The sequence below is a fragment of the Clostridium sp. B9 genome, assembly GCF_050509515.1.
In the GTDB taxonomy this organism is placed as follows: domain Bacteria; phylum Bacillota; class Clostridia; order Clostridiales; family Clostridiaceae; genus Sarcina.
The window spans coordinates 3,221,758-3,337,100 of the sequence record NZ_JBNWKA010000003.1 but is presented as its reverse complement, the minus strand read 5'-3'; the positions used below and the strand labels follow the sequence as shown (position 1 = coordinate 3,337,100).

Here is a 115,343-nt window from a genome sequence, read left to right as displayed (position 1 = left end):
AAATTACGGTTTAATTGAACCAGGACTAGGAGACGAATAGTATTAATATATTAAGAGATGTGAATTTTTTTATTCACATCTTTTTATTTTATGTAAAAGTTTTAGTTAAATTATTACATTTATTGAAAACTAGTTGATATAAATGTTATAATTGAATAACGATTAATATAGATTAAGCATATAAGAAAGTAGAATTGAGGGATAGCATAATGGGACTATTTGATAAAATATTTGGAAGTTATAGCGATAGAGAAGTTAAGAGAATTCAGCCTATTGTTGATAAAATAGACGCGCTTGGGCCTGACATGGAAAAACTATCTGATGAAGAACTAAAGAATAAAACAATTGAGTTTAAAGATAGATATGCTAAAGGAGAAAGCCTAGATAGTATTCTTCCAGAAGCTTTTGCTGTTTGTAGAGAAGCATCAACAAGAGTCCTAGGTATGAGACATTATAGAGAGCAATTAATTGGAGGGGTAGTCTTACACCAAGGAAGAATTGCAGAGATGAAAACTGGAGAAGGTAAAACATTAGTTGCAACATTACCAGTTTATTTAAATGCTATAGTTGGAAAAGGTGTTCACGTAATAACAGTAAACGACTATCTAGCATCAAGAGATAAAGAAGAAATGGGTAAGTTATATGGATTCTTAGGACTAACAACTGGAGTTATAGTTCATGGTTTAACTAATGACCAAAGAAGAGAAGCATATAATTCAGATATAACTTATGGAACAAACAATGAGTTTGGATTTGATTACTTAAGAGACAACATGGTTATATATAAAGAGGAAAGAGTTCAAAGACCATTACACTACTGTATAGTGGATGAGGTTGACTCAATACTTATAGATGAAGCAAGAACTCCTCTTATAATTTCAGGTGCAGGAAGCAAGTCAACAGATCTTTATAAGATAGCTGACTTCTTTGTTAAGAAATTAAGAGAAGAAGAGGATTATACAATAGATGAGAAAGCACATGCCGCAATGCTTACTGATAAAGGGGTAGAAGAGGCAGAGAAGGCTTTTGGAATAGAAAACTATGCTGATGCTAATAATATGGAATTACAACACCATATAACTCAAGCATTAAAAGCTAACTATGTAATGAAGAGAGATAAAGATTACATGGTTAAAGATGATGAAATAGCTATAGTTGATGAGTTTACAGGAAGACTTATGGAAGGTAGAAGATACTCAGATGGTCTTCACCAAGCAATTGAGGCTAAAGAAGGAGTTAAAGTTCAAAGAGAATCTAAGACTTTAGCAACAATTACATTCCAGAACTATTTCAGAATGTATACTAAATTAGCAGGTATGACAGGTACAGCTCTTACTGAAGAAAATGAATTTAGAGAAATCTATGGATTAGACGTTGTTGTTGTTCCAACACATAAGCCAATCCAAAGAGAAGATCATTCAGACTTAGTATTCAAAACTGCTAAAGGAAAATACAATGCTATAGTTGAAGAAATTATAGAGACTCATAAAACTGGTCAGCCAGTTCTAGTTGGTACAACAAGCATAGAAAAATCAGAATATCTTTCAGCTTTACTTAAGAGAAAAGGTGTTCCACATAAGGTTTTAAATGCAAAATACCATGAACAAGAAGCTGAGATTGTATCACATGCTGGTGAGTTTGGTAACATAACAATTGCAACTAATATGGCAGGTAGAGGTACTGATATTAAACTTGGAGAAGGTGTTTTAGAAGTTGGTGGTTTAAAAATCATAGGTACTGAAAGACATGAATCAAGAAGAATAGATAATCAGTTAAGAGGACGTTCAGGTCGTCAAGGAGATAAAGGACATTCAAGATTCTATATTTCCTTAGAAGATGATTTAATGAGAATCTTCGGATCAGAAAAGTTACAGGCTGTTGTTGATAAATTAGGATTAGAAGAGACAGAAGCTATTGAAAGTAAAATGGTTAGTAAATCAATAGAAAATGCTCAGAAAAAAGTAGAAGGAAATAACTTTGATATCAGAAAAACATTATTAGGATATGATGATGTTATGAATAAACAAAGAGAAGTTATCTACAAGCAAAGATCACAAGTTTTAGAAGGTGAAAATTTAGAAGATAGCGTTCAATCTATGATTGAAGATGTTATTGGAGGAGCTGTTCAAGCTCATTTAGCTAATGTTGAGGAAGAAGATTTTGAAAAAGAGCTTGGAGATTTAATCAAGTATTTAGAAGATATAATGTTACCTCATGGTAAGTTTACTGTAGAAGAGTTAAAAACTTGTTCAGATGATGAAATAACTAGAAAGTTCATAGAATGTGCTAGAGAACTTTATAAAGAGAAAGAAGAGACTGTAGGATCAGAACAAATGAGAGAGATAGAAAGAGTTATCATCTTAAGAGTTGTTGATACTAAGTGGATGGATCATATAGATGATATGGATCATTTAAAACAGGGTATTGGATTAAGAGCTTACAAGCAGCAAGATCCAACTCAAGCATATCAAATGGAAGGAAGTAATATGTTTGATGAGATGATTAATAACATCAAGTTAGACACAGTGAAATACTTATTCCATGTTAAGGTTGAAGTTGAAAAACCACAAAGAGAAAGAGTTGTTCAAGAAACAGGAGCAAGTCATGGTGGAGATTCATCAGAAGCAAAAAAACAGCCAGTTAGAAAAGATCCTAATAAAGTAGGAAGAAATGATTTATGTCCATGTGGAAGTGGAAAGAAATATAAATCATGTTGTGGAAGAGAAGTAGTTTAACATAATTTTTTTAGAGTCCTTATGAATTTCATAGGGACTCTTTTTAATTCTTTTCTGTTTAAAGATGAAAGAAAATGATATACTCTATAATAGGAAAATAATTAAAGCTAGGGGTGAAGTTTTTATGATTATGGAACTTGAGAATCAATTGTCAAGGTTGCATGAACTAAAAAATAATTTAAAGGAAATGGGGGCTTCACTTTGACTTAGCATCTTTAGAAAAGAAGAGTGCAGAGCTTGAGTTAAAGATGCAGGAGACAGGCTTTTGGGACGATGTTCAAAAAGCTCAGGAAGTAACCCAAGAAGCTAAAAGATTAAAGGATAAAATAGATAATTTTAAAAGTTTAAATCAAAGGATAGATGATGTTGAAGTTTTGAGAGAACTTATGGAAGATGAGGATGAAGAAACTACACAAGAGATAATAAGTGAAGTTAAAGCTTTAGATAAAGAAATAGAAGTATTAAAGATAGAGACAATACTTTCAGGAGAATACGATAGAAATGACGCCATATTAACTCTACACACTGGTGTTGGAGGAAGTGATGCTAATGATTGGACTGAAATGCTTTTAAGAATGTACACTAGATGGTGTGAAAAAAAAGGTTATTCAGTTGAAACTTTAGATTATCTTCCAGGTGATGAGGCTGGTGTTAAAAGTGTTACGCTAAGAGTTAAAGGTGAGTTTGCCTATGGATATTTAAAGGCTGAAAAAGGAATACATAGACTAGTTAGAATTTCTCCTTTTAATGCTAATGGTAAAAGACAAACTTCTTTTGCTTCTGTAGAGGTTCTACCAGAGCTTACTTCGGATCAAGATATAGAAATAAATCCTGTTGATTTAAGAATAGATACTTATAGAGCAGGTGGGGCAGGTGGTCAGCACGTAAATAAAACTGAGTCAGCTGTAAGAATAACTCATATTCCAACTGGAATAGTTGTACAATGTCAAAATGAGAGAAGCCAGTTCTCAAATAGAGATACAGCTATGGGAATGTTAAAATCAAAACTTATAGAGCTTAAAGAAAGAGCTCATAAGGAGAAGATAGAGGATTTAACAGGTGAGCTTAAAGATATGGGATGGGGAAGTCAGATTAGAAGTTATGTATTCCACCCATATTCAATGGTTAAAGACCATAGAACTAATGTTGAAACTTCTAATGTAAATGGAGTTATGGATGGAGGAATAGATAGCTTTATAATAGCTTATCTAAATTCATAGATTAAAGAAAATTATGGGGCTGTATAATATTTTTATACAGCCCCATTTTATATAAGGTTTTATAAGATTTTTATTAACTCTTTAACTTCAATATTATGCATATAAAAGTTGAAGTTATTAAAAGTATTAGTATTTTAAAATCTAGAAGAAATAGACCAGAAGAGGCATATGCACTTTGGAATATTTCAGGCCATACAACTGAAAAACTTCTATCTATAGCTGTTGGACTTATATAGTCTATGGTATCCTCTGGAGTATGGATTCTAGTTATATCACCATCATTTATTGTAATTGAATCAAAGCCCTCTTTAACAAAACTAGCATGGTCAGAGGAATCTTTTTTTTCAACTATATTAGTTATCTTCTTGTGGTTACAAATTTCACATAATCTCTCTAAAAGTTCACTATGAACACATGGATCTTCTCCACCCATAAAGGTTAAAGGGACATTTTTATCGCTTCCAATCATATCAAAGTTAATAATAGTTGAACCAGTTAATTTATCCTTATTAGTAGACACAAAGTTTTTTGAACCAAGTAGTCCAAACTCCTCAGCATTTAGAGAAACTATTATTATATCTCTAGATGGAGGTGGCAATGAGGCTAGGAAGGATGAAAGTTCTAGTAAAAATGAAGCACCAGATGCATTATCAAGAGCTCCTCTATAGATTTCCCCGGAAATACCTTTTCCCATATGGTCAAAATGAGCGCTTAAAACAAGTGGTGGAAGAAGAGGGTTTTTACCTTTTATTATTCCAGTAATGTTATTCACTTCTTTTTCTTGTACTTCATAAGGAAGAAAACAATCTATTCTATAACCTTTATTTAAGTAATCTTCTAGCTCTTTTATTAAGTCTGGTGCAACCAAGACATATAAATCGCAAGGAGTATTTTCTATAAAAGAACTTCTGAAATTAAATGTATCTATTGGAGCAGAAAGAAAAACTATGTTTTCATTTTTTGCAGATGTTCCTTTGATTATTGAAGGAAGAATATTATAGTTATTTTCCTTAGAAAAGCTTATGTTATTTACTCTAAAGTTTATAAATGCTTCTTTAAAATCAATTCCATATTTATAAGACATAACTAAATTTTCATTTTCATCAAATACATTTAAATAAGGTTCTCCATCTACTGGGATTGGAGCCTTAACATTAAAAGATTGTAAGTAGGAAGAGTTAAATTTACTTATATTAGCTTCTTTAAAAGAGGTTTCTATAAAGTTTTGAGCTAAGTAGTTACCTTCATTTCCACAAAGTCTTCCTTCTAATTCATCAGAGGTTAAATATTTTATGTTATTTAAGACATCATTTTTTTCAAATGAATCAAACTTGCTCATAAAAATTAATGAGAAATTTATCATAAGTATTAATGTGCAAAGCAAGATGTTTAAACCTGCTATGTATATTTTTTTCATAAAATCCTCCATATAAGATTGCATTATAATTAAAGGTATGAAATAAAAATTATGTTTATTCAAAAAAATACCAATAATCTTGAATTAAAAAATGGAAGTAATATAATAATAAATAGTAGAGTATAGGAGGAAGTTATGAATAATATAAATGAGATTTTATCAAAGGAACTTGGTATTTCACTAAAGCAGGTATCAAGTGTTATAGAAATGTTAGATGAAGGGAATACAGTACCATTCATAGCTAGATATAGAAAAGAAAGAACTGGTGGTCTTACAGATGAAATTTTAAGAAAGTTTTTTGAAAGATTAACTTATTTAAGAAACTTAGAGGCTAGAAAAGAAGATGTTTTAAGAATTATTGAAGAACAAGAAAAATTAACTCCAGAATTAAAAGCTAAGGTTGAAAAAGCAACTACATTAACTGAGGTTGAGGATATATATAGACCATTTAAAGCTAAGAAGAGAACTAGAGCTACTATGGCTGTGGAAAAAGGATTGAAGCCATTAGCAGAACTTATATTATTAGGTAAATTTACTGGAGATATAGAAAGTGAAGCTAGTAAATACATAGATGAAGAAAAAGGCGTAAAAACTTCAGATGAAGCACTTCAAGGAGCTATGGACATAGCAAGTGAAGTTATATCTGATAATGCTGATTATAGAAAGTGGATTAGAGGTTTTGTTCAAAGAGAAGGAATCTTAGTTGTTAAAGGAGGAAGTGATGAACAAACTCCTTACGAAATGTATTATGACTATCAAGAACCAGTAAGAACAATCCCTTCTCATAGAATACTAGCTGTAAATAGAGGAGAAAAAGAAAAAATTCTTTCCGTAAAAGTAAATTGTAATGAGGATATATTAGTAGACTATCTAAAACAAAGAGTTTTAAATGGCAATAAAGTTACTGACAAATACTTAGAAGAAAGTGTTAAGGATTCATTAAAGAGACTTATTTATCCTTCAATAGAAAGAGAAATAAGAAGTGAGTTAACAAGTAAGGGAGAAGAGGGAGCTATTGATATATTCAAAGCTAATCTAAAGGCTCTTTTGATGCAAGCACCTATAAAAGGAAAAGTTGTAATGGGATATGACCCTGGATTCAGAACTGGGTGTAAGGTTGCAATATTAGATGAAACAGGAAAGTTTGTTGAGAATACAACGGTTTATCCTACTGCTCCTCAAAATAGAATAGATGAAACAATAAAAATATTAAAAACTCTTATTAAAAAGCATGGAGTAGAGGTTATATCTTTAGGAAATGGAACTGCTTCAAGAGAATCAGAAGAAGTTATTGCTAGAATGCTTAAAGAAATTAAAGATGAAACTGGAAAAGAGTTATTCTATGTTATAGTTTCTGAGGCAGGAGCTTCTGTTTATTCAGCATCAGAATTAGCAAATAAGGAGTATCCAGACCTAGATGTAACGGTAAGAGGAGCTATTTCTATAGGAAGAAGACTTCAAGATCCGTTAGCTGAACTTGTAAAAATTGATCCAAAGGCTATAGGAGTAGGTCAATATCAGCATGATGTAACTCAAAAGAAATTAGATGAATCATTAGCTGGAGTAGTGGAGGATTGTGTTAATAATGTTGGAGTAGATTTAAACATAGCAACACCTGCATTATTAAACTATATTTCAGGGATAAATGCTTCAATAGCTAAAAATATTGTTGAATATAGAGAAGAGAATGGTAAATTTAAAAGTAGAAAAGAACTTTTAAAGGTTAAGAGATTAGGTCAAAAAGCTTATGAGCAATGTGCAGGATTCTTAAGAGTTATGGAAAGTAAGGAAGCTTTAGATAACACTTCTGTTCATCCAGAGTCATATGGTGTAGCAAAAGATCTTATAAAGACTTTAGGATATACAGAGATTGACTTGAAAAATGGTAAGTTAACAGATATTGATGAGAGAGTAAAAGCTAAAGGAATAAGTAATTTAGCTAAAGAATTAGAGGTCGGAGAACCAACTCTTAATGATATTATAAAAGAAATTAAGAAACCAGGAAGAGACCCAAGAGAAGAGTTACCTAAGCCAATATTTAAATCAGGAGTAATTGAAATGAAGGATTTAAAACCGGGAATGATGTTAATGGGAACAGTTAGAAATGTATCTGACTTTGGAGCTTTTGTTGACATTGGAGTACACCAAGATGGATTAGTTCATAAGAGCCAAATGGCAGATAGATTTGTTAAGCATCCACTTGATATAGTTAAAGTTGGTGATGTAGTTGAAGTTAGAATTTTAGATGTAGACTTAAAAAGAAAAAGAATATCTCTTTCAATGAAGAAGGAAGGTTAATTTAAAGATTATAATAAATTTATTGGGTTTATTTATACCTTGGTTTTTAGGGAAATATATAGTTTTATATTTTATTAGTTATTTAAAAGTTCATATTTATTAGTTAAAAAAAGTTGAGTTTTATATTGAATTAGAAGAGAAAAAGAGTTAAAATTATAACAAATAAATAAAAAGTCTTCAGGGCGGGGTGTAAGTCCCCACCGGCGGTAAAGCCCGCGAGCTATTTTTAGCATGATTCGGTGAAATTCCGAGGCCGACAGTATAGTCTGGATGAAAGAAGATGAGTGTTTAATGATTTAAATTCTGAAATTATACGCCCTGGTACAAACACGTATCAGGGCTTTTATTTTGAAAAAAATCATTAAAGACTTAGCCCCAGAGGAATTAACTTTTGGGAGGGGACAAGAATGAAAACAAACACCTTAAACACTAACAAATTTATTAAACTAGCACTTTTATCAGCCATAGCGGTAATCCTTATGTATGTGGATTTCCCGGTAATACCTATATTCCCATGGCTTAAAATTGATTTAAGTGATGTACCAGCTCTTATGGGAGCATTTGCTTTTGGGCCTTTATCTGGTGTAGTAATAGAACTTATGAAAAACTTATTAATCTTAATAGTTAAAGGAACAGGAACTGCATTCGTAGGAGAATTTGCTAACTTCTTAATAGGAGTAGCTTTAGTATGGCCAGCAGCTGTTATTTATAAGAGGAATAAGACTAAGAAAAATGCTATTTTAGGAATGGTAGTAGGTACAATAGCTATGGAGATTCTAGGAATACTAGCTAATGTATATTTATTACTTCCAGCTTACGGAATGGCTATGTCAAAGGCCGAATTAATGCAATATATAACAGTTGGATTAATTCCTTTCAATGGAATTAAAGCAGTTTTAGTATGTGGATTAACTTATGTTTTATATAAAAAGGTTTCAGTATCAGTATTTAAAGTGGAGCCAATGTTAGATAGACCAATGAGAGAAAATTTAGGATAAGAAATTTATTAAATATAGGCTAGGGTTCTAGCCTATATTTTTTATAATAATCAAAAGGATAAAATTGGGAAATGGGGGCTTGGAGTTATGAATTTAGGAGTAAGTATTTGTTTGACTTTAGGAATCATATTTTTAGTTTTTTCATTGATATTTGCTATATTAAAAGGGAAAGGAGCAATACTTGTTAGTGGGTTTAATAGTTTTTCAAAAAAAGAAAGAGATGATTATGATAAGAATAAAATAAGTATAGATATGAGAAATTCATTTTTTATTTGGTCAATAATCTTATTTATGGGAGCTATTTTTTCTTATTTTATAAATAAGTATTGTTCAATAATAGCAATAATCATATGGATTATTATATTTTTTAGGGATGTTCATTGGGATGCGAAGGCAGCATTCGAAAAGTATAAAAAATAAAATAGTATATAAAAATAAAACTTACAAATATATATATTAATAAAAAATTAATTCAATAGTATTTGTAAGTTTTTTTGAGTTTTCATTTTAGATTATAAAAATCTATAAGTTGTGGAGGTTCAAATAATTAAGAAATAAATTAAATAATTAGATATTATATCTCCACATTATTATTGCATTTTCTTTTGGGTTATCATAAAAGTTTTTTCTTATGCCTTCTTCTTTAAAGCTATGCTTTTTATATAGATTTTGAGCAGGAATATTTGATTCTCTAACTTCTAGAGTAAGAGAATTTATATTGTTTTCTTTGCATATAGAAATTAGATTAGTCATTAACAAATCACCAATTCCTTGTTTTCTATAATCAGGGTGAATAGCTATGTTTGTTATATCACCTTCATCAAAAACAATCCATATTCCAACAAAGCCAATAACCTTGTCGCCATCTAAAGCAACAAGGTATTTTGCTAGCTTATTTGAAAGTTCTTTTTCTATTGAATCTAGATTCCAAGCTTCAGAAAGACTAAGCTTGCTAACTTCAAATACACCTTCTACATGAGAAGAATCCATAAGTTCTATTTTATATGAGCTCATTATTTTAATCTCATTCTTTCTTCATATTCTCTTTCAGCTTGAGATTTTCTTAGATAAACAGGAGCATATGTATTTAAATCGTGAGTAACTCCTTTTTCTAACAATCTTAATCCTAATTCTCCAACTGAAGCAGCTCTAGGATAAGCTGAATGACTTGGAGCAAAGAAACAGTTTGGGAGAGCAGCTTTTAAAGCTTCTTTATGCTTAGCTATTCCATCACCAACAAAGATTACAGGTTCATTTTTTTCTTTGATTTGTTCTATTAATTCAGTTAATGAAATACATTCTTTTTCACTTAAAGAAACAAGTTCATCACCTTCTTTTTTGTAAAGAGAAGTGTAGACATTTCCCCTAAGCGCATCTATTATAGGACAGATGATTCCATTAAATCCTGAAATGTTATAAGCTAATGCATCTAAAGATGAAACACAAACGGATGGTTTCTGACTTCCAAAGCTTAATCCTTTTATTGTGGCCATTCCTATTCTAAGTCCTGTGAATGAACCAGGACCTTCACTAACAACGAATCCATCTAAATCTTTTACTTTTAAGTTATTGTACTTAAGTAAATCATCTATTAAATCCATTAATAAAACTGAATGTTGTTTTTTATCATTTAAACATATTTCTCCTAAAAGGCCCTTGTTACTTACTAGAGCACAAGTGGCAGTGCTTGAAGAAGAATCAACACTTAATACTAACATGCTTTAATCTCCTTTATGTAATTGTATCTATCTCCATAACCATTAATAGTTATTTTTCTAAAGTTTTCACCCATTTCAGGCATTTTTTCTATTTTAATATGTATATATTCTTCTGGGATAAGTTCCTCTATATAGTTAGCCCACTCAATTAAACTTACACCTTCACCAAATATATATTCATCAAAGCCTATAGCTTCAATCTCATCTGGATCATTAACTCTGTAAACATCAAAATGATAAAGAGTTAATCTTCCGCTGTGATATTCATTTACTATATTAAAAGTTGGACTAGTTATGTGCTCAGTTATCTCTAATCCTTCTGCTATTCCTTTACTCATATGAGTTTTACCAGTTCCTAAATCTCCAGTTAAACAAAGAATATCTCCCTTATTTACAAGAGAACCAAGTTGTCTTCCTATATCCATAGTTTTTTCAACACTATCTACTATAAATTCCATAAAGAACTCCTTTCTAATTAACACTCTTTAATCATTCTATCCAACTTTAAAGAAAAAGAAAAGAGAGTAAGTGATTAACTAGATATTTTAAATCTTATTATGTAATATTTTTATAGAAAAATTAGGATGATAGTTGATAAAATACTCCTCAGTAAAATTATTATAATATCAACTAAGTTTATATAAATACAATAGAATTTAAGACTTTAGCAAATTTGTATTAAGAGGATAACTATAAGAATATAAAATAGTATAATAATAGTATAAAGTATGTAAAATTGGGAGTTGGGGGGATTTATATGTTAGTAAAGTCTGTCATGACAAAAAAAGAGAAGCTTGATTTGGTTAATTCTAAAACCCTACTTAAAGATGCATTAAAGATTATGGAGGATAATAAGTTTTTATCAATTCCTGTAGTAGATGGCGATAAGTTTAGAGGTGCAGTTTCTAAAAGTTGTATTTATGAGTACTATTTTAAAAATAATATTAGTAAAGAAGATTTACTAAATGAAATTACAGTTGAAGAAATATTAAAAACTGAAATTCCAATAATAAATAAGGAAGAGCATATAGAAACAGCTGTAGCTATGCTTGAAAAAATGAGAATATCATTTGTGGCTGTAGTAGATGAGTTTAATAATTTTAAAGGAATACTAACTCATAAAGCTGTATTTAGAGAATTTACTAATGCTTTTGGATTAAATAAAGGGGAGAGAATAGTTGTTAGGTCATATGATGTTCCAGGACAACTATCAAAAATAACTAAAATAATTTCTCAAGAAGAAGGAGATTTTTTAAGTGTAGTTATAGTAGATACGAAATCATTAACTGACGTTAAGGAAGTAATAGTAAGAGTTAAAGATGGAAATATATCAGAAATAAAGAAGAAGTTAAAAGAGGCTGGTTTTAAATTATCGTAGTATTTTAAGAGAGATATTAAATTATAGAGTGGTTATTAGTTAACGCAATAATTATATAAAAAAGTATATCAAGTTTAATGGAAACTATTTTTGAATTTGAGTAGGTTAAAATGGATAATTAAGAATTATACTTACTTAAATTAGGTATCAAAATGAGGAAAAATATCTTGATATACTTTTTTTTATTAATGATTAATATGTATTTTTTATTAAAAATAAAATTCTACATAAAAAATACTTGCGTTAAGTTAGATTTTAATATATAATAAAATCTGTGTTCAGGGGTATGGCTCAATTGGTAGAGTAGTGGTCTCCAAAACCATTGGTTGTGGGTTCAAGTCCTACTGCCCCTGCCAATTTAACACAAAACATAATATTTTATTATAGGGGTATGGCTCAATTGGTAGAGTAGTGGTCTCCAAAACCATTGGTTGTGGGTTCAAGTCCTACTGCCCCTGCCAAAAATCAGTGAAGTAATTCACTGATTTTTTTTTTGTAAAAATTTATTTGAAGTTTAAATTAATATTTTTTATATATAGAATAGATAAAAAAGAGATTAGCTAGGATTAAAACGTAATTTGTAGAAAATTTATTGATAATAACTATATATAAAGTGTGTATAACGTGTGAAAAACTTGTAAACAATTACAAGGGCGTATATAATTATAATGTAAAATTAAAGAATTAGGGGGAAAAACTGTGAAAAAAATTATTAAAACTTTAAGTTTAGTTACAATTACGTTTTTATCATTAAATTTATGTGTTTTCAATGGTGTAGATGTCCAAGGAAAGGAGATTTCTGATGAAAGAAAAATTACTATTTTAGGAACTTCAGATATACATGGTAGATTTGTCCCTTGGGAATATGCAGCGGATACAGAAAATAAGGCTGGGAGTTTATCTCAAATATCAACTATAGTCAAGGAAGAGAGAGCAAAAAATCCTAATACTATCCTTGTAGATGCAGGCGATTCAATTCAGGATAATTATGTTGAAAATTTTAATAAGGGCCCTAAGCAACCTATAGTTTTAGGTATGAATAAAATGAAATATGATGTTTGGGAAATGGGAAATCATGAATTTAATTTTGGCTTAGATGTACTTAAGCATGTAACAGATCAGTTTGAAGGAAAAGTGCTAGCAGGGAATATATATAATGAAGATGGTACAAGATTTATGGATGGATATACCATAATAGAAAGAGATGGAGTTAATATTGGTATTATAGGTATGGATACTCCAATGGTAAAAAAATTCGAAAAGCCACACAATATAGAAGGATTAGAATTTAGAAATCCAGTTGATGAAACAAAAAAAGCAATTAAAGAGTTAGAAGGAAAAGTTGATGCTATAATTGGTGTTATGCATATGGGAGTAGATAATGAAAATGCTATTCCAGATACAGGACTTACAGATATAGCTAATCAATGTCCAGAGCTTACAGCAATTATTGGTGGACATATGCATAAATTGGTTAAAAATCAAGTCATAAATGGAGTGCTTATAACAGAACCAGGAAAGTATGGACGTGCTGTATCAAAAATAGATTTAACTTTTAAAAATAAAAATGGAAAGAATGTTCTTGAAAATAAAGAAGCAACTACTATTTCAGTAGCTAATGTAGAATCAGATAAAGAAATAGAAAATTTATTAAATCCTTACCATGAAGAACTTCGTAAAGATGCCAATACTGTTATTGGAAAGCTTGAAGGTGTTAATATGGTTGATGAAAATTACATAAAAGGAATACCAACTATACATATAGAAGATACTCCATTAATAAATTTTTTCCACGAAGTTGGACAGTATTATAGCAAAGCAGATGTAATTGCATTAGCTATAGATAATGATAAGGCTAAATTAGATGTAGGTGAAATCAAGAAAAAAGATATTGCTTATAATTATAGATATACAGGTGGAGAAGTGTCTGTTTATAAAGTAACTGGGAAAGATTTAAAAACTTATATGGAATGGGCTGCAGGATATTTTAATACTTTAAAGCTAGGAGATATAACTCCAAGTTTTAATCCAGAAAGAAGAGCATCTAAATATAGTACTAATGATATGTTTGGTGGAGTAACTTATAATATTGATCTAAGAGAAGAAGAAGGAAATAGAATTAAAAATCTTAAGTATAAAGATGGAAGAACAGTTAATGATACTGATATTCTAACATTAGGAATGAATTCATATAGACTTGGCCAATTACAAGGCGCAGGTGGAATTTTTCAAGGAAAAAACTTTGAAAAAATTTGGGATTCTAAAACAGCATATGGAGAAGAAGCTGGAACTATAAGAAATCTAGCTATAGATTATGTTAAAAATGTTAAGCATGGACTTATAAAATCACAAAAACAAAATAATTGGAGTTTACTAGGAATAGATCCAAAGTCAGATAATTATAAAAGAGTTAGAGAGTTAGTTAATTCAGGATTTTTAGCAATCCCATCATCTAAGGATGGAAAGTATACCAATATAGCTTCTATAAATGAAAAAGATTTACCTATTGAAGAGGTAAATGAAAAAGTTGAACCAAATGAAAAAAATGAGTTAAATAAAGAGCCTATAATAAATGAAGATGTTATAAGCAATCCAGATGATAAAAACAATACATCTAATTTAGATAAGGATACAAATAAAACAAGTAGTGATGATGCTAAAGCACCTAATGAGGTTTTAGATAATAAAATTAAAGAAGATAACAGTATTAAAGAAAATAATTCACAAGATAATGACGGTAAAGTTGAAGAAAAATTAGAAAATAAAACAGTTGTTGAATTACCTAGGACTGGTGGAGCTTTAGACGGAGGAATTTTAGCTCAAATAGCAAGTTTACTTGTAGTTGCAGGTATTATCATTAAAAAGAGATAACATTAGAATAATATGGCATATAATCCTTCTATTTCATAGGTTTATAATCTGTATTTTGGTTAATATAATAGTGTAAGCAAGAGATAAACAAATCTTAAACTTACGAAATTACCAAAGCCAAAGGAGGAATTAGAAATGTCAAAATCATTAGTTCCAGAAGCAAAAAATGGATTAAGTAAATTCAAGACTGAGGTAGCTAGAGAGCTAGGTGTACCATTTAGTGATTATAATGGAGATCTAAGTTCAAGACAATGTGGTTCCGTAGGCGGCGAAATGGTAAAAAGAATGGTAGAAGCATACGAAAGCCAAATAAAATAAAGACTTTTTCGCTAGTCCTGAACTGAATCGAAGACTCATTAAAAAGTAGGAGGGAAAAATAATGATAGTTGAAACTGCCATTATGAATAGAATCCTACATAGTGATTCTAAAGAATTAATAACAGGAGAAAATGTTATGGAGGGTGAACCGCCAAAACATTAAGCTAATACTTCTACCGCAAAAAGGGGCTACTTAGAGGATGTTTATCATCTTCTAAGTAGTCTTTTTTTTTATTATTCTCTATGATAAAATTAGAATAAATTGGAATGAGAGAGGCGGAAAGTTGTTGAAAAAGGTGAAAATACTACATTTTAGTGATGTACATTTTGATACTCCATTTAGAGAATTACCTAAAGAAATAGGAGATATGAGAAGAGCAGAGTTAAGAGAATCATTTAATAGAATTATTAGTAAAGCTATAGAAGAAAAAGTTGATTTAATACTTTTAGCAGGAGACCTTTTTGACAATACAACTGTAGAAAAGAGTACTCTGATATTTATAAAAGAACAAATGGATAGGGCTAAAAAATATAATATAAAAGTTTTTATAGCAGCAGGAAACCATGATCCTTATAACAATAGATCATTTTATAGTATGATTGATTGGGGAGATAATGTTTATATATTTAATGAGGAAATAGAAAAAGTATATTTAGAAGAATTAGGTGTTGTTGTTTATGGAGCATCTTTTAAGGATAAATACATTAGAGAATCAAAACTTAAAGAGTTTAAAGTTGACGATAAAGATTTAGATTTAATAAAAATAATGGTACTTCACGGAGAAATAAGCAATGCCTCTGAAGGAGAATATAATCCTATAACTATTAGAGAAATATATGAAAGTAAACTAGATTACTTAGCATTGGGACATGTTCATAAATTCTCAGGGATAAGTAAAGAAGGTAGAACATCTTACGCTTATCCAGGATGTCCAGAAGGTAGGGGCTTTGATGAAACAGGAGATAAAGGTGTGATTTTAGGAGATATAAGCAATGGATTTGTTGACTTAGAGTTTATTAAATTTAATAAAAGAGAGTATTTTGTTAATGAGTTAGATGTAAGTGAATGTGAAACTAAAGAAGATATTTTAGAAAATATAAAATTAAGTATTCCAAAAGAAGTTAGGATGAAAAATCTATTTAACATTATTTTAAAAGGTAAAGTAAAAGAACATCTGAAGATAGATATTGATTTATTAGAAAAGCTACTTAAAGATGAATTTTTCTATTGTAGAATTTTGAATGAAAGTAAGATAGATTTTGATATAGATGAATTAAGTAATGAGTATTCAATAAAAGGGATTTTCTGTTCTATGATGAAAGAAGCTTTTGAAGAAGAGGAAGAGAATCCAGAAATATTGGAGCTAGCATTTAATATTGGTATGGAAAGTCTTTTGGATGGAGAAGTGAATTTAAATGAAGATTAAGAAGTTAAATGTTAAATCTTTTGGTAAGTTAGAGAATAAAGAGTTAGAACTTAGAGATGGATTTAATATTGTTTATGGAGAAAATGAAAGCGGAAAAAGTACATTACAATCATTTATAAAAGTAATGCTTTATGGTGTTGATAGTAGAAAGGGCAGAAAACTTATTGGAGATAGAGTGAAATATACGCCAATAGGTAAAGGCGAGTTTTCAGGAGAATTAATAATAGAAGATGAAGGAAAAGAAATATTAATAGATAGAACCTTTGGAAAAACTAAAAAGTATGATGATGGACAAGTTATAGATAATGTAACTGGAGAAGTGCTAAGAGAATATTCTTGGCAAGAAGTAGGTAAGGATATCTTAGATGTTTCTAGTGAAGGCTTTAGGAATACTTTATTTATAAGCCAATTAGGATGCAGTGTCGAAAATTCAAAACAAGATGATATATTAAATAGAATAATAAATATATTAGAAAGTGGAGAAGATGAAGTTTCTTATAAAAAAATAAAAAGTAATTTAGAAGATGGAAAAAAGAGAATTACAAATCAAAGGAAAACAGGAAAGTTAGATTTACTTAGGATTAAGGAAGGAAATCTTCTAGAAGAAAGATATAAGAGAGTTAAAATTCAAGAGGAAAACATAGAAGATGAAATAATTCTTAATTCTCTTAAAGTTAAAAAGAGAGAGATAAGTAGTTCTATAGAAGAATTAGAGAATATAAAAGATGATATTAAGAGAGCTAATGTAGAAAAAGATATTAAGGAAATTGAGAAATATTCTTTAGAGAGAAATGAGTTGAATAAAGAACTAGATACTTTATTGAGTAATCTAAAAAAAGTTGAGCCTTTATGTAATATAGAAAAAGTAAATAATATAAAAGCTGAAATAAATTATTGCAGAGAACTTAATAGAACATTTGATGAAAAAAATAAAGAATATTTTGAATTAAAAAAGAATTTAGAAGAGGAAAAAAAGAGTTTATATAAGTATGGAATATTAAATGAGCTACCTCAAAATATGGAATCTAAAATAATAGAGCTTAGAGTTGAAGAAAGTAATTTAAAAGAAAATTATAAAGTAATTAGAGAGATAAAAAAAGAATTATCTTTATTAGAGGAAAAAAGAGATGATTTCTTGAGTCATTTAAATTCACTGAAACTAACAGATGAATATGCTAATGAAATAGAAAAGGTTTTGAATTTATATAAGCTTAAAGTGAAAGAAGATACAGAGTTTATAGGTTTTGATAATAATTTAGACGGTTATGAAAATAAAAAAAGAAAAATAAATATAAAAAGAATGTTATTTAGAGCTCTTCAATTGGGGGTAATTGGATTAGGTGGATTGTTCCTTGTTAAGTTTACTAAGAGTCAGGATATTTTACATTTAGCAGCTATTATATTCTCAATGTTAATATTTTTATACACACTAGCTATGGGAAAGCATTATAAAAAGCAATTGATTGAAATAGAAAATAATATTAGTGAAATAAAAAGTGTAAATGAAAATAAAAGTGAATTAACTTCTTTAAAAAGAAAAATAGAAGACTATAAAGTATTTTTAAGAGCTAGAACACAAGAGGATATCTTAGAAGCTTTAGAAGATTATAAGTTTGTAAAAAAAGAACTGGATTTACTTTATGCAGAGATAAAGGGAAAAGAAAATAGCTTATTTATGCTTAAGGAGGGTGAAATAAAAGAAAAGCTGGCAAGTAACCAGAGTTTTATAGAGAGACTATTTAGAGTTACAAATTCAAATTCTTTAGACGAAATTTTAGAAATGATAAAATCAAAGAATCAAGAGGAAAATAGATTAAAGATAAAAGAGAATAAGCTTAGAGAGGTTGAAACTGAGAAAGATAATATATTCAATAGACTTTTGAATAGAGAATCACTTATAAAAAATGCTGTAACTAAGACGGAACTAGAAATTTTAGATTTATCAGCTTTAGAAATAGCTTTAGAAGATATTATTAAGAATATAGGAAGGGTTTCTGATATTAGAAATAAAATAGCATCCTTAGATGAAAACTGTAGAATTTTATTAAATGGTAGAAATTTAAATGCTCTTAGAGAAATAGTAGAGAATAAGAGAGTGTATAAGGTTGATTCCCAATTTGAAAAAGAAGATGATGTTTTATTAAAAATAAAAGAAAAAAATAATAGCTTAATAAATACTGAAAAGGAAATTAAGGATGTTGAATATTCTATAAGTTCCAAAGAACTATCAAGTAGAAGTCTATATCTTATTGATGAAGAACTTGAAGAAACTAGATTAAGTATTAATTCTTTAGAAAAGAAAGTTAAAGCTATAGATGTTGCATTGAAATATATGGAGAAGGCATTTAAAGAACTACAAAAGAGTTTTGGACCAGTTATAAATAAAAAAGTTGAAGAAATATTTGAAGGGGTAACTGATGGAAATTATAAGGATGTAAGAGTTTCAGAAGATTACAGTCTTGTTGTAAGAAATATAGATAATAATAGTATTATGGATACATCATATTTAAGTAGTGGAACTTATGATCAAATATATTTAGCCCTTAGATTGGGAATAATTGATATAATATTTAAGGATAAGAAGGTTCCTATAATTTTAGATGAGAGTTTTACACAATATGATGATAAGCGATTAAGTAGAATGTTAGATATACTTTATGAAAAATGTAGAGAGCATCAAATAATACTATTTACTTGTCAAAAGAGAGAAATAGAAATTTTAAAGGACAGAGAAAAAGTTAATATTATAAAATTATAAATTTATATAATAAGTTTTATTTGTTTTTAGAAGTATAATAAAATAAGTTTGTGGGTAGATTGAAAGATGGTTAGAAATTCAATCTACCTATTTTTATTTATTTTATCATATTAGTTTTTTTATAAATATTGACAATTATAAAAAAGTAATATAAAGTTTATAATATAATAATGCAAATCATTTGCAAACAGGAGGAAGTATGAGAAAGAAAATAGTAACAGTTTTTTTAGGAATTATCATGGCTGTATTTTTTGTAGGATGTCAAAATGCTAAAACTGCTGAGAATAAAACTGATGATGGAAAGATAGATGTAATGGTAAGTATCGAACCTTTAAGAGAATTTACTCAGATAATAGGTGGAGATAAGGTTAATGTTAAAACAATGGTTCCAAATGGGTCAGAGCCACATGATTTTGAGCCTAAGACAAATGATTTAATTGCCTTAAATGATTCAAAAGTATTTGTTTATAACGGTTTAGGGATGGAACATTGGATAGATCAGGTTTTAAATACAATAGAGAATAAAGATGTTAAAGTAGTTAATGCTTCAGAAGGTGCTGATGTGTTAAAAGAGGGAGATAAGGTAGATCCACATCTTTGGTTAAGCTTAGATGGTGCTAAAAGAGAGGCACTTAATATAAAAAATGCTTTAGTAGAAGTAGATCCAAGCAATAAGGATTACTATGAAGCAAATTACAATAAGTTTGCAGAACAAGCTAATTCATTAATAAATGAATATAAAGGTAAATTTGATGGATTAAAGAATAAAGATTTTATTACAGGACATGCAGCTTTTGGATACTTATGCAGAGAGTTTGGTTTAAAGCAAGTAAGTGTTGAAAATTTATTTGGAGAGGGAGAAATAACTCCTCAAAGAATGCAAGAAATAGTTGAATTCTGCAAAAAAAATAATATAAAGACTATATTTATGCCAGAGTTAGCAAGTGAGAAAGTATCACAAACTTTAGCTAATGAAGTTGGTGGTAAGATTGAGAAAATTTATACTTTAGAGAGTAACGAAGATGGTATTAGTTACATAGATGCTATGAAGGATAATTTAGAAAGAATATATACTTCTCTTCAGTCACAAAACTAAAGTCGAAAAATGTAAAAATGGAGTAAGCAAAAGCTTTACAGTACCAATTTTAGATGCTATAATTGTAGTGAAATTAAAGAAAAAAGGATTGTTACTGCAAAAGCAGGCAATACCTAAATTAAGAATCATATAATATGTTCTTAGTTTAGGTTTTTTATTTTCTCGAGACCAAGGAGTTGAGAAATCTATGATCATAGAGAAAATCCTTAATAACAATGTAGTAGTATCAATAGACCCAAGGACTAAAAAGGAAGTTATTTTAATGGGATGTGGAATAGCTTTTAAGAAAAAAGTAGGTCAAGAAGTTGAGGAAAATAAGATAGAAAAAACTTTTACTGTTGATAAGCGTGGAATTGGAGATAAGATAAAAAGACTTATTAACCAAATTCCAGATGGAATATTTCAGCTTGCTCATGAAACGATTATACATGCTGAAAAAACTCTAGATAGAAAGCTTGATAAACAGGTTTATATTTCCTTAGCAGACCATATAGCTTTTTCTATAAAAAGGTATCAAAAGAACATTCAAATTAAAAATGAATTTTTACATGAGATAAAAAGGATTCATAAAGAAGAATTTGAAATAGGACTGTGGGCAGTAGATCACATTAATTCAAAATTAAAAATATCATTGCCCATTGATGAGGCAGGATTTATAGCATTACATATAATAAATGCTACCTATCAAGAGACAGCAAGTCAATCAACAAAGATGACTAACATCGTAAAAGGAATTTTAAATATCATAAGATATAATTTTAATGTTGAGTTTGACGATGATGATATAAATTATGATAGGTTACTAACACATTTGAAGTATTTCGCTAAGAGGGTTATGACAGATACTCAAGGAAATACTCAAGAGAATACATTTTTAGATGTTATTAAAGTAAATTATAAGGATGCATATGAGTGTGCTATAAAGATAAAAGATTACATGGATAAAAAATATAGTTATCAAGTTAGTGATGACGAAATATTATATTTAACAATGCATATTCACAGAGTAATATCTGTAATAAAAGAGAATATTTAGGATTGTTACTGATTTAGCAGGCAAGACTTGGATTTATTATGTAAATACTTATTACTTATAAAATAAGTGTTTTAAAGGAATAATAAATTTAAGTCTTTATTTTTTTATATTTAAGGAATTATAAATAAAGAAATTATTTTAGAAGGAGAGATTAAGATGAAGAAAGCTTTTGGAGTTTTACAAAGAATAGGTAAAGCCTTAATGTTACCAGTTGCTTTATTACCAGCTGCAGGTTTATTACTTGGATTTGGTACGATGTTTCAAAACCAAGATTTCTTAAATCTTGTTCCAGCTTTAAATGTAGGTTGGTTCCAGATGGTTGCAACTATAATGACAGAAGCAGGAAATATTATATTTGCTAACTTAGCATTATTATTCGCAGTAGGTGTTGCTGTTGGTTTATCAGAAGGTGATGGTGTTGCAGGGCTTGCAGCAATCGTTGGTTTCCTAATACTTAATGTAACTATGGGAATCGGTGGTGGAATCACTTTAGAGACTGTTGAAACTGTAAAAAATGGTATGTATGCAACTGTTCTTGGTGTTCCAACACTTCAGACCGGTGTGTTTGGTGGTATAATAATTGGGGTTGTAGCCTCAGCTCTATATAAAAAGTTTTATAAAATAGAATTACCTTCATATTTAGGATTTTTTGCAGGTAAAAGATTCGTTCCAATAGTAACTGCAGTAGCAGCCTTAATATTAGGTGGAATTATGTTAGTTATCTGGCCACCAATTCAAAGTGGATTATTATACTTCTCAAAAAATATGATAGATGCTAACCCAACAATAGCAGCATTCTTATTTGGATTAATAGAAAGAGCATTAATCCCATTTGGATTACACCATATTTGGTATAACCCATTCTGGTTCCAATTTGGAGAATATACAAATAATGCTGGTCAATTAATAATGGGTGATCAACAGATCTTCTTTGCTCAATTAAGAGATGGTGTTCCATTTACAGCAGGTACATTTATGACAGGTAAGTTCCCATTCATGATGTTTGGTTTACCAGCAGCAGCTTTAGCAATGTATCATGAAGCTAAACCAGGTAAGAAGAAAATAGCATCTGGTATATTATTCTCAGCTGCATTAACATCATTCTTAACTGGTATTACAGAGCCACTAGAATTTGCATTCTTATTCGTTGCACCAGTTTTATTTGCTATACACTGTGTATTAGCAGGACTTTCATTTATGATAATGCAAATATTAAATGTTAAAGTAGGTATGACATTCTCAGGTGGTCTTATTGACTTTATGTTATTTGGAGTAATACCAAACAGAACTAGATGGTGGTTAGTAATAGTTGTAGGATTATGCTTTTCAGTAGTTTACTATTTCTTATTCAGATTCTTTATTAGAAAGTTTGATCTTAAGACTCCAGGTAGAGAAGATGATGACATATTTGATGATATAGATAATGAACATTCTACTGCAAATGATGATTTAGCAGCTGAAATTTTAATAGCTTTAGGTGGTGCAAGCAACATAAGTAAGTTAGATGCGTGTATAACAAGATTAAGAGTAACAGTTAATGATTCAAGTAAAGTTGATAAAAATAGATTAAAAGAGCTTGGAGCAGCTGGTGTAATGCAAGTTGGGGAAAACATTCAAGCTATATTTGGTGGAAAATCAGACGTCCTTAAAACTCAAATTAGAGAAATTATGAGTGGCATGGGGGGAAAGTAGTAAAGTCAAAGAAGAAAAAGATAAAAAAAGGCAAAGCCTTAGATGAGATAATCGTATCTCCTATGAGTGGGAAAATAATTGAATTAGAAGAAGTTGATGATGAAATATTTTCTTGTAAGCTTATGGGAGATGGTATTGCTATAGAACCTTCAAAAGGAATATTATGCTCACCTGTTAATGGAAAGGTAACTTGGATTTCAAAAACAAGACATTCTATAAAAATAGAAAGTGAATTTGGAAGAGAAATATTAATACATATTGGTATTGATACAGTTTCCTTAAAAGGAATGGGGTTTAAGTCCTTAGTAAAAGAAGGCGATATGGTTAAATGTGAAGATAAACTAATTTTCTTTGATTTAAACTGCTTGGAAATTAACAATATACTAAAAACTACTCCTATAATATTTACTGATTTAAAGGATAATGAATTTATCTACTTTAAGAATGGTAAAAAGATTGATATTGGAGATAAGCTTTTAGAAATACACAAAAGATAAAGAAAAGGCTCTGTATATAACATACAGAGTCTTTTATCTTGTAATAAAATATGTCAACTATGGTATAATATTAAAAAAGTACTTTGAGAGGGTAATTATGGATAATAGAAAAAGTGTTTATGAGAATAGAATAAAAGAATATTCATCTAACTTAAGAAAATTAAAGAGTGATTATAACATAATAAGCGCATTAAGACTTGTAGTTTCTTTAAGTATATTATTTTTTATATATTATGCTTATAGTATAGAATCAATTTCCTTTGGTATAGTTTTATTTTTGTTAAACTCAGCATTATTTTTATATTTAGCAAAAGTACATGAGAGCATATTAAATAAAACAAATAAAATAGAAGCTTTACTTGAGGTTAATAAAAAAGAAATTTATAGATTAGAGGGTAAGTGGAGAGAGTTTGAAGACTATGGAGAAGAATATTTAGATAATACTCATCCATTTATAAATGATTTAGATATCTTTGGGAAGAATTCGCTATTTCAATGGATAAATGAAACAGGTACAATTTACGGAAGAAAAAAACTGAGCAATTTATTAAAGTTAGAAAAGTTACCTACTGAAAAAGAAATCTTAAATAGACAAGAGGCTTTAAAAGAGCTTTCTAAAAAGGTTGATTTTAGACATGAGTTTATTGCTTCTTTAAGGGATAAAAAAGGTAAGGAAGAAAAGTACCTTGGTGCTTGGCTTAAGAACAAAGAAAAGAGTTTATCACCAATAATAAACTTATCAAGAATATTTATGCCCATAATAAATATTGGGCTAACTGTTTTTGTGGCTATGAATATTGTTGGATGGCAAGTGTTATTACTTTCTCTTTTATTAAGTTTTGCAATATTAAAAGTTGCAAGTAAAGAGGTTATAAATGGATTAAATATATTTGAAGATTTAAAGTATAGAATTAAAACTTATGTAAGTGCATTAGAGCTTATAGAAAATGAAAAATTTGAATCTCCTATATTAAAAGAGATAAAAGAAACTTTAAATAAAAATAATATAAGTGCTAGTAGTAGATTAAAGAAGCTAGAAAAGATAACAACTTGGCTGTATGATAGGGGAAATGCATTTTATATAATATTAAATTGTTATTTAATGTGGGATTATCAGATATTAGTTAAGCTTGAAAAATGGAAAGAAGAAAATAAAGAAGAATTTCCTAATTGGATGAATGCTTTAGGTGAGTTTGAAGTATTAGTATCTTTAGCAGGGTTCACATACAATAATAAGAGTTGGATTATACCTAAAGTGAATAGTGACTATACATTAAAAGGTGTTAATTTAAGCCACCCTATGCTAGGAGAAAAGGGCGTAGGAAATACCTTTGAAATAAGTAAAGATAAGAGAGTAATTTTAATTACTGGATCTAATATGTCTGGTAAGAGTACGTTCTTAAGAACTGTAGGGTTTAATTGTATATTAACTTACTTAGGATTACCTGTTAAAGGAGAGTGTTTTGAGGCTCCTATTTTAAAAGTTTATACTTGCATGAGAACAGGAGATAATCTTGAAGAGAGTATATCATCATTCTATGCTGAAATACTTAGAATAAAGATCATTGTGGAAGGAGCTAAAAAGAAAGAAAAGATTTTATTCCTTTTAGATGAAATATTCAAGGGAACAAACTCTTTAGATAGACATGAAGGAGCTGAGATTTTAATAAATCAGCTTTTAGAAGGAAATACTTTAGGGTTAGTTTCAACACATGACTTTGAACTTTGTGAGATGGAGAAAGAAAATCCTACTGTTCAGAATTATAATTTTAGAGAATATTATGAAGATAATAAGTTGAAGTTTGATTATATCTTAAGAAAAGGTGTTTCACAAACAAGAAATGCTAGGTATTTAATGAAAATGGCAGGAATTGATATAAAATAAGTTGGTTTAATTACTATATTATGTATTAAAATATAGCAATATAACTTATATTTAGACAAATTAAATTAATTTTGATATAATAAAATAATGAGATATTTTTTGAAAAAGGCCTTAAATGGCTTTTTTTCATGAGTAGAGTTATTAAGTAAAAGAGACTTTAAATAAATAGCAGAAAATTTTAGGAGGCATGTATATTTTGTTTACAGAAAAGGTAAAAGCAAAAGAATATTACATAAAGGATTTATTAAGCAATAAGTTCTTATTTGAAATTCCAGATTATCAAAGAGCATATTCATGGACTAAAGAAAACTTAAAGCAATTAGTTGATGATATTTGGGAATCAGTAGAATTAAATAAAAATGTTAGAAGTAAAGAATTTGATGAATATGAACCATATTTCATAGGAAGCATAGTTTTATGTTCAAAAGAATATAAAGACGATGGATGTGGAATATATGATGTTATAGATGGTCAACAAAGACTTACTTCAATAATCATGTTAATAGCTACTATAAGAGATTTAATAGACAATGAAGAGTATAAGAAAGTTTTATCAGACTTAATATACCAAAAGCCAAATATGCTTATGGGAATAAAAGAGAGCATAAGAGTTAAATCAAGAGGAAAAGAAGAAGAGTTCTTCAAGAAGTACATATTAACTGAAGGTGGTACTACTTTAGTTAAAGATTTAGATCTTACTGAACTTTCAGAAGCTAAACAAAACATGGTTAATGCTATAGAAGTATTTAGAGCTAGCTTCTTAAATGAAGAAGGAGAAGTTATAGAAGAGAAGTTAAACGAGTTTATAGTTTACTTACTTCAAAAAGTTGTTTTAGTAGTAATAACTACTGAATCATTTACTTCAGCATTCAGACTATTCAATGTTATAAATGCTAGAGGGTTACCTTTAACAGATTCAGATCTTCTAAAGAGTGAGAACTTAAGAGTTATGAACCCAGAAATAAGAAAAGAATTCACTGATATATGGGAAAATCATGAGCAAGATTTAGGAAAAGAAAAGCTTGACCAAATCATAGGATTCATGAGAACTATGAAGCTTAAAAAGAAAGCGGAAGAGAGTATATATGAAGAGTTTAGCAAGAAAATATTCAGAGAAGAGCCTGAATATTTAGGAGTTAACTTTGTAAATCATTTAACTTCTGTAAAAGCTTTATATGACAAATATATAGTTGATGCAGAGTTAGAAAATGTATCAGCAGAAGAAAAAGTTTACTACAAAAACTTAGTAAACATAATGAGAGAATTCTTACCATATGATGATTGGATGGCAGCTGTTATAAGATTTGCTGAGAAATTCAATGATGATAAGTTAGTTTTAGAATTCGTAAAAGTTTTAGAGAAGAGACTTGTTATTGACTGGGTAAATGGAAATTCATTTGCTGATAGATTAAACAGAGTTTATGATATATTAAAAGCTATAGAAGTTAAGGACTCATTAGAAGCTATAAAGGAAGAGTCTGTATTCTTATATGATTTAGAGAGAACTACAGCTTACTTTGAAAATGCTTTAAATGATATAGATTTCTATAGCAAAGGTAGAATGATGATACCTAAGTATATATTTGTAAGACTTGATATGGAGAAGAGACCAAATGAAGTTTTAGATTATAGTGATAAGATAATGATAGAACATGTTCTTCCTAGAAATGCTAAAGAAGCTTACTGGAAAGATAATTTCAATGCAGATCAAAGAAGAAACTGGGCTAATAAATTCGGAAACTTAGTTATAATAAGTGGAGCTAAGAATACAAGAGCTAACAATAAACCTTTTGCAGAAAAAGTTGAGCAATACTTAAGCAAGAAGAGTGATTTTGCTATAACTAAAGAAGTTTTAGATTTAACTGATTGGAACATGGATTCACTAAAAGAAAGACATGAAGATTTAGTTGAAAGAGCTTTAGTTCTTTGGACTAGATTCTAATAGTTTTTAAGCATCAAACTAAAAAGTTTGGTGCTTTTTTTACACTCTAATTTACAATAAATGGTAGAAGTGATATATTTATTATATGGGATAAATTGTAAATTGGGGTGGGGAAATGATAAAAGGAAAGCAAAAATTTTTAACTATGTTTTTAAGTGGAATGCTTGTATTTAATTTTGTAACTACTACTCAAGTAATGGCAACAGAAAAGAATACTGAGGAAAAGGTTACAGTTAAAAATATAAATCCAAAGGTTAAAACTTTAGAAGAATTAGGTAATGGTTTTTTATTAACAAAGAATGTGAATATCATAGGTGAAGATACCGCAGATAGTGAAGCTGTTAATTTTCTAAAAGAGATTTTAGGAGGTTATGGAATTGGTGTTTCAAAAACTTTTGATAGGAATAATACAACTATAGTTTTAGGTGAGGTTTCAGGTGACGACGTTGATCAAGAAGTAGTGGAAATAGTTACTTCACTAAATAAAAGTAATGACGAGGCTTTAACAAAAAAAGATGGATACATACTACATTCTTCTAATGATTATGAAGGTGGAGAAAGTGGTGTAATAGTTATAGCTGGTAAAGAAGAGGAGGGAACTTATTATGGTGTTAGTTCTTTAAAGCAAATACTTCATGGAGGAGAGGAAGTTAAGATACCAGAAGTACATGTAAGTGATTACTCTTCAATAGAATTCAGAGGAATAGTAGAAGGGTTTTATGGAGAACAATGGTCTCATGAAAATAGGAAAAGCCTTTTAGAGCTATCTGGAGACTATAAGATGAACTCATACATCTATGGTCCAAAAGATGATCCATATCATAGAGACAAGTGGAGAGATCCATATCCAGAAGGAGAAGCTAAAAAAATTCAAGAATTAGCTACAGTTGCCTCTAAAAATAATGTTGACTTTGTATGGGCTATACACCCCGGTGGAAGTATAACTTTTACAGAGCAGGATTATACTGATTTATTAAACAAGTGCAACCTTATGTATGATTTAGGAGTAAGAGCTTTTGCTGTTTTCTTTGATGATATAAGTGGACCAGGTGCTGATGCAAATAAACAGGCTGAGTTTTTAAATAGATTAAATGAAGATTTAGTAAAAGGAAAGGGAGATGTTGCTTCACTTATTATGTGTCCAACAGAGTACAATAAGTGGTGGGCAAATCCTAACCCTGGAACTTATTTAGATATATTAGGAGAAAAACTAGACAAAGATGTACAAATAATGTGGACAGGCGATAGAGTAATGTCTGATATAAATAAAACTTCTTTAGAATGGGTTAATAATAGGGTTAAGAGAGATGTTTATGTTTGGTGGAATTTTCCTGTAAATGATTATTGTAGAGATAGATTATTATTAGGTGAATCTTATGGATTAGCTAATGATGTTGATAATGCTTCGGGTTTTGTATCAAATCCTATGAACCAAGCACAAGCATCAAAGTTTTCTTTATATAGCATTGCAAACTATTCATGGAATGTGGAAGATTATAATTCAACAGAAAGTTGGAATAATGCAATAGAAGCCTTAGTACCAGAAGTTCAAAATGATTTTAAAATTTTTGGTATTCATAATGCAGATGCCTATACTGATTATCATCAATATAGAAGAAAAGAATCAGAGCATATGAAGCCTTTTGTTGAAGAATTTAGAACTAATCTTGAAAGTGATGGTGATATAAAAGCTTCTGCAGAAAGAATATTAGAAGAGTTTGTTTTAATAGAAAATGCAGGTAGAAATATATATGAAAATTGTGCCGATGAAGGAATAATAGCAGATGTAGAACCTTGGGTACTTGCTTTTGAACAGTTAGGAATAGCAGGGCAAAGCGTTATTAATTCCATATTAGCTCTTCAGGAAGGAAATTTTGAGAGCTGGTGGGAAAATTATTCAAAGACTAAACAAGCATTAGATGAAATGAAGAGAATAAGTGATTCTAATAATTTTGGAGAGAGAAGAGGTGCAAATGTTGCAACTCATGTTTTAACTCCTTTGGTTAAAGATATGTTTGTGGAAAGTGAAAATCTTTATAAAGAAATTTTGGGGGATACAAATACTAGCATTTATGAATTAAATCCAATAACTTCATACAATAATACTAATCTAGAAGCTATGGTTGATGGAGATGAGGGAACAAATTCTTATATTCAGGTTCAACAAAAGAATGGAGATTATTATGGAGTAGATTTGGGGGAAGTTATTCCTGTAAATGATGTTAGAATTCTTCAAGGTAGAACAGATTCAGATCATGACATCTTCCATAGAGGAATATTAGAGTATTCAGTAGATGGTAAAACCTGGGTTGGTATAGGCGATGAGAGAGAAGGATATGAAATAGTAGCAGAGGATTTAGGCATAGAGGCAAGGTATATTAGATATAGATTAACTCATGCAGGTATTCCAGGAGGGAAACCAGATTTATGGACTGCTGTAAGAGAGTTCTCTATAAATAATAAAACTCCTCAAAAAAATATTACAAATATTGAGGAACTTAAAGGGTTAAAGGTAAAAGTTAAAGATGATGGAACTATAAGTTATCCTAAGGTTAATGATTTAGTTGTTGAAAAGGATGAATACCTAGGATTTGAATTAAATAGCTTAATTAAAATTACAAGTCTAAATTTAGATTTTGAATCAGAGAGAAGTCCTTTGACTTTAGAGTATTCAATAAATGGAATAGAGTGGAATGAATATAATGGTTCACCTATAGTAGCTAAATATGTAAGAGCTATAAATAAGGGTGAAGAAGCTACAACAGGAAATATTAAAAAGTTTGAGGTAAGTCAAGTTGTCAATGCAAGTCCAGTTGCTACTACTAATGCTACTGTTTATGAAGGTGAAACTAGCAATTTAGTTGACGGAAACAAATCAACTCATTTATGGACTGAAGAACAAAGAACAGGACAATGTTATCAAGTTGATTTAGGAGGACAAGTTGAACTTCATGATGTTACAGTTTATATGGATAGAGGAGACTATATAAGATCAGGTGTATTAGAAGTTTCTAAGAATGGAGAGAGTTGGACTACACTAAATGATTTCTCTGCTATACCACAAGGAAATAATTTTACAAGTAATTTAATGAGAGAAGTTAATAAGATAGTAAGTAAGTTTGATAGTAGCCTAAGAAAATATGAGGAGCCTAATACAAAGGTTGATTATAAAGAGATTACAGGAGATGCTGAAGGAGAAAGTTATAGATATATTAGATTAAGAGTTACTGGTGACAGTAATTATTGGGCTAAAATAAATGAAATTGAGTTTAATAAGGATGTACCGGAAGAGATTATATCAGCAGTTTCTGGAAATCTAAATGGAGAATTCGCTAAAGTTGCTGATGGAAGAATTGATACTGCGTATATTGCAGGTACAAATCCAAAAGAAGGAGATTATTTATTATACAAAATGATAACTGTTAAGCCTATGGATAGCATAAATATTCTTCAAAATCCTAAGAACATATCAAATGGAGTTGTTAGTGTTAGAGTATTAGGGGAAGGATGGATTAAATTAGGAACCTTAGATAGTAGTTTCAATTATATAGACTTATCTTCTTTAAAAAATAAAAATGTTCTTGATATAAAAATAGATTGGGTTGAGAATGGAGTAAAGCCATTTATTTATGAAATAACGCCGATTTATAAAGATGGAGACGAAAGCAATAAAGAAGAGTTAATATCAAAAGTAGATGAAGCTAATGTTTTATTAGAAGAATCTGTAGAAGGTATTAAAATTGGGGAATATCATGAAGGTAGTAAAGAGAGATTAGAGAATGCTATAAAATCAGCAACTTTAGTTATTGAAAACAGTGCAGTTACTATTGTAGAAATAAATGAAGCATTAAATAAGTTAAATGACTCATTAGAAAAGTTTACTAGGTGCTTAATAACAGAGTCAACAGGTGATTTAAATGGTGATGGAAAAATTAATGTTGGTGATTTAGCTATTGTTTCTAAATTAATAGAAACAAATTTAGAAAGTAACTTGGATTTAGCTGATTTAGATTTAGACGGAGAAGTATCAGAATATGAAATAGTATTTATCTCAAACAGAATATTAAATTAAGATTAAATATAAATATGAGGCTAAAAGTTTGGATTGATAAATAAGACATACTTTAGTCTCTGTTTTTTTATGAAACCTTTATATATTCTTTTATGAATCATAGAGTAAAAAGTTTTAATAAGGTTAAATTATAGCAATATTGTAAATTTTGAATAAAGATGATTAAGAAAACATAAAGTTAAAGCTTCTCTATTGAAAATTTTTGTTATACTCCATAAAATAGATGTTATATGAGTTAAAGTAATTAAAATCCTTAATTTGTACAATTAATTCATATAGAATAAATAATAGCTTATTTTAATGAAAAAAATATGTTTTCGTGGCATAATTATATATGGATACAGATAGTGAGAGGATGTAGAGAATGGGGTATGTAATAATAGACCTAGAATTTAATAATATGCAAAACATTACTAAGTTTTATCCTAATATTTATAATGAACATAAGGAACTTAGGGAATTAGATTCTTATAATGAAATAATAGAGATTGGCGCAATAAAATTAAATAAATTTATGCAAAAAATAGATGAGTTTAAAGCTTATATAAAACCATCTGTTTTTAAAGTATTAAATCCTAAGATAATAGATATAACAGGAATAACAGAGGAAAACTTAAAAGATGGAATTAAATTCGAGGATGCTATGGACAACCTTAAGGAGTTTACAGGAGAAGATGATATTTTATGTTCTTGGGCAACAGATGATATTGTTCATATAGTAAATAATGCAAAATATCATGATTATGAGAATATAAGTTGGATTAAAAAATATATAGATATACAAAAATATTGCACTAAAATTTTAGCTCATAAAAAATCATTAAGTCTTAAACATGCTTTAGAAGAGCTAAAAATAAAGATTGATGAAAGTAAGTTACATGATGCTTTAAATGATGCGGTTTATACAGCAGAAGTTTTTAAAAGACTTTATAATGGCAAAAAAGTAAAAGAATATATAGTTGAAGACGTCTATAATATGCCATCTATAAGAGTTAAGGATTTAAAAAATTATGATTTAGAGTGTGAGGATGTTGAGTTTCGATGTCCTAAGTGTAATGTTAGGGTAGATAAAGACTATCCGTTTAAATTATTCAGCTGGAGATTTGTTTCTATAGGAAGATGTCCTAAATGTAATAGAAATATAAGGCAAGAAGTTGTACTAAAAAAGACTTTAGCAGGAGCCTTAGTTTTTGAATCTACTAATTCACTAATAAATGACACGGAATATATAGATCTTGATTACAAATTTAAAAAATTAGCTAAATGATAATATATTGTTACTTTAATAACAATATGTATGATAAAATTAAGTTATAATAATTATTATAAATAAATTAGGGGAATTGATTGATTATGAACATTGCTTTTTTTCTAACACCAAAGAGTGAAGTAGCTTATGAATATACAGATGCAACAATGAGACAAGTTATAGAGAGAATGGAGCATCATGGATATACAGCTATTCCACTTATAGATAAGAATGGAAAGTACGTAGGCACTTTAACAGAGGGAGATTTACTTTGGACTTTAAAGAGAAATCCAGAGTTAAACTTCAAAAATACTAATACTGTAAGTGTCAGAGAAATACCAAGAAGAGTTAAACATAAGAGTGTTTGTATAAATGAGAATATGGAAAGTTTAATATCTTTAGCTATTTCTCAAAACTTTGTACCAGTTGTAGATGATAATGGTACTTTTATAGGGATAATAAAGAGAAGTGATATAATAAATCACTGTTATAATAGTCTTTACGTTAAGTAATTTAAGGTCATAAGACCTTAAATTACTTTTTTTATTTAGATATATTTTAAGTGAGGGCTGTGATTGAAATGTAGCTTTTTGTCAATATTTTGATTGAAAAAATTATATATATTTTTTTTGAAAAAATATATTGATAGATTAGAATAAAGAGATTATTATTAAGTATATTTGAATAATTTTATAATAATATGTTTACTGTATTTTCAAGTAAAAATATTTTATTATATAATAATTTTAATCAGATTAGTAAAGAGAGAGGTGATTATTATGTTAGCTGTATTATCGCCTGCAAAGACTTTAGATTTGACTAATGTAGAAAACCTAAATATACGTGTTAGTGAGCCGATATTTCTTGAAGAAGCAGAAATTATAATGGATAATCTTAAGAGATTAGAGGTTCCAGAAATTTGCTCATTAATGAAAATAAGTGAGGATTTAGGAGTACATACATTCACTAAAATTCAGGATTGGAATACAATTTATTATGGTGATGAAAAGCCTTTTGTTTTAGCGTTTAAAGGTGAAGCATATAGAGGTTTAAATGCAGATGATTTTACTGAAGAAGATTTGGAGTTTTGTAATGATTCATTGAGAATATTATCAGGACTTTATGGAGTCATAAAGCCACTAGATGGTACAAAGGCATATAGATTAGAAATGGGAACCAAAATATCAATAGAAGGCTCTAAAAATCTTTATGATTTCTGGGGAAATAAGATAGAAGAGTCTATTTTAGAAGATTTAGAAGATCATAATGAAAAAGTTATTATAAATTTAGCATCTAATGAGTATTATAAATCTATAAAGAAGATTGAGAAAAAAGTTAGAGTTATAACACCTATATTCAAAGAAAGAAAAGGTTTTGAATATAAGGTAGTCACTGTCTATGCAAAAAAAGCTAGAGGTGAGATGGTTAGATATATTACTAAAAATAAAATAACTGATTCTGAGAGTTTGAAGAAATTTGACTTAGATGGATATGAATTTAATGTAGAACTTTCAGAAGGGGATACTTGGGTATTTACTAGAGGTTAGCATTAAAAATCATAGATATTAAAAAATAAGGAATAATATCTGTGAGTTAAAATATAAAATTAAAGACAGAGAATATATAATAAATTGAAATTTAAGGAGAGATTATTATGAGTAAACTTATTTTAGAAATTGATGGAATGTCATGTTCAAACTGTGTTAGACACGTTGAGGCTGCCTTATTAGACATAGACGGAGTTGAGGTTTTAGAAGTTGAAGTAGGTAAAGCAGTTATTGATACTGAAGTTGATGAAGATACTCTAAGAGATGCTTTAGAGGAAGTAGGTTATGAGTTAGTTTCAATCGAAGATTAATTCTAAAAGTCACTTAGTAACTACGGAGTTATTAAGTGACTTTTATTTTACAATAATTACTTGTTTTATTTTTTATAGTTCTGTAAAATATTTTATAAAGTAAACCTTAAATAAATTGTTTAGTGGTCAATATGACTATATACATAAAGGAGATGTAAAGAATGAGTGAAAATCTTACAATGTCAGATTTAATGGATAGCTTTGAGTTAAAGCATTTTCATAAGGGAGAAATAGTTAAGGGAAAAGTTATAAGTGTAAAAAGTGATGAGGTAATAGTTAATATAGGTCACTTTGCAGATGGTGTGATACCAAGAAATGAAGTATCTAATGATAAAGATTTTGATATAAATTCAATAAGTGTTGATGATGAAATATATGTAATGGTATTAAGTGGAGATGATGGAGACGGGAACGTGCTTTTATCAAAGAAAAAAGCTGATGCTATAAAAGTTTGGGATGACCTAAAAGATGCTTTTGAGAAAGAAACAACTATAAATGTTAAGTTAAAGGAAGTTGTAAAAGGTGGATTAGTAGGGGACTTCAATGGTCTTAGAGTATTTATGCCAGCTTCTCAATGTGCAGGAAGAAGAATAGAAAATTTAGAAGAATTAGTAGGAAAAACTTTAGAGGTTAGAGTTATAGAATTTAATAAAGATGCTAGAAAAGTTGTTGTTTCAAGAAGAGTTATAGAAGAAGAAATAAGAAACAACGAGAAGAAAGCACTTTGGTCTTCAATTAAATCAGGAGAAAAGAGAAGAGGAAAAGTAACTAGATTAGCTAAGTTTGGTGCTTTTGTCGATATTGGTGGAGTAGAGGGCTTAGTTCACTTGAGCGATATGTCATGGTCAAGAGTTAATAAACCAGAAGAGGTTGTAGCTGTTGGGGACGAAGTAGAAGTATTTATATCAGAAGTTAACATGGAAAAAGGAAGAATAGCTCTTTCATTAAAAGATATAGTTAAAAATCCATGGGAAACATTAGAAGGCTTAAAAGTTGGAGATGTAGTAAATGGAAAAGTAACTAATTTCATAAAAGTAGGAGCATTCGTAGAAGTAATGCCAGGAATAGAGGGATTAGTTCACATATCAGAAATTAGTGATGAAAATATAGCTAAACCATCAGATGTTTTATCATTAGGACAAGAAGTTAAGGTTAAAGTTTTAAACATAGATGATGAAAATAAAAAGATGAGCCTAAGCATAAAGGATGCTGTAGAAACTTCAACAGAATATATGCAATATAATGATGAAGAAGAGGGTTACTCATTGGCTGATTTATTCAAAGGATTAAATCTATAGGTTTTTTATAAAATAAAACTTATAGGTATATTCTGAGAATTATTGAATTTCACTAAGAATTTATAGAATTAGAAAAGGATAGTATTCTAAAATACTATCCTTTTGTATTTAATTAGATTTTTTCAATTTTTAGCATATTTGTTCCACCAGTTACTGAGGTTGGGAAGCCTGCTGCAACCATAATATTATCACCAGATTTAGCTATGTCATATTCTTCAGCAACTTTTCTAGCTTCTTTTACAATCTCGTCTGTACTATTGAAGTAAGCACATTTTTTTGAGATTATTCCAAAGTTAAGAGCTAAGCTTCGTCTAACTTTTTCATATGGAGTGATTGCTATTATTGGGCAACTAGGTTTGTATTTTGATAAAATCTTAGCTGTTGCACCAGTTTGAGTAGCAGCCACTATAGCCTTAGTTGGAAATTTGCTAGCTGTTTTTGATGCTGAGTAACTTATAGCATCTGCAAATGCATCTGGATTTGGATTTGGATCTTTTAATCTTCTTAAAAGATAATTATAATCTAAGTTTGCTTCGGCTTTTTTAGCTATTTTAGACATTGTTGTAGCTGATTCAATAGGGAAGCTTCCAGAAGCACTTTCTCCACTAAGCATTATAGCATCTGTACCATCAAAGATAGCATTACATACGTCAGAAGCTTCTGCTCTAGTAGGTCTTGGATTTCTTATCATTGAATCTAGCATTTGAGTAGCTGTTATAACTACTTTACCTGCCTGGTTACATTTTTTTATGATTTCTTTTTGGATTATCGGTACATTTTCAATAGGAATTTCAACACCCATATCACCTCTAGCAACCATAACTCCATCAGTAACTTTGATTATTTCATCTATGTTATCTACGCCTTCTTGGTTTTCTATTTTTGATATTATCTTAATATCTTCTCCACCGTGAGTATTTAAAATTTCTCTAACTTCTAAAACATCCTCTGGTTTTCTGATGAATGAAGCTGCCACAAAGTCAACTCCCATTTCACATCCAAATATTAAGTCTGATTTATCCTTTTCTGTTACTGCAGGTAATTTAATTTTTACATTTGGTACGTTAACACCTTTATGGTCTTTTATTGTACCACCTTCAATAACTTCACAAATTATATCTTTTCCTTTGACTTCTTTAACTTTAAATTCTAAAAGTCCATCATCAACAAGGATTGAACCACCTGGTTTTATGTCTTCATATAGTTCTGTATAAGAGATAGAGCATTTAGTGTTGTCACCTAAAATTTCATCTCCACAGGAGAATGTAAATTGGTCTCCATCTTTAAGTTCAGCTTCTCCACCTTTAAAATTATGTGTTCTTATTTTAGGACCTTTTATGTCTAATAAGATAGCGGTAGCTGATTTTTCTTCTTTTCTTAGTCTCTTAATAAGTTCTATTTTTTCTTTATGACTTTCATGGTCACCGTGAGAAAAGTTTAATCTAGCAGCATTCATACCTATTCTTATGAATTGTCTTAAAACTTCTTCTGAATCACTTGCAGGACCGATTGTAAATATCATTTTTGTTTTTTGCATAAAAACCACCTCTTTTTGTTTAAACTAAAATAGTTTAGTGATTGGTTAAAAAGTTTGATATAATAGAATAAATTATTAATTTAATTATATTTTACCACAAAAATTAGAAAGGAAGGGTAAAAATGAACGTATTAAAAGATTTACAACCACAAAGTGTTTTTAAATATTTCGAAGAAATATCACAAATTCCTAGAGGATCAGGTAATGAAAAAGGAATAAGTGATTATTTAGTTAAATTTGCAAAGGATTTAGGTCTTGAGGTTATTCAAGATGAGGCCTTAAACATAATTATAAGAAAGCCTGCAACTCCAGGATATGAAAATGCACCAGGAGTTGTAATACAAGGTCATATGGATATGGTATGTGAAAAAAATAAGGATACTATACATGATTTTGAAAAAGATCCTTTAGAGCTAAAAATAGATGGCGACTATATCTATGCTAATGGAACTACTTTAGGTGCAGACAATGGTATAGCTGTTGCCTATGGAATGGCTGTTTTAGCTTCAAATGATATTGAACATCCTGCTATGGAACTTTTAGTTACAACTGATGAAGAAGTTGGAATGGGTGGAGCTATTGCTTTAGATGGAAGCCTTATAAAAGGAAAATATCTTTTAAATATAGATTCAGAAGAAGAAGGAAAACTTTTAGTTAGTTGTGCCGGTGGAGCAAGAAATGATTTAATCATACCTGTAACATTTGGAGAAATGGGAACAGATTACGAAGTTTATGAGATTGTTTTAAGAGGACTAAAAGGTGGTCACTCTGGAATGGAAATAGATAAGCAAAGAGGAAACTCAAACAAATTAATGGGAAGAATCTTAGATGATGTAAATGCTAACTGTGATATAAGATTAATCTCAATTAATGGTGGATCAAAAACAAATGCTATTCCAAGAGAATGTGATACTTTACTAGCTATTAGAAAAAATGATATTAAAAAATTAGAAGAGCTAGTTGAAAAGTGGGATGGAATATTAAAAGCTGAATACCATGCTAATGATAGTGGTGTTAATGTTAAATTAGTTAAAAATGAGGAAAATCATAAAGTTTGTTCAAAAGAAGAAACTTTCAAAGTGATAAAAGCAATAAACTTAATGCCAGATGGTGTTGATAGTTATAGTATAGAGATGAAGGGCTTAGTCCAAAGTTCAACAAACTTAGGTGTTATACATACTGAATCAGATAAAATAGTTTTATCAGGTTCAACAAGAAGTTCTGTTGAAACATTAAAAACTAAGATACTTACTCAAATAGCTGATATAGCTGAAGTTTTAGGTGGAGAATTTGAAATACATGCACCATACCCAGCTTGGCAGTATAATCCAGAGTCAGAAATAAGAGAACTTTGCAGTGATGTATATGAAAAAATGACAGGAGAAAAACCAGAAATAATTGCAATTCATGCTGGATTAGAATGTGGATTATTAGGAGAAAAGGTAGATGGATTAGACATGATTTCATTTGGACCTAATATGTATGATGTTCATACTCCAAATGAGCATGTAAGTATATCATCAGTTCAAAATGTTTGGGATTTCTTAATTCAAATATTAAAAGTTATAAAATAGTATATAAAAGCATATTTGTTAAAATAATATTAAGAGAACTAGGTTAAGTATAATGAATATTTATACTTAACCTAGTCTTTTATTCATCTCAATACACATATAAAGAACTGGTTTATTGATTAAATGATACCTTTTATTGTATAAATTTTAAATAATATCTATAAAAATAAGAAGGGAGGAGTTGCCTACGATTTATAAAGACTTATAAGATTGTGGCAACAGGATATATATGGAGTTGATTAGAGCAGATTTACATATGCATACTAGAGCATCAGATGGAACACTAATGCCTAGAGAATTATTAAAAGAGATAGTGGAAAAAGACATAAAATTATTCTCAGTAACAGACCATGATTCAATAGGAAGTTTAGAAGAAATGCAAGAGCTAACAAAGGAAATGGATTTAAAGTTTATTCCTGGAGTTGAAGTTTCAAGCATAATAAATGGAGAGCAGTTTCATATATTAGCTTATAATTTTGATAAGAATAATAAAAAATTATTAGATTTAATAGCAAATAATGATAGGCTTCTTCAAAAGAAAGATGATGATTCAATAAGGATGTTAATAGAGGCAGGATATGATATAGATTTTAATGATTATTTAGCTTATGAGCATGATCCTTCAAAAGGTGGGTGGAAAACACTTAACTTCTTAATTGATAGAGGAATATGCAAAAATATAGATGAATTCTTTAATAAGGTGTTTATTGGGGAAAGAGCATTGAGATATCCAGAGTTTCCACATCCAAAGGATGTTATAAAAACTATTAAAGAAGCGGGTGGAATAGTAGTTTTAGCTCATCCTAAGTATGGTAAATCACAATTTAAGCTGGATAAAATGATTGAACTTTTCAAAGAATGGGGAATTCAAGGTATAGAATGTTATCATCCACATCATGATGAAGAAACTATAAAATATTTAGTTGATTATTGTAAGAAAAATAATTTAATAATAACAGGCGGATCTGATTACCATGGAGGGTTAATTTCTAAGAGAAGCTTAGGAACACCAGAATTTTATACAAGAAAAGATTTGCTTGATAAGCAGTTATAAACAAAGCTCTATTAAGAAAGAAGTTTTAGTACTTTTATCTTAGTAGAGTTTTTATTTGTTATGTAATTGTTAATTTTTGCAAAAATGATTTAGAATAGAAGGAATTTTACATAATTTGTAAAATAAATATAGTTAGGACTATAATAAAGAAAGGTTGGGGGGAAGAGTGAAGTACACCAGAATTGATGTGAAAAATAAGAAAAAAGGCAGCAATAATAACAATAATAATGATGGAAAGAATTTTATATTGCTTTTTGTTGGAGTTATTGTTGTAGCACTTGTTATATCAACTATAATGTCTAGGTTCATATGGCCAGAGGGAAAAAAATCGAGCGAAGATGTAACAACTAGTGCAGGAGCAATAAATGAAGGGGATAAAAATGGAGAAGCTGATAAGCCAAGTGAGGATAAAGGCGCAGCTGAAGAAGAGAAACCAAAGGATACTAATAAACCAGTTGCGGAGAATACTGAGGGAAAAGAGTATGTTATGGTTCAATGTGGATTCTATTCAAATAAAGAGAATGCTAATAAGGTTAAAGCAGATTTAGAAGATGAATATATAGCAGTATCAATTAGTGAAGCAGAAAATTATAGAGTTATAGTTCATATTGGAAGTGAAGAAGATGCAAATAAGCTTTCTGAAGAACTAACTGCAAAGGGAGTAAGCAATGCTAAGGCGAGATTTATTGTTCCTAAGGCTGATTTATGTAGCAATGAAATAATAGAAATAGTTAACGGATATGTAAATATAATAAATAAGTTGAAAGAGGATTCAGTTAAGGGAGTTAAGACTACTGAATTTAAAGAATGGGTAAATGGATTAGAAGAGGATACTAAATCAGAATACTATCCTACATTCCAAGAACTTAAAGCAGGAATTAATGAAATTCCTGAAGAAATAACTAAAGAAAATATAGAGGAAAGTTATCAAATGGTTTTTGATGCTTTAAATAAATTTAGAGTAAACAAATAATTGTAATTTATTTTTAATTTCTAAGTGCATATTTTTAAATTATAATAAAAATGAAAGAGTTTAAATCTCTTTCATTTTTTTCTTTATAATTTGCACTATGCGTATATTTATACTTGTTTATAAAAATAATAAATGATAAACTATATAAGATAAGAATATAATGCCTTATTTTAGGGAAAATAAGATTGTTTGAGGGCTTTATATATTGCAAGGTAAGGTGAAAAAATGAAGGTTATTTTAGCATCAAAATCTCCTAGAAGATTAGAGATTTTAGAGAAGTTAGTAAAAGAGTTTCAAGTAATTGAATCGGACTTCGATGAAGACACAATATCTTATGAGGGAGATATTGAAAAGTATGTTAAAGATTTGTCTAGAAATAAAGCTATAGAGGTTTCAAGTAGAATCAAAGAACCATCTATAGTTATTGCTGCGGATACGGTTGTTTTTCATGATGGTAAAGTTTTGGAAAAACCTAAGTGTGAAGAAGATGTATTCAGTATGTTATCTTCATTAAGTGGCAATACTCATAAGGTGTATTCGGGTATTTGTGTTATAAATACCGAAAATGATACTGTTGTAACTGATTATGACTGTACAGAAGTTAGTTTTTCAGAATTAACAGATAGACAAATAAGAAATTACATAAATTCTGGTGAGCCTATGGATAAAGCAGGAGCTTATGGTATTCAAGGCTTAGGTGGCGCTTTTGTAGAGGGAATAAAAGGATGTTATTACAATGTCATGGGATTGCCCTTGAATAAGTTATACAAAATCTTAGAAACATATAACATAACAATATTATAAAATTACTTTCAAAGGGCATGTTAAATTTCTAATAAGGAGTGAAATATGTCTGATAACTTAAAAATTACTGAAATGCAAGAAAATGAGAGGCCAAGGGAAAGGCTTTTATACTATGGACCTCAGAGTTTATCAAATGAAGAGCTTTTAGCAATAATACTTAGAACTGGGAATAAGGATTCAAATGTAGTTGAATTGTCTTATAAAATTATACATAGTGTTGGTGGATTAAGAGGACTTTTTAAAGCTTCTGCAAAGGAGTTAATGAAAGTCAAAGGAGTAAAAGAGGCTAAAGCAACTCAAATATTAGCAATGTGTGAATTGTACAGAAGGTTCAAAACTTCAGAACTTACACAAGTTAAGGTTTCAAAGCCTTCTGATGTAGCTGAATTAGTTATGGATGAACTTAGAATGCTACAACAAGAGGTTTTAATTGTTGTGACTCTTGATACTAAAAATAAAGTGATATCCAAAAAAGAAATATTCAGAGGTGGATTAAATTCTTCTTTGGTTCATCCAAGAGAGATATTTAAAGAAGCTGTAAAGGAAAGTGCAGCATCTATAATTATATGTCACAATCATCCTTCGGGTGACCCAACACCGAGTAAAGATGATATAAACATAACAATAAGACTCAAAGAGTGTGGGCAAATGATGGGTATTGAGCTTTTAGATCATTTAATAATAGGAGATAACAGATTCATAAGTCTTAAAGAAAAAGACATATTGTGATTAGGAAAGGGGATTAAAAATGGGTTTATTTAATTTTGGAATGACAAAGGACATGGGTATAGATTTAGGTACTGCAAATACTTTAGTATTTGTTAAAGGAAAGGGTATCGTATTAAGAGAACCTTCAGTTGTTGCTATAAACAACTTAACAAAAAAATCATTAGCAGTTGGTACAGAGGCTAAACAAATGATAGGTAGAACGCCAGGAAACATTGTTGCTATAAGACCAATGAAAGATGGAGTTATTGCAGACTTTGATGTTACTCAAACAATGCTTAAAAAATTTATCGAAAAGATAACTAATAAGAGCACATTCGCAAGCCCAAGAATAATAGTATGCTTCCCTTCAGGAGTAACTGAAGTTGAAAGAAGAGCTATAGAAGAAGCTACTAAGCAAGCTGGAGCAAGAGAAGTAATATTAATGGAAGAGCCAATGGCAGCAGCTATCGGAGCAGGTCTTCCAGTTGATGAACCTACAGGAAGTATGATTGTTGATATCGGTGGAGGTACAACTGAGGTTGCTATAATATCTTTAGGTGGAATAGTTACTAGCAAATCATTAAGAGTTGCAGGTGATGAATTAGATCAATCAATAATCAACTATATTAAGAGAGAATATAACTTAATGATAGGTGAAAGAACAGCTGAGCAAATTAAAATGGAAATAGGATCAGCTTATAAGGCAGATGCAGATGAAGAAGAATTAACAATGGACATAAAAGGAAGAGACTTAATTACAGGTCTTCCAAAGGTTGTTGTTGTTGATGCTGGTCAAATAAGAAATGCTTTAAAAGAGCCTGTTTCATCAATAATAGAATCAATCAAGACTACTTTAGAAAAAACACCACCTGAGTTAGCAGCTGATATTATGGATAAAGGAATTATGTTAGCTGGTGGCGGTGCAATGTTAAAAGGATTAGACGAACTTATATTAAAAGAAACAGGAATGCCTGTTCATATAGCTGAATCACCTCTTGACTGTGTAGTATTAGGTACAGGAAAAGCTTTAGATAAGTTTGACTTAATTCTTAAACAACAAAGAGGATAGAATATGAGATTCTTCAAGAATAAACTGGCAGTAACTGTTATAGTACTGTCAGTTGCCTTTTTAGGAATAATTATTTTTACCGTTAAGAGTGATTCTAAAAATCCAGTTTCAAGTGGTGTTGGTAAGGTTTTAAATCCGGTACAGAAATTAGTATATACAGCAAGCGATAAGGTGCATGATGTTTTTGATTTCTTTTATAATTTTTCAGATGTAAAAAATGAAAATGATGAGTTAAAGAAAAAAAACTTAGAATTAGAAAATAAATTGGTAGAATACAATGAACTTAAGAGACAGAATGAAGTTTTAAGAGATGTTGTTGATTTTACTAAAGAGAATGGCCAATATAAATATGTTGGAACAAACATAATCGGAAAAAGTGGAGATAGCTTTGTTGAAGGATATACAATTGATAAAGGCTCAAATGATGGTATAAAGAAAGATTACATAGTTATATCTCCAAATGGATTAGTTGGAGTGGTTACGGAAGTACATTCAAGCTGGTCAAAAATTCAAACATTATTAAATGAAAATGTTGCTGTGGCAGCTGTTGTTGAAGGTGAGTCAAATTCAGGAGACGGAATAGTTAAAGGGTATAGAGTTGGTAATGAAATGCAAGTAGAAATAACTAATTTACCTATGAATTCAACGATTAAAAAAGGTGATGTAGTTGTTACATCAGGACTTGGTGGATATTATCCAAAAGGACTAAGAATAGGAGAAGTAACTTCTGTTCAGGAGGACGATGTTAAGGTAATGAAAACTGCAATTTTAAAGACATATATAGATTTTAATAATTTACAAGAATTATTTGTAGTTGTGCCACCAGCAGAGAGAGATGGTATAGTTAAGTACTAAGAAAAGAGGTAATAAGTTGAAAAGATTAATTTTAATATTAATATGTATTTTATTATTTATTATAGATAATAGTTTGATGCCTTTTTTTGCAATAAAAGGTATTTATCCAAGCTTATTATTCACTTTCGCAGTACTATACTCTATAATGAGTGGTTATTGGGAAGCACTTTTTATAGGTGTTTTTTCAGGATTCCTTCAAGATGTTTATTTTGTAAATGTATTTGGAGTAAATATGCTAGTAAACATGCTGTCATGTTTAGTTGCAGCTTACATAGGTGAGAGTGTATTTAAGCATAAAAAATTTGTTCCAGTGCTTTCAGTTGGAATACTTACTATAATAAAATTCTTTGCCGTAGCACTTGTATTATGGTTTATAAACATAAAGATAAACCTTTTAAATTTTTGGATTATGGTTTTATACAATATATTTGTAGGGTTCTTTATGTATAATTGGGTTTACAAGATGTGTAACAGAGATCTTATGAAGAGAGAGTGGAAAATAAGTAAAAAATAGGTGGTTTGATGAGGTTTACTAATAGTGGAAAAGCGTCAGTAGATAGATATAAGATCCTTATAGGGATTATGATTGCAATATTTATTGGTATCATAATAAGGTTAGTATATCTTCAAGTTTTCAATTATGAGGAATATAAGGGGCGAGCAGATACAAGATCCATGAGATTTCTATCAGAACAGGCTCCTAGAGGGAAAATTTACGATAGTAATGGGGATGTTTTAGCTACTAATAGACAAACTTATACATTAACATTTACGGAGACTGATGAGTCAAATAAAAATTTCTATACAACAATTGATGAAGTGTATGATATTTTAAAGACTCACAATCAAAGTGCATTAGACAACTTTAAACTTAGGATAAATGATCAAGGTGAACTTTACTTTGATGTTACAGGAAATGCTGAAGAGTTAAGATTCAAGAAGGATATAGGCTTAAATGATGAAGTTAAGAAAAAACTTTATCCTAAACAAGAGGGAGATTTAACACTTGAGCAAGAGGATAAGATAGATGAAGAGCTTATGAAAATTACTCCGGATCAAGTATTTGCATACTTAGTAAAACAATATAAGCTTTATGATTTATTAAATCCTACAAAAGAACAGATAAAAGAGTATGAGAAAATGGACTCACAAGAAATAACTGATATTCTTTTAAAGAAATATTCTCTAGAGCAATTAAGAGGATATATGGTTATTAAAAATGCTATAAAAATGCAGAGTTTTTCAGGGTATAAACCTGTTACTATAGCAAAAGATATAGATAAGAACACAGCCTTTGATTTTTATCAAAAGCTTAATGATTTACCAGGAATAGATGTATCTATAGAGCCAATGAGATACTATCCATATAATGAATTAGCATCATCAGTAATTGGATATGTTTCTTCAATAAATGGAGATCAAAAGTCTAAGTACGAAGCAAAAGGATATGATGCTTCTACTGATCTTATTGGTAAGGCTGGCATTGAGTCTGCTTTTGAAAATGAATTAAAAGGTGTTAAGGGTGGAACTACAGTAAAAGTAAACTCTTCTGGAAGAAAAACAGAGGAACTTTATGATTTGGAATCTTACCCAGGAAATAATGTTAACTTAACAATAGATAAAGATATTCAATATTCAGCAGAAACTATGTTGAAATACACATTGAATTATCTTCAAAACTTATCTCCAAGTGATGGGATTGATACTAGAAATGCTACAAGAGGAGCAGCTGTTGCTATAGAAGTTGATACAGGAAAGATCTTAGCGTTAGTTAGTGAACCTGGATTTAATCCAAATGAGTTTGCTAAAGGAGAGTTGAATCCAGATGTAGCAAAAGAATACTTCCAACCAGACTATGAAGCTTTTGCTCAAAAAATAATATCAAGGGATGGGCTAAGTAAAACAGTAGATGACTTGTTTCCAAAGGATTCTAAAACAGGAGTTAGAGAAGATAGATATGATTTATATCCAAAAAGGTTCTTTAACTATGCTACATTGGGGTTAGTTCCACCAGGATCTACCTTTAAGCCGGTCACAGCAACTGCGGGGTTACAGGATGGTGTTATAAATTCGGGATCAACAGTATATGCTAATGGACAAAATTTTGGTCAGAACTATCCTGAAATTTTTGGTAAAAATTCTGCTAATTTTCCAAGAGATACAAATGCTGATGGGGTTATAGATTTGAATAAAGCTTTAGCCAAATCATCAAACTCTTATTTCTATGATACTGGGGTAAAACTCTATTATGGAAATGGTGGAGATCCGTATGGAGATGGAAGATATAAGAAGAGTAGCATAGATGCGCTCGATTCAATAGCTAAGTTTTCATGGCAATATGGCTTAGGTGTTGATCCTAATTCTAATGAGAAGGCATCAACAGGAATTGAAATTTCAGAAAATTTTGGTCAAGTTTATAATTTTCAGTCATATAAGAATCAGACAATAGCTCTTATGAAATTTACTTTAGTTGATTCACTAGGAAAGGGAAGCTTCATTGGAGCAACATCTCCAGAATTTCCAAAAGTTAATATTGGTGTAGATGAAAGAGATTCTAAAGAGTTAGCTAATGCTAAAGCGAATATTAAGAAGAATATAGAAGATTCCTTAAATGAAATTGGAAATGGAAGTCCAGTAGATGAACAAAAATTATCTGATAACTTAAAAAAGAGCTTTAAGGAATTGTACAATGCTGATTCAACTTATAAGGAAAGCATAAAGAACTTTAGTGGAATAAAAGCTAAAGATGAAAATGAAAAAGTTGAAAAGGCAATAAACTTAACAGTTCAAAAAACTGTATCATGGGTAGTTGGAGACATAGCTTATCAAATAGTTTCACCTAGAAACTTAATTGACTCAGCTATAGGGCAAGGTATGAGTAACTTTACCCCAGTACAAATAGCAAGCTATGTAGCTACATTAGCTAATGGAGGAACTAGATATAAAGTTCACTTAGTTGATAGTATAACTAATCCTAATGGAAAAGTTGTAGAAAAATTTAAACCGCAAGTTTTGGGAAAGGTTGATATTTCTGAAAAAAATCTTGAGTTAATTAAGCATGGAATGTGGGAAGTTAACCATTATATAGATGGTCGTAATTCTGGTACAGGAACTCAAATTATGTCTGGTTTCCCAATACCTACAGGTGGTAAAACTGGTACAGCTACATTTAGAAATGACCAATCAGATTATGGAAGAACAGACTATGGAGTTTATATTTCATTTGCTCCATTAGATAAGCCTAAGATTGCAGTAGCAACTGTAATATATGATGGTGGTCATGGATATTTTGGTGCACAGGTTGCAAGAGCAATTTATGAAACTTACTTTAGAGAAGAACTAAAGAAGGATTATCCTAGCTACAGGCCGCATTATTATGAAGGAGATTCATATGATTTTAGTTTAAATCCACCTTTAGAGGGAATTAAGGATGGAGATATAAAAAACGAAGCTAAAAATTAGATAACTTTATATAAGTGGTTTATTAAACATATATGTGAATAGGGAATTTATTTATTAAAGTAAAGAATAAGTAAAAAAATAGGTGGTTTAATGAGATTTACGAATAATGGAAAGGAACCAGTAGATAGATATAAGATACTTATAGGTATTATGATAGCTGTTTTTGTGGGTATTGTAATAAGGTTAGTATATCTTCAAGTATTTAATTATGCTGAATACAAGGAGAGAGCTGATACAAGATCTATGAGATTTTTATCTGAACAGGCTCCTAGAGGAAAAATTTACGATAGTAATGGGGACGTTTTAGCTACCAATAGACAGACTTATACATTAACATTTACAGAAACAGATGAGTCAAAGAAAAAATTCTATACAACAATTGATAAGGTGTATGCTATTTTAAAAGAACATAATCAAAGTATATTAGATACTTTCAAATTAAGAATAAATGAGCAGGGAAAATTATACTTTGATGTTACAGGAAAAGCTGAAGAGTTAAGGTTTAAGAAGGATAGAGGATTAAATGATGAAGTTAAGAAAAAACTTTATCCTAAACAAGAAGGGGACTTAACTGTTGAACAAGAGGATAAGATAGATGAAGAGCTTATGAAAATTACTCCAGATCAAGTTTTTGCTTATCTAGTAAAAGAATATAAGCTTTATGATTTATTAAATCCTACAGATGAACAAAAAGAGGAATACAAAAAAATGGAGCCTCAACAAATAACTGATATTCTTTTAAAGAAATATTCTCTAGAGCAATTAAGAGGATATATGATAATAAAAGATGCTATAAAAATGCAAAGTTTTTCAGGATATAAACCTGTTACTATAGCAAAAGATATAGATAAGAACACAGCCTTTGATTTTTATCAAAAGCTTAATGATTTACCAGGAATAGATGTATCTATAGAGCCAATGAGATATTATCCATATGGAGAGTTAGGATCCTCAGTATTAGGATATGTGTCTGCAATAAATGGTGACCAAAAGTCTAAGTATGAAGCAAGAGGATATGATGTTTCTACAGATCTTATTGGTAAGGCTGGTATTGAAGCTGCCTTTGAGAGTGAATTAAAAGGTGTTAAGGGTGGAACTACAGTAAAAGTAAACTCTTCAGGAAGAAAAACAGAAGAGCTTTATGACTTAGAATCTTACCCAGGAAATAACGTTAATTTAACAATAGATAAGGATATTCAGTATTCAGCTGAAACTTCTATGAAGTATATATTAGATTATTTACAAACTAGAAATTCAGATGGTACAGTAAATACTAAAAATGCTACAAGAGGAGCTGCTGTTGCCATAGAAGTTGAAACTGGAAGAGTTTTAGCTTTAGTAAGTTATCCAGGATTTAATCCAAATGAATTTGCTAAAGGAGAACTGGATCCAAAGGTTGCTAAGGAATATTTCCAACCGGATTATGAAGATTTTGCACAGAAGTTTATAGCTAGAAATGCTTTAAATAAAACAGTAGATGATCTTTTCCCTAAGGATCCTAAAACGGGACTTAGAGAAGATATATATGACTTATATCCAAAGAGATTCTATAATTATGCTACATTAGGTATGATTGCACCAGGTTCTACATTTAAACCACTTACAAGTGTGGCTGCCTTAGAAGAAGGTGTTAGAACACCAACTGATACTATAAATGTTACAGAACAAAAATTTGGTAGGGCTTATCCAGAGATATTTGGTAATAACTCAGCCAACTGGCCAAGAGACCGTAACTACTTAGGTGTAGTAGATTTATATAAAGCATTAGAACGTTCATCAAACTCATATTATTTTGATGCAGCAGTAAGAATGTATTATAAAAATGGTGGGGATCCTTATGGAGATGGAAGATATAAAAAGAGCAGCACAGAGGCTTTAGATTCTATAGCTAAGTATGCATGGCAGTTTGGGTTAGGAGTAAATCCTAATTCAGATCAAAAAGCATCTACTGGAATTGAAATTTCAGAAAACTTTGGTCAAGTGTATAACTTCCAATCTTATAAGAATCAAACTATAGCTCTTATGAAATTTACTTTAGTTGATTCTCTTGAAAAAGGAAGCTTTGTTAATAATCCTTATCCTGAGTTTCCAACAGTTGATATAGGAGTAGATGAAAGAGATTCTAAGGAGCTTGCATCAGCTAAGGATTCAATTAAAAAGGATATATCTAATTCACTTAATAAAATAGGGGATGGAAATACTATTGATGAAAAAGCATTGACAGAAGCTTTGAAGAAGGATTTTAAGGCTCTTTATGAGGCTGATCCTTCTTATAAGGAAAGTATTAAAAAATTTAGTGGAATAAAAGCAGAAGATGAGGAAGCAAAGGTTGAAAAAGCAATAAATTTAACTGTACAAAAAACTGTTGCTTGGGTTGTTGGAGATATAGCTTACCAAATAGTTTCTCCAAGAAACCTTACTGACTCAGCTATTGGTCAGAGTATAAGTAACTTTACTCCAGTTCAGTTAGCAAGTTATATAGCTACATTAGCTAATGGAGGAACTAGATATAAAGTTCATTTAGTTGATAGTATAACTGATGCGAATGGAAATGTGGTTGAAGAGTTTAAACCAGAAGTTTTAAATAAAGTTGATATGTCGGAATCTACTTTAAATGCTATTAAAGAAGGTATGAGACGAGTTAACGCTGAGGGATCTGCACAGTATGTTATGTCAGGATTCCCTATACCAACAGCAGGTAAAACTGGTACAGCTACATTTAGAAATGATCAGTCAGAGTTTGGAAGAACTGACTATGGAGTTTATGTTTCTTTTGCTCCATTAGATCATCCTAAGGTTGCAGTTGCTACAGTTCTTTATGATGGTGGTCATGGATACTTTGGAGCTTCAATAGCAAAAGCTATCTATGAAACTTACTTTAGAGAAGAGTTAAAGAAAGATTATCCAGGTTATCAACCATTAAACTTTGAAAGACAGCCTTATGATTATTCTTTAAATCCGCCTTTAGAAGATATTAAGGATAAAGATATAAAGAATGAAACGGAGAATAAGGAAGAAGCACAACAATCTACAGATAAAACTAACAAAACTGATCAAGAAAATAATGCTAATTCAACAAATTAAAATAAAGCCCATGAAGATAAATTTATCTTCATGGGCTTATTTTGTGTGGGATTTTAGTAGTTAATATAAAAATCAGAGGTTTTTAATAATAAGTTTTTGAAAATAAAGTTTGTTTTTTCAAATTTTTGTTACATTATTGCATAAAGTCCTTTTATAAATGAAAAATAATTTATATAATAGAAAGTGTGAATTAAATTAATTAGAGATAGTTATACGTTCAGAATAAAAGGGGTTGTATACTTGGAGGATAGTAGTTTACTATGCGTGATGATAGAATTTTTATAAAAGGAAATAAACAAGGAATAAATGCCATAATAAACATGGATAAGTTTGGGAATTTCGATGAAATGCTTGAAACTTTAGTTGAAAAGTTGAGTAGGGGTAAGAAGTTCTATAAAGGAGCAACTTTAACCATAACTACAGATTTGAAGTATTTAAACGAAAGAGAGATATCAAAGTTAAAAGATATACTATTTGATGAAATTCTTATAAAGGACTGTGTTTTTGAAGAAAGGCTAGAAAAACAGAGCACTGTTTTTTCGGGAGTTTATGAAGGCAGAACAAAGTTTGTGAGAAAAACTGTTAGAAGTGGTCAGTGCTTAAATTATGCAGGCAATTTAATAATAATTGGAGACGTAAATAATGGCGGAGAAGTAAGAGCACATGGAAATGTCATAGTTTTAGGTGATTTAAAAGGTAAAGTGTTCGCAGGAGACAATGGAAATGGAAGTGCCATAATAGCCGCTTATTCTTTAGAACCAGAACTTATATCAATAGCTGGTAAAATAACTATATCACCAGATGATTTTGAGAAAACTGGCTATCCAGAGGTTGCTAGACTGAATGATGATAATAATGTAATTGTAGAGCCGTATTTACCAGATAAATATTCTTATTAAGAGTGATATTACATATTTTATGGAGGGAAAAGAATGGGAGTATCGATAGTAATAACATCAGGAAAAGGTGGAGTAGGTAAAACAACTACTACTGCCAACGTTGGAACAGCATTAGCAGCACAAGGAAAAAAGGTTGTCGTTGTTGATGGTGATACAGGATTAAGAAATTTAGACGTTTTAATGGGATTAGAAAATAGAATAGTTTATACAATAGTAGATGTAATTGAAAATAGATGCAGAACTAAACAAGCATTAATAAGAGATAAGAGATTTAACAACTTATACTTATTACCAACTGCTCAGACTAAAGATAAAAATGATATAAGTCCAGAGCAAATGCTAAGATTAGTAAATGAGTTAAAAGAAGAATTTGACTATGTAATATTAGACTGTCCAGCAGGTATAGAACAAGGATTTGAAAATGCCATAGTTGGAGCAGATAGAGCTATAGTAGTAGTAAATCCAGAAATAACTTCAGTTAGAGATGCTGATAGAGTAATAGGAAAGCTTGATGCTAAAGGATTAGAAAATCATGAGGTAATCGTAAATAGATTAAATTATGAAATGACTAAAAAAGGAGATATGTTAGACATATCAGATATTATAGAAACTCTTTCAGTTAAACTTCTAGGAGTAGTTCCTGATGATAGAAACATAACAGTTTCAACTAACAAGGGAGAGCCAATTGCTTTAGATGAAAAAGCAAGTGCAGGCCAAGCTTTTAGAAATATTGCTAAAAGAATAATTGGTGAAGATGTTCCAATAATGGATTTAAGTAATGAACATCAAGGAATATTCAGTTCAATACTAAAGTTATTTAGAAGAGGTTAGGAGGAGTAGAAGAAAATGAGTTTTTTAAATGTTTTTTCAAGTAAGCAAACTCCTAAACAAATAGCTAAAGATAGATTGAAGGTTATATTAATACATGATAGAGGTGAATTATCAGACGAAATTTTAGATAAAATAAGAATGGAAATATTAGATGTTTTATCTAAATATGTTGAGATAGAAAATGAGGATGTTGACATAACAGTTACAAAGTCAAATCAAGTTGAAGGAGAATCACCATCACTTGTAGCAAATATTCCTATAAAAAATATAAAAGGTAAAGCAAGATAATCAATGAATATAAGCTATTTCAAGTTTATTTGAGATAGCTTTTTATTCATATTTTAAAATGTTCAGAATTTTGTAATTCAAATTAGGTAAAAATAAAGTAACATAGTAAATAAGTTATATTAAAAAAGTTTTAAGTTTTGGAGGTACTATAATGCTTAGTAGACTAAAGTTAGATAGTAAACTAAGAAGAGAAATTGATTATAAGCTTTTAGTATCTATGATAATAATAGTACTGTTTGGGATATTGAACATATATTTAGGAACAAGATCTCAGTGGGGAGTTTTTTTCGCTAAGAAACAATTTCTATGGTTTATAATATCAATGTGTGTTTTGTACATAATACTTTTGTGGGATTATAAAATAATTTATAATTACGTAGATATATTCTATTGGGGTTCAATAGTATTGCTTATAATAACTAGATTTGCTGGTAGTGTAATCAATGGTGCTAGAGGATGGATTGTACTTGGTCCAGTAAGTATCCAGCCATCGGAAATAGCCAAAATAGCCATGATACTCATGCTGGCCAAAAAGATGGATGAAATTGATTTAAGGATTAATGATATCAGAAATTTCTTAAAGGTTGCAATGTATGCTGTAATTCCAATGATATTTATAGTTGTACAACCCGATATGGGAATGACTATGGTTTCATTTTTCATAGCTCTTGGAATATTCTTTGCAGCAGGTTTGGATATGAAGGTCATAGGTTCAGGACTTTTATCTATATTAGTAGCAATTGCCTTAGTATGGAATTCAGGACTTATAAAAGAATATCAAAAGATGAGACTTGTAGGTTTTTTAAATCCAGATGGAGATGAATTAGGAATAAACCTTCAGTTAACTCAATCAAAGATAGGAATAGGTTCAGGAGGTTTCTTTGGAACAGGGTTAGATTTAAATGGTGAGAGTGGTGGATACTCTTCAGAATTCGTTCCGGAAAGACAAACAGACTTCATATTCTCAGTAATAGGAGAACATTGGGGTACATTAGGAGGAATATTTCTTCTAACATTATACGCTATAATGATATATAGAATTATAGCAACAGCAAGGAGTTCAAAGGATATATTTGGATCCATAATATGTGTCGGGTTTGCCTCCTATTTCATATTTGCTATATTACAAAATATAGGTATGACAATAGGAATAATGCCAATCACAGGAATAACCTTACCTCTGGTGAGTTATGGAGGAAGTTCACTTTTAACCACTATTATGAGTATAGGTTTAGTTTTAAATATATCAATGAGAAAGAAAACATTAAAATTCTAATTGAAAGCATGAAAATCTTTTGGTTTTCATGCTTTTATTTTTATATTAATAGTTCTATAAAATATATAAGAAAAATATATATTAAGTATCATTATTTTATTAAAGAAAGGAGAAGAATATGGGGAATTATAATAGGGAATATGAGAAGTACTACAATAAAATAAATAAAAAACATAATACTTCTCCAAAACAGAGCAGCAATATAAGAAGTTTTAGTCAAGTTAGAAAAAAGAATAATGAAAGTATAGGGAAATATATAGCCAATGACATTTTAGTATCATCAATTATGAGTGGTTGTATTTTTTTTAGCTTTTTTGCAGTTAGTAGGTTTAATAATGACTTTGGAAAAGATATTTGTAACAAATTTAAAACTATAATTTCTACAGATGGATATTATAAAAAATTGGCATTAGAGGATAGTGTCATAGTTGGAGCAATTAGTAAAAGCTTTAATGATAATGAAACTGAAAAGGGGAGTAATATAAGTAATGAAGACAAAGAGGGGGAAAAAGTAGAGAAAGATGTTTCAAAAAATAAGGAGATAAATTTACAAGAATCTTCTAAGGATAAGATTAGTAATTCACCTGAAATAGTTGTTGAAAGTTTTAATGAGTTTAATGTTGTAGAAAAGACGGCTTTAGATTTTTTGAGTGAAAGTAAGGTTACTGCCTTTAAAGGAAAGCTTTCTTCTTCAAATAATTTAAATTTTGAAGGAGAGAATGCTTATATAGAAGGTAAAGTAGGACAAGTTAATTCGATTTTAGAGGGAAATATTAAAGATATTAAAGAGAAAGATGGTACATATAGTGTATCAGTAGAATATAGTGATGAATTAGAAATTGTATATCACAATTTAAGTAAGATTAATAAAGAAAAAGGTGACTTTGTAAAGGAAAATGAAGTTTTAGGAGAGAGTGCATCTAATAGCAGTTTAAATGGTATAGTAATACAAGTGATTTCAGATGGCAAGTATATAAATCCAAAGGAGTATTTAGACTTTTTAGGAGCTAAAGACAGTGAAGTTAGATAAGAAAATAGTAATTCAGTTAATCATATTTTTTATTTTAAGCTTTAAGTTTAATTTGGCTTTAGCCTTCTTCTGGATAATAATTCATGAATTAGCACACTATTTAGTTGTTTTAAAATTAGGATTAGAGTCAGAGATGTTTAAAGTGCATATTTTGGGAGCGAGACTTGAAATAAGGGATTATGATGAATTAAGTGCTAAAGAAAAATTGTTGATATGCATAGCTGGGCCATTGTTAAATTTAATGGTTACCATATTATTTATTATAATTTATATATTTATGCCTGATAATTATTATGTTTTATCATCAATGGAAATAAATTTGGTATTATGTATATTTAATTTGCTGCCAATTTACCCTTTAGATGGAGGAAAGATACTTGGAGCATTGCTTGAAGAAAGAATGATATTTAAAGATATTAATGAGATTTTAGTTAAAGTTAGTTATGTATTTGGCGTTGGATTTATTTCACTTTCAATTATGGGAATGTTAGTTTTAGATATTTTTAATATAACATCTTTATTAGCTGGAATATTTATAATCTACTTGAGCTATAATGAAAAAAGAAAGGTAATGTATATAATTATGGGAGATATAACAAAGAAGAAGGAACGATTAATTAATAAGAAGTACATAGATAGTCGGATAACTTCAGTTTATTGTGAGCAAGAAATGGTTAATCTTTTAAGACTTATAGATAAGAATAGATTTAATATATTCTATGTTTTAGATGAGGAGATGGATTTGTTATATATATTAAAAGAGAATGAAATAATAGACATACTAAAGACTATAGGAAACATGAATTTAAGAGAATATTACATTAAGTATAGAAAATAATAAAGTTATTGGTTATAATTATTCTTTGTGATAAAATAGAATTTGTTAATATGAGAGAGGTATAGGGAATATACTTCTCTTTTTATTATAGATATTAGCTTTAATATTTTTAGAAAAATGTAGGAGGAAACTAAATGGTAAGAATAACTGATGATATTTTATATAGAGTTGAGAAACCGTCTAGATATGTAGGTGGAGAACTTAATGAAGTGATAAAAGACCCTAAAGAAGTTGACATAAGATTTGGATTCTGCTTTCCAGATGTTTATGAAGTAGGTATGTCTCACTTAGGTTCAAGAATTTTATACCACGTTTTAAATGAGAGAAAAGATACATATTGTGAGAGAGTATATGCTCCATGGCCAGACATGGAAAATCTTATGAGAGAGAATGATATAGCTCTGTATGCTTTAGAGACTAAGGATCCTATAAGCGAATTCCAATTCCTTGGATTTACTCTTCAATACGAGATGAGTTATACAAACATATTAAACATGTTAAATATGGGTGGAGTTAAGTTAAGAGCTTCAGAAAGAACAGGAAATGATCCAATAGTAATAGTTGGAGGGCCTTGTGCTTACAACCCAGAGCCAATATACGATATAGTTGACATAGTTCAATTAGGTGAAGGAGAAGAGGCTTTAAATGATCTTTTAGATCTTTATCAAAAACACAAAGATAATTTTGATAGAGAAGCTTACTTAAGAGAAGCAAGTCATATTCAAGGTGTTTATGTTCCTTCATTATATGATGTTACATACAACGAAGATGGAACAATCAAAGAATTTACACCAAAATATGCTGATGTTCCTAAAAAAGTTAAGAAGAGAATTATTAACAACTTTGATAAGGTTGAATTCCCAGATAGCTTAATAGTGCCTTACAGTGAAATAGTTCACGATAGAGTTGTATTAGAATTATTCAGAGGATGTACTAACGGATGTAGATTCTGTCAAGCTGGAATGATATACAGACCAGTAAGAGAGAAGAGTAGAAAAACTTTAGTAGAACAAGCTAGAAAAATGCTTAAAGCTACAGGATATGATGAAGTTTCACTTGTTTCATTAAGTACTTGTGACTACTCAGATATTCAAGGATTAGTATCAGACCTTATAGAAGAGCATGGAAAGAATAATGTAAGTGTTGCCTTACCATCAATAAGAGTTGATGCTTTTTCAGTTGATTTATTAAAAGAGATTCAGAAGGTTAGAAAAACTGGTTTAACATTTGCTCCAGAGGCTGGTTCTCAAAGAATGAGAGATGTTATAAACAAAGGTTTAAGTGAAGAAAAGATATTAGAAGCTGCTAAGAGTGCTTTTGAATCAGGGTGGAGTACAATAAAATTATACTTCATATTAGGAGTTCCTTATGAAACAGTTGAGGATGCTGCTGAAGTCGGATTATTAGCTGAAAAGATTGCAGACCAATACTTTGCAGTACCAAAACATATAAGAAATAAAGGACTTAGAATTAATGTAAGTACTTCTATACTTGTACCAAAGCCATTTACACCATTCCAATGGGCTCCAATGGAGAAAATGGATGTTGTAACTGAAAAAATTAAAGCTGTTAAAGGTGCTATAAAATCAAGAAGTATAAACTACAACTATCATGAACAAAAAACATCATACATGGAAGCTGTTTTAGCAAGAGGAGACAGAAGACTTTGTGATGTACTAATAAAAGCTTATGAAAAAGGTGCTAAGTTTGATGGATGGTCAGAGTACTTTAACTTTGAGCTATGGCAAGAAGCTATGGCTGAGTGTAATGTAGATGGAGATTTCTACGCTTACAGAGAAAGAAGTTATGACGAAGTTTTACCTTGGGATTTCATAGATATTGGAGTTACAAGAAAATATCTTGAAAGAGAAAATGAAAAGGCAAGAACTGGTGAACCAACTCAAAACTGTAGAAAAGGATGTACAGGTTGTGGAGTAAATGTAAACTTTAAAGAGGGAGAGTGTTTCGAAGGTGCGATACTTAATTAAATTTACTAAAGATGCAGATATAAAATTTATTTCTCACTTAGATTTAATGAGAACAATTCAAAGAATAGTTAGAAGAGCTGGTCTTCCAGTTGAATATTCAAAAGGATTTAACCCTCATATGGCTTTAGCTATAGCACAACCTTTATCAGTTGGAGTTTATTCAGAAGGTGACTACCTAGACTTAAACTTATCAGAGGATATGAATGTTGATGCTGTAAAAGAACAACTAAATGAGTTCTCAGCTAAGGGGATTAAATTCTTAGAGGCTTCAAAAAGCCCTGTTATTCATAATATTAAGAGATTACCACCTGCAATGGCTCTTTTAGATGCTGCTAACTATACAATAAAAATAAAATATAGTGATATTTCTAAAGCTGAAGAAGAGGTTAATGCTTTAATGGCTAAAAAAGAAATAGTAACAATCAAGAAGACTAAAAAAGGTGAAAAAGAAGCTGATATAAAACCATTTATAAAAGACTTCAAGTGTTGGACTAAGGATAATTGCTTAGTGGTAAATGCAACAATAAGCTGCGGAAGTAGAGAGAACCTTTCAGCAGACCTATTAGCTAATGTAATAAAGCAAAACACTTCAAATGTTGACGAGGAAGCTTTCGTAGAAATAAAAAGAGTTGAGATGTATGCATACAAAGGAGATAATCTAGTTCCTTTATACAAATACATCTAATTTTAGGAAGTGAATTTCATGAGAGACATATTCGTAGAAAGAAGAGAAAATTTATTAAGGGTTGCTATAAAGGAAAATAATCTTTTAAGTGAGTGCTATATAGAAGAGGAAAGTCTTGAACCTATTCCGGGAGAAATATATAAAGGAATAGTTAAGAGGATTGTTCCAGGGATAAAGAGTGCTTTTATTGATATTGGGCATAGTAAGCAAGCATATATGGTGCTTGGAGATGATGACAAAGAACTAAAGCAAGGTGATGAGATAATTGTTGAAGTAATCAAAGAACAACTTGGAAACAAGGGTGCTAAGGTTACTTCAAAGATATCCTTAGCGGGAAGATATTGTGTTTTAGAAACTTCAAAAAATGATATTTCTATTTCAAGGAAAATAGAGAATTTAGAGTTTAAAAAAGAACTTGAGAATTCATTATTTAAAACAAGTGATATAGGGGTTACTGTTAGAACTAAGGCTCAATTAGCTACTATTGGAGAAATCCAAAATGAGATTGAGGAACTTTATAGAGGTTATAAAGAAATACTTAGAGAAGGAAAATTTTCATTAAACCCAAAAAGATTATTTGGAAAAGGTGACCTTATAAATAAGCTTATCATAGATGATATTGATTCAGAAACTTCTACAATATTTGTAGATTCTTTAGCTGACTATGAAAGAATAAAAGATAGTATGGCTAATGCAGAATATATAAAAGTTGTTTTATATGATGAAGTTAGAAATCTATTTGATTATTATGGAATAGAAAAAGATATATTAAGTCTTAGAAATAATAGGGTAAATCTAAGTTGTGGTGGAGATATAGTTATTGAAAAAACTGAGGCTATGCATGTTATAGATGTAAACTCAGGAAGGAATACAAATCATAGAAATAGAGAAAAGACAGCTTATGAAACTAATAAAAATGCTGCAATAGAAATTGCTAGACAAATAAAGATTAGAAATTTAGGAGGAATTATCTTAGTAGATTTTATAGATATGTATTCAGAAAATAACAAGAAAAAAATCTTAGATATACTAAGAAATGAATTTAAGACTGATAGACAAAGAGCTAAAGTATTGCCTTTTACAGAATTAGGACTAGTTCAAATAACTAGATATAGAAAAGGTAAGAGCATTTATGATTATATAGAAGAAAATTGTCCATTATGTAATGGGCATGGTAAGAGATTAAAATTATCTTATATAAATCTTCTTTTAAAAAATGAAATTTTAAAGAAAAATGGTGAGGGAAAAATTAAAGATTTTCACTTAGAAATAAATTCAATGTATGAAGATGATATTAGAGGAAATATTTTTGAGTTTTTAAAAGAAATAGGTGCTTTAGATTTAAATATTTATTTAAATTTTGAGGAAACAAAAGATTTTTATAAAGTAGAACCATTGATCTTTAAAAATCAAATAGATAGCGTAAGTGAGTATTTGGTGAAGAATATCGAAAAATATTAAATTAAGCTTTACAAAAGGGAATTGCTATGATAGAATGACCTTTGTAAACCGCTCGCGAATAGGTTTTTAAATAACTTTTAGAAGTTATACCTTAAGTGGCGAGACCGTTATGAGGAGGTGTTTTAATGTACGCAGTATTAACTACAGGAGGAAAACAATACAGAGTTCAAGAGGGAGACGTATTATTCGTTGAAAAACTTAACGCTGAAGTTGACTCAACAGTTGAATTAACAGAGGTTCTTGCAGTCGCTAAAGACGGAGAAATCAAAGTTGGTGCACCAGTAGTTGAGGGTGCTAAGGTTGTAGCAAAAGTATTAGCTCAAGGAAAAGCTAAGAAAGTTATTGTATTCAAATACAAGAGAAAGAAAGACTATAGAAGAAAAAATGGTCATAGACAACCTTACACTAAGATCGTTATCGAAAAGATCGAAGCTTAATTTTTTGATATGATTAAAGTTAAATTTCAATCAAAACAAGATAACATAATTTCCTTCACAATTAAAGGACACGCAATGGAATGCAGAGATGCAGTTCTTGCAGGAGAGGCGTACGACATGATCTGTAACTCAGTATCAGTATTGTCTCAAAGTGCTATCATTGGTTTAGATGAGGTGTTAAAGCTAAATGTAAACTATGAGATGTGTGATGGATATTTAAAACTAGATCTAAATGGGTTTACTCATGAGGAGATAGTTGAAGCTCAAGTTTTACTTAAAACATTTGAATTGAGCGTAGCGAGTCTAGTCCTAGGGCTGGATAGCAGTTTAGGAAAGAAAACGCGTTGTAAATATATAGAGATAATAAAAGAGGAGGTGTAGACTATGTTAATAATGAACCTTCAATTATTTGCACACAAAAAAGGGGTTGGTAGCTCAAAGAACGGTAGAGATTCTGAGAGTAAAAGACTTGGTGTTAAATGTGCAGATGGACAATTTGTTCTTGCTGGAAACATATTAGTAAGACAAAGAGGAACTAAGATTCATCCAGGTGCTAACGTAGGTAAAGGTGGAGACGATACTTTATTCGCTAAGATCGATGGTGTTGTTAAATACGAAAGACTTGGAAGAGACAAGAAAAAAGCTTCTGTTTACCCAGTAAACGTAGAAGAAGTTATAGCTGAATAATATATTTAGTTTTATGAAAGCACCCTTACTTTGAGGGTGCTTTTTGATTAACTATAAAAAATATGATATAAAGGGCATAGCTTTTTTAAAAAAGCTGTGTTTTTATATTAAACTAAGGTTATAATATACTAAAAAAGGTATATTTTATAGAGAAAGCAAGGTGAGAAAACATGTTTATAGATACGGCCAAGATATTTGTGAAATCTGGAGATGGTGGTCACGGTTCTGTTTCTTTTAGAAGAGAAAAATACGTTCCACTTGGAGGAACCAGACGGTGGAGATGGTGGAAAAGGTGGAGATGTTACTTTCGTAGTGGATCCAGGAATGACAACTCTTTTAGATTTCAAATATAAGAGAAAATTCGTAGCAGGCAGAGGAGAAGACGGTCAAGGCTCTAAGTGTTACGGAAGAGATGGTGAAAAATTAACAATAAAAGTTCCAATGGGAACAATAATAAGAGATGTTGAAAGTAATAAGGTAATGGCAGACCTTTCTCATAGAGATGATACATATACAATCTGTAAGGGTGGAAAAGGTGGAAAAGGAAACTGTAAATTCTGTACACCTACAAGACAGGCTCCAACTTTTGCAGAGCCAGGAATGCCAGGAGAAGAAAGATGGGTAGGACTTGAGTTAAAACTTTTAGCTGATGTTGGACTATTAGGATTCCCTAACGTTGGTAAGTCAACATTACTTTCAGTTGTAACTAAAGCTAAACCAAAGATAGCTAACTATCACTTTACAACATTAAAACCTAACCTAGGAGTTGTTGCTGTACCAGGAATAGAGCCATTTGTTATGGCAGACGTACCAGGTATTATAGAAGGAGCTTCAGAAGGTGTTGGTCTTGGATTAGATTTCTTAAGACATATCGAAAGAACAAGACTTTTAATACATGTTGTTGATATTTCAGGTATTGAAGGAAGAGATGCTGTAGAGGACTTCAAGAAAATAAATGAAGAGTTACAAAACTATAGTGTTAAACTTTGGGATAGACCTCAAATAGTTGTTGCAAACAAATGCGATATGTTATTTGATGAAGAGATATTTGAAAACTTCAAAGCTGAAGTTAATAAAATGGGCTTTGACAAAGTATTTAAAATGTCAGCAGCTACTTCTCAAGGAGTAGAGGAAGTTATAAAAGAAGCAGCTAGAATGCTTAAGGAAATTCCTGTAACTGACTTAGAAATTCCAGAAGATGAAAGATTTATCCCTGAAGATAAGAAGTTTACATATACAATAAATCCAATAGATGAAGATGGATTAAAAGTTTATGTAATAGAAGGTACATTTGTAGACAGATTATTATTAGCTGTTAACGTAAATGACCCAGACTCATTAAGATACTTCCATAAGGTTCTTAACAATAAAGGAATATTCAATGAGTTAAGAGAAATGGGAATAGAAGATGGAGATATGGTAAGATTAAATGACTTTGAGTTTGAATACTTACTATAATTAATGGAGGATAAATAATGATAACAACTAAACAAAGAGCATATTTAAGAGGATTAGGTGCTAAATTAACTCCTATATTTCAAATAGGTAAAAATGGAATAGAAGAAAACTTCATAAAGCAAGTTGATGAAGCTTTAGAAGCAAGAGAGTTATTAAAAATAAAAGTACTTGAGAATAGTGGATTAGAGACAAGAGAAGCTTCAAATTTCCTTTGTGAAAAACTACAATGTGAAGGAGTTCAATCTATAGGAAACAAGATAGTTCTTTACAGAGCATCTCAAAATAAACCTAAGATAGAGCTACCTAAAAAAGGAAAGTAATATGAAGAAAATAGGAGTTATTGGAGGTACATTTGATCCAATACACATAGGTCATATTTATATAGCCTATGAAGCCTATAAAGAATTAGAATTAGATGAGGTTGTATTCATGCCAGCTGGTAATCCTCCACATAAGAAGGATAAGAATATAACTGATGAAATAATTAGATATGAAATGGTTAAAAAAGCTATAGAGCCATATAGCTTTTTTTCCATAAGTAATTATGAAATAGAGAAAAAAGGATTGAGCTTTACTTATGAAACTTTAAGATATTTGAAAGAAAGTTTTAACGAGGTAGAGCTCTATTTCATAACTGGAGCAGATTGTCTTGTAAATCTTAATTCATGGAAGAATATAAATGAAATATTCAAAGTAAGTAATTTAGTTGTCTTTAATAGACCTGGATTTGAAAAAAATGATTTGCAAAAGAGGAAAGAAGAGTTTGAGAAAGAATATTGTACTAGTATAACTTATTTGGATTTGTTAAATATTGAGATAAGTTCAACATTTATACGTGAGAGAATAGAAGATTCTTTAGAAGTAAATTTCTTTTTACCTCAAGGTGTAATGGATATAATAAAGAAAAACAACTTATATAGAGGAGAATAGCTATGTGGTCATTGCAAAGAATAAAAGAAGATGTTAAAGATACTCTTAAAGGGAGTAGATATGAACATACTTTAGGAGTTATTGAGACTGCAAAGGAATTAGCTAGGCTTAATAATGAAGATGAAAATAAGGCGGAATTAGCAGCACTTATACATGATGTAGCTAAATACATGCCTATTGATGAACAGATTAAGATTTTAGAAGAAAACGGTTATAATTTAGATGAGATAACTTTAAAATCACCACAAGTATTACATGGGTTTACTGGAGCTATAATTGGAAAAGTTAAGTTTGGAATAGAAGATGAGGATGTTCTTAATGCTGTTAAATACCACACATTAGCTAAAGGAAACATGACTACTTTAGAAAAAATAGTTTATATAGCAGACTATATTGAACCAGGAAGAGACTTTCCAGGAGTTCAAGAATTAAGATATATAACTAAAGAAAATTTAGATAATGGAGTGCTAAAAGGGTTAGAGAATACAATTTTATTTGTAATAAAGCAGGGTAATCTTATACATCCATTAACCATAGAAGCTAGAAATTTCTTAGTTATGCATAAGAATTCTTAATTAAATAAAATGGGGGTATTATATGGGAAATGAAGAAAATAATCATAATGACATTGAAGAAAAAAGCACCATTACAAGTAGAAAAAACAAAAGAAAAAGTAGAAGTGTAGATAAAGGTGAATCGAGAAGAAAATTAGCTAAGAGAATAGCATTAGGTTCTTTAGCATTTTTATTAATTCTTTTAATTGGCTCAGTTGGGTATGCTTATTCTAAATATGGTAAGTTTATTGGGGAAGTTTTTCATATTGTTAAGGATGTAAAAAATGATGTTATAAAAGTTGAGGAGCCTATAAATGTGTTACTTCTAGGTATGGATATAGGTGATACAAATGATACTCAAAATGATGCTATTAAGAGAACAGACACAATAATACTTGCAAACTTTGACCCTATAACCAAAAAGGCTAAGTTAATTTCAATTCCAAGGGATACAAGGGTTAAGATAAATGGTAAGGCCCAAAAAATAAATGCAGCTTATCCAATTGGAGGAGAAAAGTTAGTTAAAAAGCTTGTTGGAAATATACTTGATGTTAAGGTGGACTATGTTGTTAAGGTAGACTATGAAGGCTTTAGAGGTATTATAGATGCTATTGGTGGGATTGATATGTATATCGAACAAGATATGAATTATGATGACCCAGGACAAGATTTACACATTCATTTTAATAAAGGTGAAACTGTACATTTAGATGGTAAAGGTGCAGAAGAGTTCTTTAGATGGAGAAAAAATAACGATGGAACAGGTCTTGTTAATGGAGATGTTGATAGAATTAAGAATCAACAGAAATTAATGAATGCTGTTGTAGATAAAGTATTATCTTTATCTATGATAACAAAGATAGATGATGTTGCAGATGTTTTAAATAAAAATATTGAAACTAATCTTCCTTTAGATGTAATAGTTGCTTATGGAATGAAAGGTTTAGAAATGAATTCTAGCGATATAGAAATGACAACATTACCTGGTGAGGGAAGATATGTAGGAAATGTTTCTTACTATATAGAAGATGAAAAGGCTACTCAGGAGTTAAGAAATGAGCTTAATAGTAGCGACTTAAGTGGAAGAAAAAATGTTATTCCTAGTATGGCTAGAGAAGATTTATCAATAAAAGTATTGAATTGTACTAAGATAAATGGTTTAGCTGGAGGCGTACAAAAGGAATTAAATGAAAATGGATATCCTAAAGTTGATGTTGGAAATGGAGAAGAAAGAGATACTTCTCAGATTTTAATTAGAAATGAAAGCTCTAGAACATTCATGGAAAATGATTTAAGAATTGAAGACATTAAAAAGGGAATTCCAAGTAAATATGACAGTGATAATAACTATGACATAATAATTTTCTTAGGAAAAGACTTTAAAAATTTTGGAGAGACAGAATGAGTATTTTAGAGAGTAAAATAACTAAAGAATATGATAAAAGAAAGATAAGAGAGTTTTTAAAAGAAGAACTAGGTCTTTCTTCAAGATTAATAAGAAGTGCTGCTATGGATAAAAGAATTAAGGTTGATGGTAATCCAGTAAAGATGAACTATGTTGTTAAAACTGGTGAAGAAGTTAAAATAGAGCTTTCAAAGAAGGAAACTCAAAATATTGAACCAGAAAATATAGACATAGAGATAGTTTATGAGGATAGCGATATCTTAGTATTAAATAAAAAGCCATTTATGGTAGTACACCCTACTAGAAGTCATCCAAATGGAACATTAGCAAATGGAATTTTATATTACTTTAAAGAAAGTGGTCAAGATTGCATAGTTAGACTTGTTAGTAGATTGGATATGAATACATCAGGTCTTATAATCATAGGAAAGAACCAATATGCTCATATGGTTTTATCTAATGAAATGAAGACTGATAAGTTTCAAAAGAGATATTTGGCTATAGTTCATGGAAACTTAGAAGAAAAGGAAGGAACTATAAATAGACCTATTTATAGACCGGAAGTGGATACTATAAAGAGAGTTGTAGACGAGAGAGGTCAAGAGAGTATAACTCATTACAAAGTCATTGAGAGCTTTGATGGAGCAGATTTAGTTGAATGTTTATTAGAAACTGGTAGAACTCATCAAATTAGAGTTCATTTAAGCAGTTTAGGTCATCCTATCTTTGGAGATTCACTTTATGGAACAGAGGATGCTGAGGATATATCAAGACAGGCATTACATGCTTATGGATTAGATTTCTACAGTCCAAAGACTAAGAAGCCGTTAAGCCTTAGAGCTGAACTTCCAGATGACATGAAAGAATTAATAAATAAACTAAAAAATAAGTAGTTTTAGGCATTTGCTTAAAACTACTTATTTTTTTATTGATAAAAGTAAGTATTACTACGTTTTTTTCTATTTCTTATTCTTTTTATAGTTGAAACAATTCGTATTATAAATAATACTAGTACAACGACAGCTATAAGCCCTACAACTCCTAAAGCAATGTAGAAACCATCATAACTTTTAAGCTTTATAATAAGCTTTTCAAAGTCTGTATAAGTTACATTATTACCATTCAAAAGATCTATTGTTTTATATGGAGTATTGCCTAACATAACTGTTCCAGTAAAGTGAGTATTATTTTTCATTAAATCCATACCTCTAGAAATTGGAGTTGAAGATTTAACAGAGATATTTATGTTTTCATTTTTCTTTATGTCATCAATTGATAAATTTTCAATCTCCTCATTAGGAAATGCTTTATAAATATCTTCTGGGATAACTAAAGATAAAGTATTATTATCATCAATATAATATTCTTTAGCTAAATCACCTTTTGAAAATAATTTAACCACAGAGAAATTATCAAATCCATAGTCTAAAAGAGCTTTTGTATCAGCATAATACTGATCTTTAGTGTCGTAATAGAAAAGAGTAAGAACTAACTTTCTATCACCTCTCTTAGCAGCACAAGCAAATGTATGCTTTGATTTTGTTGTATACCCTGTTTTGTTACAGAATATATCTTCATAATAATATGGGCTTGTAGTATGAATAAGTTGGTTATTATTATTAGCCCAAATAGGCTCACCACTTACAACACTTTCAGGCATTTCATGAACAACCTTCTCTGTTATTGAATTTATTAAATCCTTTTGAGAAGCATAGTTCATCATTAATGCTAAGTCATAAGGGGTTGTTAAGTGATCTTCTTCAAAAAGGCCACTAGCATTTACAAAGTGAGTGTTTTTACATCCTAATTCTTTAGCTTTTTCATTCATAAGTTCAGCAAATTTTGCTTCGGAACCAGAAATATGTTCAGCTAATGCAACAGCAGCATCATTGGCTGATTGTATTAAAAGAGCATTTAGAAGCTCTTCAACTGTATATTGGTCTCCTTCTTGCAGACCTACACGAGTTCCTTCTGCTAAAGGAGGATTTTTCCCAATTGTAACTACATCATCTAGCTTAGATTTTTCTAAAGTTAATATAGCTGTCATAGTTTTAGTTGTGGAGGCTGGTGCCATTTTAACGTTTGCATTCTTTTCAGCAAGTATATCACCTGTATTTCCATCCATAAGAACCATACCCTGACCTTGAATTTCAGGAGCGTTAGAATTAGCGAATACATTTACATTAAAAAATATAGTAAATATAAAAGTAGATAATATTATAAACTTTAAATTCTTTTTTAAACTATTAAATTTAATACTCATTAAAACCTCCAATAGTATATTTTTGGTTGCAATATTAATTATAACAATAAAATCGGATGTTTTCTATAAAATTGCACAAATTATATGGTTAAAAGTGTAAAAGGTGTCAATAATGTTAAATAAATTTATTGAATTATCATTATATATTTTTATTATTAAATAAATTTACATCGAGTTTATAAATGGAGGGGAAATGAAGAGAAAAGAGAAGATTATTGGAAGTTTAGTAATAGCTGTTTTAGCAATAGTATTTTTATTTATTGGCTATTCTAAACCTAAAAGTGAAGAGCTATCAAAGGAAGAGATGGAAAGATTATTCTTAGATGTTGAAGAAAAAGATGAGGATGAAAATGAAGAAAATAATTCTTATAAGAAGTCAGAAAATAATAATAAAGTTTCAAATGAAGCTAGTTCAAGTGGCTATTTTAGTGGAGAAGATGAAGCTATAGAGGAAAATAGGTCTAATAATGAATTAGATAATGAAAGTAAAGGAAATATAGTAGTTGAGGTAAAGGGAGAAGTTAAAAATCCTAATATATATGTTTTGGAAGAAGGAAGTAGGATTTTTGAGGTGATAGATATGGCTGGAGGAACCAACAGAAGAAGCTGATTTAAGCAATATAAATAGAGCTTTATACTTAAGTGACGGGCAATGCATAGTTGTTAGGAATATAAATGATAAAGAGGATGCTGGTGAAGAGGATAACGCTGTCTCATTAAATAATGAAAGTATTGAGGCAAGTAATTCTCCAGTAAAAGAATCAGTAGATAAATCAGTTGGTGAAGAAAGTAATACTGTTAATATAAATTCTGCATCGAAGGAATTATTAATGACCTTATATGGAATTGGAGAAAGCAAGGCCCAAGGGATTGTTGACTATAGAGAAGAAAAAGGTGCTTTCAAAAGCATTGAGGAGATTACAAATGTAAGTGGTATTGGAGAAAAAACTTTTGAGAAAATAAAAGATAAAATTTCTGTAAAGTAATATGATATAATGAATATTATTAATCAAGAAAAGAGGTGGAGTTTTATGATAGAAAAAAGATTAACAGAACTATCAAAGACTTCTGGCTGAGCAGCTAAAATAGGGCCGGGGGCTCTTTCAGAGATATTAAGTAAATTACCAAAAATGAATGATGAAAACTTAATTGTTGGAATAGATACATCTGATGATGCAGCTGTATATAAATTAAGTGATGACATTGCTACAATTCAAACTTTAGATTTCTTTACTCCAATAGTAGATGACCCATATATGTTTGGTCAGATAGCAGCAGCAAACTCACTAAGTGATGTTTATGCTATGGGAGGAAAGCCTATAGTAGCTTTAAATATTGTTGGATTCCCAAATTGCTTAAGTATGGATATCTTAGGTGAGATATTAAAAGGGGGAGCAGATAAAGTTTTAGAAGCTGGAGCAGTAATAGTTGGAGGGCATTCAGTACAGGATGATGAACCAAAGTATGGTTTATCGGTTACAGGAATAGTTCATCCAGATAAAGTTCTTAAAAACTATGGAGCTGAAACAGATGATATCTTAATTTTAACTAAGCCAGTTGGAACAGGGATAATAAATACTGCTATAAAGGCAGGAATGGCTTCAAAAGAAGCTTATGAAAAAGCCGTAAAAGTAATGGCATATTTAAATAAATATGCAGGTGAGATAATAACTGACTATGATATAACATCATGTACGGATATAACAGGATTTTCACTTATAGGTCATGCATACGAAATGGCTGAACCTTCTAATAAGACATTTAGAATATTTAAAGATGCTATACCGTTTATAGAGGAAGCAAAAGAATATGCTAATATGGGACTAGTGCCAGCAGGATGCTATGAAAATAAGAGATATCTACAAGGAAAGTATAAGCTAAATAATGTTGAAGGATGGATGGAAGATATATTATTTGATCCTCAGACTTCAGGTGGACTACTAATTAGCTGCAAAGAAAAAGACTACATTGATATTTTAACTAGATTAGAAAAGTTAGATGTAGAAAGTGCTATTGTAGGTCGTGTTGAAGACTTCCATGATGCATATATTGTAGTAGAGTAAATTTTAGGAGGAAAATATGACAAAGAAACTTCTTAGAGCATTGCCTAAGATAGATGAGATACTTGGTCTTTTTAATGAAGATTTTTTAAATAACACTGGGAGAGAAGTAGTTGTTTCTACTTTAAGGGATATAATTGATGAAAACAGAAAAGCGATTCTAAAGGGAGAAGCAGATTATGCTTTAACTAAAGAAGATGCTAAAAGTGAATGTGAAAAAAGATTATTGAAGAAAAGAGAGAAAAATTTAAAAAGGGTTATTAATGGAACAGGTGTTGTTATTCATACTAATCTAGGAAGATCTTTGTTAAGTGAAGAGGCTACTGAAGCGGTTTCTTCAGTAGCTTCAAGCTATAGCAACTTAGAGTATGATTTAGAAAAGGGATCTAGAGGTTCTAGATATTCCTTAATAGAAGAAATAATAAAAGAGATTACAGGAGCTGAGGCTGCTTTAGTTGTAAACAATAATGCAGCTGCCATAATGCTTACATTAAATTCTCTTTGTGAAAATAAAGAGGTGGTTGTTTCTAGAGGACAGCTTGTGGAAATTGGAGGTTCTTTTAGAATTCCAGATGTAATGAAGTTTTCAAGAGCAAAGCTTGTTGAGGTTGGAACTACTAATAGAACACATCTTTTTGATTATGAGGATGCTATAACTGAGGAAACAGGAGCACTTTTGAAGGTTCATTGTTCAAACTTTAAAATAGTAGGTTTTACTAAAGAAATTAGTGCTAAAGAACTTTGCAATTTAGGAAAAGAAAGAAATGTACCTGTAATTGAGGACATTGGAAGTGGAGTTTTAATTGATTTAAGCAAATATGGATTGGAGAAAGAACCTACAGTTATTGAAAGCTTAGAGGCTGGAGTTGATGTTGTGACCTTCTCTGGTGACAAGATGCTAGGCGGAGCACAAGCTGGAATCATTGTAGGTAAAAAGAAATTCATAGATAAAATAAAAAGAAATCAATTAACTAGAGCTTTAAGAGTTGATAAGTTCACTTTAGCAGCTTTAGAAATTACTCTAAAGCATTATTTAAATGAAAAAGAGGCTATTGAAAAAATACCAACACTTCATATGATGACTTTATCTTCAGAAGAAATAAAAAATAGAGCGGAAAGATTTATAGAAATAACTGAATCTTTAAATGATTTTTATGATTTTTCTATTGAAAAAGGGTTTTCTACTGTTGGTGGAGGATCAATGCCTGATAGCAAGTTAGAAACTTATTTAGTGAAAATAAGCTCGGAGAATATAAATGAAGTAAGTCTAGAAAAGTATTTAAGATTAAATGAAACTCCAATAATAACAAGAGTTTATAATGGAGCAGTATATATAGATTTTAGAACTATTTTAGAGAAAGACTATGAAGTTATATTCAATGCTTTAAAGGAAATAGGAGAAAAATAAGATGAAACATGTGATTATAGGAACGTCAGGACATATAGATCATGGTAAAACAACTCTTATAAAAGCTTTAACAGGAAGAGAAACTGATAAGTTAGATGAAGAGAAAAAGAGAGGAATATCTATAAACTTAGGTTTTACTTTCTTTGATTTACCATCAGGAAAAAGAGCAGGAATAATAGATGTTCCGGGGCATGAAAAGTTCATCAAAAACATGTTAGCAGGAGCTACATCATTAGATGTAGTTCTTCTAATTATTGCCCTAGATGAAGGAATAATGCCTCAAACAAAGGAACATTTAGAGATATTAGAACTTTTAAAGGTTAAAAAATGTATAGTTGCTCTAACTAAGAGGGATTTAGTTGATGAAGAGTGGGCTGATATGATGAAGGATGAGATAAAATCTTACTTGAAATCAACTAGCTTTAATGATGCAACTATGATAGAAGTATCATCTAAGACTAAAGAGGGAATAGATGAACTCGTAGCTGAAATTGATAAGTCAGTGGAAGAAATAGAACAAAAGGATAAAGAGGGACACTTTAGATTAGCTGTAGATAGAAGTTTCTCAGTAAGTGGATTTGGAACAGTTGCCACAGGAACTATATTGAGTGGAAGTGTTAAACTTGGAGATTTAGTTCAAGTTAATCCAAAAGGACTAGAAGCTAGGGTTAGAAATATTCAAATACATGATGAGAATGCTGAATTTGGAGAAGCTGGTCAAAGGTGTGCATTAAACTTAGTTGGAGTGACCAAGGATGAGGTTTCTAGAGGGGCTGTAGTTTGTACACCAAATACCATAGAGCCTTCTTATATGGTTGACTGTAAGTTTAAGTATCTAAAATCTAATGAAAAGAATTTAGTTAACAGGCAAAGGGTAAGAGTTTATCAAGGAACATCAGAAATATTTGGAAGAATAGTTATTCTAGATAAAGAAGAAGTTGAACCCGGTGAAGAAGCATATGTTCAGATTAGATTAGAAGATGAAATTTGTGCTCAAAAAGGAGATAGACTTGTTATAAGAAATTACTCACCTATGACAACTATAGGCGGAGGAAAGGTTATAAATCCAGTAGCTAAAAAGGCTAAAAGATTTAGAGAAGAGTATTTAAATGAATTAAAGCTTATGGAAAAAGGAACTATAGAAGAAGTTATAGAAAATGTAGTTTTTTCATTAAGTGAAAACTTCCCTAATTCACAAGAGATTATAAAAGGTCTAGGAAGAAATGTTGAAAATATAAGTGAGATATTAGAAAAGCTTTGTGAAGGTAAAAAAATAATAGGAATAGATAATGGAAATTCAAAGGTATTTATACATAATAAGTTCTTTATGAAGAAGAGTGAAGAGGTTTATGATATTTTAAAAAAATATCATGAAGAGAATCCTCTTAAAGTTGGAATGAATAAAGAAGAATTAAGAAGTAAAGCTTTTTCAAATAAATTAAAACAAAAAATATTTTTAAAATTCTTAGAACTCATGAAAGAAAAAGAAATCATAAAAGAAGGTGCTAATATAGTAGCTTTAAAAGGTTTTGAGATACAATTAACTAAAGCACAAAGAGGAATAAGAGATAAGATAGTAAAAGCTTACTTAGAAGCAGGAATTACTTCACCTAGAATAAAAGATATTATAGATGACAAAAAGTTAGAAAAAGAGTATATGAAAATCTATAATCTTTTAATCGAAGAAGGAACTTTAGTAAAACTTCCTGAAGATGTTGTTATGTATAAAGATGTAATAAATTCAGTAAAAGATAGTGTTATAGAATACCTAAGGAAAAATAACTCAATAAACTTAGGTGGAGCCAAAGAATTACTAGGAGTTTCAAGAAAATACTTAGTTGCTATCCTAGAATATCTAGATCAAATAGAGGTAACCAAAAGAGTAGATAACGAGAGAGTTTTAAATTAAAAAAGCAAAATAAATGATTATTAAGTAGTATTATTTTGAGAGTCCTCTCATACAAATTTAGTAGAAGTGAAATTCTAATTAACTTTGTTGGGAGGATTTTTTATGCAAAATTTAGATTATTGTTTAGAGTGTAGAAGATTATTTTTAGAGAATGAGAAGTGTGAATTTTGTGGTTCAGAAAATATTAAACCTATAAAAAAGAGTACATCAGTAAATGTAATAGGAAGCAAGGTTAAAGGAAAAGTTTTAAATTGTAAAGAGGGAATTGTTAACGTAGTAGTTATAACTGAATCTAAGGAAAGAGTAGTAAAGGATTATAAAGTAAAAGAATTAAGAAAGGTACTTTAAGAAATACTTTGAATTTAATATGCTAAAAGAGAAGTTTATAAATTTTATAATCTTCTCTTTTATTTTTAATAATTAAAATGTAATAGTTTTGCCATAATAATACACTATAATTTAAATAGATTTGATTTACATAATAGAATAAATATAGTATATTTAATTAATGTATTTCAGAATAATATTTAATGCTTTTAGGAGGATATTATGGACGATAATAAGTTCACTAAAAAGCAAGAAGATGCTTTAAAAAGTGATGAAACAACAATAACAAATGAAGAACCAAAAACAGACTTATACGAGAGAGAAGCAGCTTTACTAGAAACAGTAGCTTTAGATACAAATACTATGGCTATTGATAATGATGAATTTATGGATAAAAAAGAAGCAGTTAAAGAAAATACAAGTAAAACAAAAGGTAAAGAAGTATCTTTTTTCAAAAGAATACTTGAAGGGGTTATTGATCAAGCAATAGTGTTATTATTATCTTTAGGAGGATTTTTCTTAGTTGATTTATTAATGAGACCTTTCGGTTTTAAAATATCACCTGAGGGAAGAATACCTTTTTATTTTGTAATATTTGTTGTTATGAACATACTTTACAGAGCTATAATGGAGGGTAAGAAATTTAAACTAACATTAGGCGAAAGAGTATTTAGAAAATAAATTATAATTTTGTTAGTAAGGGAGATAACTAATGAGAAAAGGTAGTGAAATAGAATTATTAATAGAGGGAATAGAGTTCCCTGCTAAAGGATTCGGTTTTGTAGATGGATTAAAAGTCTACGCAAAAGGTACTTATCCAGGACAAAGAGTTTTTGGAAGAGTAACTAAAAAAAGAAAAGAATATGCAGAGCTTAGAGTTTCTGAGGTTAGAGAAAGAGCTAACTATGAAGAAGATAAGAAATGTCCTCACTTTGGAGTATGTGGTGGATGTTCTTCACAAACAATTCCTTATGAAAAGCAGTTAGACTTAAAGGTTGAGCAAGTTAAGAAATTATTTGAAGATGCTGAAGTTACAACTGGTGATTTCTTAGGAATAGAAACTAGCCCAGTTCAATGGGAGTACAGAAATAAGATGGAATACACTTTTGGTGATGAAGAAAAGGGTGGTCCACTTACTCTTGGAATGCATATGAAAGGAAAATCTTTTGGAATAGTAAATGTAGATGAGTGTGTATTAGTTGATGAAGATTTCAGAAACATATTAGATACTACAGTTAAATATTTCAGAGAAAAAGAATTACCTTTCTATAGAATAATGCCTAGAACAGGTTATTTAAGATATTTAGTTGTGAGAAAGAGTGTTAAGACAGAAGAGATTCTTGTAAACTTAGTTACAACTACTCAAATAGACTTTGATTTAACAGAGTTTACTGAGCTTATAAAAGGGTTAGATTTAAAAGGAAAGTTAAAATCAATAATACATACAGAAAGTGATACTTTATCAGAGGCTGTTATACCAGATAAAGTGAATATTCTTTATGGAGATGATTTCATAACAGAGAACCTTTTAGGATTAAACTTTAAAATATCACCATTCTCATTCTTCCAAACAAACTCATTAGGAGCTGAGAAATTATACAGCATAGTAAGAGATTTTATGGGAAATTCTGCTGATAACAAGGTTGTATTTGACCTTTATTGTGGAACAGGAACTATTGGCCAAATAGCAGCAGGAAAAGCTTCTAAAGTTATAGGAATAGAACTTATAGAAGAAGCAGTAGTTGCGGCAAATGAGAATGCTAAATTAAATGGATTAAACAACTGTAACTTCATAGCAGGTGATGTAGCTAAGGTTATAACAACTATCAAGGATAAACCAGATATAATAATCTTAGACCCACCAAGAAGTGGAGTTCATCCAAAAGCTTTAGACTACGTTATAAAGTTTGATGCTCCACAAATAATATATGTTTCATGTAACCCTAAAACTTTAGTAACTGACTTAAAAGTTCTAGAAGCTAAGGGATATGAAATAGAAAAGACTCTACTTATGGATATGTTCCCTAACACTCCACATGTAGAGACTATTGTTAAATTAAATAAAAGATAATTTAAATAATAAAAATCCACCAGCTTAGCTGGTGGTATTTCCTCAGCCCTATAAGGGCATGCTACTTGCGTTGCGTCTTAAGACGCTTAAATTGGTCCGCCAGCCGCATACTTCTTTACTTGCTACCCTTAAAAGGGTCCATATATTCTTTTATACTAATTTGATCAGCTATCATATCTTCTTGTTCTTGATTTCTTATATATTCTTCAATTGCCTTCTTATTTTTTCCGACAGTATCAACGTAAAATCCTCTGCACCAGAAATGTCTATTTCCATATTTATATTTTAAATTTGAAAACTTCTCAAAAATCATAAGACTACTCTTACCTTTTAAAAATCCAACGAAACTTGAAACACTCATTTTTGGTGGTATTTCAACAAGCATATGTATATGGTCTACGCAAGCGTGCGCTTCGACTATCTTAACTCCTTTCCATTCACAAAGCTGTCTTAATATCTTACCTATCTCTTGTTTTTTCTCTCCATATATTTCTTTCCTTCTGTATTTTGGTGCAAATACTATATGATATTTACAATTCCATTTTGTATGTGCTAAACTGTTTGTATCCATTTAAAAACCTCCCTTTGTTACGAAAATTGGCTGCGAACCTATTTTCATTTTAACAAAAGGAGGTTTTTTATTACATCGCTAAAACTCATCTGAACACACTCGCATAGCGAGTGGTTTTCATTAAACAATAAAAATACCACCAAGTAAATTTGGTGGTATTTTTTATTAAGGTATTAAATATTTTTCTATAAATATTCTCATTGGGTTTATATTTTAAGATTCTAGTCAATAAAAACTCTAATTAGTCTATTCAAAAGTAAACTAATCAGAGTTTTAAATATTAAAAGTTTATTTTATATTTTCTTCTATGCTATCATCAACAGAGGCAACTGCTGTTTCAGCTTGAACTTCCATAACATCTGGTTCATGATTAGCTCTATTATATTTTTTAGTAAACACTATGAGAAGCAATATACTTGCTATAAAATATAATGTACCTGCAATATAATAAGCTTTTCCGTAACCAGCATTAGTTTTAAATAAGAAGTTTCTTGTAAAAATTCCAGCAAGAATACCTATTAATGAGTTAACAACTAAAATAAGAGAATTATATGTTGCGACAAGGTTTTTAGGTACAAAAGTTAATGGTAGTGAACTTTGTAGTGGTGCAGTTGCGTTTGCAAAGCCTGATCTTAAGAATAAAACTACCCCAATAACTAAAGCAACATTACTACCAAAAATAGCTCCTTTAGACATTAGGAACATTAGTGGTAAACATAAAATTGTCATTAATGAAATTGATACAATTGAACCAAATTTCTTTTCTAAATATGGTGTGCAGAAGAAACCTATTACCATAGCAAGTGTTTGTAATGTAAGGATTTTTGTAGTTGTATCTATACTTATATGTAAGATGTCATTTAAGTAAACTGGGAAGAATGGTGTTATTAGCATTGCACCAAATCTAATTAATCCCATTATTACTATCCATAGGATAACATATTTATTTAATAGCGGCTTTAAATCTAACTTCTTAGTAGATTTTTTAGCTTTTAATTCTTCTTCAGTTTCTCTATAGTCTTCAACTTGTTCCTTTAAGAATAATAAGAATAAAGAGGAAATAACTATAAGAATAATTGCAATCCAAAGAACAAATTTATAAGAATTTGCATAAGCTGTTAATTGCACTGGATTTAATGTAGCTTGGTTTTCAGATAAAATAGCAGCATTTTCATAAGAAATTCCTAAAAGATTAGAAAGTTTCCAAACAACTATTTTACCAGAAAAGAAAGTTAAGATAGCTTGGGAAATTAAATTACAATACATAACTCTTGAAAACATTTTTGTTCTTTCTTCTCTAGGTGTATATGCTGTAAACATTACAGGATATATACAATCAAACATTGCAATACCTATATTAAGTACAATATAAGCAAGTGCAATTATAGTATTTTGTTTATAGTAAATACAGACAACAAGGCCTAAAGCTGACATTATTGGAGCTGTTAAAATTAATTTTTTAAATCCAATTTTATGAGTTAGTAGTAACAATAGAGCAAGTATAAATGTTCCTATTGACATATATGATGGTAATGCTTTTACTACATCAGGAACAGTTATATTTAAATAAGATAAAAATACATTATTTGTTATTCCAGTTACAGCACCCATAAAAATATAACAGAGTATAAACATAGCACAGTTATATTTCCATCTCTTGTTCCAATTTTGATCTTTACTGGTTATTAAATTAATTAACCCAGATTCCATAATAAATACCCCCAATTATTTGTAAATTTGTCTACGTTTTCAATATAAATCATAATATTTTAAGGTAAAAAATTCAAAATGATAAAAAAATCATTATGTGAAAAAAAGGTTATAAAAATAATTAAAATTTTAAAAATACACATGTCCTTCATACAAATTCAAACAATTAACAATGTTTTAAAATAAAATTCATATTTTTATAACATAAATGTAAAAAAATTGATTTTTGCAAATGGAAAATCTGATGTAATATATAATAAAGTTAATTCAGAAGGTATTATTAAAATCTTATTTATTAGATATTAAAATATTTGATTTAGATAGGTTTGAATTTATAATTAGGAGGGGTTACCTATGATAAAAAGTGTAGAGAATATAGAATTAAAAAAAGATCTTGCTTATAACTTAATGAGTGATTTTAAAGATGAAATTCACAACAAAAACATATTAGAAAAAATAATAGAAAGAATAGAAAAAATACCTTTTTACACATATATAGAGGAAGGAAAGGAAATTGGATTTCTTTCAATGAAGCCTCTTACAGAAGAATCAGCAGATATTTATTTTATAAAAATGCTTGAAGGATATGAAGAAAAGGGATATGAACAAATTCTTATAAACAATATTGCAGCTTTTTATAAAGAAAAAGGATACAAGCTTTTAAGAGTTAAGGTACTAGCTGATGGAAATCATGATGATTTAATAAACTTCTATAAAACTGTTGGTTTCTTTAAACTTGAAGAAAGAATTGAATTAGAAGATAGAGAAAATAAAGTTTTAGTAATGATTAGACCTTTGGTTTAAAACATAGCAAACAAAAAAATAGATAATAGTTGAAAAATAATATATGTTTTTTAACTATGAGAAATTTAAAATGCAAAAAGAGATTATATCAAATAAAATGTATTAAAAATTTATTTTGATATAATCTCTTTTATTTATGTATTATTTAGTAAAGATAGCAGTACACCACTCATTAGTTTGGAACTTATTATCTAACTTAAATCCTTTAGCTTCAACTTTTTCACGAACCCAGTCAAAGCTCCATTCAACAAGGCCAGATACTAAAAGCTTACCATCATTATTTATATGTTCATCAATAAAATCCATAAACATTTCAGTTTCTTCTCCACCTATATTTATGAAAATCCAATCAAATTTCTCATTTAATTTATATGTATCATCAAGCACATTACCAACAAATACTTTTATGTTTTCTAGTTCATTTAAAGAAGCATTTAGAAGAACCTCATCTTCAACATCTCTTATATCAACAGCAATTACCTTAGAAGCTCCTTTTACAGCAGCAGCCACAGAAAGTATTCCAGAGCCAGTACCTAGATCAAGTAGAGATTTATTTTCAAAGTCCTCTTCAACTATGAATTTTAATATGTCTTGAGTAGTTTCATGCAAGCCAGTTCCAAAAGCACCTTGAGGAGTAAAGAAAATTTCTTTTTTATCTTCAAAACTTTCAGTTGGTGCACATAAAACCCACTCATCATTTAAATGAATCGGATCTATATAGAACTCTTCAAATTCATTTTTAATTTCATCAACTGAAGTTGGTTCATCTTTTAATAAAGCAGAAACTTCATTTTTAAAGATTTCTAAATCCTCTAAAGTACCATCAAAAGCAACCTTTAAATCAACTATAACGCCTTCTTTTTCAACATATCCATAACCAAACATATCAGTTGTTATTTCTAATGGTGATTCGTAGTAAGCATTAAAAATATCATTTATTTGTAGTAGTTCTATCTTTTCATCTACAAGTTCTCTTGGTGTTTTATAAGTAATTATAAACATTATGTATTCTCCTTAGATTAAGTTTTTATTATTCATATAAAGATTATAGCATATTAAAATTATAGACTAATTTATTAATATTAAAGCGTCTTTTGAGAAAAATAAATATATAGAAAATTCAAGGTTTGAGATATTAATAGAAAAAGATTACAATTAAGGAAGAGGTTAAATTATTAGGAGTTTTAACTTGGAGGAATTTTAATGAAAAAAAATGCAGCTCAAAGGGAGTATAAAAAACTATCAGGTCAAATAAGTCAGATTGAGAATATAGTAAAACATTCAAAAGCAGGGGCTTTATTTGAACATGAATCAACCTTAAGAAAAAAAATATTACAGCTAAAAGAAATGGAAAATCAGGGCTTAAAAGGATATGAAGCTCTTTATAATAGATATGAAGAATTACTAGAAGAAGTAGGAAAGAGGATATTAGAAAATTATAATAAGAAAAATGATACAACATTTGATTTTTATGATGTTCTAAGAAATAACTATAATGTATTTTTAAACTCTGGAATAATGACTCTTCTTGTAAAACATCATATACCAGAGCTAATATCTAAAGAGTTTGATGAGAAGTTTCCTGCTAATCCAAAGGATGAGTATCATCATACAAGAAGACTTAAAAGAAAGTTTTATCTTCATTTAGGAGAGACAAACACAGGAAAAACTTATACAGCTATGCAAAGACTTAAAGAGGTTAGAAAAGGGGTATATTTATCACCACTTAGAATTCTAGCTTTAGAGAACTTTGAAAGACTTAATAATGAAGGTGTTAAATGTAATCTTCTAACTGGAGAAGAAGAAATAATATTTGAAGATGCAACTCATGTTTCATGTACTATAGAAAAAGCTAATATACATGAAAGATATGATGTAGCAGTAATAGATGAAATTCAGATGATTGATGATTCTCAGAGGGGATATGCTTGGACTAGAGCCTTATTAGGATTATATTGTAATGAAATACATATATGTGGAGCATTTAATGCTAGAAATATACTGAAAGAGATAATAGAAGATTGTGAAGATGATTATGAAATAATTGAATATCATAGGGATATTCCACTAATTGTTCAAGATAAAAGCTTCCATCCAAAGGATGTTGAAGAAGGCGATGCCTTAGTTTTATTTTCTAAAAAGAAAGTTCTTCAAATGGCAGAGCAGTATTCACAGATGGGAATTAAGTGTTCAATAATTTATGGTGATTTACCACCAGAGGTTAGAAAGAAGCAGTATGAGGAATTTATTACAGGTAAGAATAAGATTCTAATAACAACAGATGCAATTGGTATGGGAGTAAACCTTCCTATTAAAAGAATAATATTCTTATCTATAAGTAAGTTCGATGGAGAACAGATGAGGGAATTAACATCTCAAGAAGTGAAACAGATTGCAGGTAGAGCAGGAAGAAAAGGAATATATAATACAGGCTATGTTGCATCATATAGAGATAATGTAAACTTCATTGAGGAAAGATTAGAAGAAGAGGATGTTAGCATAAGTAGGGCAGTTTTAGGACCATCAGATGCAATATTAGAAATTGATAGTCTTCCTTTAAATGAAAAATTAGCTTTATGGAAAACTAAGAAAAGCGAGGTTCCTTATTATAGAAAGATGGACATAAGTGAATATTTAATAATTTTAGAAAGATTAAAAGCGTATAAATTATTTGAAGAAACTCAATGGGAACTTTTAAAGATACCTTTTGATATTTCCAAAGATGATTTAATGAATCAGTTTTTAAACTTTGTTGATCAGTTATTTATTAATGACCAAGAGGAACTTTTTAAACCACAATGTTATTCAGGGACTCTATATGATTTAGAAACATATTATCAAATGGTTAATATGTACTATTCATTTAGTAAAAGATTTAATTTAAACTTCGATTTAGAATGGATAGAAAATGAAAGACTTACTGTAAGTGAGGAAATAAATAATATTCTAATGAGAATATAAAAAGGTGATAAAATGAGAGTTTTAAACTTAAAAGTGACTTTAAGAGCTTCTTGGGTGCATTCTTTAAAAGAAAAAAGAATGGTTGTGAGAAGTATAGTTCAAAAATTAAAAAATAAATTCAATATTTCAGTTGCAGAAGTAGATGAGCAAGACATTCATCAAACTATAGTTATAGGAATTTCAGCAGTATGTGGAGATCAAAAACAAATTGATTCAACACAGGAGCATCTAATAGATTTTATAGAAGAAAATACAGATGCTGAATTAATGAGTATAGATAGTGATAACTATATATTTTAAGATTAAATTTTATATAGTGTTGATTTCTAGATATATCTATAAATCAGTACTGGTTTAAAATATAGGATTATAGAGAAGTGAAATGGAAATCTATATTCCAAAAGTTATTAAGTATAAGGCTTTTGAGTGAGGGGAAACTAAAGTAAAATAAACAAGCTTAGGAGGAATGTGATATGAATCCATATGAAGCACCAGAAAATAATTATTTACTAGTTATGCCTGATGGAAGAGCAGTAGGATTTGAGGAAAGTGAAATGGCTCAGGCATATGTAAATAGATATTATCAAGAAAAATTAGAAGTGTACTCTAATAAAGTTGATTTTTCAGATTTAGATATGACTGATGAAAAAGTAGCTGAAACAATATCTAGAGTTGTAGGTGTTGATGAAGGTTTATGTATTTTATATAACTTAGAAGAGGTTATTGCCAGCATACAAAAATCTTCAATCTTTGAAGATGAGAAGAATGAATTGATATCTAAATTAAGAGGCAGAAGAATAGAATTAAATATTAATGACTATCAAATTGATGACATATTAGCTAATGCTGAAGGTGTTATATATCAATAATAATTAAAACAGAGTTAAATTTATATATCAAATAAAAAGGTAGTAAATTTATGAATAGTATTATTAGGTTTGGGCAAGATAGTATTGTAACAGTAAGAAAGTCACGAGGGCTTTCAAAAGTTACATTTTGCATAGGCAAAACTTAACCTACTTAATAATCAATTATAATTATTATTAAGTCTCGAATGTGACAGCGGTTTAGTCACAAAAGGGAAGCTGTGAGTTAAATTTTATTTAGCTCATAGCTTTTCTTTTTATAATTGTAACTATTAATAAAATAATGAATATATGGAATAAAATGAGAAAATAAGATAAGATATAGTTATAAAAGTTTATAAGCTTTTATTGAAAATTAGTTGTTAAGGAGTTACATATGAAGAAAAAAAGTAAATTTAAAGGTTTAATTTTATTAGCTATTGTACTAATGGTTAGTATGCTTACTGGATGTGGAGCTAGTGATGGATGGAAAGTTATTTCTTTAGAAGAGGCTAATGGGGGAAAAGAAACTTTAAAAGTTGTTAAGGAAAGTGATGTTAAAACACTAGGAGAGGATTCTATATTTCATGTACCATCAATGTTTGATGCTAGTAGGAGAGAATTTCTACAATATCAGTATGTAATTGATGATATTGGAAATGGAAAAGAAGTTATTAAAAATGTTTATAATGGAGAAACAATAGAGGTAAATAAAGATAAATTTGGAGAAGATGAAACTGTTAAGTCTATATTAGCTAGCGGGATAAATTTAAAGGTTTAATTTTATTAGCTATTGTACTAATGGTTAGTATGCTTACTGGATGTGGAGCTAGTGATGGATGGAAAGTTATTTCTTTAGAAGAGGCTAATGGGGGAAAAGAAACTTTAAAAGTTGTTAAGGAAAGTGATGTTAAAACACTAGGAGAGGATTCTATATTTCATGTACCATCAATGTTTGATGCTAGTAGGAGAGAATTTCTACAATATCAGTATGTAATTGATGATATTGGAAATGGAAAAGAAGTTATTAAAAATGTTTATAATGGAGAAACAATAGAGGTAAATAAAGATAAATTTGGAGAAGATGAAACTGTTAAGTCTATATTAGCTAGCGGGATAAATTCATATATTATAGATAATTATATAATAATTTATGTACCTAATCCTGATTACAAAGAAAGTGACAAACATGTTGGAGAGTATAAGGAGATAAAGTGGTACAACTTAGAAACTGAAGAGTGGAATAAATATGAATGTAAAAAGGATGATTATATTACTCATATAGTTATAGGTTACTATGATAATAAAGTTTATACTTTATTATATGAAGATAATAAAGAGGTTGATGATGATAACTTAATTGAAAATACAAATGAAAAAATACAGTGTTTAAATCTAAAAACAGCAGAGTTAAAAATTGAAAAAAATCTAGATATTAAGGGAACAGCCTACTTAGATTTTGATTATTTAGATAAAAACAGAATGATATTTACAAATGTTCCCAATCCTAAGACTGTAGTTAGAGTATTGGATTTTAAAAATAGAATTTTTAGTGAATTACTCAATAAAGATTTAAGTGCAGATACATCTACGTACATGCTTACTGATAATTTCTCCCCTTTAAAAGATAGATTTTTTTATACTACTGAAAATGATGGAATTATTTCAGTTTATGTAATGGTAGTTGGAGAAGATGATAAAGTAAAAGCAGAGGGGAAAGTTTTTGAATATAAAAAAGGTGATGAACTTCATATAAATTGGGATAAGAGTGGTAAGAAATTAATTATAAGTGAAAACATAGCTTTAAATGGAACACCACAGAATTATAGAGTATTAGAATTTAATATGTAGAATAAAAAAACTTCTATCAAATTTGGTAGAAGTTTTTTTACTTTGGTAAAGAGTTGATAACAATTGAAACTTCCTAATATAGTAAAATTAAAGTGAGTTTTAATTTTTAGGAGAGAGTTTATGAAAGATAAAATATTGATAATTGAAGATGAACCAGATATACAAAATATACTTAGATATTCTCTTATGAAAGAAGGATATAAAGTTAGATGTGTTGGTAATGGAAATGATGGTATAGATGTATTTAAAAGTTTTAAGCCAGATTTAGTTTTCTTAGATTTAATGTTGCCTGATATTAGTGGTTTTGATGTTTGTAGAGAGATTACTAAATTAGATGCAAATATAATAATGCTTACTGCTAGGGATGATATCGTGGACAAGGTTTTAGGATTAGAACTTGGTGCAGAGGATTATATGACAAAGCCATTTGATATAAGAGAATGTATTGCTAGAGCAAAGGTGGCTTTAAGAAGAAAGAAAAAATTACTTGTGGAAAATAAAACAGAAGATAAAAAAGAAATAATTCATTATGGAAATATAGAGGTTAGAAAGCAATCAAGAAAGGTTTATTTAGCAGGAAAAGAAATTAAATTTAAGCCAAAAGAAATAGAGTTGCTTTTTTATTTTATAGAAAATGTTAATATTGCCCTTTCAAGAGATCAAATACTTGATGGAGTGTGGGGAGATGAGTATGTAGGAGATTTTAGAACGGTTGATGTTCATGTAAGAAGGTTAAGACAAAAGCTTCAAAATGATGGGTTAATAGAAACTATATTTGGTCTTGGATATATGTTTAAGGGAGAAAATGATGAAGGTTAAGCATAAATTTGCAGGTGGTTTTCTTGGAATATTTATTGGAGCTTTTATAGTCTTAAATTACTTTTTGAATACTTCTTTTGTAAAATATCATGAGAATAAGATAAAAGAAGAAATGAATTCATTATATAAAAATAGCTATAGCATAGTTAGATTATATTTTCAGTTAAATAATCTTGAAGGAAATGAAAAAAACTTTACAAGATATATTCCTAATATATCGAACAGTATAAGTGAACAAAATAATTGTCAGATTGATATTTTTGATGAAAATTTATATAAGGAATATAGCTACTATTTAGATGATTATCTATTTGATTTTGAGGATGATGTAATTAGAGATGTTTTAGAGGCAGCTAAAGAAAATAAATCAGCTTTAAGTATATGGAGAAGTGAGAATAGAGTAACAGGCTATTTATCTTTTCCTATTTATGTAGATGAGAATTTTTTAGGAAATATGCTTATTAGTAAAGACTATTCAGAGGAGCATTTTGAACTTATGGTACTTATGAATAGCATAAGAATAATAGTTTCTATAACATTTTTAATAATGTTATTATTTTCTTATTTTTTAGCTGAAAGAATAATTAGGCCTTTGAGTTATATAAAGAAATCTTTCGAGAGCATAGGTAAAGGTGATTACAATATAAACCTAAAAGTTTATTCAAAAGATGAAATAGGAGAGCTATCTGAAGGTGTTAATAAGATGGCAGATAAGATAGAAGAGCAAATAGAAAAAATAAATACAGAAAAAGAAAAGGTATTAACCTTAGAGAAAACAAGGACTGAATTTTTTAATAATGTTACACATGAGTTAAAAACGCCATTAACTAATATTTCAGGATACGCTCAAATAATGAGTGAAGAGGATTTTAATGATGAGGATTTTAGAAGTTTTGCCTTAGATAGAATAGATAAGGAAAGTAAAAGAATGCATGAACTCATAGTAAGTTTAATTGAGGTTTCCAAGAATAAAAGTAGTATTGATGAAAAGAAAAGAGAGAATTTCAATATTAAAAGTATTATTGATGAAATAGCTGATGATCTTAGCATAAAGGCTAAAAGTCATGGAGTTACTATAAATAGAAGTATAGATGGGGTTTACTTTAATTGTATAGATGAAGAAATAAGAAGAATTATAATAAATATTTTAGATAATGCAATAAAGTATTCTTTAGACAATAAAGAGGTCTTACTTCAATGTTTTAAAGAAGGAGAAAATTTAATTATAAATATTGAAAATTATAGTGAGGAAATAAGTGAAGAGGGACTGAAAAAAATATTTGAACCATTTTATAGAGAAAATGTAAAAAAATCTAGATATTTAGGGGGAAATGGTTTAGGACTTTATATATGCCAAAGCTTAATAGAAAAATATCATGGAAGTATAACTTTTGAATATAAGGATGGAAAAGTCAAAGTAAGGGTTATCCTATAAGTTTAGTGAAATTAAATTCATAAATAAATTTTTTTAGCAATAATTTGGCAATAAGATTTAATTTTTTAGAAAAGACTCCAGGATAAAATATAGTAAAGATAAGGGGAAAATAAATTAATAAGGAGTTTTGGTTATGAAAAAAAGAAAAATTTTAAGCTTGATATTAGCTATAGTAAGTACAGTTACATTTGCTAGTGGACTGGTTTCATGTGATAAGGGAAATGAAGAAAGGAATGGAAAGGTTGTTATACTTTCTGATAATGCAGTAGATGATGCTGAAAATGAAAAAATTAAAGTTATAAATGAATATAACTTTGATTTAGGAGAGAGAGAAGGCAAATATGAAGGATTAAATTTAAATAGTGGTAAATTATATTTAGAAACTAAAGATGAATATGGAACTATTATAAAAATAGAAGAACTTATATTTCAAGATAGTGAAATTAAAAAGAAAGAAATTGATAACTTTCCTTTAAAGACGGAATTTAATGACTTATATTTTGTAGTTGGTATGTATAAGCACGAAATACTTGATGGTGGTAAAATGAGAATTTACGATGATGAGATTGGAAAAGAAATAGTAGTAGATTCTGAAAAGTTTAGAAAAGTAGATTTTGTAGATGAAATTATTAAAGATAATTTTAATAATAGTTTTTTACTTGAAGATTATTTTATTAACTTTAAATCAAGTAATGCGCCTAGTGATGAAAATGGAGAATCAGATTATGGAAGGTATTCTGAAATAAGATGGTATGACTTAGAAAAGGAGGAATGGAATAGTTTAGAGATACCAAAAGGAATGTTTTTAACCACACACATAATAGGTAAAGTTGATAATACTTTATTTATTGAAGGAGAAGATAGTAGGATTGCTCAATTTTCTAATAAGATATATTCCCTTGATTTAAAGAGTAGAGTTTTAAATCAAGAAATAGATTTTCAAGGAGAAGGAGAGGCATATTATTCTTTTGTACCATTAAGTAAAGAAAAAATTCTTGTTTGTGTAGGAACTGATGATGGACAGGAGATAAGAATGTTTGATTTAATAAATAAAGTACCTATATATTTATGTAATGGGGTAATTGAGAATACAAACTGGCAGATATATGATGCTATAACTCCTTCAAAAGATAAATTTTTTTATGGAATAGAAAATGGAGAAAATATTGATATAAGAGTTATTGGTTTAGGAAATAATGAAGTTGCTTCAGAAGGAAAAGTTTATGAGTATGATAAAAATAACAAAGATGAATATGATAGTACCATTTCACCTCAAATTATTTGGAGTGATGATGGAAATTACTTGATTATTGGTGAAAAAATTAAAGGGGAAAATAAATTTAAAAATTTAAAAATATTAGAATTAAATCAATAAATTTTTAAGGAGTTTTAGAAATGGGAGCTTGGGGAGGAAAAAAGTCTTTTATAAGTATAGCATTATCAATAGGTATTATAGGAAATTTTGTAGGATGTAATGAAGCAAATACACTTACTATTATTGAAAGTAATGTTGATGACAAGGCTTTAAAAGAAGAGTTTAAAATTAAAAATGAATATAATTTTTTAGTAGAAGATGAAGAGTTTGAGGGATATATAGTTTCAAGTGATAATGGACTATTTTTACAGAAGAGAGATGGAAATTATGAAATAAGTGAAAAATATGAAATTGTATTTGAAGGTGGAGTTGCTAAAAAAATTAAATGTGATGATTTAAATGATGAAAAAGATAATGCTTATATAAAAGAATTTAATGAAGAAGACATTATTAATGGGTATATATTTGAAGAAAAAGAAGAGCGTAAGGGTTGTTTTTTAGATGTTTTATCTGGAGAAGAATATATAGTTAATATAGATAATTTTAATAAAGATGGAATGGCTAAAAAAAGCTATGGAGAATACTCTAATAGTGATATTTATGATAATAAACTGATATTTTTCATAAATAGAAATCCAGGGAAAGTGGACTTTTTATCAGAAGATGATAGTAGATATAGTGAAATAAGATGGTATGACTTTGAAACAGAAGTCTGGGATAGCGTAGAAATATCAAAAAATCAACATTTGAGCGGTTCTATAATAGGAGCAGTAGATAATATTTTATATGTAACAGGAAATGAAGAATGGGGAAGTCAATATTCAAGCAAGATATATAGTATAGACTTAGAAAATAAAAAAATAAATGAAGAGAGAAAAATACAAAACCAAGGCGACATATATAATGATTGGAAAAGTATTAATAATGAATTGGTTTTAGCTATAGTTTCAGATAATGAAGGTAAAAAATTAAGAACTATAAATTTAAGGAATAAAGTTTTTTTAGATTTATTTCAGTATGATTATTCAGAAGAAATGTGGCTTGATGAAATTTTATCTCCAAGTAAAGATAGTATATTCATTAGAAAATTATATGATGGAAAAGGAGAAGTAAGCATTGTAAAACTAAAAGATGGTAATATAAATGGAGCCAAAAAGGTTTATGAGTACGGAAGAGAAAATATGAAGTTAATGGAAATTGGTGAAGAATCATATAAAAGAGGTGAACCACAAATTCTTTGGAGTAAGGGTGGTAAACACTTAATCATAGCAGAGAAAAAGATTGGTGATAAAAATATAGCTAATTTTAAAATTTTAGAATTTTAGAATTTAGCCAATAATTACATGAATATAACTTTTGAAAAAGGACAATATAATAGTGTAACGTGGAGGAGATGAAATTAAACAAAGTGATTATAGTAAGCTATGCTTTAAGTAATTCTTGTTTAACTTAGTAATTTAAGCACTTTATTAGTTAGATTGAAAAATATATTAATTAATAAATTAAGTTAAATTATTAAGATGTCTACCAAAAGTTACATTAAAAATCTTAGTGTATGGCAAGGTAATAATTAATTTTATTACGGAAGTGGCGTAACTTAGATTTTAGATTGAATTGATACTTAAATCTAAGTATAACTACTAAAATTTAAAGTCAATTCGTTGATTAGGTCTCCTTATTTCAAGCTATATAAGATGAATCTAAGGAGAATAATCAAAGATAAATGTATTAGGTAGTTTAATTAAATAGAGTTTGTTTAAATTATTAGGTACATTTATTTAAGAGAAAAGGAGCAAATTGTTTGTTTAGCAATTTGCTCCTTTTTGCTTTTAATATATACTTTTAAAGTAAATCACTCCAAAATAAAATATATAATTATATTATATATCCAAAACAAATAAAATTTAGAATTATGATATATAATATATTTAAAGAATACAAATGAGTAGGTGAATAAATATGGCAGTAAATAAAGAAAGAGTGAACAAAGATTTGAAATTCATAAGTGAAAGTATCAAAAAGTTAGAAATACTAAATAGATTGTCAGAAGATGAGTTTTTAAAAGATTTTAAAAATATAGATAGCACAAAGTATTTATTAAGAACATCAATAGAAGCAATGGTTGATTTATCAAATTATGTAGTTGTTTCAAATGGATGGGATTTACCAGAAAATATGGAACAGACGTTTAAGATACTTTGTGAAAAAGAAATAGTTAAAGAATATGAATTTGAAGAATATATGGAATTAATAAACTTAAAAGATAAATTAACCTTTATGTATGCATCCATAGAAGATGAGTTTATATATAATGAACTTAAAAAATCAATAACAAAATTAAAAAATATATCTGAGTCAATAAAAATATTAAAGTAAAATAAAGGTTGTATCAAAATACATTTAAAAATTTTGATACAACCTAATTTTTATTTTCTAAGAAGTTCAGAAGTTGAGATATAAGGATTTCTATATCTGTTTTTCCTTTTAGTTTTATTTCCTATGTTTATGAATTTATGAGGACAATTATTTATACATCCCATACAGTCACAACAGTTTCCTTTCCAATGAGGTTTTTCATTTATTATTTCTATATTTTTATTAGGACATACTTTAGAACATAGTCCACATCCAGTGCAAAGATCATTTGTATTGAAGTTTTTATCTTTATTTTTGAATTTGTTTTTCCACATATTATATAGAGCAGTATTTATCCCAACGAAACTTTCTTTTAACTCTTTAGTTTCTCTATTTATTACTGATAAAGTGAAATTTTCAATTTTAAATTTATTTGAATCAATAACTTTTTTCGCTTTATCACCTACCTTAGGGTTTCGTCCCATTCTTATATAATTTGAGTTCATCATAAATTTTTCGCCATTATGTAAAGATAAGCCTTTTTCTGAAAGTAGTTTGTTAATCATTCCAAAAGTTATACCTTTTCCACCACCAGTACACTCTGTAGCATATAGATAGGCATCTTTATTTAAGGATAACTTTTGAATGAAATCATGTACCATTGGGGGTAACCCACCAGCGTAAATAGGATAAACAAAACCTATGGTTTCTGACTCGTATGAAAACTCATTAGAGTAGTAAGCATCTACTATTGATATTATTTCAGCATCTTTTAAATGGCGTGCAATTTCCTTTGAGGTATATAGTGAGTTGCCTGAGGTTGAGAAATAAAAAATCAAATTTTTCTTCATAAAAATCCATCCTTATTAAAAATAATTTATTACATTCATTTTAATATTAAAAATACATAATTTCTATATAAAGGCTAAATATAATTAGAGTAGATTAATTTTAAAGTTGACAATTCCCATGGGAATTAATATAATTGAGACTATACTAAAAATGGAAAGAGGTAAGTAAGCTAATGAAGAAGAAATTGATGTTATTATTTCTAGCAATAAGTATTTTAATGACGGTTTTAGTTGGCTGTAGCAATACTAGTAATAATATTCAAAAAAAGAGCAATAATAAAGAAACAATAACAGTGGCAACTTCAGGAACATATTACCCGTTTACTTTTCTAGAAGGTGGGGAACTTAAAGGGTTTGAAGTTGATGTATGGAATGAAATAGGAAAGAGACTGGGGTATAATGTTGAGTTTAAAACTGCTTCTTTCAGCGGACTTTTTGGAATGCTAGAGAGTGGAAAGGTGGACACAATAGCTAACCAAATCACTATAACTCCAGAGAGAAAAGAAAAATATTATTTTTCTATTCCAAATGTTTATAGTGGAGCACAGATAATAGTTAAAAAGGGCAATGATTCAATTAAATCATTTGATGATTTAAAGGGGAAAAAAGTTGGAGTTGACCTTGGTAGTAACTATGAGAAAATAGTAAAAGATAAAGACAAAAATAATGAAATAAAAGTATTAACTTATCAGAATACAGATGCAGCATTTAATGAACTTTTATTAGGAAGAATAGATGCTGTTGTAATAGATAGAGTATCAGCTATTACTGCTATTAAAGAAAAAGATTTAAATTTACAGTTAGCAGGAGAACCAATAGATAAAATAGAAAATGCATATCCTTTTGTTAAAAATGAGGAAGGTAAAGTATTATCAGAGGATGCTAATAAAGCTTTAGAAGCAATGAAGCAAGATGGAACACTTAAGTCTATTTCAGAGAAATGGCTTGGGATGAACGTAACTGTTCCTAATAATCAAGAAAATGATAATCAGGCTATCACTAATAATAATAGTGGAAGTTTAAGTTTTGATTTTATGTATTCATTTGATTTAGTACCAACTTTATTAAGTGCTGTAAAAGTAACAATTTCTTTATCAGTATTTGGTATGATACTTGGATTAATAGTAGGTATAGCTCTTGCTATGATAAGAGTCTATAAAATGCCAGTGTTAAAGCAATTAGCAGAGGTTTATATATCATTCTTTAGAGGAACACCACTTCTAGTACAGTTATTTTTACTATACTTTGGTATACCTCAAGTTATACCAGCACTTCAAAATATGAGTGCATATACAGCGGCATTAATAGGATTAGGCCTTAATGCATCAGCTTACATAGCAGAGATTTTAAGAAGTTCAATAGATGCTATAGACAAAGGACAAATGGAAGCATGTCTTTCATTAGGAATGACTAGAGGGCAAGCATTAAAGAGAATAGTATTACCACAAGCATTTAGAATTGCTGTACCTCCTTTAGGAAATATATTTGTAGATACTGTAAAAGGTTCATCTTTGGCATTTACTTTAGGGGTTGTAGAACTTTTAGCTAAGGCTCAAATGGAAGCAGCAACAAGTTACAAATTCTTTGAAAGTTACGTTGTAGTAGCTATAATGTACTGGATAATCATAGGCTTCTTTAACTATCTACAAAAGATTTTAGAAAAGAAACTTTCAGTTTATTAGTGGAGGGGAGAGAAGTCATGATAAAGATTAATAATTTGAAAAAAAGCTATAAAAACTTAGAAGTTTTAAAAGACGTGAATTTAGACATTAAACAAGGTGAGGTAGTTGTTATAATAGGACCATCAGGTTCTGGAAAATCAACCTTCTTAAGATGCTTAAACTATTTAGAAACTCCAGATAAAGGGGAAATTCAACTTGGAGATGTTAAAATAAATGCTGAGAAAGTAAGCAAAAAAGAAATAAATAATCTAAGAAAACAGTCAGCTATGGTTTTCCAACACTACAATCTATTTAACAATAAAACAGTTTTACAAAATGTTATGGAAGCCTTAGTTGTAGTAGACAAAATGGATAAGAAAAAAGCTGAAGAAATAGCTTTAGAAAATTTAAGAAAAGTAGGTATGGTTGATAAAAAGGATAACTATCCTAGTACCTTATCAGGAGGACAAAAACAAAGGGTTAGTATAGCAAGAGCGATGGCTATTAATCCTAATGTGACACTGTTTGACGAACCTACATCAGCTTTAGATCCAGAATTAGTATCAGAAGTTCTAGCTGTTATAAAAGAGTTAGCAAAAGAGGACAAAACTATGATAATAGTTACTCATGAAATGAGTTTTGCAAAGGATGTTGCAGATAGAGTAGTCTTTATGGATGGTGGAGTAGTTATAGAGGAAGGCATTCCAGAGGAAATATTCAAAAATCCTAAAAATGAAAGAACAAAACAGTTCTTAGAAAGATTTATAGTAAGTTAAAAAAACTATGGTGGATTTAATCCACCATAGTTTTTGTTTTGATTTAAATAAATAGGTAAGTTGGATAACTATTTATTTAAATCAAAATTAATTTATTTCTTTGAATAATTCAAAAGCTTTTGTTTTTGCTTCTTCTAATATTTCATTTCCTTCTTCAGTTAAACTATAATACTTTCGTATTTTACCATCAATAAGCTTATCTTTTCTTATCAACAAACCATCTCTCTCCATGTTATGGAGTATTGGATAAAGAGTACCTGGACTCATTGAATATCCATGTTCACGAAGTTCTTCAATCATTTGTGAACCGAAGAAAGGGGATACTTTTGCATGGTGTAAAATATGAATATGTATAAACCCTAAAAAGAGCTTTCTTAAAACTTTTTCTTGCATTGGGTCATCTCCTATAATATAATGTATTTAAATTCGATATCGGAAATCGATAATTAGGAACGCTTTCTATTATATTATACTATTTATTATTTTAAAATCAAAAGATTAATATACATGAATAATGTGTAAATTAAGCTATAAGGGGAGATTATGATGATTCAATTCAATAATGTAAAGTATAAAGGGATATTATCAGTAAATAGCTTACATATTGAAGAAAAAAAGGTTAATTTTATTGTTGGTAAAAGTGGAGGGGGAAAAAGTACACTTTTAAAGTTATTAAACAAAATTATAAGTCCAGACAATGGAGAAATAACTTATAAGGAAAAAAATATAGAGGAAATAGACTCTGTTGAATTAAGAAAAAAGATAGTTATGGTTCCACAGAATATAATAGTATTTGATGGGAGTGTTAGAGAAAATCTTTTAAAAGGCCTAGAACTTAGGAAAGAAGAGTTTGCAAGTGATGAGGTTATTAAAGAAATATTAGATGTTGTTTGTTTAGAAAAAGACTTAAATGAAAATTCTAGTAAATTATCTGGTGGAGAAAAACAAAGATTAGTTTTAGGACGAGCGTTATTATTAAACTGTGAAGTGCTTATGCTAGATGAGCCTACAGCATCTTTAGATGAAAAAACATCAGAGATACTTATAAAAAACTTAATAGACTTTTCTAAAAAAAGAGGAATTTCTTTAGTTATAATAACTCATAATTTAAAATTAGCAGAGAGATATTCAGAAAGAATCATAGAGGTTGAAAAAGGAAAAAGTATAGGAGAGTAGGTTATGAATAATGATTTTATAGATTTAAACTTATTTCAAATAATGAGTGCATATCTTTTTATTATAATATTATTAGTAATAGTTAAAGTTAAGAAGATAAATAGGGAAAAAGAAATATTAGTAGCATCTATAAGAATGACAATACAATTAATAGCTATGGGGTATGTATTAACTTATCTTTTTGATAATATGAGTCCAATAGCAACAATAATAGTAATAATAGTTATGGAATTCTTTGCGGTTAATAATATAAATAAAAAATGTAAGGTAGAGAACAAGAGGTTAAAAAATATAGTAGTTTATTCAATAATATTAGGTACTGTGAGTAGTCTAGCATATTTCATATTAATAGTTATAAAGCTTCCAACTTGGTATGATCCAAGCTATGTGATACCTTTGGCTGGCATGTTAATAGGAAATTCCATGACGGGTATATCTTTAGGAGTAACAACTTTAATGAATGGTATGGAATCAGAAAGGGATAATATAGAAACTTTATTGATGCTTGGAGTTGCACCTAAGGAAGCTTGTAAGGACTTAGTTAGTAAGGCTTTTGATTCAGCCATATTACCAACTATAAACTCAATGATAGGAATGGGAATTGTATTTTTACCAGGAATGATGACTGGACAGATCTTAGCAGGTATAAATCCTATAACTGCTATAATGTATCAAATAGCTATAATGCTTGGAATAGTAGGAAGTGTTTCATTAAGCGTTATAATATTTGTTCAACAAGGATACAAGACATTTTTCAATGATAAACATCAATTAGTTTAGAACAATAAAAAAAGTGCTTTCGCACTTTTTTTATTGTTTTTTATTCATTATTTTATTTCTTATTTTTTTAAATTGTGGGAAAGCCTTTTTGTACAGAGTATATATTCCATTGTCAATAACTATATCAAACTCTCCTATAAATTCTACGAAATCTCCATTAAATCCTTTTTTGAATTTATAAAGTCCGTATAATGGGTTTTCTGGATTTAAGTCTCCAGAAACTCCTCTAAAGTCATATACATCACAGCCTAAATCAATAGAGTCACAAATCATTGACCATTGCATAGCGAAGTTTGGCATTGTATCTCTTAATATATTTTCTGATGCACCGTAAAGATACCATGCTTTATTTCCATAATAAAGGTATATTGAACCAGAAAGGTATATTTCTTGTCCTTTGAATGGTTCTATATCAGCAATTTTCTTTTTAAAGCCTTCAATTTGTCTTTCAGCTTCTTTCATTCTCTTATCTTGGTCGTTTATTTTCTTCTCAACTCTTGATTTTTTGTCTTCATCTGTTTCAGCTTCGAACTTAACTTGAAGTTCCTCTATCTTCTTAGCAGCTTTAACTTTAGCTTCTTCTTGTTTATTTAATTTTTCTGATAATCTATTAAAGTCATTTTCATAGCTATACTTAACCATGTATAGTCTACAATGAGGGTATAAGAAATCTATCATATCTTTGAAGTACTCTCTATGTCTTACAAGGAAGTTATCTCTCTTACCAGTAGTAACCATGATTTCATGGAATCTATCTAGTACATCTTCATTTAAAGTTTCTTTATCATAAACTTCAACAGATAATCCTCTTTCCTCAGCAACTTTTATGTTATATCTAGTTTTGCTTGAGAATTTTTTAAATACAGCTTTCTTTATATCCATTTTGTCCCCTTCAGTTGGAAGTGGAAGTCTGAATACGAAGTTTGGTTGTATTGCTTCAAAGTTTTTACTATCAGTATTCTTGTAACCTAAGCTCTTTAAGAAGTTCTTTATTTCAGTACCTTCTGAAAGTGCCTCTTCATTTTCTTTTAAATGTATATCTGGATCTATTGTTATAAAGCTTATATTATTCTTTTTAGCAAAATCTCTTAGATATTCAGTAAATTCTATTAATAATTTTTTATTTGTGTAGTCACATGTAAAACTTCTAGGGATGTATCCCATGTATTTATTTATGTATGGAGCTTTTCTTAAAAGAACTGTAGCTGTGATAACAACGTTATTATCATTATCATATCCAGCTATGAATTTTGATTTCCAATCCTTCTTTAATTCAGCCCAATAAGATGTTTGAAATATGTGACCTTTTCTATTAGATTCATTAAATTTATCAATTTCTGATGAATTTATCTCTACAAATTTATACAATTTAGTTTCCTCCTTAAACTTCATCAGTTCTAAACATTACATATATGAAGACATAATAAGTATATTGTAATATGAAATAATTTTCTGTTCAAGTACAACAATGTTATTATATAGGAAACTTGATTGTTTGTGTAAGTTTTACAAAAAAATAAAAGCCAATATATATTGGCTTTAAAATTTAAGATTGTGAACTTTTCTCTTCTAAACTTTCTAAAAGGTTTCTGTTTATAAACATTATTAAATATGAAACAATACTTGCCATAAATATAACTGTTGTTCCTGGGTTAATCTCAAATAGCATTAATGAGAATAAAAATACTATTATATTACCAATAGAGATTAATGGTTTTGAAAATGTTAGAACAACACTAGCTCTTAATATATCCATTGAACTCATAGAGAATCTTGATATTAAAACAAATATATAAGTTGTAGTTAATAATGTTAATGTTATAAGTATAATAAACACGCAACTAAGTGTGAAGCTATATGATACTGTTGAAAATATTCTTAAGTTAAAGCTTAATAAAAATATTAAAATCAATTCACCACACCATATTAAAGTTGATTGTTTCCAGTTGTATTTTAATCCTTTTACAAAATCACTCCATAAATCTAAGTCTTTATATTTTATAAGTTTTCTCATACAATATAGCAAAGCAGTAAAGCTTGCGCCGAAAGGTATTAATGAAATTAAAAATAATGGTAAATAAGTTGTAACATGTCTAAGTCCAACGAACATAAAGAATAAAATTACTGGTATATTTAATATTGAAAAGAAAATATTCAACATTAAGAACCAAAAAATATAATTAAACACTGCAAGTATTTTTTCAAGGTTAAAAAATTCGCCCATATTTATCACTCCATAAAAATTTAATGTAATGGTTTTACTAATTTCTAAGTATAGTTTAAAATAAGAAATGTACAAAAACAATTAAATATGCATGAATTTTATAAGAAACCATAAAAAATACATAAAATCAATAAAATATCATTACTTGATAATCTTTAAAGAGAAGGTTGAATATGATTTAATAAAAAATGACTATGGTAACAAAGGGGAAAAGGGGATTTTGATGAATTTTAGTAAATCTAATCTTTATAGAAGACTATTCTTAACATACACAATAGTGATATTATCTGTTGTTAGTATATTATACGTTTATTTTCTTTCAAAGACTTCAGATGAGGTTAAAAGGAATAATTTATATATCAACGATAAGATATTACAAGATGTAAATGAGAATTTGGAATATAATAGTAATACTTCTAAAACTATTATGAATATACTCTATGAAGATGAATTCAGATTAAATGATGTAATTACGTATTTAAACACAGAGCTAGTAGACTATATAAAAGGTAAATTAGATTATTATAGTGAAAGTGATAAACTTTATTATAATGGTATAGAAAATTTTGTTAGAAGTTCATTTCAGTTAAATAATTACTTAAAGAATATATCTTTTATAAGCTACTCTAGAAATGAAATATCTGTTTTTAACAGAAAAGGTGAAATAAAAACATATCCATTTAATTCTAAGGATCTTTTAGATAAGGGTGAAATGGAAAATATAATTTATGGTAAAAATGAAATTAGTATAAGTAATGAGGTTAGAGATTCAGCTTCTTTAAAATCTGAAGGAATGCTAATAACTACATATGATATAAGTATAATTGGTAACGTTCTTAAAAAATATAAAGATACTGATTCAGAGGTTCTTATATTAAATTCAGAGGGAATGATTTTATATGATTCAAACAATGAATATGAGTATGAATATTATCCATACTTTAATAAGTTAAAGATAGGACATCAACAGGTAACTTTAGAGGATGATTATTATGTTGATATGCTTCCAGATAATAATGGATTAATTTCTTTGGTAAGAATAAAGGCAAGTAATGCAACTAAAATACCTACATTATTTAAAATTTCTGCATTTTTAGTAAGCCTTCTTTTATTTGCAATAGCAGAGTGTATTTTGTATCTTAAGTTTAAAAACTTAAGTAAGAGAATGGATGAGCTTATTTCAGCAATGTCTAAGGTTGAAAAAGGAGATATTGATGTACACATACCTTTAAGTAATGAAAAGGATGAAATAACTTTCATTGCAGATAATTTTAATAAGATGTGTGGAAAGTTAAATGACCATATAAGAAAGAGCTATTTAGCTGAACTTCATCAAAGAGAAGCTGAGATTGTGGCTCTTCAAAATCAAATAAATCCACATTTTCTATATAACACATTAGAGTCTATAAGAATGAAAGCTATATGTAATGGAGATAAGGAAGTGGGTAAGATGCTTTATAGCTTGGCATTCTTATTTAGAAGTCAAGTTAAAGGAAAGCTTATAGTATCTATAGATCAAGAAATTAAATATTGTAATAAATATTTAGAACTTTTTAAATTTAGATATGATGAAAAGTTTAAGTTCAGTATAAACTGCGAAGATGATTTATACGATAAGGGAATAGTAAAATTCACTCTTCAACCTTTAATTGAAAATTACTTCGTTCATGGTATAAGATTAGAGAGAGATGATAATGAACTTAAAATTTATATTTATAAACACTTAGATGACGTCGTGGTAGAGGTCATAGACAATGGTAGGGGAATTCCTAAAGATAAATTAGATGAGATAAATAGAAGAATTAGAGAATGTGATTATTCAGGAAAATCAATAGGAATGCTAAATGTTCATGAGAGAATAAAAATCAAATATGGGGAACCTTATGGGTTAACTGTTACTAGTGAAGAGAACAAGGGAACTAATATGATATTAAAGTTCCCAATGAGAGAGGTGGAGTAGTAATATGTACAAGGTTATGCTAGCAGATGATGAGAATTTAATTTTACAAGGACTTGAGAATATTATTGAGTGGGAGGAATTAGGCTTAGAAATTGTTAATAAGGCAAGTAATGGACAAGAGGCAATAGATAAGTTTAAAGAAAATCCAGTTGATATTGTGGTAACTGATATTAATATGCCACAGGTTACAGGATTAGAGCTATTAAAGGAACTTAAAAAGCTTAGCTCAGATGTTAAGTTTATAATATTAAGTGGGTATGATGATTTCTCATATGCTAAAAAAGCTATAGAGTTAGGTGTTGAGAATTATATATTAAAACCTATAGATGAAGAAGAGTTAGAGAAAACATTAGTTAATACTATTAATAAAATAAATGCAGAAAGAGCTGAAGATAAATCAAGTTTAGGAAAACATAACTTACTTATAAAGCTTATAAAAGGAAAGTTAAGCGAAGAAGAACTTGAGGAAAATAAGGATAGTTTATATATTGATTTAGACTCAAAGATGTACTCATTATGTATGATAAACACTAGAAGTAGATATGATAGTGAAGAGATGTTACATAATATAGTTGATGTTATAAAAGATAATACTCAAAGTAATTTTGAAATAATATATACTTTAGATGAAGAGCTTATATTAATAAATGGATGGAATGAAGAGTTAGATAGAGAAACTATAAAAGGTTACTATGAAAAATTAAAGGATGAAATAATAAACATCCATGGGATAGATGTTTTCTTAAGTGTTGGAGAGCCTGTAGATAATTTAAATAATATAAATGATAGTTATAAAGAGGCTAATAACTTAAAGAAATATGTTCTTACTTTAGGGTATAATAAGTGCATTTCTAAAGAAGATGTTAAAGAAGTTAATGAGAAAAATGTTAATTTTAGTAGCGTTCTAGAAAAATTAAATAAAGAAATTATAGCTAAGGATGCTGATTCAGCTGAAAAGATTATTGAGGAGATAGTTGAGGATAAAAACTTAACTCCAAGAAATATCTATGATTTATCAGTTAAAATTCTTTTCTTATTAGATAAAGTGGTTGAAGAATTTAAGGTTGAAAAGCAATATTCAGGTAATAGTTTAGGAGAAGAGATTGTTGCACTTTGTAGTGAGGACACAAGAGATGATATAAAAGCTCTACTTTGTAGTGAGGTAAGAGAAGTAGTTGAACTTATGCATCCAACAACTATAAAATACAGTCCAGTAATCCAACAAATAATAAGCTATGTGAATGAAAACTATTATGAAGAGGTAAGTCTTAAGACTTTAGCTCAAAAGTACCACATAAATACTTCTTATTTAGGACAGATATTTACTAAAGAGGTTGGGTGTTCCTTCTCTGAGTATTTAAATAGAACTAAAAATATGAAAGCTAAAGAGTTAATATTAAATACAAATATGAAAATTAATGATATAGCTAAGAAGGTTGGATATTTAGATACAAGCTATTTCTATAGAAAATTCAAGAAATATTATGGAGTATGCCCATCAACATTAAGAAACATAAAGAATTATTAGACAGTTAGTATTAAGGGTGCTCTGTGAGCACTCTTTTTTATTGGTTTTTACTTTGTTAAAAATATATTAGTTTTTTATGTGATGGACAATTTAATTTTAAGGAATTACTTTGTACTTATTAGAAAAGTATATATATGTGTGATAATAATCACGTTTTATGGTATATGAGAATGATAAAATTTAAACAATAGTATAAAGAGGAAAAGTATAAATTAATAAAAGGTAGGGTGTTCTTATGTATAGATTAGGCATTATAACAAGTAGTGATAAAGGATATAAAGGGGAAAGAGAAGATAAAAGTGGAGTAGTTATAGCTGAAATAGCTGAGAAATCTGGATTTAAGGTTGAAAAGTATGTTGTTCTTCCAGATGAAAGAGAAATGCTTAGAGATGAGATGATTTTTATGTCTGATGAATTGGGCGTTGATCTTATACTTACTACTGGTGGAACTGGTTTTAGTAAGAGAGATATTACTCCAGAGGCAACAAAGGATGTTATTGAGAGAGAGGCGCTTGGAATACCAGAGGCTATAAGAGCCTATAGCATGACTATAACTAAGAGAGCTATGCTTTCAAGAGCTACAGCAGGAATAAGAAAAGAAACTCTTATAGTTAATATGCCTGGAAGTCCAAAGGCTTGTAAAGAAGTTTTAGATTACATATTAGAAGACTTAAAACATGGTATAGATATTTTAAAGGGGGATGCAAAGGAATGTGCAAGAAAATAGGATTATTTTTAGTTTTTACTATAGCCTTATTAACATTAGTTGGCTGTGGAAATAAGAATGAGGAAACATTAACAGTTAGTATTGCAGCGAGTCTTCAGAAACCAATGGAGCAGATTGCTGAGAATTTTGAAAAAGAGAGTGGTATAAAGATTCAATATAATGTAGGTGGATCAGGTACTTTAAAGAAACAAATAGTAGATGGAGCAGATGTAGATTTGTTTTTATCAGCTAATACTAAGTATGTAGGTGAACTTGAAGAGGCGGGATTGACTTCAAAAGAAGATACATCTAAGCTTTTAACAAATAGTTTAGTGTTAATAGAAGGAAATAGTGTATCTAAAAAAATAAATTCATTAGATGATTTAAAAGAAGTTGATGGAAAGATTGCAATTGGAGAAATTTCAACAGTTCCAGCGGGACAGTATGCTAAGCAGACACTAGACAAATTAGGCTTATATGATGCTGTTAAAGATAAATTAGTTTTTGCTAGAAGTGTTACAAATGTTAAAACTTATGTTGAAAATGGTGAGGCTGATTTTGGATTTGTTTATAAGACTGATGCTATGGATTTAAAGAATAGTAATATAGCATATGAAATACCAAATGAAGATCATAAACCAATAGAATATGAACTTTGTTTATTAAAAAATAGTAAGAAGGTAAAAAGTAGTGAAAAATTTATAGAGTTTCTAAAACGTGAACAGAGTAAAAAGATATTTGTGCAATATGGTTTTGGGGTGAATTAAAGAAATGATATTAGAGGCATTCTTAATATCACTAAAAGTTGTTACTTTAGCAATAATATTTAGTTGTGTATTAAGTATATTGTTAGCTTACTTATTAGTTGAAAGGAATTATAAGTTTAAAAGTTTTATAGAAACTATAATAATATTTCCAATGTTTTTGCCACCTTCTGCTGTAGGGTATATCATATTATTAGTCTTAGGTAAAAGAGGAATAATTGGAGAGGTCTTGTATAATAATTTTGATATAAGTATAATATTCACTTGGATTGGAGCTGTTATAGTTGGGATAGTTGTTTCTATACCTATAATGTATCAAAGTTTAAAAACTTCATTACTTGGAGTAGATTTGGATGTTAAGAATGCAGCAATTGAGATGGGAGCAACTAAATTTAAATTGTATAGGTTAGTAAGTTTGCCACTTTCTAAAAAAGGCATATATACAGGGTTGATATTAGGAATAGCGAGGGTGTTTGGAGAATTTGGAGCAACTATTTTAGTTGCAGGAAATATTCAGGGAAAAACACAAACTGTTCCTATGGCAATGTACTATGCTATAGAAAATGGAGAGTCAGGATTAGCCAATGAAATATTAATACTTATAGTTATAATATCAGTAGTTTTAACATTTTTTTATAATAAAATTTTGAAGAAGTTAAAGTAATCTAACAATCAATTATTCATATATAATCAAGAAGAATGGAGAAAATAATATGGGAAATAAATTAACTCATTTTGATAATAAAGGTAATGCCGTAATGGTAGATGTAAGCAATAAAAATGAAACTGAAAGAGTTGCTATAGCAACAGGAAAGGTGAAGGCTTCAAGTGAAACTATAAAGTTGATAGAAGAAGGGAAAATCGGAAAGGGAGATGTATTAGCGGTTGCAAGAGTTGCAGGAATTATGGCTATGAAAAATACAAGCAATCTTATACCAATGTGTCATCCTATAATGATTACAGGATCAAGTATTGAGTTTGAGGTAGACTCTGAGAATAATGAAATAATAATAAATGCTATGGCAAAACTTGTTGATAAAACTGGAGTTGAAATGGAAGCTCTTACTGGAGTATCAATTGCGGCATTAACAATATATGATATGTGCAAAGCTGTAGATAAAAGAATGGTGATTGGAAACATACATTTAGTGAAAAAAACAGGTGGAAAAAGTGGAGAATTTAATTTTTAATACTGTTTTAAGTGAAATTTTTTCAGTTTTAAGTGGATTTAGTTTAAATTTTTATAAAAATTAATTTTAAAAAAGAGAGTTAGGACAAAGGTTTTAGCTCTCTTTTTATTTTTTTAGTAAACAAATTATATATTAAGTGTACTTTCTATTGATTAGTTATATTGAGCCGATTAGTAATTGAAATTTATACAGTAAAACTAAATATTTTCAACTTTTCCCAAATGCTATAAGGTGTTAATATTTTAATTGTAAGAAACGTTTACAACAAGAGGGGGAAGAAAGTGTGAAGAGTAAAGCAAAAAAGCTTCCTAAAGAGAAGCTTACAATGAAAGATAGAAAAAAACGTTTTAAAAACAATAAAGAGTTATTACTACTTACTATACCAGGAGCAATCTGGTTTTTAGTATTTGCTTACTTACCAATGTTTGGTGTGGTTGTAGCATTTAAGAGATGGAGAATACATGGTGGATTCTTTGAGAGTTTGATGAAGAGTGAATGGGTTGGCTTTGATAACTTCAAATTCTTATTCCAAAGTAGTGATGCTTGGTTAATAACAAAAAATACAGTTTTATACAATCTTGTATTTATAATTTTAGGAATAGTACTTCCAGTAACGTTAGCAATATTATTAAATGAATTAATAAATAAGAAATTAGCTAAGTTTTATCAAAGTAGTATGTTCTTACCTTATTTCTTATCATGGGTTGTTGTAAGTTATTGTTTATATGCATTCTTAAGCCCAGAAAAAGGATATGTTAATGGAATTATAGAATCTATGGGTGGTAAAGGTATTTCATGGTACACAGAACCGAAATATTGGCCATTTATTATAATCTTTATGAGTCAATGGAAAGCAGTTGGATACGGAACAGTTGTTTACTTAGCTTCAATATGTGGTATAGATAAGAGTTACTACGAAGCAGCTATGATTGACGGAGCTAGTAAGTTCCAACAAATAAAATATATAACAGTTCCTTTATTAAAGCCAGTAATGATTATAATGTTCATAACATCAATAGGTGGTATGTTCAGAGGAGACTTAGGTCTGTTCTATCAATTACCTAAAGATTCAGGAGCATTATATCCAGTAACAAACGTAATTGATACTTATGTATATAGAGGTCTTATGAACTTAGGAGATATCGGTATGAGTTCTGCAGCAAGTTTATATCAGTCATTTGTAGGATTAATACTTATTGTAACTTCTAACGCTATAGTAAGAAAAGTAGATGAAGAGAACGCATTCTTCTAGAAAGGTGGTGTAATTTGTGTTAGAAACTATTAAACAAAAAAGATTAAATAAAAAAGCGGAACCAAAAGAGGTACCTAGTAAATTCAATACGGTATCTAAGACAAGCAACGTTTTATTAAATGTTTTATTCGCAGTATTAGCTTTCTTAGCAATAATGCCATTCATATTCGTTATAGCTATATCATTAACTAGTGAGCAATCATTACAGTTAAATGGATATAAGTTTATACCAGAAGAGTGGAGCTTAGAAGCTTACAAATATATATTCTCATCAGGTAGCCAGATTATAACATCATATGGGGTTACTATTACAATAACAATACTTGGTACTTTAATTGGACTAGCAATAATGTCTATGTATGGATATGCTTTATCAAGAAAGAGCTTTGCTTACAGAAAGTTCTTCACAAAAGTTATCTTCGTACCAATGTTATTCTCAGGTGGTATGGTTGCTTCATACCTAGTAGTTACTAGATTCTTAGGATTAAAGAATACAATATGGGCACTGATACTTCCGATGTGTGTAAGTTCATTCCATATAATTATACTTAGAACATTCTTTAAAACTTCAGTACCAGACGCTATCATAGAGTCAGCTAAGATAGATGGAGCATCAGAGTGGAGATTATTCTTAAGAATAGTATTACCAATATCTCTTCCTGGTATTGCAACAATAGGATTATTCTTAACATTAGGATACTGGAACGATTGGTTCAACGCTATGTTATACATCGACGAGCCAAACCTAATACCATTACAGTACCTATTAATCAGATTAGAAAACTCAATGGAGTTCTTAGCAAATAACGCAACATCACTTGGAGCTAATGCTATAGAAGCTACTAAGAACATGCCAAAAGATACTGCTAAGATGGCAATAGTTGTTGTTTCAACTTTACCAATCATATTTGCTTATCCATTCTTCCAAAGATACTTTGTAAATGGATTAACAATAGGAGCAGTTAAAGAGTAATTAAATATAGTCAATTAAATCTTAGAAAGCACCTATAAATCAAATATGTTTTATAGGTGCTTTTATTAAACTTAAAAGTAATACATATTTTTTATATAAGGAGAAAAGAAGTATGAGATTTATATCAGAAAGAATAAGAAAAACTTACGAAGAGATAGGCAGATATGTTTATTCAAATACATTAAACATAGATAATTATAAATTTATTGCAGGAAAATATGACAATATAGATGAAATACAAAATGCTCCAGAAGATGGATGGGTAGATTTTAAAACAGGAGATCTTTGGGGAGAGGAGAGTCATGGATGGTTTAAAGCATCAGTTGTAGTTCCAGAAGAATTTGAGGGACAAACGATAGCTTTAAGTTTTCATACATTCTTAGGAGATTGGGATAATACAACAAATCCTCAGTTTATTCTTTATATAAATGGAGAGCATATTCAAGGATTAGATGTAAATCATCAAGAGACAATATTAACTCATAATGCTAAGGCTGGAGACGTTTATAATATAGATTTACATGCTCATATTGGAAGAATAGAAGGAAAGAAATCAACTTTATATGGTAAGTTAGTTACTATTGATGAAGAAGCAAGAAAATTATACTTCAATTTAAGTGTTCCTCATATAGTAGCAACTAAGTTGCATGAAGAAGATAAGAGAAGAATTGATATGTTAAATGTGTTAAACGACACAATTAACTTAATTGATTTAAGAAGACCTTTTACAAAGGAATACAATGAAAGTTTAAAAATAGCTAACAAATATATAGAAGAGAATTTCTATGATAAAATGTGTGGACATGAAGATATGGTAGCAACTTGTGTTGGACATACTCATATAGATGTAGCTTGGCTTTGGACTGTAGCTCAAACTAGAGAGAAAGTTGCGAGAAGTTTCTCAACAGTATTAAAGCTTATGGAAGAGTATCCAGAGTATATATTCATGTCTTCTCAGCCTCAACTTTATAAATTCTTAAAAGAAGACCATCCAAAGGTTTATGAGAAGGTTAAAGAAAAGGTTAAAGAAGGCGTTTGGGAGCCAGAAGGAGCTATGTGGCTTGAGGCTGACTGTAATGTAACTTCAGGAGAGTCATTAATAAGACAAATCCTTCACGGAAAGAGATTCTTTAAAGAGGAATTCAATGTTGATAATGAAATACTTTGGTTACCAGACGTATTTGGATATTCAGCAGCACTTCCTCAAATATTAAAGAAATCAGATGTAAATTACTTCATGACAACTAAGATTTCATGGAATCAAATAAATAAAATGCCTTATGACACATTTATGTGGAAAGGTATAGATGGAACAGAAATATTAACACACTTTATAACAACAACTTACCCAGACCAAGATCCATTTAAGGAAACAATGACAACTTATTGTGGAAACATTCATCCAGGTTCAATAATGGGTGCATGGAATAGATATCAACAAAAAGATATAAATAATGATGTTTTAGTTGCCTTTGGATTCGGAGATGGTGGTGGTGGAGCTACTTATGAAATGCTTGAAAATGGTAAGAGATTATCAAAAGGAATTCCAGGAGCACCAAAGGTTAAGATTGGTAAGGCAAAAGATTATTTTGAGAAATTAGAAAATACAATTAAAGATAATAGAAAACTTCCTAAGTGGGTTGGGGAGTTATACCTTGAATATCATAGAGGAACTTATACTTCAATGGGAAGAAATAAGAGAGATAACAGAGTATGTGAAAACTTATATACTTCAGCAGAGAAGTTTAACTCAATGGCTATGCTTTTAGGAAAGAATTATCCACTAGCTGATTTAAATGCTGCTTGGGAAACAATACTTTTAAATCAATTCCATGATATTTTACCAGGTTCATCAATAAAAGAAGTTTATGATGTAACTAAGGAAGAATATAAAGAATTAATTGAAAAAGGAAATAATTTCTTAAGCTCAGCTGTAGATAGTATAACATCAGAGATAAACCTAAAAGAGAGAAGTGTTGTTGTATTTAACTCATTAGGATTTGAGAGAGATGATATAGCTACATTTGATGTTCCAGAAGGAATAGAAAACCCTGCTGTTTTAGATGGAGATGAAGAAATACTTTGTCAAAGAATAGAAGATGGAAGTAAGGCTATATTCTTTGCTAAGGGAATACCTGCAAATGGATATAAGAGTTTTGCTATAGTAGAAGCTACTAATGCTTATGAAATCGAGAATGTTTCTTTAAGTGAAAAAGAAGCTGAAAATGAGTTTGTAAGAATTAAGTTCAATGAAGATGGAAATATAGTTTCATTATTTGATAAGAGAGCTGAAAGAGAAGTATTAAAAGAGGGTTCATTAGGTAACCAAATTCAAGCTTTCGAAGATAAACCAATGGAATATAGCAATTGGGATATAGATATTTACTACAAAGAAAAAATGTGGAATGTTGATGATGTTCAAAGTATTGAGGTTGTAGAGGAAGGCCCTGTAAGAAGCACATTAAGAATAGAAAGAAAGTTCTTAGAGTCAACAATAGTTCAAAATATTTATATCTATAGAGATTTAGATAGAATAGATTTTAACTCATATGTAGACTGGAAAGAGCATGAAATTCTATTAAAAGCTTCATTCCCAGTAGAGTTAAATGCTACAGAGGCAACTTATGAAATTCAATATGGTAATGTTAAGAGACCTACTCATAGTAATACATCATGGGATGAAGCAAGATTTGAAGTTTGTGGACAAAAGTGGGCTGACCTTTCAGAAGGAGATTTTGGAGTATCATTATTAAATAATTGTAAGTATGGACATGATATACAAGACGGAGATATGAGACTTACTCTTCTTAAGTCAGGAACACACCCATGGACAGAAACAGATCAAGAAGAGCATTTCTTTACTTATTCTATATATCCACATATGGGTACATGGAAAGATGCTAGCACTGTACAAAAAGCTTATGAACTTAATCAACCTTTATATACTAAAGTTTGTGAGAAAAATCAAGGTGAGTTAGTTGATACTTTAGGATTAGTAAAAGTGAATAAAGAAAATGTTATGATTGAGGTTATAAAGAAGGCTGAAGATACAGATCATTTAATAGTTAGAATGTATGAATTCTTTAATAGTAGAACTAATACAACTTTAGAATTCTCAAGAGAAATAGAAGAAGCATTTGAGTGTAATTTAATGGAGAGAGATTTAGAAGAGGCTAGTTTTGAAGGAAATAAATTAGACTTCACAATAAATCCATTTGAAATAAAAACATTCAAAGTAAAGTTAAAATAATATAGATAATTCTTGAAAAGCTATAAAATAAAAAAAACATGAGGTAATCCTCATGTTTTTTTCTTTTATAGTTTGAAACCAAGATATATTTCAAATATAGCAACAATTATGAAGTTAATTCCTATTATAAATGGTGTTGCTATTAAGAATGAAATTGGTTCAAATAATACTAATATACCTAAAATTATTAATAATACAGCATAAAGAGTTGCCATATTAAATCCAAAGCTCTTATATTGGATTTCTCCAACTATTACAAATATACCTTTTACTAAAGCCCAAGCGCCATAGAATATTACTAAAGTTGCTACTGTTGAGATTGGTGAGAAGCATAATAGTAATCCAAATAAAATGTTGATTATACCACTAAATATAACCCAACCTTTTCTTGTTGTTTTTGGTGCTCTTATTAATGTAAATATACCTGATGCTATTATTAATATACCGATTATAATGCTTAATGAAAGTAATGAATCTATAGGGCTTGTAAAAAATAATATTCCTACTATAGCCATTAAGATACCTTCTAGAAAACAAATTGCCTTAGCTTTTTTTTCCATTGTTATCACTCCTTTTATACATATCATTTGCAAAAATATAATATATATAGGATGATATCACTTGTTTTAAATTTGTTCATATTTAAAGTTTTGTCAAATTACAAGAAAATATAGGATTATATTAGCAAATTAAAAACAAATTAGAAAAATAACTAAAAATATCTACATAATAAATCGTAATAACAATTAATATATTAAAATAACATGAAAAAAGACAAAAAAATATATGGAAGTGTAAAAATTGTACATAGAGAATGTCAAATAAATATAAAAAATCTCCACTATGAAAATGTTTAAATAGACTATATAATAAACATGTAAACGATGTTAGGGGATTTTTTGAAGACACTAAGGTTTAAGAGGGAGGAAAACGAAATGTTAAAATTTAAAAAACTAATAGCTTTAACAGCATGTGCAATGCTTACTACTTCAGTGGTATTAACAGGTTGTGGATCAGACAAAACAGCTAATGCTGGTGAGGGAGAAACAGTAAATCTTACTTGGTATACAATTGGACAAACACCAAAAGATTTAGAAATGGTTCAAGAAAAAGCAAATGAATACTTAAAAGACAAAATAAACGCTACAATTGATATGAAATTTATCGATTATGGTGATTATACTCAAAAAATGGGAGTTATAATCAACTCAGGTGAGCCATATGATTTAGCATTCACTTGTTCATGGGCTAACCCATACTTAGAAAATGCTAGAAAAGGAGCTTTCTTAGAGCTTGATGATTTAATAGAGTCAAAAGGACAAGATATGAAGAAAGCTATTGATGAAAGATTCTGGGAAGGTGCTAAAATAGATGGTAAAACATATGCGATTCCAAACCAAAAAGAAATCGGAGTTGCACCTATGTGGGTATTCACTAAAGAATATGTTGATAAATACAACATACCATACCAAGATATCCATAGCTTAGAAGATTTAGAGCCATGGTTAAAAGTTATAAAAGAAAATGAGCCAAACGTTACACCTTTATATATAACTAAAGGATTCTCAGCTCCAACTTACTTCGATCAATTAGTAGATCCAGTAGGAGTTGAATATGGAGACGAGAGCTTAACAGTAAAGAATATGTTTGAAACTGATAAAATGAAGAGCGAGTTAGAAACTTTACAAAAGTACTATAACGAAGGATATATAAACAAGGATTCAGCTACTGCTAAAGATGATAAATCAGTTAAGAGATTTGTAACTAAAGCTGATGGACAACCTTATGCTGAAGGATTATGGTCAAAAGATTTAGGATACGAAGTAGTTGCTTCTCCAATAATGGATACTCATATCACAAATGGTTCAACTACAGGTTCTATGATAGCTGTTTCTAAGACTTCAGAGCACCCAGAAAAAGCTGTAGAATTCTTAAATTTATTAAATACTGATGAATACTTAAGAAACTTACTTAACTATGGTATAGAAGGAACTCACTATGAAAAAACTGGTGATACTCAAATTAAATTAACTGATAAAGCTAAAGACTACTCAGTTGGATACTATACTTTAGGTAACTTATTCATAACTTATACTTTAGATAATGAGCCTGTTGATAAGTGGAAAGAGTTCGCAGCATTCAACGATGCTTCTGTAGAATCACCTGCTTTAGGATTTAAGTTTAATACTGAAAAAGTAAGTAGCCAAATTGCTGCAATAAACAACGTTCTTGAAGAGTTTAAAGCTACTATCTATAGTGGATCAGTAAATGAAGCTGAATACTTAGATAAGATGAATAAGAAATTAAAAGAAGTTGGACTTGACGAAGTTATCTCAGAAATGCAAAGTCAAATGGATGCTTGGAAAGCAGAAAACGGAAAATAATATAACTTTAAATAAGTGTAAACTCTATGCATAGCATAGAGTTTACTTTTATCAAAATAGGGTTAATAAATCGGAAATATACAAATATAAATAAAATGAAAGTATTCTTACATAATCTAAGAGAATAGATTATCAATTATGTATAATAGGGGGAGTTTAAAGTGAAAAAATATGTTGTTATTGATATCGGTGGTTCAAGTATAAAACATGCTTTAATGAATGAAAATGGAGATGTTTTAGAAAAAGGAAGCGTAAAGACAGAAGGCAATGACATAAATTTATTTATAGAATCAATAGGAAAAGTTGTTGATGCATACAAAGAAAATAATGAAATTTTTGGACTAGCTTGTAGTTCACCAGGAGCAGTAGATGTTAAAACAGGATTTGTTGGTGGAGGAAGTGCAGTACCATGTATTCATGGACCAAATATAAAAGAACTTTTAGAAAAAAGATGTGATTTAAAAGTTTCTATAGAAAATGATGCAAATTGTGCTGGTTTAGCTGAAGGTTGGATTGGTGCAGCTAAAGATGTAGAAAACTATGCTTGTGTTGTAGTAGGAACAGGTATAGGAGGGTGTATCGTAGTTAATGGAGGAATTCTAAGAGGAAAACACCTTCATGGAGGAGAATTCGGATATATGTTCACTAGAGATAGTGAAGGATTAACTGATAGAATTTGGAGTGAAGTTGCTTCAACAAATGCTTTAGTTACAAGAGTCTCTAAGCTTAAAGGAATAGAGAAATCAGACCTTGATGGAAAGAAAGTATTTGAAATGGCTGAGTCTGGAGATGAAGAAGTTAATGCAGAGATAGAGTCATGGTATATGGATTTAGCAAGAGGAATGTATAACCTTCAATATATAATTGATCCAGAAAAAATTGTTGTTGGAGGAGCTATAAGTGCTAGAGAAGGCTTTGACAAAAAGATAAATGAAAAACTTGCTTTATTAAAAAGTGATATAGCTACTTTAGATATAAAAGTAGAAAAGTGTGAGTTTGAGAATGATTCAAATTTAATAGGAGCTTTATATCATTTCTTATATGTTAGTAAATAATATAAATTAAGTTAAAAGGGCTGTATTAAAGTCACTTTAAATAAAACTTATAAATATATTTTGAGGATTATTATAGTATTTGACCCTTGCAATTTTATTCTCCTTATATTTTTATAAATTTATTTTATTAGTGTTTTAATACAGCCTATTTTATTGTGTAGTAAGGGAGAAGGATTTTATGAAGGTTCTTAAATTTTTAGAGTTTTGCAATGATAAGAATAATGTTCATATGGCGGACTTGGTTTTGAGTAAAAATGAATATACAACGTTACATAGTCATGATTTTTATGAGATTTTTGTGGTTATTAAGGGTGAGTTTAGACATAATTATAATGGTACTTTTGAGGTTATTAAAGAAGGACAATTTAAAATAATAAAGCCAGAAGATGAACATTTTTTTATAGGTAAGGGTATTAATAATATACTTAGAAACATAGCAGTACATAGAGATTATTTTTTTAATATTACCCTTGAATCATGGATAGATGAACAAAAGTATAATTCAGTATATTCATTAAATGAGGTTGTTATTAAGAGTTTTAATTATAAAAGCAATATGATGATAAATGCAGAAAAAGAAAGTAGACGATATATAGTTGAGAGTTTGTTTAGTGATCTTATGATAAATATTTTCTTAGATGTGTCTTCAGATGAAAGAATACCATTATGGCTTAGAAAAGCTTATGAAAATATGAAAGTTAAAGAAAACTTTTTAGGGGGAATTAAAAGGTTTGTTTTATTAAGTGGAAAAACTCAAGAACATTTAACAAGAGAACTAAAAAAGTATTATGGAGTAAGTCCATCTGAGTACATAAATTCATTAAGACTAAACGAGGCTACAAAGCTTCTAGTACAATGTGATTCACCTATTATTGATATAATTTTTAATTGTGGATTCAATAATATTGGATATTTTAATAGGATTTTTAAAAGTCGTTATGGTATAACTCCAAGAGAGTATAGAAAGCTTAATAAAAAACTTTTTTAAATCAATATAGTATATATTTAATCAACATATGGGAAGAATGAGATATACCTAAAATTTATAATATAAGTATAGATTTTTAGGGAGGCGTAAAGCTATGAGATTTAATGAGAGATTATTTGAGAGAGAATTAGCTTTTACAAAAGCATATAGAGAGAATATAGATAAAGATAAAGCAATTAGAGAAGCTGAGTGTATAAAAGTTCAGTTTGAAGGTATATTCAAAGAGGTGCAAGAAGGAGATCTTTTTGCAGGTAGATATAGAAATACAGCTATAGGATATTTTCCGCTTATGATAGGTGGCGGAGTAGAAGATGGTTTTGATAAGACTTGTTATTGTGTAGATTTTAAGCGATGTTATGGGATTTTAGAAGAAATAAAAAATGATGATTCATATAGTGAAGAGTATGCAAATGAAGTTTTGGAAGCAATAAAGTTTTGGGAAGATAAAAATACAAACTTTAAAATAAGAGAAGCTTTTGATGCTGATATGAATAAAGGATTAACTGATGATGAGTGGGGAACTGCAATTGGAGCTGCATATCCTTTATATAGGATAGCAGGAGCACACTTAGATTATAAAAAACTTCTTAAGTATGGATTAGTAGGATTAATAGAATTAATTCAAAGCAAAAAAACTGAAAAAACTGAAAGTGTAGAGTTATATGAAGGAATGATTATGGCTTTAGAAGCCTTAAGAAATGTTTGTACTGCATACTCAGAATATATGGATGAAAAAATAAATGAGTGTAGAGATGAAAGTAAACTAGCTGATTACAAGAGAATAAAAGAATCTTTAATTAAGGTTAGGGATAATAAAGCAGAAACTTTACATGAGGCTATTCAGCTTATAAATCTTTATGCTATTGCAGCTAATGCAACAGAACTTGCTAGAATAGATACTTATTTAGGCGAGTTCTATATTAGAGACTTAGAAAATGGAACTATTGATAGAGAAGATGCTATAAGATATGTTGACTCATTCTTTAGACTTATATCAGAAAATTTATGTAGAGATACAAGAGCTATTATTGGAGGATTGGGAAGAGAAGACGAGAAAATTGCTGATGAATTTGCATTAGTAGTAATTGAGGTCATTGAAAGAAGATTTATGACATATCCTCAAGTAAGTTTAAGATATTATAAAGGTATGGATGAAAGAGTTTATAATAAGGCTTTAGATGTGCTTGGAATGGGTAGAACTTTCCCTATTCTTTATAATGATGATGTAAATGTTGAGTCAGTTATGAATGCTATGGATGTTCCAAGAGAAGCTGCAGAGCAATATGGATTCTTTGGATGTGGAGAGTATATGATAGCTAATAAAAGTATAGGAACTCCAAATACACTTATAAACATGCCTAAGATATTAGAAGTAACTTTAAATAATGGAGTTGATCCAATTACTAAAGAGGAGATTGGATTAAAAACTGGAGAAATAACTGATGATTTAACTTTTGAAGAGTTATTTGAA

98 protein-coding genes, 2 tRNA genes, 2 pseudogenes and 1 riboswitch (2 of these 103 only partly in view) are annotated in these 115,343 nt (G+C 29.3%); of the genes and pseudogenes, 88 read left to right on the top strand and 14 right to left on the bottom strand.

Annotated features, from left to right (window positions below; all coding sequences use genetic code 11):
- From hpf to prfB, 3 genes are all read left to right on the top strand, one after another.
- On the top strand, positions 1-40 hold the 3' portion of the coding sequence (gene hpf, locus ACQZHJ_RS14765) for a ribosome hibernation-promoting factor, HPF/YfiA family (RefSeq protein ID WP_430486313.1). The gene continues 500 nt to the left of window position 1, outside the view; 40 of the gene's 540 nt are visible here — the last part of the coding sequence; its start codon lies beyond the left edge, outside the window; its stop codon occupies positions 38-40.
- A 169-nt stretch (positions 41-209) separates the two neighbouring features.
- Entirely contained in the window at positions 210-2,735 is a 2,526-nt protein-coding gene (gene secA, locus ACQZHJ_RS14760) for a preprotein translocase subunit SecA (RefSeq protein WP_430486312.1), read from the top strand.
- Between the two features lie 124 nt (positions 2,736-2,859).
- Positions 2,860-3,955 (top strand): peptide chain release factor 2 gene (prfB, locus tag ACQZHJ_RS14755; protein ID WP_430486311.1). Its coding sequence is split into 2 segments (ribosomal slippage): positions 2,860-2,937 and positions 2,939-3,955, totalling 1,095 coding nucleotides; the frame shifts between segments, so codons are not numbered across the junction.
- A 73-nt stretch (positions 3,956-4,028) separates the two neighbouring features.
- On the opposite strand, the gene ACQZHJ_RS14750 is transcribed toward prfB, so the two are convergent.
- The gene (locus ACQZHJ_RS14750; RefSeq protein WP_430486310.1) at positions 4,029-5,372 is read right to left on the bottom strand and encodes a M28 family metallopeptidase; all 1,344 of its coding nucleotides are present in this window, start codon (positions 5,370-5,372) and stop codon (positions 4,029-4,031) included.
- Positions 5,373-5,507: 135 nt separating this feature from the next.
- Between ACQZHJ_RS14750 and tex the strand changes: the two genes are divergently transcribed.
- The 3 genes from tex to ACQZHJ_RS14735 all read left to right on the top strand — a co-directional run bounded on the left by tex (position 5,508) and on the right by ACQZHJ_RS14735 (position 9,088).
- Positions 5,508-7,670, top strand: a complete 2,163-nt coding sequence (gene tex / locus ACQZHJ_RS14745; RefSeq protein ID WP_430486309.1) for an RNA-binding transcriptional accessory protein Tex — start codon at positions 5,508-5,510, stop codon at positions 7,668-7,670.
- Positions 7,671-7,839: 169 nt separating this feature from the next.
- Positions 7,840-7,956: riboswitch (FMN riboswitch) on the top strand.
- Between the two features lie 121 nt (positions 7,957-8,077).
- Positions 8,078-8,668 (top strand): ECF transporter S component, encoded by a 591-nt coding sequence (locus ACQZHJ_RS14740; protein ID WP_430486308.1) that lies wholly within the window; start codon positions 8,078-8,080, stop codon positions 8,666-8,668.
- An 87-nt stretch (positions 8,669-8,755) separates the two neighbouring features.
- Entirely contained in the window at positions 8,756-9,088 is a 333-nt protein-coding gene (locus ACQZHJ_RS14735) for a DUF3784 domain-containing protein (RefSeq protein WP_430486307.1), read from the top strand.
- Positions 9,089-9,235: 147 nt separating this feature from the next.
- On the opposite strand, the gene rimI is transcribed toward ACQZHJ_RS14735, so the two are convergent.
- The 3 genes from rimI to tsaE are packed head-to-tail and all read right to left on the bottom strand — an operon-like array spanning position 9,236 to position 10,844.
- On the bottom strand, positions 9,236-9,682 hold the full coding sequence (gene rimI / locus ACQZHJ_RS14730; protein WP_430486306.1) for a ribosomal protein S18-alanine N-acetyltransferase: 447 nt from the start codon (positions 9,680-9,682) through the stop codon (positions 9,236-9,238).
- Complete coding sequence (tsaB, locus tag ACQZHJ_RS14725; protein WP_430486305.1) at positions 9,682-10,386, bottom strand: tRNA (adenosine(37)-N6)-threonylcarbamoyltransferase complex dimerization subunit type 1 TsaB; 705 nt, start codon at positions 10,384-10,386, stop codon at positions 9,682-9,684. The genes rimI and tsaB overlap by 1 nt, the downstream gene beginning before the upstream one ends.
- Entirely contained in the window at positions 10,380-10,844 is a 465-nt protein-coding gene (gene tsaE / locus ACQZHJ_RS14720) for a tRNA (adenosine(37)-N6)-threonylcarbamoyltransferase complex ATPase subunit type 1 TsaE (RefSeq protein ID WP_430486304.1), read from the bottom strand. Before tsaE ends, tsaB begins: the two co-directional genes overlap by 7 nt.
- Before the next feature lie 299 nt (positions 10,845-11,143).
- Here tsaE and ACQZHJ_RS14715 point away from each other — a divergent pair, with 299 nt between their 5' ends.
- The 18 genes and pseudogenes from ACQZHJ_RS14715 (at position 11,144) to rpsA (ending at position 35,763) form a co-directional block, all read left to right on the top strand.
- The gene (locus ACQZHJ_RS14715; RefSeq protein ID WP_430486303.1) at positions 11,144-11,764 is read left to right on the top strand and encodes a CBS domain-containing protein; all 621 of its coding nucleotides are present in this window, start codon (positions 11,144-11,146) and stop codon (positions 11,762-11,764) included.
- Between the two features lie 280 nt (positions 11,765-12,044).
- A tRNA-Trp gene (locus ACQZHJ_RS14710) sits at positions 12,045-12,120 on the top strand.
- 29 nt (positions 12,121-12,149) lie between these two features.
- A tRNA-Trp gene (locus tag ACQZHJ_RS14705) sits at positions 12,150-12,225 on the top strand.
- A 238-nt stretch (positions 12,226-12,463) separates the two neighbouring features.
- Positions 12,464-14,635 (top strand): bifunctional metallophosphatase/5'-nucleotidase, encoded by a 2,172-nt coding sequence (locus ACQZHJ_RS14700; RefSeq protein ID WP_430486302.1) that lies wholly within the window; start codon positions 12,464-12,466, stop codon positions 14,633-14,635.
- Positions 14,636-14,770: 135 nt separating this feature from the next.
- Positions 14,771-14,953, top strand: a complete 183-nt coding sequence (locus ACQZHJ_RS14695) for an alpha/beta-type small acid-soluble spore protein (protein ID WP_300348627.1) — start codon at positions 14,771-14,773, stop codon at positions 14,951-14,953.
- Positions 14,954-15,249: 296 nt separating this feature from the next.
- Entirely contained in the window at positions 15,250-16,380 is a 1,131-nt protein-coding gene (locus ACQZHJ_RS14690) for a metallophosphoesterase family protein (RefSeq protein WP_430486301.1), read from the top strand.
- Positions 16,370-19,138 carry an ATP-binding protein gene (locus ACQZHJ_RS14685; protein WP_430486300.1) on the top strand — a complete coding sequence of 923 codons (2,769 nt, stop codon included), beginning with the start codon at positions 16,370-16,372 and terminating at the stop codon, positions 19,136-19,138. Before ACQZHJ_RS14690 ends, ACQZHJ_RS14685 begins: the two co-directional genes overlap by 11 nt.
- Positions 19,139-19,337: 199 nt before the next feature.
- Positions 19,338-20,234: a metal ABC transporter substrate-binding protein gene (locus ACQZHJ_RS14680; protein ID WP_430486299.1), complete on the top strand. Its 897-nt coding sequence runs from the start codon at positions 19,338-19,340 to the stop codon at positions 20,232-20,234.
- 187 nt (positions 20,235-20,421) lie between these two features.
- The gene (gene licT / locus ACQZHJ_RS14675) at positions 20,422-21,270 is read left to right on the top strand and encodes a BglG family transcription antiterminator LicT (protein WP_430486298.1); all 849 of its coding nucleotides are present in this window, start codon (positions 20,422-20,424) and stop codon (positions 21,268-21,270) included.
- A 156-nt stretch (positions 21,271-21,426) separates the two neighbouring features.
- Positions 21,427-23,459, top strand: a pseudogene (ptsG, locus tag ACQZHJ_RS14670) (glucose-specific PTS transporter subunit IIBC).
- Between the two features lie 97 nt (positions 23,460-23,556).
- Positions 23,557-25,344 carry a MutS family DNA mismatch repair protein gene (locus ACQZHJ_RS14665; RefSeq protein ID WP_430486297.1) on the top strand — a complete coding sequence of 596 codons (1,788 nt, stop codon included), beginning with the start codon at positions 23,557-23,559 and terminating at the stop codon, positions 25,342-25,344.
- A gap of 196 nt (positions 25,345-25,540) precedes the next feature.
- Complete coding sequence (locus tag ACQZHJ_RS14660) at positions 25,541-27,286, top strand: DUF262 domain-containing protein (protein WP_430486296.1); 1,746 nt, start codon at positions 25,541-25,543, stop codon at positions 27,284-27,286.
- A 115-nt stretch (positions 27,287-27,401) separates the two neighbouring features.
- Positions 27,402-31,358, top strand: coding sequence for a beta-N-acetylglucosaminidase domain-containing protein (locus tag ACQZHJ_RS14655; RefSeq protein ID WP_430486295.1), 3,957 nt, complete (start codon positions 27,402-27,404; stop codon positions 31,356-31,358).
- A gap of 364 nt (positions 31,359-31,722) precedes the next feature.
- Positions 31,723-32,625 (top strand): exonuclease domain-containing protein, encoded by a 903-nt coding sequence (locus ACQZHJ_RS14650; RefSeq protein WP_430486294.1) that lies wholly within the window; start codon positions 31,723-31,725, stop codon positions 32,623-32,625.
- A gap of 86 nt (positions 32,626-32,711) precedes the next feature.
- A complete protein-coding gene (locus tag ACQZHJ_RS14645; protein WP_430486293.1) occupies positions 32,712-33,119 on the top strand; it encodes a CBS domain-containing protein in 408 nt (135 codons plus the stop codon).
- A gap of 267 nt (positions 33,120-33,386) precedes the next feature.
- The gene (yaaA, locus tag ACQZHJ_RS14640; protein ID WP_430486292.1) at positions 33,387-34,154 is read left to right on the top strand and encodes a peroxide stress protein YaaA; all 768 of its coding nucleotides are present in this window, start codon (positions 33,387-33,389) and stop codon (positions 34,152-34,154) included.
- Between the two features lie 107 nt (positions 34,155-34,261).
- On the top strand, positions 34,262-34,465 hold the full coding sequence (locus tag ACQZHJ_RS14635) for a heavy-metal-associated domain-containing protein (RefSeq protein ID WP_430486291.1): 204 nt from the start codon (positions 34,262-34,264) through the stop codon (positions 34,463-34,465).
- A 161-nt stretch (positions 34,466-34,626) separates the two neighbouring features.
- A complete protein-coding gene (gene rpsA / locus ACQZHJ_RS14630) occupies positions 34,627-35,763 on the top strand; it encodes a 30S ribosomal protein S1 (RefSeq protein ID WP_430486290.1) in 1,137 nt (378 codons plus the stop codon).
- A 112-nt stretch (positions 35,764-35,875) separates the two neighbouring features.
- On the opposite strand, the gene pyk is transcribed toward rpsA, so the two are convergent.
- Positions 35,876-37,300, bottom strand: a complete 1,425-nt coding sequence (gene pyk, locus ACQZHJ_RS14625) for a pyruvate kinase (protein ID WP_430486289.1) — start codon at positions 37,298-37,300, stop codon at positions 35,876-35,878.
- A gap of 122 nt (positions 37,301-37,422) precedes the next feature.
- On the opposite strand from pyk, the gene ACQZHJ_RS14620 reads away from it, so the two are divergent.
- From ACQZHJ_RS14620 to ACQZHJ_RS14485, 28 genes and pseudogenes are all read left to right on the top strand, one after another.
- Positions 37,423-38,874 (top strand): aminoacyl-histidine dipeptidase, encoded by a 1,452-nt coding sequence (locus ACQZHJ_RS14620; RefSeq protein ID WP_430486288.1) that lies wholly within the window; start codon positions 37,423-37,425, stop codon positions 38,872-38,874.
- Positions 38,875-39,103: 229 nt separating this feature from the next.
- Positions 39,104-39,928, top strand: coding sequence for a PHP domain-containing protein (locus ACQZHJ_RS14615; RefSeq protein WP_430486287.1), 825 nt, complete (start codon positions 39,104-39,106; stop codon positions 39,926-39,928).
- 166 nt (positions 39,929-40,094) lie between these two features.
- Positions 40,095-40,901, top strand: coding sequence for an SPOR domain-containing protein (locus tag ACQZHJ_RS14610; protein WP_430486286.1), 807 nt, complete (start codon positions 40,095-40,097; stop codon positions 40,899-40,901).
- 225 nt (positions 40,902-41,126) lie between these two features.
- Positions 41,127-41,705 carry a Maf-like protein gene (locus ACQZHJ_RS14605; RefSeq protein ID WP_430486285.1) on the top strand — a complete coding sequence of 193 codons (579 nt, stop codon included), beginning with the start codon at positions 41,127-41,129 and terminating at the stop codon, positions 41,703-41,705.
- 45 nt (positions 41,706-41,750) lie between these two features.
- The gene (gene radC, locus ACQZHJ_RS14600; RefSeq protein WP_430486284.1) at positions 41,751-42,434 is read left to right on the top strand and encodes a RadC family protein; all 684 of its coding nucleotides are present in this window, start codon (positions 41,751-41,753) and stop codon (positions 42,432-42,434) included.
- 19 nt (positions 42,435-42,453) lie between these two features.
- Positions 42,454-43,482: a rod shape-determining protein gene (locus tag ACQZHJ_RS14595; RefSeq protein WP_430486283.1), complete on the top strand. Its 1,029-nt coding sequence runs from the start codon at positions 42,454-42,456 to the stop codon at positions 43,480-43,482.
- 3 nt (positions 43,483-43,485) lie between these two features.
- Positions 43,486-44,337 (top strand): rod shape-determining protein MreC, encoded by an 852-nt coding sequence (gene mreC, locus ACQZHJ_RS14590; RefSeq protein WP_430486282.1) that lies wholly within the window; start codon positions 43,486-43,488, stop codon positions 44,335-44,337.
- A gap of 16 nt (positions 44,338-44,353) precedes the next feature.
- Positions 44,354-44,851: a rod shape-determining protein MreD gene (gene mreD / locus ACQZHJ_RS14585; RefSeq protein WP_430486281.1), complete on the top strand. Its 498-nt coding sequence runs from the start codon at positions 44,354-44,356 to the stop codon at positions 44,849-44,851.
- Positions 44,852-44,859: 8 nt separating this feature from the next.
- Positions 44,860-47,799: a penicillin-binding transpeptidase domain-containing protein gene (locus ACQZHJ_RS14580; protein ID WP_430486280.1), complete on the top strand. Its 2,940-nt coding sequence runs from the start codon at positions 44,860-44,862 to the stop codon at positions 47,797-47,799.
- 90 nt (positions 47,800-47,889) lie between these two features.
- Positions 47,890-50,883 (top strand): penicillin-binding transpeptidase domain-containing protein, encoded by a 2,994-nt coding sequence (locus ACQZHJ_RS14575; protein WP_430486279.1) that lies wholly within the window; start codon positions 47,890-47,892, stop codon positions 50,881-50,883.
- Positions 50,884-51,143: 260 nt separating this feature from the next.
- The gene (minC, locus tag ACQZHJ_RS14570; protein WP_430486278.1) at positions 51,144-51,782 is read left to right on the top strand and encodes a septum site-determining protein MinC; all 639 of its coding nucleotides are present in this window, start codon (positions 51,144-51,146) and stop codon (positions 51,780-51,782) included.
- Between the two features lie 33 nt (positions 51,783-51,815).
- Positions 51,816-52,613: a septum site-determining protein MinD gene (gene minD, locus ACQZHJ_RS14565; RefSeq protein WP_430486277.1), complete on the top strand. Its 798-nt coding sequence runs from the start codon at positions 51,816-51,818 to the stop codon at positions 52,611-52,613.
- A 15-nt stretch (positions 52,614-52,628) separates the two neighbouring features.
- The gene (gene minE / locus ACQZHJ_RS14560) at positions 52,629-52,901 is read left to right on the top strand and encodes a cell division topological specificity factor MinE (protein WP_430486276.1); all 273 of its coding nucleotides are present in this window, start codon (positions 52,629-52,631) and stop codon (positions 52,899-52,901) included.
- A 151-nt stretch (positions 52,902-53,052) separates the two neighbouring features.
- Positions 53,053-54,177: a rod shape-determining protein RodA gene (rodA, locus tag ACQZHJ_RS14555; RefSeq protein WP_430486275.1), complete on the top strand. Its 1,125-nt coding sequence runs from the start codon at positions 53,053-53,055 to the stop codon at positions 54,175-54,177.
- 118 nt (positions 54,178-54,295) lie between these two features.
- Positions 54,296-55,207, top strand: a complete 912-nt coding sequence (locus ACQZHJ_RS14550; RefSeq protein WP_430486274.1) for a peptidoglycan DD-metalloendopeptidase family protein — start codon at positions 54,296-54,298, stop codon at positions 55,205-55,207.
- Positions 55,194-56,045 carry a site-2 protease family protein gene (locus ACQZHJ_RS14545; protein ID WP_430486273.1) on the top strand — a complete coding sequence of 284 codons (852 nt, stop codon included), beginning with the start codon at positions 55,194-55,196 and terminating at the stop codon, positions 56,043-56,045. The genes ACQZHJ_RS14550 and ACQZHJ_RS14545 overlap by 14 nt, the downstream gene beginning before the upstream one ends.
- 134 nt (positions 56,046-56,179) lie before the next feature.
- Positions 56,180-58,033: a TIGR03960 family B12-binding radical SAM protein gene (locus ACQZHJ_RS14540; RefSeq protein ID WP_430486272.1), complete on the top strand. Its 1,854-nt coding sequence runs from the start codon at positions 56,180-56,182 to the stop codon at positions 58,031-58,033.
- Positions 58,017-58,718: a TIGR03936 family radical SAM-associated protein gene (locus ACQZHJ_RS14535; RefSeq protein WP_430486271.1), complete on the top strand. Its 702-nt coding sequence runs from the start codon at positions 58,017-58,019 to the stop codon at positions 58,716-58,718. The genes ACQZHJ_RS14540 and ACQZHJ_RS14535 overlap by 17 nt, the downstream gene beginning before the upstream one ends.
- Positions 58,719-58,736: 18 nt before the next feature.
- Positions 58,737-60,179 (top strand): Rne/Rng family ribonuclease, encoded by a 1,443-nt coding sequence (locus tag ACQZHJ_RS14530; RefSeq protein WP_430486270.1) that lies wholly within the window; start codon positions 58,737-58,739, stop codon positions 60,177-60,179.
- A 125-nt stretch (positions 60,180-60,304) separates the two neighbouring features.
- A complete protein-coding gene (gene rplU, locus ACQZHJ_RS14525) occupies positions 60,305-60,616 on the top strand; it encodes a 50S ribosomal protein L21 (protein WP_430486269.1) in 312 nt (103 codons plus the stop codon).
- 9 nt (positions 60,617-60,625) lie between these two features.
- Positions 60,626-60,997 carry a ribosomal-processing cysteine protease Prp gene (locus tag ACQZHJ_RS14520; RefSeq protein ID WP_430486268.1) on the top strand — a complete coding sequence of 124 codons (372 nt, stop codon included), beginning with the start codon at positions 60,626-60,628 and terminating at the stop codon, positions 60,995-60,997.
- Positions 60,998-61,000: 3 nt separating this feature from the next.
- Positions 61,001-61,303, top strand: coding sequence for a 50S ribosomal protein L27 (rpmA, locus tag ACQZHJ_RS14515; protein WP_300349168.1), 303 nt, complete (start codon positions 61,001-61,003; stop codon positions 61,301-61,303).
- Positions 61,304-61,473: 170 nt separating this feature from the next.
- Positions 61,474-62,761, top strand: a pseudogene (gene obgE / locus ACQZHJ_RS14510) (GTPase ObgE).
- A 17-nt stretch (positions 62,762-62,778) separates the two neighbouring features.
- Entirely contained in the window at positions 62,779-63,081 is a 303-nt protein-coding gene (gene yhbY, locus ACQZHJ_RS14505) for a ribosome assembly RNA-binding protein YhbY (RefSeq protein ID WP_430486267.1), read from the top strand.
- A gap of 1 nt (position 63,082) precedes the next feature.
- The gene (gene nadD / locus ACQZHJ_RS14500; protein ID WP_430486266.1) at positions 63,083-63,691 is read left to right on the top strand and encodes a nicotinate-nucleotide adenylyltransferase; all 609 of its coding nucleotides are present in this window, start codon (positions 63,083-63,085) and stop codon (positions 63,689-63,691) included.
- 2 nt (positions 63,692-63,693) lie between these two features.
- Positions 63,694-64,266 carry a bis(5'-nucleosyl)-tetraphosphatase (symmetrical) YqeK gene (yqeK, locus tag ACQZHJ_RS14495; RefSeq protein WP_430486265.1) on the top strand — a complete coding sequence of 191 codons (573 nt, stop codon included), beginning with the start codon at positions 63,694-63,696 and terminating at the stop codon, positions 64,264-64,266.
- Between the two features lie 22 nt (positions 64,267-64,288).
- Positions 64,289-65,650: an LCP family protein gene (locus tag ACQZHJ_RS14490; protein WP_430486264.1), complete on the top strand. Its 1,362-nt coding sequence runs from the start codon at positions 64,289-64,291 to the stop codon at positions 65,648-65,650.
- Entirely contained in the window at positions 65,647-66,543 is an 897-nt protein-coding gene (locus tag ACQZHJ_RS14485) for an RluA family pseudouridine synthase (protein WP_430486263.1), read from the top strand. Before ACQZHJ_RS14490 ends, ACQZHJ_RS14485 begins: the two co-directional genes overlap by 4 nt.
- 32 nt (positions 66,544-66,575) lie before the next feature.
- On the opposite strand, the gene ACQZHJ_RS14480 is transcribed toward ACQZHJ_RS14485, so the two are convergent.
- On the bottom strand, positions 66,576-67,913 hold the full coding sequence (locus ACQZHJ_RS14480; protein ID WP_430486262.1) for a serine hydrolase: 1,338 nt from the start codon (positions 67,911-67,913) through the stop codon (positions 66,576-66,578).
- A 193-nt stretch (positions 67,914-68,106) separates the two neighbouring features.
- On the opposite strand from ACQZHJ_RS14480, the gene ACQZHJ_RS14475 reads away from it, so the two are divergent.
- From ACQZHJ_RS14475 to rlmD, 8 genes are all read left to right on the top strand, one after another.
- Complete coding sequence (locus tag ACQZHJ_RS14475) at positions 68,107-68,523, top strand: SLBB domain-containing protein (protein ID WP_430486261.1); 417 nt, start codon at positions 68,107-68,109, stop codon at positions 68,521-68,523.
- 220 nt (positions 68,524-68,743) lie between these two features.
- The gene (locus tag ACQZHJ_RS14470; protein WP_430486260.1) at positions 68,744-68,899 is read left to right on the top strand and encodes a ComEA family DNA-binding protein; all 156 of its coding nucleotides are present in this window, start codon (positions 68,744-68,746) and stop codon (positions 68,897-68,899) included.
- Positions 68,900-68,944: 45 nt separating this feature from the next.
- Complete coding sequence (selD, locus tag ACQZHJ_RS14465; RefSeq protein ID WP_430486259.1) at positions 68,945-69,976, top strand: selenide, water dikinase SelD; 1,032 nt, start codon at positions 68,945-68,947, stop codon at positions 69,974-69,976.
- A gap of 16 nt (positions 69,977-69,992) precedes the next feature.
- Entirely contained in the window at positions 69,993-71,381 is a 1,389-nt protein-coding gene (gene selA, locus ACQZHJ_RS14460; protein WP_430486258.1) for an L-seryl-tRNA(Sec) selenium transferase, read from the top strand.
- Position 71,382: 1 nt separating this feature from the next.
- Complete coding sequence (selB, locus tag ACQZHJ_RS14455) at positions 71,383-73,290, top strand: selenocysteine-specific translation elongation factor (protein WP_430486257.1); 1,908 nt, start codon at positions 71,383-71,385, stop codon at positions 73,288-73,290.
- A gap of 102 nt (positions 73,291-73,392) precedes the next feature.
- The gene (locus ACQZHJ_RS14450) at positions 73,393-73,638 is read left to right on the top strand and encodes a hypothetical protein (protein WP_430486256.1); all 246 of its coding nucleotides are present in this window, start codon (positions 73,393-73,395) and stop codon (positions 73,636-73,638) included.
- Between the two features lie 201 nt (positions 73,639-73,839).
- Positions 73,840-74,298 carry a hypothetical protein gene (locus tag ACQZHJ_RS14445; RefSeq protein WP_430486255.1) on the top strand — a complete coding sequence of 153 codons (459 nt, stop codon included), beginning with the start codon at positions 73,840-73,842 and terminating at the stop codon, positions 74,296-74,298.
- Positions 74,299-74,329: 31 nt separating this feature from the next.
- Entirely contained in the window at positions 74,330-75,688 is a 1,359-nt protein-coding gene (gene rlmD / locus ACQZHJ_RS14440; RefSeq protein ID WP_430486254.1) for a 23S rRNA (uracil(1939)-C(5))-methyltransferase RlmD, read from the top strand.
- 115 nt (positions 75,689-75,803) lie between these two features.
- On the opposite strand, the gene tnpA is transcribed toward rlmD, so the two are convergent.
- Positions 75,804-76,259 carry an IS200/IS605 family transposase gene (tnpA, locus tag ACQZHJ_RS14435; RefSeq protein WP_124044959.1) on the bottom strand — a complete coding sequence of 152 codons (456 nt, stop codon included), beginning with the start codon at positions 76,257-76,259 and terminating at the stop codon, positions 75,804-75,806.
- Between the two features lie 288 nt (positions 76,260-76,547).
- On the bottom strand, positions 76,548-77,969 hold the full coding sequence (locus tag ACQZHJ_RS14430; protein ID WP_430486253.1) for an MFS transporter: 1,422 nt from the start codon (positions 77,967-77,969) through the stop codon (positions 76,548-76,550).
- Positions 77,970-78,323: 354 nt separating this feature from the next.
- Here ACQZHJ_RS14430 and ACQZHJ_RS14425 point away from each other — a divergent pair, with 354 nt between their 5' ends.
- The gene (locus ACQZHJ_RS14425; RefSeq protein ID WP_430486252.1) at positions 78,324-78,773 is read left to right on the top strand and encodes a GNAT family N-acetyltransferase; all 450 of its coding nucleotides are present in this window, start codon (positions 78,324-78,326) and stop codon (positions 78,771-78,773) included.
- 141 nt (positions 78,774-78,914) lie between these two features.
- On the opposite strand, the gene ACQZHJ_RS14420 is transcribed toward ACQZHJ_RS14425, so the two are convergent.
- A complete protein-coding gene (locus tag ACQZHJ_RS14420) occupies positions 78,915-79,775 on the bottom strand; it encodes a 50S ribosomal protein L11 methyltransferase (protein ID WP_430486251.1) in 861 nt (286 codons plus the stop codon).
- 201 nt (positions 79,776-79,976) lie between these two features.
- Here ACQZHJ_RS14420 and ACQZHJ_RS14415 point away from each other — a divergent pair, with 201 nt between their 5' ends.
- The 10 genes from ACQZHJ_RS14415 to hepT all read left to right on the top strand — a co-directional run bounded on the left by ACQZHJ_RS14415 (position 79,977) and on the right by hepT (position 90,375).
- On the top strand, positions 79,977-81,734 hold the full coding sequence (locus ACQZHJ_RS14415; protein ID WP_430486250.1) for an SUV3 family DEAD/DEAH box RNA helicase: 1,758 nt from the start codon (positions 79,977-79,979) through the stop codon (positions 81,732-81,734).
- Between the two features lie 12 nt (positions 81,735-81,746).
- Positions 81,747-82,034: a DUF503 domain-containing protein gene (locus tag ACQZHJ_RS14410; RefSeq protein WP_430486249.1), complete on the top strand. Its 288-nt coding sequence runs from the start codon at positions 81,747-81,749 to the stop codon at positions 82,032-82,034.
- A 173-nt stretch (positions 82,035-82,207) separates the two neighbouring features.
- Positions 82,208-82,603, top strand: a complete 396-nt coding sequence (locus ACQZHJ_RS14405; RefSeq protein ID WP_430486248.1) for a hypothetical protein — start codon at positions 82,208-82,210, stop codon at positions 82,601-82,603.
- 373 nt (positions 82,604-82,976) lie between these two features.
- On the top strand, positions 82,977-83,360 hold the full coding sequence (locus ACQZHJ_RS14400; protein ID WP_430486247.1) for a hypothetical protein: 384 nt from the start codon (positions 82,977-82,979) through the stop codon (positions 83,358-83,360).
- A gap of 20 nt (positions 83,361-83,380) precedes the next feature.
- Positions 83,381-84,430 carry a hypothetical protein gene (locus ACQZHJ_RS14395; RefSeq protein WP_430486246.1) on the top strand — a complete coding sequence of 350 codons (1,050 nt, stop codon included), beginning with the start codon at positions 83,381-83,383 and terminating at the stop codon, positions 84,428-84,430.
- A 120-nt stretch (positions 84,431-84,550) separates the two neighbouring features.
- The gene (locus tag ACQZHJ_RS14390) at positions 84,551-85,249 is read left to right on the top strand and encodes a response regulator transcription factor (protein WP_430486245.1); all 699 of its coding nucleotides are present in this window, start codon (positions 84,551-84,553) and stop codon (positions 85,247-85,249) included.
- Positions 85,239-86,684: a sensor histidine kinase gene (locus ACQZHJ_RS14385; protein WP_430486244.1), complete on the top strand. Its 1,446-nt coding sequence runs from the start codon at positions 85,239-85,241 to the stop codon at positions 86,682-86,684. Before ACQZHJ_RS14390 ends, ACQZHJ_RS14385 begins: the two co-directional genes overlap by 11 nt.
- Positions 86,685-86,817: 133 nt before the next feature.
- The gene (locus ACQZHJ_RS14380) at positions 86,818-88,059 is read left to right on the top strand and encodes a hypothetical protein (RefSeq protein WP_430486243.1); all 1,242 of its coding nucleotides are present in this window, start codon (positions 86,818-86,820) and stop codon (positions 88,057-88,059) included.
- Between the two features lie 20 nt (positions 88,060-88,079).
- Positions 88,080-89,324: a hypothetical protein gene (locus ACQZHJ_RS14375; RefSeq protein ID WP_430486242.1), complete on the top strand. Its 1,245-nt coding sequence runs from the start codon at positions 88,080-88,082 to the stop codon at positions 89,322-89,324.
- Between the two features lie 634 nt (positions 89,325-89,958).
- A complete protein-coding gene (hepT, locus tag ACQZHJ_RS14370) occupies positions 89,959-90,375 on the top strand; it encodes a type VII toxin-antitoxin system HepT family RNase toxin (protein WP_430486241.1) in 417 nt (138 codons plus the stop codon).
- 50 nt (positions 90,376-90,425) lie between these two features.
- Here the strand turns inward: hepT and ACQZHJ_RS14365 are convergent, their stop codons facing one another.
- Positions 90,426-91,205, bottom strand: a complete 780-nt coding sequence (locus tag ACQZHJ_RS14365) for an EFR1 family ferrodoxin (protein ID WP_430486240.1) — start codon at positions 91,203-91,205, stop codon at positions 90,426-90,428.
- 173 nt (positions 91,206-91,378) lie between these two features.
- Between ACQZHJ_RS14365 and ACQZHJ_RS14360 the strand changes: the two genes are divergently transcribed.
- Together ACQZHJ_RS14360 and ACQZHJ_RS14355 are read left to right on the top strand one after the other, a co-directional pair.
- The gene (locus tag ACQZHJ_RS14360) at positions 91,379-92,887 is read left to right on the top strand and encodes an ABC transporter permease subunit (RefSeq protein WP_430486239.1); all 1,509 of its coding nucleotides are present in this window, start codon (positions 91,379-91,381) and stop codon (positions 92,885-92,887) included.
- Between the two features lie 17 nt (positions 92,888-92,904).
- A complete protein-coding gene (locus ACQZHJ_RS14355; protein ID WP_430486238.1) occupies positions 92,905-93,642 on the top strand; it encodes an amino acid ABC transporter ATP-binding protein in 738 nt (245 codons plus the stop codon).
- Between the two features lie 87 nt (positions 93,643-93,729).
- On the opposite strand, the gene ACQZHJ_RS14350 is transcribed toward ACQZHJ_RS14355, so the two are convergent.
- Complete coding sequence (locus ACQZHJ_RS14350; RefSeq protein WP_430486237.1) at positions 93,730-94,035, bottom strand: PadR family transcriptional regulator; 306 nt, start codon at positions 94,033-94,035, stop codon at positions 93,730-93,732.
- A gap of 150 nt (positions 94,036-94,185) precedes the next feature.
- On the opposite strand from ACQZHJ_RS14350, the gene ACQZHJ_RS14345 reads away from it, so the two are divergent.
- On the top strand, positions 94,186-94,818 hold the full coding sequence (locus tag ACQZHJ_RS14345; RefSeq protein ID WP_430486236.1) for an ABC transporter ATP-binding protein: 633 nt from the start codon (positions 94,186-94,188) through the stop codon (positions 94,816-94,818).
- Between the two features lie 3 nt (positions 94,819-94,821).
- Positions 94,822-95,598: an ABC transporter permease gene (locus ACQZHJ_RS14340; RefSeq protein ID WP_430486235.1), complete on the top strand. Its 777-nt coding sequence runs from the start codon at positions 94,822-94,824 to the stop codon at positions 95,596-95,598.
- 30 nt (positions 95,599-95,628) lie between these two features.
- Here the strand turns inward: ACQZHJ_RS14340 and ACQZHJ_RS14335 are convergent, their stop codons facing one another.
- Together ACQZHJ_RS14335 and ACQZHJ_RS14330 are read right to left on the bottom strand one after the other, a co-directional pair.
- Positions 95,629-96,966, bottom strand: a complete 1,338-nt coding sequence (locus ACQZHJ_RS14335) for a peptidoglycan bridge formation glycyltransferase FemA/FemB family protein (RefSeq protein WP_430486234.1) — start codon at positions 96,964-96,966, stop codon at positions 95,629-95,631.
- Between the two features lie 178 nt (positions 96,967-97,144).
- Positions 97,145-97,822 (bottom strand): DUF624 domain-containing protein, encoded by a 678-nt coding sequence (locus ACQZHJ_RS14330; protein WP_430486233.1) that lies wholly within the window; start codon positions 97,820-97,822, stop codon positions 97,145-97,147.
- Between the two features lie 223 nt (positions 97,823-98,045).
- Here ACQZHJ_RS14330 and ACQZHJ_RS14325 point away from each other — a divergent pair, with 223 nt between their 5' ends.
- The 9 genes from ACQZHJ_RS14325 (at position 98,046) to ACQZHJ_RS14285 (ending at position 109,445) form a co-directional block, all read left to right on the top strand.
- On the top strand, positions 98,046-99,782 hold the full coding sequence (locus tag ACQZHJ_RS14325; protein WP_430486232.1) for a sensor histidine kinase: 1,737 nt from the start codon (positions 98,046-98,048) through the stop codon (positions 99,780-99,782).
- 4 nt (positions 99,783-99,786) lie between these two features.
- On the top strand, positions 99,787-101,310 hold the full coding sequence (locus ACQZHJ_RS14320; RefSeq protein ID WP_430486231.1) for a response regulator: 1,524 nt from the start codon (positions 99,787-99,789) through the stop codon (positions 101,308-101,310).
- 235 nt (positions 101,311-101,545) lie between these two features.
- Entirely contained in the window at positions 101,546-102,037 is a 492-nt protein-coding gene (locus ACQZHJ_RS14315; protein ID WP_430486230.1) for a MogA/MoaB family molybdenum cofactor biosynthesis protein, read from the top strand.
- Positions 102,022-102,783 carry a molybdate ABC transporter substrate-binding protein gene (modA, locus tag ACQZHJ_RS14310; RefSeq protein WP_430486229.1) on the top strand — a complete coding sequence of 254 codons (762 nt, stop codon included), beginning with the start codon at positions 102,022-102,024 and terminating at the stop codon, positions 102,781-102,783. Before ACQZHJ_RS14315 ends, modA begins: the two co-directional genes overlap by 16 nt.
- A 4-nt stretch (positions 102,784-102,787) precedes the next feature.
- Positions 102,788-103,444, top strand: a complete 657-nt coding sequence (modB, locus tag ACQZHJ_RS14305; protein ID WP_430486228.1) for a molybdate ABC transporter permease subunit — start codon at positions 102,788-102,790, stop codon at positions 103,442-103,444.
- Positions 103,445-103,493: 49 nt separating this feature from the next.
- Entirely contained in the window at positions 103,494-103,970 is a 477-nt protein-coding gene (gene moaC / locus ACQZHJ_RS14300; protein WP_430486227.1) for a cyclic pyranopterin monophosphate synthase MoaC, read from the top strand.
- Positions 103,971-104,253: 283 nt separating this feature from the next.
- Complete coding sequence (locus ACQZHJ_RS14295) at positions 104,254-105,222, top strand: ABC transporter permease (RefSeq protein ID WP_430486226.1); 969 nt, start codon at positions 104,254-104,256, stop codon at positions 105,220-105,222.
- Positions 105,223-105,238: 16 nt separating this feature from the next.
- The gene (locus ACQZHJ_RS14290) at positions 105,239-106,195 is read left to right on the top strand and encodes a carbohydrate ABC transporter permease (protein ID WP_430486225.1); all 957 of its coding nucleotides are present in this window, start codon (positions 105,239-105,241) and stop codon (positions 106,193-106,195) included.
- A 112-nt stretch (positions 106,196-106,307) separates the two neighbouring features.
- Positions 106,308-109,445, top strand: a complete 3,138-nt coding sequence (locus tag ACQZHJ_RS14285) for an alpha-mannosidase (RefSeq protein ID WP_430486224.1) — start codon at positions 106,308-106,310, stop codon at positions 109,443-109,445.
- 65 nt (positions 109,446-109,510) lie between these two features.
- Here the strand turns inward: ACQZHJ_RS14285 and ACQZHJ_RS14280 are convergent, their stop codons facing one another.
- On the bottom strand, positions 109,511-110,005 hold the full coding sequence (locus ACQZHJ_RS14280) for a DUF308 domain-containing protein (RefSeq protein WP_430486223.1): 495 nt from the start codon (positions 110,003-110,005) through the stop codon (positions 109,511-109,513).
- A 375-nt stretch (positions 110,006-110,380) separates the two neighbouring features.
- Here ACQZHJ_RS14280 and ACQZHJ_RS14275 point away from each other — a divergent pair, with 375 nt between their 5' ends.
- The 4 genes from ACQZHJ_RS14275 to ACQZHJ_RS14260 all read left to right on the top strand — a co-directional run.
- On the top strand, positions 110,381-111,829 hold the full coding sequence (locus tag ACQZHJ_RS14275; protein WP_430486222.1) for an ABC transporter substrate-binding protein: 1,449 nt from the start codon (positions 110,381-110,383) through the stop codon (positions 111,827-111,829).
- 161 nt (positions 111,830-111,990) lie between these two features.
- Complete coding sequence (locus tag ACQZHJ_RS14270) at positions 111,991-112,884, top strand: ROK family protein (RefSeq protein ID WP_430486221.1); 894 nt, start codon at positions 111,991-111,993, stop codon at positions 112,882-112,884.
- A gap of 178 nt (positions 112,885-113,062) precedes the next feature.
- A complete protein-coding gene (locus ACQZHJ_RS14265; protein ID WP_430486220.1) occupies positions 113,063-113,872 on the top strand; it encodes an AraC family transcriptional regulator in 810 nt (269 codons plus the stop codon).
- 94 nt (positions 113,873-113,966) lie between these two features.
- Positions 113,967-115,343: the 5' portion of a pyruvate formate lyase family protein gene (locus tag ACQZHJ_RS14260; RefSeq protein ID WP_430486219.1), read on the top strand. 885 nt of this gene lie beyond the right edge of the window; the window shows 1,377 of its 2,262 coding nt (coding positions 1-1,377); it begins with the start codon at positions 113,967-113,969; its stop codon lies off the right edge, out of view.

What these genes read in the sequence shown, in the direction of transcription:
- secA (WP_430486312.1), top strand. Translation starts at nt 210, where the DNA reads ATGGGACTATTTGATAAAATATTTGGAAGTTATAGCGATAGAGAAGTT.
- ACQZHJ_RS14750 (WP_430486310.1), bottom strand. Translation starts at nt 5,372, where the DNA reads ATGAAAAAAATATACATAGCAGGTTTAAACATCTTGCTTTGCACATTA.
- tex (WP_430486309.1), top strand. Translation starts at nt 5,508, where the DNA reads ATGAATAATATAAATGAGATTTTATCAAAGGAACTTGGTATTTCACTA.
- ACQZHJ_RS14740 (WP_430486308.1), top strand. Translation starts at nt 8,078, where the DNA reads ATGAAAACAAACACCTTAAACACTAACAAATTTATTAAACTAGCACTT.
- ACQZHJ_RS14735 (WP_430486307.1), top strand. Translation starts at nt 8,756, where the DNA reads ATGAATTTAGGAGTAAGTATTTGTTTGACTTTAGGAATCATATTTTTA.
- rimI (WP_430486306.1), bottom strand. Translation starts at nt 9,682, where the DNA reads ATGAGCTCATATAAAATAGAACTTATGGATTCTTCTCATGTAGAAGGT.
- tsaB (WP_430486305.1), bottom strand. Translation starts at nt 10,386, where the DNA reads ATGTTAGTATTAAGTGTTGATTCTTCTTCAAGCACTGCCACTTGTGCT.
- tsaE (WP_430486304.1), bottom strand. Translation starts at nt 10,844, where the DNA reads ATGGAATTTATAGTAGATAGTGTTGAAAAAACTATGGATATAGGAAGA.
- ACQZHJ_RS14715 (WP_430486303.1), top strand. Translation starts at nt 11,144, where the DNA reads ATGTTAGTAAAGTCTGTCATGACAAAAAAAGAGAAGCTTGATTTGGTT.
- ACQZHJ_RS14695 (WP_300348627.1), top strand. Translation starts at nt 14,771, where the DNA reads ATGTCAAAATCATTAGTTCCAGAAGCAAAAAATGGATTAAGTAAATTC.
- ACQZHJ_RS14685 (WP_430486300.1), top strand. Translation starts at nt 16,370, where the DNA reads ATGAAGATTAAGAAGTTAAATGTTAAATCTTTTGGTAAGTTAGAGAAT.
- ACQZHJ_RS14680 (WP_430486299.1), top strand. Translation starts at nt 19,338, where the DNA reads ATGAGAAAGAAAATAGTAACAGTTTTTTTAGGAATTATCATGGCTGTA.
- licT (WP_430486298.1), top strand. Translation starts at nt 20,422, where the DNA reads ATGATCATAGAGAAAATCCTTAATAACAATGTAGTAGTATCAATAGAC.
- ACQZHJ_RS14665 (WP_430486297.1), top strand. Translation starts at nt 23,557, where the DNA reads ATGGATAATAGAAAAAGTGTTTATGAGAATAGAATAAAAGAATATTCA.
- ACQZHJ_RS14655 (WP_430486295.1), top strand. Translation starts at nt 27,402, where the DNA reads ATGATAAAAGGAAAGCAAAAATTTTTAACTATGTTTTTAAGTGGAATG.
- ACQZHJ_RS14650 (WP_430486294.1), top strand. Translation starts at nt 31,723, where the DNA reads ATGGGGTATGTAATAATAGACCTAGAATTTAATAATATGCAAAACATT.
- ACQZHJ_RS14645 (WP_430486293.1), top strand. Translation starts at nt 32,712, where the DNA reads ATGAACATTGCTTTTTTTCTAACACCAAAGAGTGAAGTAGCTTATGAA.
- yaaA (WP_430486292.1), top strand. Translation starts at nt 33,387, where the DNA reads ATGTTAGCTGTATTATCGCCTGCAAAGACTTTAGATTTGACTAATGTA.
- ACQZHJ_RS14635 (WP_430486291.1), top strand. Translation starts at nt 34,262, where the DNA reads ATGAGTAAACTTATTTTAGAAATTGATGGAATGTCATGTTCAAACTGT.
- rpsA (WP_430486290.1), top strand. Translation starts at nt 34,627, where the DNA reads ATGAGTGAAAATCTTACAATGTCAGATTTAATGGATAGCTTTGAGTTA.
- pyk (WP_430486289.1), bottom strand. Translation starts at nt 37,300, where the DNA reads ATGCAAAAAACAAAAATGATATTTACAATCGGTCCTGCAAGTGATTCA.
- ACQZHJ_RS14620 (WP_430486288.1), top strand. Translation starts at nt 37,423, where the DNA reads ATGAACGTATTAAAAGATTTACAACCACAAAGTGTTTTTAAATATTTC.
- ACQZHJ_RS14615 (WP_430486287.1), top strand. Translation starts at nt 39,104, where the DNA reads ATGGAGTTGATTAGAGCAGATTTACATATGCATACTAGAGCATCAGAT.
- ACQZHJ_RS14605 (WP_430486285.1), top strand. Translation starts at nt 41,127, where the DNA reads ATGAAGGTTATTTTAGCATCAAAATCTCCTAGAAGATTAGAGATTTTA.
- radC (WP_430486284.1), top strand. Translation starts at nt 41,751, where the DNA reads ATGTCTGATAACTTAAAAATTACTGAAATGCAAGAAAATGAGAGGCCA.
- ACQZHJ_RS14595 (WP_430486283.1), top strand. Translation starts at nt 42,454, where the DNA reads ATGGGTTTATTTAATTTTGGAATGACAAAGGACATGGGTATAGATTTA.
- mreC (WP_430486282.1), top strand. Translation starts at nt 43,486, where the DNA reads ATGAGATTCTTCAAGAATAAACTGGCAGTAACTGTTATAGTACTGTCA.
- ACQZHJ_RS14580 (WP_430486280.1), top strand. Translation starts at nt 44,860, where the DNA reads ATGAGGTTTACTAATAGTGGAAAAGCGTCAGTAGATAGATATAAGATC.
- ACQZHJ_RS14575 (WP_430486279.1), top strand. Translation starts at nt 47,890, where the DNA reads ATGAGATTTACGAATAATGGAAAGGAACCAGTAGATAGATATAAGATA.
- minC (WP_430486278.1), top strand. Translation starts at nt 51,144, where the DNA reads ATGCGTGATGATAGAATTTTTATAAAAGGAAATAAACAAGGAATAAAT.
- minD (WP_430486277.1), top strand. Translation starts at nt 51,816, where the DNA reads ATGGGAGTATCGATAGTAATAACATCAGGAAAAGGTGGAGTAGGTAAA.
- minE (WP_430486276.1), top strand. Translation starts at nt 52,629, where the DNA reads ATGAGTTTTTTAAATGTTTTTTCAAGTAAGCAAACTCCTAAACAAATA.
- rodA (WP_430486275.1), top strand. Translation starts at nt 53,053, where the DNA reads ATGCTTAGTAGACTAAAGTTAGATAGTAAACTAAGAAGAGAAATTGAT.
- ACQZHJ_RS14550 (WP_430486274.1), top strand. Translation starts at nt 54,296, where the DNA reads ATGGGGAATTATAATAGGGAATATGAGAAGTACTACAATAAAATAAAT.
- ACQZHJ_RS14540 (WP_430486272.1), top strand. Translation starts at nt 56,180, where the DNA reads ATGGTAAGAATAACTGATGATATTTTATATAGAGTTGAGAAACCGTCT.
- ACQZHJ_RS14530 (WP_430486270.1), top strand. Translation starts at nt 58,737, where the DNA reads ATGAGAGACATATTCGTAGAAAGAAGAGAAAATTTATTAAGGGTTGCT.
- rplU (WP_430486269.1), top strand. Translation starts at nt 60,305, where the DNA reads ATGTACGCAGTATTAACTACAGGAGGAAAACAATACAGAGTTCAAGAG.
- ACQZHJ_RS14520 (WP_430486268.1), top strand. Translation starts at nt 60,626, where the DNA reads ATGATTAAAGTTAAATTTCAATCAAAACAAGATAACATAATTTCCTTC.
- rpmA (WP_300349168.1), top strand. Translation starts at nt 61,001, where the DNA reads ATGTTAATAATGAACCTTCAATTATTTGCACACAAAAAAGGGGTTGGT.
- yhbY (WP_430486267.1), top strand. Translation starts at nt 62,779, where the DNA reads ATGATAACAACTAAACAAAGAGCATATTTAAGAGGATTAGGTGCTAAA.
- nadD (WP_430486266.1), top strand. Translation starts at nt 63,083, where the DNA reads ATGAAGAAAATAGGAGTTATTGGAGGTACATTTGATCCAATACACATA.
- yqeK (WP_430486265.1), top strand. Translation starts at nt 63,694, where the DNA reads ATGTGGTCATTGCAAAGAATAAAAGAAGATGTTAAAGATACTCTTAAA.
- ACQZHJ_RS14490 (WP_430486264.1), top strand. Translation starts at nt 64,289, where the DNA reads ATGGGAAATGAAGAAAATAATCATAATGACATTGAAGAAAAAAGCACC.
- ACQZHJ_RS14485 (WP_430486263.1), top strand. Translation starts at nt 65,647, where the DNA reads ATGAGTATTTTAGAGAGTAAAATAACTAAAGAATATGATAAAAGAAAG.
- ACQZHJ_RS14480 (WP_430486262.1), bottom strand. Translation starts at nt 67,913, where the DNA reads ATGAGTATTAAATTTAATAGTTTAAAAAAGAATTTAAAGTTTATAATA.
- ACQZHJ_RS14475 (WP_430486261.1), top strand. Translation starts at nt 68,107, where the DNA reads ATGAAGAGAAAAGAGAAGATTATTGGAAGTTTAGTAATAGCTGTTTTA.
- ACQZHJ_RS14470 (WP_430486260.1), top strand. Translation starts at nt 68,744, where the DNA reads ATGACCTTATATGGAATTGGAGAAAGCAAGGCCCAAGGGATTGTTGAC.
- selA (WP_430486258.1), top strand. Translation starts at nt 69,993, where the DNA reads ATGACAAAGAAACTTCTTAGAGCATTGCCTAAGATAGATGAGATACTT.
- selB (WP_430486257.1), top strand. Translation starts at nt 71,383, where the DNA reads ATGAAACATGTGATTATAGGAACGTCAGGACATATAGATCATGGTAAA.
- ACQZHJ_RS14450 (WP_430486256.1), top strand. Translation starts at nt 73,393, where the DNA reads ATGCAAAATTTAGATTATTGTTTAGAGTGTAGAAGATTATTTTTAGAG.
- ACQZHJ_RS14445 (WP_430486255.1), top strand. Translation starts at nt 73,840, where the DNA reads ATGGACGATAATAAGTTCACTAAAAAGCAAGAAGATGCTTTAAAAAGT.
- rlmD (WP_430486254.1), top strand. Translation starts at nt 74,330, where the DNA reads ATGAGAAAAGGTAGTGAAATAGAATTATTAATAGAGGGAATAGAGTTC.
- tnpA (WP_124044959.1), bottom strand. Translation starts at nt 76,259, where the DNA reads ATGGATACAAACAGTTTAGCACATACAAAATGGAATTGTAAATATCAT.
- ACQZHJ_RS14430 (WP_430486253.1), bottom strand. Translation starts at nt 77,969, where the DNA reads ATGGAATCTGGGTTAATTAATTTAATAACCAGTAAAGATCAAAATTGG.
- ACQZHJ_RS14425 (WP_430486252.1), top strand. Translation starts at nt 78,324, where the DNA reads ATGATAAAAAGTGTAGAGAATATAGAATTAAAAAAAGATCTTGCTTAT.
- ACQZHJ_RS14420 (WP_430486251.1), bottom strand. Translation starts at nt 79,775, where the DNA reads ATGTTTATAATTACTTATAAAACACCAAGAGAACTTGTAGATGAAAAG.
- ACQZHJ_RS14415 (WP_430486250.1), top strand. Translation starts at nt 79,977, where the DNA reads ATGAAAAAAAATGCAGCTCAAAGGGAGTATAAAAAACTATCAGGTCAA.
- ACQZHJ_RS14410 (WP_430486249.1), top strand. Translation starts at nt 81,747, where the DNA reads ATGAGAGTTTTAAACTTAAAAGTGACTTTAAGAGCTTCTTGGGTGCAT.
- ACQZHJ_RS14405 (WP_430486248.1), top strand. Translation starts at nt 82,208, where the DNA reads ATGAATCCATATGAAGCACCAGAAAATAATTATTTACTAGTTATGCCT.
- ACQZHJ_RS14400 (WP_430486247.1), top strand. Translation starts at nt 82,977, where the DNA reads ATGAAGAAAAAAAGTAAATTTAAAGGTTTAATTTTATTAGCTATTGTA.
- ACQZHJ_RS14395 (WP_430486246.1), top strand. Translation starts at nt 83,381, where the DNA reads ATGGTTAGTATGCTTACTGGATGTGGAGCTAGTGATGGATGGAAAGTT.
- ACQZHJ_RS14390 (WP_430486245.1), top strand. Translation starts at nt 84,551, where the DNA reads ATGAAAGATAAAATATTGATAATTGAAGATGAACCAGATATACAAAAT.
- ACQZHJ_RS14385 (WP_430486244.1), top strand. Translation starts at nt 85,239, where the DNA reads ATGAAGGTTAAGCATAAATTTGCAGGTGGTTTTCTTGGAATATTTATT.
- ACQZHJ_RS14380 (WP_430486243.1), top strand. Translation starts at nt 86,818, where the DNA reads ATGAAAAAAAGAAAAATTTTAAGCTTGATATTAGCTATAGTAAGTACA.
- ACQZHJ_RS14375 (WP_430486242.1), top strand. Translation starts at nt 88,080, where the DNA reads ATGGGAGCTTGGGGAGGAAAAAAGTCTTTTATAAGTATAGCATTATCA.
- hepT (WP_430486241.1), top strand. Translation starts at nt 89,959, where the DNA reads ATGGCAGTAAATAAAGAAAGAGTGAACAAAGATTTGAAATTCATAAGT.
- ACQZHJ_RS14365 (WP_430486240.1), bottom strand. Translation starts at nt 91,205, where the DNA reads ATGAAGAAAAATTTGATTTTTTATTTCTCAACCTCAGGCAACTCACTA.
- ACQZHJ_RS14360 (WP_430486239.1), top strand. Translation starts at nt 91,379, where the DNA reads ATGAAGAAGAAATTGATGTTATTATTTCTAGCAATAAGTATTTTAATG.
- ACQZHJ_RS14355 (WP_430486238.1), top strand. Translation starts at nt 92,905, where the DNA reads ATGATAAAGATTAATAATTTGAAAAAAAGCTATAAAAACTTAGAAGTT.
- ACQZHJ_RS14350 (WP_430486237.1), bottom strand. Translation starts at nt 94,035, where the DNA reads ATGCAAGAAAAAGTTTTAAGAAAGCTCTTTTTAGGGTTTATACATATT.
- ACQZHJ_RS14345 (WP_430486236.1), top strand. Translation starts at nt 94,186, where the DNA reads ATGATGATTCAATTCAATAATGTAAAGTATAAAGGGATATTATCAGTA.
- ACQZHJ_RS14340 (WP_430486235.1), top strand. Translation starts at nt 94,822, where the DNA reads ATGAATAATGATTTTATAGATTTAAACTTATTTCAAATAATGAGTGCA.
- ACQZHJ_RS14330 (WP_430486233.1), bottom strand. Translation starts at nt 97,822, where the DNA reads ATGGGCGAATTTTTTAACCTTGAAAAAATACTTGCAGTGTTTAATTAT.
- ACQZHJ_RS14325 (WP_430486232.1), top strand. Translation starts at nt 98,046, where the DNA reads ATGAATTTTAGTAAATCTAATCTTTATAGAAGACTATTCTTAACATAC.
- ACQZHJ_RS14320 (WP_430486231.1), top strand. Translation starts at nt 99,787, where the DNA reads ATGTACAAGGTTATGCTAGCAGATGATGAGAATTTAATTTTACAAGGA.
- ACQZHJ_RS14315 (WP_430486230.1), top strand. Translation starts at nt 101,546, where the DNA reads ATGTATAGATTAGGCATTATAACAAGTAGTGATAAAGGATATAAAGGG.
- modA (WP_430486229.1), top strand. Translation starts at nt 102,022, where the DNA reads ATGTGCAAGAAAATAGGATTATTTTTAGTTTTTACTATAGCCTTATTA.
- modB (WP_430486228.1), top strand. Translation starts at nt 102,788, where the DNA reads ATGATATTAGAGGCATTCTTAATATCACTAAAAGTTGTTACTTTAGCA.
- moaC (WP_430486227.1), top strand. Translation starts at nt 103,494, where the DNA reads ATGGGAAATAAATTAACTCATTTTGATAATAAAGGTAATGCCGTAATG.
- ACQZHJ_RS14285 (WP_430486224.1), top strand. Translation starts at nt 106,308, where the DNA reads ATGAGATTTATATCAGAAAGAATAAGAAAAACTTACGAAGAGATAGGC.
- ACQZHJ_RS14280 (WP_430486223.1), bottom strand. Translation starts at nt 110,005, where the DNA reads ATGGAAAAAAAAGCTAAGGCAATTTGTTTTCTAGAAGGTATCTTAATG.
- ACQZHJ_RS14275 (WP_430486222.1), top strand. Translation starts at nt 110,381, where the DNA reads ATGTTAAAATTTAAAAAACTAATAGCTTTAACAGCATGTGCAATGCTT.
- ACQZHJ_RS14265 (WP_430486220.1), top strand. Translation starts at nt 113,063, where the DNA reads ATGAAGGTTCTTAAATTTTTAGAGTTTTGCAATGATAAGAATAATGTT.